This window comes from Methylovorus menthalis (assembly GCF_020523625.1).
Classification (GTDB): domain Bacteria; phylum Pseudomonadota; class Gammaproteobacteria; order Burkholderiales; family Methylophilaceae; genus Methylovorus; species Methylovorus menthalis.
In genome coordinates, this window is sequence record NZ_JAJAQH010000006.1 from 1 (window position 1) to 112,713 (window position 112,713).

Sequence of the window (112,713 nt, forward strand, 5' to 3'; positions counted from 1 at the left end):
CGGACACAATACAACCAAGACACGCTTTTTTTGTCATACGAAGGTCATGGACACATTGCAAAAAAAGAGTAGGATCAAATGTAAATTGTTTGACCTGAGCTTGATATCAGGCCAGACTCGACAACATAACTATAAGTATTCATAAGAGTCGTTAGCAGACGGACAGGTAGTATGAATACAAATGATGATCAGAAGGAAAGCTTTGCTACACACCCGGGATGGCGTTGGAATTTCGCTGTAATTGCACTATTTTTCCTTGCCCTGGCTTTCTTGGGGTTGGCATTAGTTCTAGTCATTGATTCTAACTGGGCATATCAGGTGCTAGCGCCTCAAAAGTAAAAAGCCCCGAATTAATTGATATTTACTAATGTGATGACTAGATACAATGCCATGAGTGAAAATCCTGTGAGAAAGGGTGATCCTAACAATAAGCTAGGATGGAGGTGGCATATCATTGTTGTAGGAAGTTTCTTTTTTTCAATACTGGCGTTTGTTGGTGCGTTATTCTTTTTAATCGATCCGGAATGGGCATATGAATTAATGCATATCTCACCTGTAGGTTCTGGAAAAGAGCTTGGTAAGTGAATTGACCTAATAACCTGACGGTATCTCTGTCGGTATCGCAAAATTTCAAATCGTAATATCCCGCAGCAGCATTGGTTTTCCTCCAGTTGTTTAGTAGCTATCTCCGCACCATTTATCCTCAATCCACACAGTATCCCAGTGCACTAAGTTAACGCCTTGTTAGTCTATGGGTATCACCCCGAATCGAATGCCCGAGTCGCAGTCTCAAAACTGTAGCTGGACGTTATGGGGGAAGTTACGCACCCAAGTGAATAAAAAAAGCGCCCATCAGGCGCTTGGTGCTGGGAGTGCAGCCCGAATTCATATTGGGGACACCATACAATCTGATAAGCAGATTTTCGAATTGAGATAGTACGTATGGACTAAATACATCTTTGATTTTTCAGCTTATTCTGAAAGTGCAATGTTTATAAAACCAGGGAGAAAATAATGAATAAAGTCGTAGCTTTACTATTATGTTTTTCTTTACTTCAGCTGAGTGCTTGTGCAACCACCAAGCGATCATCCGTTGCATTTAATCAAGATTCAGGTGGTGGATTATCTGTGTGGAATCCAGATATGTCGGCGGCTGTAGCATATAGTAGCGGTCAAATTTGTATGCAGAGAGCATTAGCAATAAAGGCTGTTGATAGTAGTACTAGCGTTAAGTTATCTGATGCAATTCTTAAATTATCAATCGCGGCTGAGAAATCAGCGAACCCTCAAGAATTACTCAGTCTTTCAAATACCATAAAGCAAACTGTCAGTTTATTGACGACTACGACTGAGCGTACGGCATTTTTGGATATGGGAATGTTTTACCTTTGTCAGATATCCGCTAACGGTGGATTGACCGATACGCAGGTTGCAGAGCTACTTAAGATACTTGCGATTACAGGTTCTGCAATGTCAACAAACGCGATAGGGGAAGCTGTTGCAGAAGCCGGCAAAGTGGACATTACCAAAGGCGATAACTTGAACTATCCGATTTCGGACAGTTTGAAGCAACAACTACTATCTCGAAAAAAAACTAAGCCATGACCTGATCAATAGGCCTTGATCATATCCACGGTTAAGGCTTATTGATTTACTACAAATGTAACAATTATTTTTGATCCATTAACTAGCACCAATTTTCCTGCTTCAGCCTGTCCAAATGCTCTCTCACATGGGCCTGCCAGCGTACGTCCTGTATGGTCGTATTATGTGCTTTCACCTTAGCGATGGATGAGGCAGTCATGGCTTCTAGCGATCGCGCTTTTCATGATCAAAAATTATAAGTCAGCGTTGCCCTCGCAGTCCTTGGCTCCACCGGGTGAAAGTGCACATCATCCACTCCTGCCAGCGCATTGCCTTGCAGTCGGGATGCGTAGTAATAGTCGATGTCACTGTTTTTGCGGTTGAAGAGATTGAACATCTACAGGGCCAGCCGGGTTTTTTCATCCATTTTGTAACCTAGTTGCAGATAGATAATGGAGTTGAGGGCGGAGTGTACGTTGTTGTGTTCGATCAAGGGCCTGAGTACCAAAGTAGCATACCTGATGGATGGTGCCGGGGATGTAGTCGCCTGCCGCACCATTTACCATTTCTCTATGTTCATCCAACGCTATGCAATGAGGTTGAGCGATGTTTATAAGCTCATCAATACATTCATAGCAAAACTCGACAAAGCCAGGAAACGCTTCGCGAATAAAAAAGCAGGGCCGTAGCCCTGTTTTTTTCTATCTCGAATTACTCCCCGGCGTTGGGAGCAGGGGCAGTCTCAGGAGTCGGAGGAAGCTCTGCCGCAGGGGCCGCGTCCGGCGCTGGAGAAACGTCGGAAGATGGGGGGGTTTCTGTAGCCGGTGGAGTTTCAGCAGCCGGAGCAGTTTCGGAAATCGGCGCAGCGTCTGGAGGGAGGGGGGCGTCAGCAAAAGCCTCAGGTATGGAAATAGCAAAGAGTGCAGCTATCACAGCTATTGATCTTTTCATTATGGTTACCTTTCGCGAATTTATATGTCAGACAAGATGAATGTTCTGGGTGGTTTCCCCTGAGAACGCCGCAACGTTACGATTCAATTCTTACTCGATACTTACTAAGATATCTTTGGAAATCGAAATCGTGAATTACCTGAAAACCATGTGATTTACGACACTCGGAATGGAGTGCTGAGGTCGCTCGGGGAAACTTTGGCCATACTTGACCGACGATAGGCCATTGATGAAATTATCACTGAATACCGCTCTTCCCCGACGGTATCTCTGTCGGTGCTGCTTAGTTCTAGATCGTCCTCAACGGCATGAATATTGGTTAGGGCCAATTTGTTTCATAGCTAACTCCGCACCATTTTCAGTGAATATCCCCAACGTATATTGCCTTCGCGGTTACTAAGTTGCAGTAGCCGTGAGTTGCTGAAAAGGTCAGGAATCATAGTGCCGCCGAAATTTATATAAGCACACAATATAACTAAGGCACTATTTTTATTGGAAAATGATGGTGCAAGGGCTAGACTTCATCCCACTACACTCGGAATGAAAGATCACGATGTTTCTAATGTTTAAGTATTTGGTGACGGCTTTAATTGTGATCGTGGTTTCGGAGTTTGCTAAGCGTAATGATCAGCTTGGGGCGCTGATGGCGGCTGTCCCTTTGGTCACGGTATTTACGCTTGTATGGCTGCACATAGAGGGGCAGTCACCAGAAAAGATCGTTAACCACTCTTACTATACCTTCTGGTATGTGCTGCCCACGTTACCCATGTTTCTGGTGTTTCCATATCTGTATTCAAAATTGAGTTTCTGGCCCGCGCTGATTTTCTCTTGCTTGCTAACCATCCTGCTGTTTGGCTTGTTATCCTTGTTTATGAAGAGATTTTCAATTTCCTTAATGGGTTAATCATTCTTTCAATATGGATGGTATTTACGGCGGTATTTTGGTTTTTTGTATTTACGTTTGCCGCATGTTGCTTGGCTTGTAGTTAGTTGTTGAAAGATACTCTTCTCACTCCACTCTTTAAGGTCATCCATATCAACTAAGTTGCGCGTGCAAGTAATCGACTCAAGCTGCAGTCAAAATGAGCCTCAACCTGACGTGGGAAATTGAGAGCGTCATGAGCGCGAAGCCTTATGCCTGTATGTCGCCCCGACATATAGCCGCAGCATCCAGCTCCCACTAGTACCAAAGTACTATTATGTAATAAACCCCAAGCTCTACAATGGCGCCAGCATCAAGCAATATCTACAAAAACAGATTAGCCAACTATGGGGAACGCCAAATGTTTAACAATTTTTTCAAGGGTCTGATTACCAGCCTTGCCTTGCTGGCAAGTGTGGCCGCCAACGCTGCAACTGACACTTACGGTAATTTGCTGGCGGGTTCTTTCACACCTTCCAGTTCCTTCGCAACGCTGACTTACAGCAATGTCGGTAACGTTTACACCTTCACATTGACTGCCAATGACCTGAACAGCCTGTTCACTACCGATGCATTTATCGGTGCCATCGCTGTGGATTCATCTGTAACCCCAACCGTTTCGAATGTCACAGGCGACTCGCCAGTGAGTGTCGCTTCCGGTAAGGGCCCTGGTGGTGGTTTTGATTTCCGCTTTGATCTGACTGGCCCCAAGAATGCCCGCCTGACCTCAGGCGAAAGCGTTACCTGGACTGCAACGTTTGCTAGTGCTAGCTCAGTTGAACTGAGCGCATCCTCGTTTGCGCTGCATGTGCAAGGCCTGACCAAGGCGCAGGGTGATAGCGCCTGGTACACCGCTGGCACGCCAGGCGTATCCGCCGTGCCTGAAGCTGACACCTACGCCATGATGGCACTGGGTCTGGGCCTGATGGGCTTTGTTGCTCGTCGCCGTCGCGCCTGAACTCTGCGTGTGATATGAAAAAGCCCCGCTTGCGGGGCTTTTTTTATGGGGCTGAGCCTTGAGAAGCTGGTCAGGGCGCCACCCTGATCTGGTTCTTGCCACTGCGTTTGGCCTCGTACATGGCATTGTCGGCATCTTTCAGCAGGGCTTCTGGCAGTACATTGCTGGAGGGGGCGTAGTAAGCCAGCCCCAGGCTACAGCTGATGTGGCGTAGCAGGCCTCCCAGATTGATGGGGTCGCGCAGCAGGTGCAGGATTTTTTCGGCCACCAGTTGGGCGTGGGCTTGCGCTGGCATGTTTTCCAGCAGCACGACAAATTCATCGCCAGCAAAGCGGGCGACGGTGTCGGTTTGCCGTGTGGCGCTGCTCAATCGATTAGCAATTTCGCGCAGCAGCATGTCGCCAGCATCGTGGCCCAGCTCGTCGTTAATCTGCTTGAAGCCATCCAGATCAATAAACATCAGGGCCATCCACTGCTGGGTGCGGTCAGCGCGGGCCAGCGCCAGCGGCAATGCCTGGGTAAAAGCACGGCGGTTGGGCAGGCCGGTCAGTACATCATGCTTGGCTTCATTTTCCAGCAATTTTTGCAGGTGCTTGCGCTCGCTGATGTCAGTGAGAAAGGCGCTGAAGATATGCTTGCCATGCACCTCTATCTTGCTGATGCGTACTTCAATCGGGATGGTGCGGCCGTCCTTGCGTATGGCCTCCAGCTCCAGCCGTTTGCCGAGCACGGCGGCTTCGCCGGTATCCATGTGGTGCTGCATGCCATTGAGATGGGCCTGCCGCAGATGGGGCGGAATGATGACCTGGTCCAGGCGCTGGCCGATGGCTTCGCGTGCGGTCCAGCCAAAGGTGATTTCGGCCTGGCGGTTCCAGGCGGTGATAACGCCGGCTTGATTGATGCTGATGTAAGCATCGTTGGCATTTTCGATCACCATGCTGATCTCAAGCTCGCGCTCTTTCAGTTCCTGCGCGGCGAGCGTTTGCTTGGCCATGGCGAATGACAGCATCTCATTGCTCTTGTTGAGCTCAAAGGTGCGCTGGGCAACGCGGTTTTCCAGCTCGTGCTGCAATTCGTGCAATGCCTGCTCGGCGACTTTAGTGGCATGAATGTCTTTGACGATGGAGACGAAGTACTCCAGTTCACCGCGCGGATTGAGCTGCTTGGTCACGCTCAGGCTCGCCCAGCGTAGCTCACCGTCCTTGCGTATGTAGCGCTTCTCGATCTGGTAGCGGTCAATTTTGTTTTCGACCAGCTGTTGAAGCAGATCAAGGTCAGCCTGCAAATCATCAGGGCAGGTAATGTCCTTGAAACTGAGCAAATAAAGCTCATCGGCACGGTAGCCCAAAAAGCGGCACAGCTCTTCATTCACGCTCAGCCAGCCGCCATCGGGTGCCACCAGTGCTATACCAATGGCAGCCTTTTCAAAGATGGTGCGAAAGCGCGCCTCACTGGCATGCAGCACGGCTTGCGAGAGTTTGAGGTGCGATTCGGTCAGCGCTAGTGTTTCGCGCATGCGGATTTCCTTGCTGACGAGATCAGCCAGACAGATCAATATTTCCAGCTCGTGTTTGCTTAATTCGCGAGGATGCTCGTCGATAGCGCACAGGGTACCCAATGCGTAACCGCCCATGGTGCGGATGGGGATGCCTGCATAGAAGCGAATATGCGGGGATTGCTGCACCATGGGGTTGTCGGCAAAGCGTTCGTCCAATAACGCATCTTCGACAACCAGGGGCGTTGTTTGTGTGATGGCATGGGCGCAAAAGGCAATGTCGCGTGGCGTTTCCTGTGCAGTCACGCCCACGCGTGACTTGAACCATTGCCGGTCACTATCCACGAGCGAAACAAGCGCAACAGGCACATTCAATGTCAGCGCAACGAGTTGCGTGATTCTGTCGAAGATGGGTTCTGGCTCAGAGTCCAGTAGCCCGAGGGCATGCAGCATGGTGATGCGTTCCGCTTCGTCCGGCGGCAAGGTGGCTGATTTCATATGGCTCTCTTACACATCAATGGCCCAGCATAGGGGTATTGAAAATTGCATTCAACCCTTATCTGGGGAGGGTTGCTGCTGTGGAGGAAACGTGGTGGTGTATTCCAGCAAGGCAATGCAAAAAGTAAGCCAGAGCAGGCCGGACATCAGGCCAGCCAGCACATCGCTGGCATAGTGGTAATGTAAAAACACCCGGCTGCTGGCAATGGTGAATGCCAGAGAGCTGCCCAGCAGCAGGGCTGGCAGATGGTAACGTGAAGGCAGCAGGCGCATGACAAGGTAGGCCAGCAGGCCATACGTCACCAGCGAGCCGGAGCTGTGGCCACTTGGGAAGCTCCAGCTGTCTACCGGGGCACCATACGGGTTAATCGGGCGCAGGCGTTCAAATATATCTTTCAGGCTGACATTGATCAGGCCATTGCCACCAATGGCCAGCAGGCTGCCCACGGCCAATTTGAACTGTCGCAGCCAAAGCATCAGCAATACTACCAGCACGCATATCACGGTGAGCGTCGAGGTATTGCCTAGATTCGTCACCAGGCGAAAGTACTGCATGGCGACGGGGCTGGCGTGTTTCCGCACGGTTTCGCTGAATTCGGCATCCGGCTGTATCAGGCTGCCGGTTTCCAGCAGATAGGCAATGCCGCAAAACACACCACCGGCCATGCTCATCAATAGCAGGCTGGTGATGAGCCAGCGTTTTTCAGAATCCGCACGCGAAAAGTGCGCCCGGTAAGCCAACGGCACAATCAGCCAAAGCGCCACCAGTCCCACCACATAATACTCAGCTGCGTATGTGGCAATGTGCATCCACCAGGTATTCATGACGATGTGCCTTCCAGATTCAGCGCTTCAGCAGATACCTGCACAAACTGCTGCTGGGCTTCCGCATAATCCCAGCGCTCGACCATGCAGGGAACATGCCGCTCCTGGTAGCGAATCAGGTTGATGGAGTTGCCGGCATTGCGCCGGATGCGGGTAGATACTGCCGTGCCTGCCTGCACCGCCCATATGCGGCGGCGAATGTCGGGCCGTTTGTCATGCAGGGCAATCACGAACGGCAGGTGAATATGCCCGCCCAGTATCATGTCGGCCCCGGCCTCAGCCCACGCATTGACCGCGGCCTGATAGCCGTGCAGCAAATTGCCCTCATCGCGCTGTTCGGTCACATAAACCGGCTGGTGGGTGATGACCAGCCGCAGTTGCTGCGGTCTCGCTTGTTGCAAGTGCTCGCATACCCGCTTGATCTGCGCGGGGGAGACTTCGCCGTCTTCATGCCGATAGGCCCGGGTGGTGTTTACGGTGATGGCGAGCAATTGGTCGTCGCGATACATGGGTTCAAGGTCCTGGCCAAAGGCATGGCGATGACGGCGATAGGGTGCCAGCACCCGCGCCGCCAGGTTGAAAAGTGGTATGTCGTGGTTGCCGGGAATCACCAATCTGTGCGGAATATTCAGGCTATCAACAAACGCGCGGGCATGCCGGAACTGGCTGCGCCGTGCCCGCTGCGTGATGTCTCCTGAAAGGATCAGCAGATGCGGCGCCTGCTGCCATAGCAAGGCTTGCAGTGCCTGCATCACGGGCAACTGTTCGGTGCCAAAGTGCGGGTCGGAAAGATGGGCGATCAGAGCCATGGCGCCTAAGCCTTACACGGGCTCGTCGAGTTTGATCAATTGCAGCGGACGCGGCGCCACCTGAAACTGCAAGGGCGATTTGAGCCGCACAATTTCTCCATCGGTGGCGACCTTGATGCGGCGGCGCGGAAACGAAAACTGGCGTATGCCCATGCTGGAAAAACTGAAGCTGACGATATTTTCGGCTTCGCCCAGGCGCCCCAATGCGCCTTTCAGCATCAGCCCCAGCATCGCCAGTTTGCTGGTCGGCTTCAGCATGATGGCTGCCAGCTCGCCTGACGCCAGCGCATCGGTTAATGGAATCCCAATTTGCTCAAGTTGTAGCTGATTGTTGCCGACAAAGAGAGTAGGCGTACGCAATTTGCGCGAAACGCCTTTGGTGTTCATCTCGATCTTGAGTACGCGGTGCTGGCGCAGCAAGGTGAAAAAGCCCGCAATCAGGGCCACCACGCGGCTACGACCATATTGGCGCTTGAATTGTTCGCGTGCTTGCAACAGCTGGGGATACAGCCCCACGCTGGCATTCACCAGAAATACCTTGTCATTCACCAAACCGATCTGCACTGGCTGCAGGCGCCCCGTTAGCAGCACATGGGTAGCTTCTGCGGTGTCTTCGGGGATGTGGTGAGTGCGGCCAAAATAATTGAAAGTGCCTTGCGGCAGGATGCCCATGGGGCAATCGCGTTGCCAGGCCTCCTGCACAATGGCGTTGATGGCGCCATCGCCCCCGGCGGCCACGACAATGCCGCCGTGCTGCATGGCAGTAGAGACGGTTTCGCGGGCAATACGGCTCAGGTGCTGCGGCTCGGCCACTTCGATGATGCTGCACTGGCGGCCTGCTTCATCCATGATGCCCTGGATGGTTTGCCGTACATCGTCGGTGTCGTGGCGGCCAGAGCCCGCATTGAGAATCACATAAAACGGCGCTTGGTTAGCTGTGGTAGTTGGCATGGTATCCAGTAGATGATTGTTCTAGTTAAAGACTGGCGTACGTGTTGTTTAGCAATTACATTTTATGTGATATGAAAGCTTGCCCATAGTTCCTGATGTTAAACGCATCAGCCTCGCGTGCATTAAAAAAACGTGTATAACCCTTATACGGCATAGTTGAAAACCGGGAGTCAGGATGGAAGTCATTACCAGTTTTTTCAGTACAGATGGGTTTATGCCACATGGGCATTGTTACCTGTGGCAACCCCCCTTGCTCTGGACTTACATCATCTCCGATCTCATGATCGCCGTCGCCTATTATTCGATTCCCATGGCGCTGGTGTATTTCGTGCGCAAACGTTCCGATCTCCAGTTCGACTGGATCTTCGTGATGTTCTCCATCTTTATTTTTGCCTGCGGCACTACCCATTTGTTGGGCTTGTGGACGATCTGGAACCCCGACTACTGGGCGGATGCCACGATGAAAGCCATCACGGGGGTGGCCTCGCTGGTGACCGCCGTCATGCTGTGGCGTTTGATGCCGCAAGCCTTGCGCCTGCCCAGCACACGTCAACTGGAAGAAACCGTGGAGCGGCTGGAACACGAGGTGGAAGAGCGCGAGCTGGCCGAACGCTCGCTGGCTGCTTTTAATGACACGCTGGAAAACCAGGTGCTGCAGCGCACATCCGAGCTGGAAGAAATCAACCGCCTGCTGAAGCTGGAAATTGAATTGCGGCGCGAAGCCGAGCAAACCCTTTATGCCGAGAAGCAGCGGGCAGTCGTGACCCTGCAATCCATCGGGGATGGGGTGATCACCACCGACAAGCAGTCGCGGGTGAATTACCTTAACCCGGTGGCTGAACGCATGACCGGCTGGAGCAATGCCGAAGCGCAGGGCAAGCCCCTGCTGGAAGTCTTCCGCATCGTCAATGAAAGTACGCGCAAGCTGGTCCCCAACCCGGTGGATGTGGTGCTGCAGCATGGCGAAATCTACGGGCTCGCCAACCACACGGCCCTGATCGGCCGCCATGGCAATGAGTACGCCATTGAAGATTCTGCGGCGCCCATTCGCGATCAGGATGGCAATGTCCTCGGTGTGGTGCTGGTGTTTCATGATGTGAGCGAAGCCCGCAACATGGCCAACAAGATGACCTATCTGGCCGAGCATGATTACCTTACCGGCCTGCCCAATCGCTTACTACTGAATGACCGCCTGAATCAGGCGCTGACCATCGCCCGGCGTGACCAGGAGTTCATCGCCCTGATGTTCCTGGATCTTGATCACTTCAAGAATGTCAACGACAGCCTGGGCCATGAGGTGGGGGACCAACTGCTGAAAATGGTGGCGCGTCGTCTGGAAAGCTGCCTGCGCGCCAGCGATACCATCAGCCGCCAGGGCGGAGATGAATTCATGATTCTGCTGCCCGAGCTGACCAATTACTTTTCACCCGCCGAGGTCGCCGAAAAACTGCTGGCCGCGGCCACCGTGCCTTATGAGGTAGGGACCCACGAAATCACCGTCTCCGTCAGTATCGGCATCGCGGTGTTCCCCGATGATGGGGAAAACGCTGAGCTGCTGACCAAAAATGCCGATGCCGCCATGTACCATGCCAAATCACTGGGGCGCAATAATTACCAGTTCTTCACCCGCGCCATGAACGAGCGTGTGATGGAGATTGCCGAGCTGGAGAGCAAGCTGCGTCGCGCCGTGGAGCGTAACGAGTTTGTGCTGTATTACCAGCCCAAGATTGATATACGCACCGGCCAGGTGGTTGGCGCTGAAGCCCTGATCCGCTGGCAACATCCCAACTGGGGGCTGGTGGCACCTGATCGCTTTATCCCGATTGCCGAAGATAGCGGCCTGATCCGTCCGATAGGCTTATGGGTCATGCGCGAAGCCTGCCGCCAGAATCAGGCATGGCAAGCGGCTGGTCTCGCTCGCATTCCAGTGGCGGTGAATCTTTCCACCGTGCAGCTGCGCCAGCATAACTTCCTGCAAGAGGTCAGCGAGATCCTGCTCATGAGTGGTCTGGAGCCGGACTATCTGGAGCTGGAAGTCACCGAAAGTGTGGCGATCCATGCCGAAACCGAGGTGATCAACTGGCTGCACAAATTAAGAAGCATGGGCGTGAAACTGGCACTGGATGATTTTGGTACCGGCTACTCCAGTCTTTCTTACCTCAAGCGCCTGCCGATCAATAACGTCAAGATCGACAAGAGCTTCATCCGCGATATCGAGAGCGATCCCGACGATGCCACCATCATTACCGCCATCATCCGCATGTCACACGGCCTGCGCCTGAATGTGATCGCCGAAGGCGTGGAGAATGTCAACCAGCTCGAATTCCTCAAGAAAGAAGGCTGCGACCAGATGCAAGGCTTCATCGCCAGCCGCCCGGTGCCCGCTGAAGAGTTTGCCTTGCTGTTACAAAACTGGCCAACGGGTTCGTGAGCAGATTAGCCTTTTGCCAGCGCGTTGCTGGTGAGCGTTTCACTTGCTGGCATTTAAGGTTGGCAGGCAGTGCTGGCCTGACTCTCTGCCCAGGTTAACAGCTCGCCCAGTACTTGGTCGCTGGCTTTGCTCAGGGCGGCAACCCCGCCAGCGGCGTCGGCCGTGGGAGCGGGGCTGCTGGCTTGAAATGCGCGGCTCGCCACGATCTGGCGTGATTTCTTTTGCTGCAGGCTGGCGTTGATCTGCACCAGGCCATGGCTCGCGGTTGGGCTGTCAAATACCTGATCAAAACTATCCAGTGAGAGTGCGAGCAGACAACCGTTGCTTGCACCTGCAGGTGCTTGTCGGTTACGCAGTGTTTGCGTCAGCAGGTCTGCGGGCGGTGCGGTCCAGCGGCTGTCGGCATAGTAGGCAACCTGCTGGGCATTCTGGTAGGCCAGCCGGTAGCGTATGCGCTTGTTGTTGAGGGCATCGCCGCTGTGCACGTTTTCAATGCTGGTTTGGGTGGCGATGCGTTCGCCTGGCTCGCTCAGGCCAAAGTCAAAGGTTTGCGGGCCGCTTTGTGGCTTGTTGCCATTGAGGCTGAGGCAGGCGCTGAGGCTGCCTGCCAATACCAGTAATGTGATCCATCGTTGCATGTCCATTCCTCACTTGTCCTTATTGGGGTTAAGGCTTGAAGCCTGCTTCGCCGGGGCCGGGCTGGGCTTTGGGTTTGCCCAGCAGCAGGCTTTGCGGGTGGTCTTCCAGCATTTCCATCAATTGCTCAAACTGCTGGGAGTCACGCTGCAGGCTGTCGGTCAGCGCATTCAGCCGGGGCAGGGTGTCTTGCTGCAGACTGTTGCTCAGTTGCTGGCTGCTCTGCGTGAGCGTGCCGGTCATGCTGCTGAAGTCACGCGCACTTTGGCCCAGGGTATCCATCAGCGGGCGCACGGCGTCCGAGGTTTGTTGCAGGCTTTGCAGGGTGGTTTCCAGTTGCTGGCGATTGCGCTCGGAAGCAAAGCTGCCGAGCCGGTTCATGGTGGCGGTGCTGGTGCGGAGCAGGGGCTCCAGCTGCGCCGAGGCTTTTTCCAGATTGGCAATGGTGCGGTTGAGTTGGGCAGTGTCTATCTTCTGCACCATCTCATGTGCCGTGGCGGCTAGCTGGCTGCTGCTTTTCACCAGGGTTTCCACCTGCTCGATGATTTCCGGCGCATGCTGGGTAATGCGGTCCACAAACGAGGGGCGTAGCGGAATGGTGTCATCCGGCCCCAGTCGCTGCTGGCTGCTGCCATCATCGTTGAGGTCGATATAGGCAAGACCGGTCACGCCTTGCAGGCGCAGCTCGGCGTAGGCGGCCTTGCTCAGTTGCAGCGTCTTGGTGACTTCGATGTCGACATGGATGTCGTTTTGCGTGTTGTCATCCAGCGAAATGTGCAACACCTTGCCGACTTCCACGCCGCGAAACTTGACCGAGGCTTCGGGGTTGAGGCCGCTGACCGGCCGGTTGGAGTTGATGGTGTAATGGGTCTTTTCTTCACGTGACCCCGAAAGCCACCAGAAGGCGAAGATGGCCGCGAGCCCCAGAATCAGGGTGAACAGGCCGACAGCAATGGCGTGCGAGCGATTTTCCATGGTTGATTAAGACCTTTCCATGCGGGCATGTATGCCCTGAAAGAAGTTGGTAACGAACGGGTGATCGACCTCGCCTAGCGCTTGCAGCGAGCAGGCGGTGATGATGTGCTTGTCCGCCAGCACCGCCACGCGGTCACTCATGGCGATCAGGGTGTCGATATCGTGGGTGACGAAGAGCACGGTGAGCCCCAGCGTTTGCTTGATCTGCTTGATCAGGCCCACGAACTTGCTGCTGCGGTCCGGGTCCAGCCCGGCGGTGGGTTCATCCAGCACCAGTAGCTCAGGCTCCAGCGCCAGGGCACGGGCCAGGCCCACGCGCTTGATCATGCCGCCGGAAAGCTGGGCGGGCAGCAGGCTGGCGTGCTGCGGCTCCAGCTCCACCAGGGTCAGCTTGTGCATGACCAGGGTGTGGATGGTGTCCTCGTCAAACTGCTTCAGCTCGCGCAGGGGGAAGGCGATATTGTCGAATACCGACAGCGCCGAAAACAGCGCGCCTTGCTGAAACAGCATGCCCAGCCGCGTCATCAGCCGCTGCCTGCGTTCGCGCTCCAGCGCGTGCAGGTTTTCGCCAAATAACAAAATATCGCCGCGTGAAGGTTCGGTCAGCCCAACAATATGCCGCAGCAAAGTGGTCTTGCCACTGCCGGAGCCGCCGACCAGCGCCATGATCTCGCCGCGCTCCATCACCAGGTTAAGATCGCGATGGATGACCACATCGCCAAATTCGGTCCAGACATGGCGTGCCTCGCATACGGGCGCTGGTGGCGTGCTGGGTTTGTTATTCGCGGTGTCGCTCATACGCCAATCCCACGGGTCAAGATGGCAAATGCCGCATCCAGCAGGATCACGGACGTAATGGCGGTGACCACCGAGCTGGTAGTGCTGGCGCTGAGGCTTTCGGTATTGGGCATGATGCGCAGGCCAAAATGGCAGGCCACCAGGGTCACCACAAAGCCAAACAGCACGCCCTTGAACAGGCTCAGAGTCAGGTTGACCGGCTCTACTACCATGGGCAGATAGTCAAAAAAGAAGCGAAAGCTCAGGCCCAGCTCGGTATTGGCTGACAGGGCGCCCCCCGCCAGCCCCCAGAAGGAAGTCCATAACACCAGAAAAGGTGCGACAAAGGTCAGGCCGAGCACCTTGGGCAATACGATGCGCAATATGCGCGAGACGCCCATGGTGGTCAGCGCGTCGATTTCCTCCGTCACCCGCATCACGCCTATCTGTGCCGTCATGGCGGAACCTGATCGGCCTGCCACCAGGATCGCCATCAGGATGGGCCCCAGCTCGCGGATCATGCTCAGGCCCAGAATATTGACGATGAAAATGTCAGCGCCAAACGTGCGCAGCTGCGATGACATCAGGTAGCTCATGGCAATGCCGATCATGAATCCCAGCAGGCCAGTGACTGGCAATGCAGTGACGCCACTTTTGTAGATATTGGCCATGAATTCACGCCAGGGGAATGCCGATGGGCGGCGCAACAGATAGAGCATCTCCAGCAGCAGCAAGCCGATCAGCTGCACGAAGTCAGTCAAATGCTGGGCAAATTTCAGTACCAGCTCACCCGTCGCTACCAGTGGCAGCGCCCAGTCGATGCGGGAGCCCGTGCGTTGCGGCGCGCGCAATCCCTGCAATGTGGTGAAAAGTGCGCGCTGCTCGTCCGTCACCTGCATGCGGGCATCCAGCTTGCCCTCCCAGCCATTCAGCAGGACGGTCGCGCCCGCCGTGTCCAGTTGTTCGGTGGCTAGCAGATCCCATTGCGTGAAGGGATCGGAGAAGAAAGGCTGCAAGGCCTGTTTGAGTTCGGCAAAGTCGTTGTCCAGCGCTCGCAAGGACCATTGGCCCAGCAGGCGCACGCGACGGCGGCCTTTTGTATCCTGATCAATTTCGAAACTGGCAGCTGCCATGTTTACCCCTTGCGAACGCCCCCACAGTGGGGTGCCGCATTGCAAAACGCGTCAAGGCTGGTGTGTGTCTTTTTGTTGTCAGGCATCCGGCGGCTTGTGAGTGTTCATCCTTTTTAAGGACAGGCCGAAGCTGATCTTGGTTCAACAGTCACGCTGGTTCAACATTAGTGACTCAACAATGCACGACTTGGCAGAGCGCGACAAGTCGGGATTGTCCTACAGGTAGGGGGAGGGCAGAGGCAGGCCTATAAAAACATGCGGCGCGCCTGCAGCTGGGTGGGTTGCCAGCCAAGATGCTGGTAATAGCCGACGGCGGGCGTGTTTTCAGTATCGACCAGGATTTGCGCACGGGTGACGCCCTGATCCTTGCACCATTGCAATACGGCATCAATCAGGGTGCGGCCGATACCGGCATGGCGATAGTCCTTGTCTACGATCATGTCTTCCAGCCAGGCGGCGGGCGTGCCCTGGGCGGTGGAGATGATGAGCTGCGCGCTGACCATGCCGATCACCTTGCCTTCGGCCGTGCGTGCCACTTTGATCATGCCGCGATCCGGCGCTGCAATCAGCATGGCGAGTCCGCGCCGCTGGGCTTCGGTATCCGCTTCAAAATCAGCTTCTATGCCAAACAGGTCTTCCAGCAGCAGGCAAAGGGTGGGGATGTCGGCGGCGACGGCGTTATCAATGGTGATGCTGGTTTCTTGAAGCTGCATGCCTATTCCTCCGGCGTGTCAGGGAAATCGTGATGGATGATGGAAAGAAACTTCACTGGCGCGCTCACCAGCCGCTCGGGCCGGTGTGGCTGCTCACCGCGAAACGTCAGCGAGTCGCCGGGCTGCAGCAGAAAGGTCTCATTGCCCACTTTATATTCCACTTCGCCTTCCAGCATGTGAATGAACTCGGTGCCGCTGTGCTCGAAGGGCGGAAATTCCTCGCCCGGATCTTCCAGGGTAATCAGGAAGGGCTCGAAGGTTTTTTTCGGGCCCTGATCATAGGCCAGCAGGTGGTAGGTGTGCCCACGTTTGGTGCCACGGCGCACCACTTCCATGCCCTGGCCGTGTTTCACCAGCTGGGCGCTGCTGGTCTGTACGTTGTAGTCGCGAAACAGCCTTGAGAGGGTCACGCCCAGCGCATTGGCAATCTGTTCCAGTGTTTCCAGGCTGGTGGACACCAGACCATTTTCTATCTTGCTCAACATGCCGCGGCTGATGCTGGCGCGCTCGGAAATATCCGCAATGGTCAGGCCATGTTGCAGGCGAATCTGCCGTATGACGTTGCCCAGATGGCGACCCAGCGACCTGGCGTCGCTGTCGCTCATCACCGGCGCAATGTCGGCGGAAGCAGTGTTGGATGGGGTTGCCATGGGCTCTCCGGGGTTGCAAATCAGGCTTCAGTGTACAAGAAAAAGAAGGGGCTAGCCACGATAAGTTTCCTGTGAAGAAAAAAAGTTGCAAAAAACTGTTGACGGCGAAATTCAGGGAATGCTTAAATAGCAACAAATGTTTCACCACAGTAAACAAAGTTATTAAACAGGAATATTTATTGCTTATGTACAGCATAAGCAATGGAGACAATCGATGCCCTTAAGACTGCTGAAATACGCCCTGAGCCGAAAGCACCCGGCCCCCCGCTTTTTCCGGGACTGTACCGAACCCAAGAAAAGCTATGACGCCGTGATTATTGGTGGTGGTGGCCACGGCCTGGCAGCGGCCTATTACCTGGCCAAGGACCATGGCATTACCAATGTGGCGGTGCTGGAAAAAGGCTATATCGGCGGCGGCAATACCGGCCGCAATACCACCATCGTGCGTTCCAATTACCTGACCCCTGAAGGCGTCAATTTTTACGACGCCAGCGTCAAGATATATGAAGGCTTGTCCGAAGAGCTGGACATCAACCTGTTCTATTCCACCCGCGGCCACTTCACCCTGGCGCATACCGAATCTGCCTTGCGCACCATGCGCTGGCGTGCCGAGGTGAACAAGCATGTCGGCGTGGATAGTTATGTCGTCGGGCCGGACGAGATTTCCAAAGCCTGTCCACAGCTGGATATCAGCTGCAGCGGCAAGGCGCCGATTGTCGGGGCGCTGTACCACGGGCCAGGCTCGATTGCCCGTCACGATGCGGTAGCCTGGGGCTATGCCCGCGGTGCAGACAGCATGGGCGTAGAAATTTTCCAGAATACTGAAGTCACCGGCCTCGACATCCAGTCCGGCAAGATCAAGGGCGTGCACACCAGCCGCGGCTATATCGCTACCAACAAGGTGCTGTCAGCTGTGGCCGGGTTTACCCCCCGCATCACCAATATGGCCGGGGTTGATACCCCCATCGTCATTCATCCGCTGCAGGCATGTGTCAGCGAGCCGATGAAACCCTGGCTGGACACGATTCTTGTCTCTGGCAGTCTGCATGTGTATGTCAGCCAGTCCTCGCGCGGCGAGCTGGTCATGGGTTCTTCGCTCGATCCTTACGAAGTGCATTCCACGCGCTCTTCGCTGGATTTCGTCGAGGGCCTCACTTCGCACATGCTCGATATGTTCCCTTTCCTTTCCAACGTGAAGATCGTGCGCCAGTGGGCAGGCATGGCGGATATGACGCCTGACTTCTCACCCATCATGGGCACGACGCCGGTAGAGGGCTTTTACCTGGATGCTGGCTGGGGTACCTGGGGCTTCAAGGCCACGCCGATCAGCGGCAAGACCATGGCTGCCACCATGGCCAATGACCAGGCTCCCGAACTGATCAAGCCCTTCCGCTTGAGCCGGTTTGAAGATTACGACCTGACAGGCGAAAAGGGCGCTGCTTCCGTCGGTCACTAGGCACGGACGCAGATTGTTTGGCGAATTGTTAAGTTAAGGATGCTGTTTTGAAATTACTGACTTGTCCCGTGAATGGAACCCGTCCCCTGAGTGAGTTTGTCTTCGGTGGCGAGATGCGCAACATGCCTGACCCCGCGCAGGCGAGCGATAGCGCCTGGGCCGCCTATGTGTACAACCGCACTGGTGCCCCCGGCCTGAAAAAGGAATGGTGGTTTCACAGCCCAAGCGGTACCTGGTTTGTGGCCGAGCGCAATACGCTGACCGATCAGGTGGCGCGTACCTATCTCTACGGCCAGGAGGACAAGGCATGAGCAAGCGTTTACCTCAGCGTGCCAGTGAATGGCTGAAGCGCGACAAGCCCATCAGCTTTTATTTCGAAGGCCAGAAATACCAGGCCTATGAAGGCGACACCATCAGCAGTGCCCTGTGGGCCGCCGGTGAAACCGTGCTGGGTCGCAGTTTCAAATATCACCGTCCTCGCGGCGTGTTGAGCCTGGCCAATCATGACGTCAATGTCATGCTGGCCGATGGCACCGATACCAATATGCGCGGCGATGTATTGCCGGTGCAGGATGGCATGCAGCTGACCGTGGTGAATACCGATGGCGGTGTGAAGAACGACAAGAAGCGCTTTATTGATGCGATTTCATCGATATTGCCAGTGGGCTTTTATTACAAGGCTTTCCATACGCCACGCAGTCTGTTCCCTTTCTGGGAAAACATCATCCGCAAGTCGGCAGGCCTGGGCGTAGTCAATTTTAACTACCCACGTGATCTCAAGCGCAAGCTGCATACGCATTGCGATCTCTTGATCATCGGCGCTGGCCCTACAGGGCTCACCGCTGCGCTGATGGCGGCTCCGCACGGCCTCAATATCATCGTGGTGGATGAAAATGCACAAGCGGGTGGTAGCCTGAGCTATGACATGGGCGGCTCCGACGAGTCGGCCAAGCGTCTCGCCGAGCTGCTGGCCGAGCTGGCCAAATATCCTAATGTCACGCTGCGCACGGGTGGCTATGCCGCCGGGTATTACACCGATCATCTGATTCCAATTGTGGAAACCACCGGCATTACCAAGGTGCGCGCCAAAGCCGTGATCGTGGCCAGTGGTGCCTTTGAGCAGCCTCCCGTATTCCGCAATAACGATTTGCCCGGCGTGATGCTGGCGACTGCCGCACAACGCCTGCTGGCCCGCTACGCCACCAAGCCATGCGAAAGCGCCGTCGTATTTGCCGCCAACAAGCAAGGCTACCGTGCCGCCATGGATTTGCTGGATGCCGGTGTGACCGTCAAGGCGATTGTCGACCTGCGTGCTGAGGGTGAACCTTGCAGCCTGGTGGATGCAATCAAGAGCCGTGGCGTAGCCATCTACAACGGTGCCTGTGTGTATGAAGTGCTGCCTGCGGCCAACAAGTTTGGCGTCAAGGGTGCGGTGATCTGCAGTTATGACGAAGCCAGCGCCAAGCCGCTGCTGCATGACCGCTTCACCATCGCTTGCGATGGCATCATCATGAGTGCAGGCTGGGCACCGGCCGCCGCCTTGCTATACCAGGCTGGCACCGCCATGCGCTATGAAAAGTCTGCCGAGCAGTTTGTACCTGCCAAGCTGCCTGCCGGCATGTTTGCCGCGGGCAAGGTGAATGGCATTTTTGATCTGGCGCAACGTTTGCAGGACGGCGCCCGCGCTGCTTCCGAAGCGCTGGCCTACCTGGGTAAGCAAGTGCCCACCGTCACCGTGGACCGCGACTACATCGCCAGCCCCAGCCATCCTTACCCCATGGTGGAGCATCCCAAAGGCAAGAATTTTGTCGACTTTGACGAAGACATCAGCATCAAGGATTTTGTGCATGCCGCGCAGGAAGGCTTTGACAATATCGAGCTGATGAAGCGTTTTACCACCGTCGGCATGGGCCCCAGCCAGGGCAAACATTCCAATATGAATGCCATCCGTATCCTGGCGCGCATTCGCCAATTGCCGGTGGAGCGCATTGGCACCACGACCGCGCGTCCGTTCTTCCACCCAACGCCGATTGGGCACCTGGCCGGCCGTGGTTTGCATCCGCATCGCCTGACCACGCTGCATGGCTGGCACGAAGCGCATGGCGCCGAGTTTACCGATGTGGGCGTTTGGCAGCGTCCGGCCTGGTATCGCCGCGCCGGTCTGGAAAAACAACAGGCCATTTACGAAGAAGCGCTGGCCGTGCGCAAGGCCGCCGGCATGATTGATGTGGGCACGCTGGGCAAGCTGGAAGTGCGCGGCCCCGATGCGGCGGAATTCCTGGAGCGCTTTTACACCGGGTCTTTCAAGACGCAGAAGATTGGCCGCACTCGTTATGCCCTGTTGCTGGACGAAGCCGGTGTGATGGTAGACGACGGCATTGCCTGTCGCATTGCCGAGGATTATTTCTACATCACCGCCAGCACCACTAACGCGGCTGCCGTCTACCGTGAAATGCAGCGCTGGCTGCAGATCTGGCAACTGGATGTCGGTCTGGTGAATGTCACCGGTGCTTATGGTGGCATCAACCTGGCAGGCCCGGCTGCGCGCGGCATTCTGTCCAAACTCACCTTGCGTCCGCTGGACGATGCCAGCCTGCCATTTGGCGCGGTATGCGATACCGAGATTGCCGGGGTTCCGGCCCGCCTCATCCGCGTGGGCTTTGTGTCTGACCTCGCATTTGAAATGCATGTGCCTGCCGGCAGCACCCAGCATGTGTGGAATGCCCTGCTGGAAAACGGCGTGGCTGAGGGCTTGCGTCCTTTTGGTACCGATACCCAGCGGCTGTTGCGTCTGGAGATGGGCAATCACCTGATCGGTCAGGACACCGATGGCCTGACCCAGCCGTTTGAAGCAGGCAGCGATGGTGCGATCCAGTTTGCCAAGCCCTTCTTCATCGGTCAGCGCAGCTTGCAGATCATCGCCCGCAAGCCGCTCAACAAGCGTCTGGTGCCATTCACTTTATCCGAAGGCTATCAGGGCGAGACCATCAACGAATGCAATCTGGTGATAGGCACTGACGGCAATATCAAGGGCCGCGTCACCAGCATCGCCTTCAGCCCCACGGTCGGCCGCTTTATCGGCTTTGCCTATGTAGACCCGGCCAATGTCGCCGAGGGCGCTGCCTTCAATATCCGCACAGATAGCGGCAGTCTGGTCATGGCCCGTGTTGCGGCCACGCCATTCGTTCAACTGCAATCGGAAGCCTGATCATGACTTTTATCCAGACCTCTCCTGTCAGCCACGCCCAGCACCATGCACATCCGGTCATGGGCAGCCTGCATGGCATGGAAATCGCCCTTGAATTTGGTACTCCAGCCAGCCAGCAAGCCCAGGCAGCAGTGGCCGGTGTGGCTGAGTTCAGCGCCTTCACACGCTTCGCCGTCAAGGGGGCAGGCGCTGCCGAATGGCTGGGCGCGCAGGGCATGGAACTGCCCGCCGCAGCCAACAGCTGGCTCATGCAGGATTCCACGCTGGTGCTGCGTCTTGGCAATAGCGAGTACTTGCTGGAGGACCAATTTGTGGCGGGTCACGCCAGCAGGCTGGCGCAAGGCTCAGCCCCGGTGGGCGCCAAGCTTTATCCGGTGGCGCGTAGCGATGCAGCCCTGGTGCTGAGCGGTCAGCATGCGCTGTCGATACTGGCAGAAATCTGCGCGCTGGATGTGGCCGCCGAGCTGGCAAATAACCAGCGCCTGCTGATGACGCAAGTTGCCAATATTTCGGTCACGCTGCTCAGCCAGACATTGAATGGCAAAACGCTTTACCGCCTGTGGTGCGATGGCACCTATGGCCCCTATCTGTGGCATGAACTGACCGCCATGGCCCAAGAGTTCGGAGGCGGTCCGGTGGGCCTCTCCTTTTATTTCAAGTAAGCATATTCAAGTTACCAAACATTGCAGCATCTACAAGGGGATCACACGATGAAGTCACTGGAAGAAGCACAGAAGTTTCTGGAAGACCACCACGTCAAATACGTGCTGGCGCAGTTTGTCGATATACATGGCGTGGCCAAGGTAAAGTCTGTGCCTGCCTCGCACCTGAACGATATCCTGACCACGGGCGCCGGCTTTGCCGGTGGCGCCATCTGGGGTACAGGCATTGCGCCTAACGGCCCTGACTACATGGCGATTGGTGAGTTGAGCACCTTGAGCCTGATCCCCTGGCAGCCGGGTTATGCGCGCCTGGTATGCGATGGCCATGTGAATGGCAAGCCTTACGAATTTGATACCCGCGTCGTCCTGAAACAACAGATTGCCCGCCTGGCCGAAAAAGGCTGGACGCTCTACACCGGCCTGGAGCCTGAATTCTCCCTGCTGAAAAAAGACGAGCATGGTGCGGTGCATCCGTTTGATGACAGCGACACGCTGCAAAAGCCCTGTTATGACTACAAAGGCATTACTCGCCACTCGCCCTTTCTGGAAAAGCTGACCGAATCGCTGGTGGAAGTGGGCCTGGATATTTACCAGATCGACCACGAAGATGCCAACGGCCAGTTTGAAATCAACTATACCTATGCCGACTGCCTGAAGAGCGCCGACGACTACATCATGTTCAAGATGGCGGCGAGCGAGATTGCCAACGAACTGGGCATCATCTGCTCTTTCATGCCCAAGCCCTTCAGCAATCGTCCCGGCAATGGCATGCACATGCACATGTCGATCGGCGATGGCAAGAAGAGCCTGTTCCAGGATGACAGTGACCCCAGCGGCCTGGGTCTTTCCAAACTGGCCTATCACTTCCTCGGCGGCATTCTGGCCCACGCCCCGGCGCTGGCGGCGGTGTGCGCACCTACCGTCAACTCTTACAAGCGCCTGGTGGTCGGCCGCTCGCTGTCTGGCGCCACCTGGGCACCGGCTTACATCGCCTATGGCAACAACAACCGCTCAACGCTGGTGCGTATTCCCTACGGCCGCCTGGAACTGCGCCTGCCCGATGGCAGCTGCAACCCTTACCTGGCTACCGCAGCCGTGATCGCCGCTGGCCTCGATGGCGTGGCACGCGAGCTTGACCCCGGCACCGGTCGTGATGACAACCTCTACGACTACAGCCTGGAACAGCTGGCCGAATTCGGCATTAACATCCTGCCGCAAAACCTGGGCGAGGCGCTGGATGCGCTGGAAGCTGACCAGGTGATCATGGATGCCATGGGCCCTGGCCTCAGCAAGGAATTCGTCGAGCTGAAGCGCATGGAGTGGGTGGATTACATGCGCCATGTGTCGGATTGGGAAATCAATCGCTACGTACAGTTTTACTAGTTTGGACTTTGAGCGCGCTGCCCGGCAGCGCATGGCGGAGGCCCTCTCCGCCACCTGATGAATGAATTTGAAAGGAGCAACATCATGTGTGGAATTGTAGGTTTGCTGGTTAAAAACCCCAGCATGCGCGCCAACATTGGCGAGCTGATGATGCCGATGCTGATCGGCATGACAGAACGTGGCCCTGACTCTGCCGGTATGGCGGTGTTTACGGCGCCGGTGGCAGGCAACGAGCTGAAGTACAGCCTGTATGCCCCGACCATGGATTTCAACTGGCAAGGCCTGGCGCATGACTTTGATGCGCACCTGGGCAGCAAGGTCAGCCTCAGCACCAAGGGCAACCACGCCATCCTGATCTCGCATCTGGAAACCCCGACCATCAAGACCTGGATCAAGGAACACTATCCACAGGTTCACATGCTGTCCGTCGGCCAGTCGATTGATGTGTACAAGGATACCGGCCTGCCAGCTGATGTCGCTGCACGGTACGACCTGCCGCAACTAAGCGGTACCCATCTGGTGGGCCATACCCGCATGGCAACCGAGTCTGCCATTACTCCGGCCCACGCCCACCCATTCACGGCTGGCCGTGACTGGTGCCTGGTGCACAACGGTTCACTGTCCAACGCCAACAGCCTGCGCCGCAAGCTGCAGCACGAAGGCATCGACTTTGAAACCGATAACGATACCGAAGCTGCCTGCCGTTTCCTGGAATGGCGCATGCGTGAAGGCGACGATCTCAAGACCGCGCTGGAACATGGTTTTGACGAGCTGGATGGTTTCTACACCCTGTTGATGGGCACCAAGGACCAGCTGGCCCTGATCCGCGATCCGTTTGCCTGCAAACCAGCCGTGGTGGCCGAGCATGATGATTACGTGGCGATTGCCTCCGAGTTCCGCTCGCTGGCCCACTTGCCCGATGTGAAGAATGCGCACGTGTTTGAACCTTCGCCCAAGGAGATGTATGTATGGAAAGTCTAAAATTTGATCTGGCGGCAACGCCTTTGCGCGAGGTTAACCAGTACCTGCACAGCCCGGCTTCCGAGTTGAATGGCAAGCATGTAGTGATTCATAACCCGAACGGCGCACACAATATCGCCGTCGGCCTCAAGTCGGATGTGCAGGTGACGATTGATGGTCACGCTGGCTATTACGCCGCAGGCATGAACCAGCTGGCCAACGTCGTGGTAACCGGCAGCGCCGGTACCGGTGTGGCCGAGAACATGATGTCTGGCGTGGTGCACGTCAAAGGCTTTGCCTCCAATGCGGCCGGTGCCACGGCACAAGGTGGTTTGCTGATTATTGATGGCGATGCTGGCCTGCGTTGCGGTATCTCGCTCAAGGGCGCGGATATCGTGGTCGGCGGTTCGGTCGGCAGCTTCTCCGCCTTTATGGCACAAGCCGGTAATCTGGTGGTGCTGGGCGATGCTGGCGAAGCGCTGGGCGACTCCCTGTACGAAGCCCGCCTGTTTGTGCGCGGCGAGGTCAAGAGCCTAGGTGCCGATTGCGAAGAAAAGCCGATGGATGACGAAGCCCGCCAGATTCTGGTGGACCTGCTCGCCAAGTCCGGCCATGCCGATGTCAGCCCCGACAGCTTCAAGCTCTTCGGTTCTGCCCGCACCCTGTATAACTTCCATGTCGATAACGCAGGAGCTTACTAATATGAGCGATACCCCAAAAACCCCTCAGACGCAGCCACGGTTCTCCGCGACTTTCGACCCTTACACCCTGTCTGAAATCCGCCGCGCAGCTGCGACCGGTATTTACGACATTCGCGGTGCCGGTGCCAAGCGCAAGCTGCCGCATTTTGACGATCTCCTGTTCCTGGGCGCATCGGTCAGCCGTTACCCGCTGGAAGGCTATCGTGAAAAATGCGGTACCGATGTTGTGCTCGGCACCCGTTTCGCCAAGAAGCCAATACACCTGAAAACCCCGGTGACGATTGCGGGCATGAGCTTCGGTGCCTTGTCCGGTCCGGCCAAAGAGGCACTGGGTCGCGGCGCCAGCGCCGTTGGCACCAGCACCACCACCGGTGACGGTGGCATGACGCCGGAAGAGCGTGGTCAGTCTTCCATTCTGGTGTATCAATACCTGCCATCGCGCTACGGCATGAACCCGGACGACCTGCGCAAGGCCGATGCGATTGAAGTCGTGATCGGGCAGGGCGCCAAGCCGGGCGGCGGCGGCATGCTGCTGGGCCAGAAGATCAGTGACCGTGTTGCCAAGATGCGCTGCCTGCCCAAGGGCGTGGACCAGCGTTCTGCCTGCCGTCACCCTGACTGGACCGGCCCGGACGATCTGGAAATCAAGATCGCCGAGCTGCGTGAAATTACTGATTGGGAAAAACCCATCTATGTCAAAGTCGGCGCAACTCGCCCTTACTTTGACGTGACCCTGGCCGTGAAAGCCGGTGCCGATGTCGTGGTGCTGGATGGCATGCAAGGCGGTACTGCCGCCACGCAGGAAGTGTTCATTGAACACGTCGGCATTCCTACACTCGCCGCCATTCGTCCCGCCGTGCAAGCCCTGCAGGACATGGGTATGCACCGCAAGGTACAGCTGATTGTGTCCGGTGGTATCCGTAATGGTGCCGACGTGGCCAAGGCGCTGGCCCTGGGGGCTGATGCCGTAGCAATTGGTACCGCCGCGCTGGTGGCTTTGGGTGACAACGACCCACGCCTCGAAAGCGAATACCAGGCTCTGGGCACCACTGCTGGCGCCTACGACGACTGGCACGAAGGCAAGGATCCTGCAGGCATCACCACGCAAGATCCTGAGCTGATGAAGCGTCTCGACCCGGTAAAAGCAGGTCGCCGCCTCGCCAACTACCTGGCCGTGATGACCATGGAAGCCCAGGTGATCGCCCGTGCCTGCGGTAAATCGCATCTGCACAATCTGGAACCGGAAGATCTGGTCGCATTGACGGTGGAATCCGCCGCCATGGCCAAGGTACCGCTCGCCGGCACCAGCTGGATTCCAGGTCAGGTGCAGTACTAGTTCATCTTATCCAAGCAGCTACCGCTTGCTGTCTGGGTGGCGTGAAATCAAAAGCCCGCATTTGCGGGCTTTTGGTTTTGGCGCGTGGCATGGCCGAGGGGGATAAGTTAGTCGCATGGCTTAATGCGATGCCTCAGCTGTTTTTTTGTGAACCCTCTCGCCATTCGAGTCTCTAAACAGGTGCAGTTTTGTTTGTCTTGAATACTCAAGGAGAGGTGAACATGAAAATCGATATCTATCAGAGCGCCAGCAGCAGCCAGAAATATCTTTCCGTCTTGTCGGGCGCAGATGTATCAAAAATTGCCGTGGATGACCCGGATTACGCCAAGTTGATCCGGCAAAAAACCGGTGTGGAAATTGGTGAGGATTCCCTGGCTGCCGATGCCATCAAGGATATAGACCAGCAGGGTTACCATTTGCATAAAGTGCGGTTCGCCATTAACTAGGCAGGCGATAAAAAATGCACCCTTCCCGGTGCATTTTTTATCGGGGAGCATACTGAAGTCATCTGCTAAAAGCCCCGTGCGGCACGATTCGTGCATGCTTTGGGTGTATCATTCACATATTGTTTTTTAATCGAATTCGTCATGAAGCCCGTTGCCGTTGTCCAGTTTACCGCCAATGATACGCCCGCCTTTTTTGCGCATTACCTGAATCGTATGGGAGTCCCCTGGCGCCGCATTTCCGTGCATGCAGGCGATGCCTTGCCCCAGCCTATCACTGAATACAGTGGGCTGGTGATGATGGGCGGCCCCATGAGCGTGAATGATCCCTTGCCTTGGATACCGACTTTGCTGGAGATTATTCAGGATGCCGTGGCGCAGGATATCCCTGTGCTGGGGCATTGCCTTGGCGGTCAGTTGCTGTCGCGCGCCATGGGGGGGCAGATTACCGATAACCACTGCGCCGAAATCGGCTGGCATACGGTGCAGGCGGCAGATCCGCAGCTGGCAGAGGAATGGCTGGGCGGCATCAGGGAGTTCACGACGTTTGAGTGGCATTACCAGACCTTCAGCATGCCGCCGCAAGCCAAGCCATTGCTGGGCAATGCGCAATGCTGCAATCAGGCATTTGTCATGGGCAAACACATTGGCTTTCAATGCCACATTGAAATGACGGTGGACCTGGTCAACACCTGGTGCACCACCAGCGCGCACGAGATCGAAGCCGCCTTGCATCAGCCTAGCGTGCAACCGCCGCAGGCGATTATGGAGGCTGCACCCGATCAGGTGGCAGCGCTCAATCAGGTGGCCAGTGCCGTTTACACTCGCTGGATCACCGGACTCAAGCACTAACTCGCGCAATAGCGCTGCAACTTCGCGTCGCACCCAGCGTCGTATCCGACATCATGCGTCATTTGTTGTCGGGCCTGCTTAAAGGCGGGCCCGCTTTCTTTTTTTAATCCATCACAAGGAGCAGGATATGAGTGATCCGATTGTTATGCGGGTAGGTGAAGCGTTGGTGGCAGGGGGCCCTCCAGGCACGGCAGCCGAGCCGGAAGTTGCCATTGGCGAAATGAGCGGTCCCATGGGCGTGGCGTTTGCCAATCTGCTGGGAGACCAGGTCAAGGGGCATACCCGGGTGCTGGCGATTCTGAATACTGATGTTATGGTGCGCCCGGCGACACTGATGGTGAGCAAGGTGACGGTGGATAATTCGCGCTATACCAATATCCTGATGGGAACCGTGCAGGCGGCGATTGCCAATGGCGTGCTGGATGCCGTGCGCAATGGTGATATCCCCAAGGATAAGGTGAATGACATTGGCATTATTGTTTCGGTATGGCTGCACCCCAGCGTGGCGGACAAGGATGACCTTGATCACAAGGTGCTGTTTGAACTGCACCGCAAGGCGACAGCGCAGGCCATCCATAAAGCCATGAGCAACGAACCCAGCATCGACTGGCTGCTGGAAAACCAGGAAAAGATCGTGCACAAGTACTACCAGATGGGCCTGGACGGCAAAATCTAGCATTCATTTTTTCGTCATTTGACACATGCAGGAGGCCGCGCTGGCCTCTTGTGCGTGTTTACTCGCCAGAAGCGCTGGCTATAATGCAGCTTGAATAATCCTCCATTGCAGAAAGGCGCTTCCATGAAAAGCTACCGCAAAGAACTCTGGTTCAATCCTCCCACCCGCGTTGCCTTTATCAACATTACCCCGCAAATCCGCGAGTGCCTGCACGAAAGCGGCGTGCGCGAAGGCTTTGCCCTGGTGAATGCCATGCATATCACCGCCAGTGTGTTTATCAATGACGATGAATCCGGCCTGCACCACGACTACAAAGAGTGGCTGGAGCGTCTGGCACCGCACGAACCTATCCGCAATTACCGCCATAACGATACCGGCGAAGACAATGCCGATGCCCACATGAAGCGTCAGGTGATGGGCCGCGAAGTGGTGGTGGCGATTACCGAAGGTCAGCTGGATTTTGGCCCGTGGGAACAGATTTTCTACGGCGAGTTTGATGGGCGCCGCAAAAAACGCGTGCTGGTCAAGATCATCGGCGAGTAAGGGATATGTTTCGTATCCTCTGCCTGCTGCTCATTGCGCTACTGGCTGGCTGTACCGGACGCCAGCTCTACGATAGCGCGCAAGCCACCCGCCAGGCAGAGTGCCGCCTGTTCACCGATCCCATTCAATGGCAGAACTGCATGGATGCGGCGAACCGCAGCTATGACAGCTATCGCATGGAAATGCCCAAGAAGGAAGCTCCTTGATGGCGCAACGTGTCCTGATCCTGTTTTCGCACCCTTATGCTGAAGCCTCGCGGGTGAACCGCGCCCTGGTGAGTGCTGTGGTGGACATGCCGGATGTCACGGTGCATGACCTCTATGAGCACTACCCCGAGCAGATGATCGATGTGGCGCATGAGCAGGCGCTGGTGGCCGAGCATGATGTATTGGTTTTTCAGCATCCGCTGTTCTGGTACTCATGCCCCTCGCTGATGAAAAACTGGCTGGATACCGTGCTGACCTTCGGCTGGGCGTATGGCGATGATGGCGATGCCCTGCGCGGCAAGCCATGGATACATGCCATTACCAGTGGCGGTGCCGCCAATGTGTATCAGCGCATGGCCTACAACCAGTTTTCCATCGCTGAGCTGCTGCGCCCATTTGAGCAGACCGCCACGCTGTGCGGCATGCCATATTTGCAGCCATTTTTGACCCAGGATGTAAACCAGCTGGATGAAATTGCCCTGCAAAAACGGGCGGCGCAATATGCGCAATGGATACAGGGCTTGGTAGATGGTGATTTGCCGCCCGTGGTACACACGGCGCATGCGCCGCAAGTTGATTTTCTGGCAGGAGCATAAGCATGGCTGAAGCGCATACCCCTGCCTTGCTCATTCAGGGCGCTGTTTATCTGGGCGCTGCCGTACTGGCAGTGCCCTTGTCCAAACGCCTGGGGCTGGGCTCAGTGCTGGGCTATCTTATCGCCGGTATTCTTATCGGCCCGTGGGGGTTGGGGCTGATAGCCGAGACCGAGACCGTGCTGCACTTCTCCGAATTCGGAGTGGTGATGATGCTGTTCCTCATCGGGCTGGAAATCGAGCTGGATAAGCTGCTGGAATTGCGCACGCCGATTTTTGGGATGGGCGGATTGCAGGTGGTGCTGACCATAGGCCTTGTGGTGGCGCTTGGGCTATTTCTGCATCTGGATTGGCGCTTGGCGCTGGTGGCGGGCATGGGGGTGGCGATGTCATCCACTGCGATTGCCATGCAGGTACTGGCGGAGCAGGGCGTGCTGGCACAGCCGTCGGGTCGGTCGGCATTTGCTGTCTTGCTGTTCCAGGATCTGGCGGTGATTCCGCTGATGATTCTGCTGCTGGTGATTGCGCCCGGCACCGAAACCGCTACCGGCTTTCATATGGATTGGCTCGCCATTACCAAGGCGATTGCGCTGGTGGTGGTGCTGATCGTTGGCGGCAAATACCTGCTGCGGCCTATTCTGCGCTATATCGCCAACACCGGCTTGCGCGAGATTTTCATTGCTTTTGCCCTGTTCCTGATCATCGGCGTCTCCATCCTCATGACCTCGGTGGGTCTCTCCATGGGCTTGGGCGCATTTATCGCCGGGGTGCTGCTGGCAGATTCCGAATACAGGCAGGAGCTTGAGCTGGATATCGAGCCATTCAAAGGCTTGCTGCTGGGGCTGTTTTTTATCGCGGTCGGCATGTCGGTCAACTTGCCCTTGATCATGCAGCAACCCTGGCTGGTGCTCGGCCTGGGCCTGGGATTTGTGATGCTCAAGTTGGTGTTGCTGTTTGGTCTGGCACGCGCATTTGGCCACAAGTCGCAAGATGCGCTGCTGTTTGCGCTGACATTGTCGCAGGTGGGCGAGTTTGCCTTTGTGATTTTCAATGCCGCTGCCGATGCCCGGATTTTTACGGACAATACGGCCAGCCTGCTGAATTCCGTGGTGGCGATTTCCATGCTGACCACGCCGCTATTCATGCTGGCGCATGGCATTTACCTGCGCAAGCGGCTTAACCGAAAATCCTCCAGCCACGATGCATTTGAAGAGCAACGCGCAGTTATCGTGGCCGGCTTCGGACGCGTGGGGCAGGTGATTACGCGTTTGCTGAGCAGCGTGGGCCAGCCGCCCACTGTGATTGACTTTGACCCGAACCAGATAGACCTGATGCGGCAGTTTGGACACAAGGCGTATTACGGCGACATTACCCGGCCCGATGTCTTGCGGGCGGCGGGCATTGCCAAGGCCAAGCTGCTGATACTGGCGATTGATAATGCGGAAGATGCGCTGGAGACGGCGCGCTATGTGCGCAAACACTATCCGCAAGTGACGATACTGGCGCGTGCCCGCAACCGCAGCTATGCGTTTGAGTATATGGATCTTGAGGTGGATTTTGTGCGGGAGACGTTTGCTGGAGCCCTGCAGCTAGGCGAAAAGGTACTGACCGAGCTAGGCTACAGCCGTTTTCATGCCTACCGCACAGCCTGGCGTTTCCGTCAGCACGATGAAAAGCTGATGTGGGCCAGCCACCCGATCCGCAATGACATGCAGCAAGTGGTGGTCAACAGCCTGCGCATGCGTAACGACCTAACCCGTATCCTCACCGAGGAGCAGGGAGATGACTTGCGTGAGCGCATCAACCAGGGCTGGGAGCAGGTGGGACGGACCGAGGCAGACCGCAGCTGAGCTTCAGCCCGCGGCTGCGCGATGGATGGCTCTGCCTGGGTGAGGCTTCAGCTCTGGATATAGCTCTCCAGTTGCTGAATCAGGAACTGCTGATACTCGATGGTCGCCTTGACCAGATCGCCAATCGACAACACGCCGACTACCTGACTGTGCTCGATCACCGGCAGGTGGCGTATGCGTTTGCCTGACATCAGGTTCATGCATTCGTCCACGGTCTGGTCAGGCGATACCGTGATCACCTGGTGCGACATGATGTCAGAGACCGGCGTGGTTTTAGATGTCTTGCCCTTGAGTACCACTTCCCGCGCATAATCCCGCTCGGAAAAAATACCTACCAGGGCCTGTCCACGCATCACGAGCAGAGCGCCTACGCGATACTCGGCCATGATCTTGAGGGCGTCGTAAACCAGGCTATCGGGGCCGACGGATAAGATGGTATTACCTTTTTCTTCCAGCAATTGCCGTACTGTTTTCATACATCCTCCTCGAACGTTTTTAAGGCTTGTTATGGCTGCCTGTTCTTTTTTACGGCCCGCGCTGAATCACGCAAGGGCTTGTTTCGAAATTTAAATATACACCTATCGGCTAGTTAGTAGAACCTTAAATCCCGTCATGGGCTTGACATGGTTAGCCAGCTAACTATAATGACCCTAATCATGTTGCAACTGCGCGATCTCCCTACCCCTGAAGTGCTGGATAAATTTGCCCAGCGCTACCCCGAGGCTGATGTCTCGGCGATTTCGTCTTTCCTGCATTTGTTGCGGGTCGCTACGGACCTGTCCATTGCCCTCGATACCTGCCTCAGTCGGCATGGCTTGCTGCAAGGGCGCTGGTGGGTACTGATCCTGCTGATGCGCGAAGAAACCCTGACATCAACGCCTTCTGCGCTGGCGCAAAAAGCGGGCGTTTCACGCGCCACCATGACGGGCCTGATTGATGGTCTGGAGCGCGATGGTCTGGTTGAGCGCATTTACGCAGGCGAAGATCGCCGCAATATCAGCGTGCGCCTCACCCCGGCCGGGCAGGCCAAGCTGGATGAGGTAATGCCGGACTACTACAGCCGCCTCAAGCAATGCATGGCCGGTCTGGATGAGGCCGGGCGCAAGCACCTGCACGAGATGCTGCACCTAATCGTGGCGGGCGTTCCCGCCATGGTCCAGGCCTGACATTTCACGCTTTACTGAATTCGTTACTAACCCCAAGGAGTAATTACCATGCAAACCAATGACGCATTAAAGGCGCAATTCACCACATCTAACCAGGCGTGGGATTCGGCTTTCAACACCCAGCAGCCTGCTCTGGTGGCTTCTTTTTACGATGATGAAGCCAGTCTTTTGCCATCAGGCGCTGCCCAGGTGACGGGCGGCAAGGCGATTCTGGATTTCTGGCGCGACCTGATCGGCCAAGGCGTGGTTGACCACAAGCTGGAGCTGCTGGAAGTGGGCGCGGATGAAACACTGGCTTTTCAACGTGGTCGCTGGAGCGCTGCTGCAGTGAATGCCGCCGGTGAGCGTCAGGAATTCAGTGGTAATGTGCATCTGCTGTATCGCCGTCAGGCCGATGGTAGCTGGAAGCTGTATACCCATACCTGGAATTGATTTTGCAGAGATGAATACCTCCGCCAGCGCCACGGTGCGCGCCTTTCTGGCTCTGCTTCTGCTCGCTGTGCTGTGGGGCTATAACTGGGTGGTGATGAAGCATGCGCTGCGTTATGCGGGTGCCTTTCAGTTTGGTGCCTTGCGTACCTTCCTGGGGGCGCTGTGCCTGCTGGTTCTATTGCCGATCTTGCGGCGGCCGATCCGGCCACGGCAGATTCCCACCTTGCTGTTACTGGGTGTGCTGCAAACCTGCGGATTTACCGGCCTCATTATCTGGGCGCTGGTAGAAGGGGGTGCGGGCAAGACGGCTGTACTGACTTACACCATGCCATTCTGGGTGATGATCCTGGCCTGGCCCTTGCTCGGCGAAAAAATCCGTGGCACGCAATGGCTGGCGGTGGCCTGCTCCATCATGGGCCTGCTTTTCATTCTGGACCCGTTGCATCTCGGCGCTGACCTTTTCAGTATGGCGCTGGCGGTGCTCGGTGGTGTGTTCTGGGCCTTGTCGGTGATTGTTGCCAAGAAGCTGCATCAGCGCTCACCAGAGCTCGATTTGCTCTCGCTCACTGCCTGGCAGATGTTTTTTGGCTCGCTGCCATTGGTGGCAGTGGCGTTGATCGTTCCCGCGGGGCCAATTCAATGGACGCCCCAGTTCATTGGTGCAGTCGCCTTCAATGCCATCCTGTGTAACGCGCTGGCCTGGATGCTGTGGCTTTACGCCTTGCAGCGGCTGCCTGCCGGTATTGCCAGCATGACTTCCATGCTGGCGCCGGTGATCGGTGTACTGGCCGCCTGGTGGCAATTGGGCGAGCGCCCCACGCCAGGCGAGTCGATCGGCATGCTGCTCATCGGTGCTGCCCTCGTCATTATTTCACTGCGCAGCATGCGCAGTCGCGAAGCCATAGACCCCGCCATGGGGCAGGATTAGTCTCGCCTTTCTTCCCTGTTTATCGAGTATTGCTTGTTTTAGCGACTGCCAGCAGCAGGCCTGGCTATGGTAAAATCCGGCGAATTTAAAGGGTTAGAGGATTTAGTCATGGCAGGTCATTCCAAATGGGCCAATATTCAGCATCGCAAGGGCCGTCAGGATGCCAAGCGCGGCAAGATTTTTACCAAGCTGATCAAGGAAATTACCGTGTCGGCCCGTCTGGGCGGCGGTGATATCAACTTCAACCCGCGCCTGCGTGCCGCGGTGGCGGAAGCCAAAGAAGAAAACATGCCGGCAGAAAACATCACCCGCGCCATCAAGCGTGGTACAGGTGAGCTGGAAGGCGTGAATTACGAAGAAATTCGCTATGAAGGCTATGGCATTGGCGGCGCCGCCATCATCATCGACTGCATGACGGATAACAAGCAGCGTGCGGTGGCCGATGTGCGCCATGCCCTGTCCAAAAATGGTGGCAACCTGGGCACCGATGGCTGTGTGGCCTTCATGTTCAAGCATTGCGGCACCCTGGTATTTGAACCAGGCACCAGTGAAGAGCAGGTAATGGAAGCGGCGCTGGAAGCCGGTGCGGAAGATGTGATTACCGATGAAGACGGCAGTATTGAGGTGATTACGCCGCCTGCAGATTTCACCGCCGTGAAGGAAGCCCTCGAAGCAGCGGGCCTCAAGGCTGTGCTGGCTGAGGTGACCATGAAGCCGCTCAATGAAACCGCGTTTACCGGCGACGATGCCGCCAAAATGCAAAAACTGCTGGATGCGCTGGAAGACCTGGATGATGTGCAGGACGTGTACACCACAGCGGTGATCGAAGAGTGATGCCCTTGCTGGCGACAGGTCGCAGCTGATGCGCATCCTTGGTATTGATCCAGGGTTGCGCCTGACCGGTTTTGGCGTCATCGAAAAAACCGGTGAAAAACTGAGTTACATCGCCAGCGGCACCATCAAGACCACCCAGGGCAAGGGCGCCGAGATTGAAGACCTGCCCTCGCGGCTGAAAATCATACTCGATGGCCTGGCCGAAGTGATCGCCACCTATGCCCCGGAGCAGGTGGCGATTGAAAAAGTATTTGTAAACGTGAATCCGCAATCGACCCTGTTACTCGGGCAAGCCCGTGGCGCGGCGATTTGTGCGGCTGTGATCCAGAATCTGCCGGTGGCGGAATATACAGCGCTGCAGGTCAAGCAGTCGGTGGTGGGCAATGGTCATGCCGCCAAGGAACAGGTGCAGGAAATGGTAAAGCGTCTGCTGAAGCTGCCTGGCGTGCCCAAGCCGGATTCGGCCGATGCCCTGGCATGTGCCATTTGCCATGCGCACGGCGGCCAAGGCCTGGGCAGGCTGGCAACGGCCGGGTTTCGCGTACGGGGCGGGCGGCTGGTGTGATTGCGCATTTCCCCCTGGCAACGTTTATATACATCTCAATTAATTAACCCTGCCGCATAGGCGGCATCTGTGGGAGCGTGTTCATGATTAGCCGAATCAGCGGAGTCCTGATTGAAAAGGCACCGCCGCAAGTGGTGATTGATTGCCATGGCGTCGGCTATGAATGCGAGGTGCCCATGAGCACCTTCTATAACCTGCCAGCCCTGGGTGAAAAAGTGGTGCTGCTGACGCAGTTTATCGTGCGCGAAGATGCGCAGCTGCTATATGGTTTTGGCACCGACCGCGAGCGCCAGACCTTTCGCCAGCTGCTGAAGGTGAATGGCATAGGTGCCAAGTCGGCGTTGTCGATATTGAGCGGCTTGTCGGTCGATGATCTGGCGCAAGCAGTGGCCTTGCAGGAAACCGCGCTGCTGACCCGCGTGCCGGGCATAGGCAAGAAAACGGCCGAGCGCCTGTTGCTGGAGCTGAAAGACAAGTTCAGCGTGGATGGTCTCACCACGCCCGCTGGTCAGCCGAAATCCGCCAGTGGCGATGTGCTCAACGCGCTGCTCGCCTTGGGGTACAATGAGCGGGAAGCCATGGCAGCCGTCAAGCAATTGCCTGCCGATGTTGTAGTGGCCGACGGTATCCGTCTGGCACTCAAATCCCTTTCCAAATCCTGATTAAAGACCGCCTGACAGGCCCATGATAGAAACCGACAGACTGATCGCCGCCGAGCCGCTGGGCCGGGAGGAAGAAGCGCTGGAGCGTGCCCTGCGCCCCAAGGTGCTGGACGAGTATGTCGGTCAGGAAAAGGCCCGCGGTCAGCTCGAAATCTTCATCAATGCTGCGCGTGGCCGCAGCGAAGCTCTGGATCATGTCTTGCTGTTTGGCCCGCCTGGCCTTGGCAAGACAACACTGGCGCACATCATTGCGCGCGAAATGGGCGTGAACATGCGCCAGACATCTGGCCCGGTGCTGGAACGCGCAGGCGATCTGGCGGCATTGCTGACTAATCTTGAGCCCAATGATGTGCTATTCATCGATGAAATCCATCGACTATCCCCCGTGGTGGAGGAAATTCTTTACCCTGCCATGGAAGACTATCGCCTGGACATCATGATAGGCGAAGGCCCTGCTGCGCGTTCGGTGCGGCTTGATTTGCCCCCTTTTACGCTGGTGGGTGCCACTACGCGTGCCGGCATGCTGACCAATCCGCTGCGCGATCGCTTCGGGATTGTGTCGCGGCTGGAGTTTTATACGGCCGATGAATTGGCGCGTATCGTGCATCGCTCGGCTGGTCTGCTCGATGTCAGCATGCAGGAGGCGGGTGCGCTGGAGATTGCCAAGCGTTCCCGCGGCACGCCACGTATTGCCAACCGCTTGCTGCGCCGCGTGCGCGACTATGCGCAGGTCAAGGCGGATGGCATCGTCACCTCGGCGATTGCCGATGCGGCATTGCAAATGCTGGATGTCGACAAGCTGGGCTTTGATGTCATGGATCGCAAGCTGTTGCTCGCCGTGCTGGAGAAGTTCGGTGGCGGCCCGGTGGGCCTGGATAATCTGGCCGCGGCCATTGGCGAGGAGCGCGACACGATTGAAGATGTGCTTGAGCCTTATCTGATTCAGCAGGGTTACCTGATGCGCACGCCGCGTGGCCGTGTGGCTACCCAGCAGTCATACCAGCATTTTGGGTTGCCAACCCCGGCCAGCATGCAAAATGGAAGCTTATGGCAGGAGTGAGCGATACCGTGCATGCGGATCAGTTTGCATGGCCGATCCGGGTTTACTACGAAGATAGTGATGCTGGCGGCATCGTCTATCACAGCCAGTATCTCAACTTTATGGAGCGTGCCCGCACCGAGTGGTTGCGCAGCCTGGGATTCGAACACACGGAACTTACCGCGCAGTTTGGCATCATCTTTGTTGTGCGTAATATCGAAATCAAATTTAAAAAGCCCGCCCGTTTCAATGACGCCATTGAGGTACATAGCGAGCTTGCCAGCATGGGCCGCAGCCGCATGGTGTTTGAACAAAAGATTTTCCGGGACGGGCAGATCCTTACCGAAGCCAGCGTGGAAGTTGTCTGCATTGATGCGGTCAACTACACGCCAGTAACGATTCCCGCCCCTATCCAACAGTCAATGAAAAAAATGGAGCAGTAATGAACCTCAGCGAGGATATGTCCCTATATACCCTGTTGTCCGGCGCCAGTGTGCCGGTGCAGATTGTCATGGCCATCTTGCTTCTCACCTCTCTGGTGTCATGGTGGTACATCTTCATCAAGGTGTTCAGCATTCGCAGTGCAGAGCGCGATGCGCTGGCATTTGAAGAGGAATTCTGGCGTGGTGGTGATCTCAACAAGCTCTACGACAGTGTGAATGCTGGCCGTCGGCGCGCACAAGGCATGGCCAGTATTTTTGAGGCCGGGTTCAAGGAATACGCCAAGCTGAAACGCCAGGGCGGCCTGGAAATCAGTGACGTGACCCAAAGCGCACAGCGTGCCATGCGCGCCGCCTACAACCGCGAAATGGATGATCTCGATTCGCATCTGCCATTTCTGGCATCCGTCGGCTCTGTCAGTCCTTATATCGGTCTGTTCGGTACGGTTTGGGGCATCATGAATGCGTTTCGTGGTCTGGCCAATATGGCGCAGGCGACCTTGTCTCATGTGGCGCCAGGCATTGCCGAAGCGCTGGTGGCAACCGCCATTGGCCTGTTTGCCGCCATTCCCGCGGTCATCGCCTACAACCGGTTTGCTTCTGCGGTTGACCGGCTGGCCGTGCGCTATGAAAGCTTCATGGAAGAATTCACCAACATCCTGCAGCGCAACAAGTAAGGGGGCATCATGGCGAGAACCCGTAAACGGCGGATGATGAACCAGATCAACGTCGTGCCTTACATTGACGTGACGCTGGTGCTGCTCGTGATCTTTATGGTCACGGCGCCCATGACCAATCCTGGGGTGGTGGAACTGCCGCAGGTAGGTCAGACGCTGAAACAAGCCGCGGCGCCACTGGTGATTACCGTCAAGGCCAATGATCAGGTCGAAATTGAAGGCAAGGCGCTGGAGCGCGATCAGCTGCTGTTTGAAGTGCGCACCATGCTGGAAAAAACGCCAGACCGCGCTATTGTCATTGCTGCCGATAAAAACGTGAAGTATGACCAAGTGGTCAGCCTGATGGATGGCCTTAAGCAATACAAGGTTGGGCTGTTGCTCAAGCCTGCAAAATAGGTTGGCATGATACGCGAGCGTGAAAATACATTTGCCATTCGTGCTGGCGCCCTGTCGGTGCTGGTGCATGGTGTTCTGTTGATGTTGCTGCTGTTTTCCTTTCATTGGAAAACCGTGCAGCCCATGAGCGTGGCTCAGGTGGAACTGTGGGAAGCGATTCCCGCTGAAAAGGCGGTGCAGCCGCCCAAGCCTGAACCAATGCCTGAGCCGGTAAAACCAGAACCAAAACCGGAGCCCAAGCCCGAGCCTAAACCTGATCCGGCTCCCGAGCCTCAGCCCAAAGCTGAGATTCAGGTGAAAAAGGAACCGGTTAAACCCAAGGAAGAAAAGCCGGTAAAACCGAAAGAAGAGCCCAAGCCTGAGCCAAAAAAGAAAGACGAAAAGCCTAAAGAGGACATGCTGAAAAAACTGCAGCAAGCCATGCTGGAGGAAGACGCAAAGGCGACGCATGCAGCTGCGCCCCAAACCGGCCCGGCAGCGTCAGCATCGCCCAAGGTGGATCCCAGCGAAGTCGCGAAATATATCGGCCTGATCACGAACAAGATCCGGCGCAATGTGAATTCGCAATTGTGTGGCAGCGGCAAACCCGAGCTAACCTTTAACCTTAATCTGATGCCGACGGGGGAGCTGATTGGCTCGCCACGGCTGGTTAAAGGCAGCGGTATTACTGCCTGTGACGACGCTGTGGAGCGGGCTATTCTGCAGTCTCAGCCCTTGCCATTGCCTACGCAGCCAGACCTGCTTGCACAGTTTCGTAACCTGGAACTCAAGTTCAGGCCGAATGAGTAGCATAAGTTTGCTAGAATGGCTGGACTTTGCACAAGGGAACTTTGCAAAACATATTTACCCTAATTACCCATGAACAAACTACGTCTACTACTTAGCTTTTTCCTCTTGGCCTTGCCGCTTGCCGGTAATGCTGCATTGACAATCGAAATCGTTGGCGGCGCTGCACAGCAAATCCCGATTGCTGTCGTGCCTTTCGCCAAAACGCCTGGTGCACAGGATGATATTGCCACGGTCGTGGGGGCTGACCTGCGGCGCAGTGGCTTATTCCGTGTGCTGGAAACGCGTGGTGTGGTGAATCAGCCGCACGATCTGCCCGAGGTGAAATATCCCGAGTGGGCTGCCATTCAAGCCCAGGCGCTCACGATAGGCTCAGTGGAAACGTTGCCTGGCGGCCGCCTCAAGGTGTCTTTCCGCTTGCTGGATGTGCTAAAGCAAAACCAGCTTGCAGGACTTGAATTCAATATCTCGGCATCGCAGCAACGTGCGACAGCGCACAAAATTGCCGACATCATTTATGAGAAACTGACTGGCGAGCCTGGTGTGTTCTCCACACGCATTGCCTACATCACCAAGACCGCTGGCCGCTATGCATTGCAAGTGGCCGATGCCGATGGGTACAACCCGCAGACTGTGATGTCTTCCAATGAGCCAGTAATATCCCCACGCTGGTCTCCGGATGGCACGAAACTGGCTTATGTTTCCTACGAGAAAAAGAAGCCGATTGTATTTGTGCAGTCGCTGGTGACGGGGCAGCGTAATGTGGTTGCAAACTTCAAGGGTAACAATAGCGCCCCTGCATGGTCTCCTGATGGTAGCCGACTGGCGATTGTATTGACGCACAGCGCCAACTCACAGGTGTATGTGATCAATGCCGATGGTACCGGATTGAAGCAGCTGACCTACACGACGTCTATTGATACAGAACCATTTTTCAGCCCGGATGGCTCGGTGATCTACTTCACATCCAACCGGGGTGGCGGGCCGCAGATATATCGCATGGCCAGCACGGGCGGTGATGCCAAGCGGATGACGTTTGACGGTAATTACAACGTCAGCCCGCGCATCTCGCCGGACGGCAAGACCTTGGCCTATATCAAGCAGGATAGTGGCAAGTTCCGCGTGGCCGTGCAGGATATAGCCAGCGGTCAGGTGCAGATTCTGAGTGATACCGCACAGGATGAGTCTCCCAGCTTTGCTCCGAATGGCCGCATGATTCTTTACGCGACCAGCATTAGCGGGCGTGGTGCCTTGGCTGCCGTCTCTGCAGATGGTCGCGTCAAGCAGCGTCTAAGTGAAACTGGCGGGGATGTGCGTGAGCCCGCGTGGGGACCCGCAGCGAATTAGCCGTTTTGTGATGGAACAGATTTTTTAGTAGTGAATTTTGGTTGTATTTTATTGATTTTAAAGGAGAGAAAAACATGAATAAAAGTTTAGTAACAAGCGTACTGCTGGCGATGATGCTGGCTGCTTGCTCAAGCAAGCCTGTGAAGAATGCCCCTGTTGTTGAAGACAAGAGCCCAGCGCAAACTACCACCAGCCAAAGCTCTGACTCTGCTTCTACCAGCGGTGTACAGAACAGCAGCATGTCGGTTAACCCTTTGACCGATCCTAACAACATCCTGTCCAAGCGCAGCGTTTACTTCGATTTTGACAAGGATGAAGTCAAGCCTGAATACCGTGATCTGGTTAATGCCCATGCCAAGTACCTGGTTGAGCATCCAGATGCCAAGGTGATTCTGCAAGGTAACACTGACGAACGTGGCACCCGCGAGTACAACCTGGCGCTGGGTCAACGTCGTGCTGTTGCTGTCAAGCAAGTGCTGAACCTGCAAGGTGTTTCTGACAAGCAAATCGAAACAATCAGCTACGGCGAAGAAAAGCCACAAGCTGCTGGTTCCGACGAAGCTGCTTACAGCAAGAACCGTCGTGCTGACATCGTTTACCAAGGCGAGTAATTGATAATGCGTGGTTTGATAGTAGGTTTGGGGCTGTTGATGGGTGTTTCTCAAGTGGCGCATGCTGCGCTGTTTGGGGATGATGAGGCACGCAGGAAAATTGCTGACCTTCAGCAACAGGTGCAAACCCAGAATCAGGCCACGCAAGCTGCGATAGATGAGTTGAAGAAAAATCAGCAGGCTCTGGAGCAACGTTACACCCAGAGCCTGACTGACATGCTGGGCAAGATTGATGCCCTCAATCAGCAGATCAGTCGTCTGCAAGGCCAATTGGAAGTGGCCAACCATAACGTTGACATGACGCAACAGCGTCAAAAAGATTTATACGCAGATACGGATAGCCGTCTGCGCAAACTGGAGAGTGGGGCGCCAGCCGCCGCTACCGATGCGGCACAGTCCACATCAGGTGCTGTCGCAGAGGCGCCAGCCAGTTCGTCGGAAAACAAAGACTTTGAGGCTGCTAATGGCTTGCTGCAGGTCAGCAAGTTCAAAGAGTCATTTGATGCCTATCAGAAGTTTCTGCAGACATACCCCGCCAGTACTCACGCAGCCGATGCGATGTATGGCTTGGGCTTCTCGCAGTTCTCACTCAAAAATTACAAGGCAGCGATTGCTACCCAGCAAAAGCTGCTGAAGCAATATCCTGATAGCGCCAAAGCGCCGGAAGCCAGTTTTAATATTGCCAACAGCCAGATACAGCTGGCCGATGTGGATGGCGCCAAAAAGACCCTGCGCGACCTGATCAGTCAGTATCCTAAGAGTGATGTGATTCCGCGCGCGCAAAGCCGTCTCAAAGTTCTGGAATCGATAAAGCGCTAAGCGTTCAGGCAATTCGCCAGAACTGCCCCAACTTCAAGTAAAATAACGTTTATTGATGGCCGACAGCAGATTGTTGTCGGCTATTTTCCATTTATCCGGTCATGAAACTTAGAATCCACGAAATCTTCCATTCGCTGCAAGGCGAGTCATCGCGCGTTGGCCTGCCCACGGTGTTCGTGCGGCTGACGGGCTGCCCCATGCGCTGCGTTTATTGCGATACTGCCTATGCCTTTCATGGGGGCGGTAGCATGGAGATTGACGACATCATGCAGAAGGTGGCCGAGTATGGGGCGCATTATGTGACGGTGACGGGCGGCGAACCCCTGGCGCAACGCGATTGCCATGTGCTGCTGACACGGCTGTGCGATGCGGGGTATAGCGTGTCGCTTGAGACCGGCGGTGCGATGGATATCGCCAGGGTCGATCCACGCGTATCCGTCATTCTGGATATCAAAACCCCCGGATCTGGCGAGCTGGAAAAGAATATGTGGGGCAATCTTGAGCATCTCAAGGCGCAGGACGAGGTGAAGTTTGTATTATGTGATCATGCTGATTATGTCTGGGCCAAAGAGCTGCTTGCCGAGCAGCCATTGCATCGCACATGCAGTGTGCTGTTCTCCCCGGTATATAGCCAGGTGAATCCGACAGAGCTGGCTGAGTGGATATTGGCGGACAAGTTGCCTGTGCGCATGCAGGTGCAGTTGCACAAGATATTGTGGGGCGAAAGGCCCGGAGTTTGAGATGAGCAAAAAAGCGGTTGTGCTGTTATCCGGTGGGCTTGATTCCGCCACTGTGCTGGCCATTGCGCGTAGCCAGGGCTATGAGTGCTATTGTCTGAGTCTGGATTATCACCAGCGCCACTCTGCCGAGCTGCTGGCGGCACAGCGTGTCGCCGAATGTCTGGGGGCGGCGGAGCACAAGACCGTGCAACTGGATCTCTCCCTGTTTGGTGGGTCCGCCCTCACAGATAACCGCATCGATGTCCCACAGTCCCCTACGGAAGGCATTCCGGTGACGTATGTGCCAGCCCGTAATACCATCATGTTGTCATTGGCACTTGCCTGGGCCGAAGTGCTGAAATCGAGCGATATTTTTATTGGCGTCAACGCGCTGGATTACTCGGGCTATCCAGATTGCCGTGGCGAATATGTGCGGGCTTTTCAAGCTATGGCCAATCTTGCCACCAAGGCCGCTGTCGAAGGTGACACCATTACCGTGCATGCTCCGCTGATTGATTTATCCAAGGCTGACATAGTGAAGCGCGGCAGCGCGCTGGGCTTTGATTATGGAATGACAGTTTCCTGTTATCAGGCGGATGAGCAAGGCCGGGCTTGTGGCAAGTGTGATTCATGCCGCTTCCGTCGCGATGGTTTTCTGGCGGCGGGCATGGCAGACCCTACGCGCTACCAGCCTGCATAGTAGAGGGTGATCGGGCAAGAATGCAGATAATCTGATATTCCCCTTGCCAAGCCCCTCATAAATAACGTAAAATCCGCGCCTTTCTGTGTCAATTAAAAGAGAACAACTATTATGGTGATCATTCGTCTCGCACGCGGTGGCGCGAAGAAATCCCCCTTTTACAGCGTAGTGGTAGCTGACTCGCGCAATCGTCGCGATGGTCGCTTCATTGAGCGTGTAGGTTTTTACAATCCTTTGGCTAAAGAAGGCCAAGAAGGCCTGCGCCTGAACGGTGAGCGTATTGCTCACTGGCAAAGCAACGGCGCACAGCTGTCTGATTGCGTTGCACGTCTGGTCAAGCAATCTGCCAAAGCAGCTGCCTAAGCGGGGTATTGCCTTTTAACAGGCGATAACAACTGTGAAGGATATGGTCGTCATGGGGCGCGTTGTCGCCCCTTATGGCATTTATGGCTGGCTGAAAATTCAGCCGGATACCGAGACCATAGATAGCCTGTTCGATTACGATAACTGGTGGCTGGGGCGTGACTCCAAGTGGCAGGAATACGTAGTCGAAGCAGCGAAAGTGCATGGCAAGACCTTGCTGGTCAAGCTGGTGGGGATTGACGATCGTGATGCTGCATTTGCTGCCCGAGGCAAGCAGGTGTCCGTGCCGCGCGAGCAGTTGCCCGAAGCTGAAGAGGGCGAGTATTACTGGTCCGATCTGATTGGTTTGCGCGTCAGCAATTTGCAGCAGGTAGATTTTGGCACTGTGGTGGATGTATTCGAAACTGGTGCCAATGATGTGGTGGTGGTGAAAGATAATGCCGGGCGTGAGCGTCTGGTGCCGTTTACCGCAGAAGCCGTGCCTGAGGTGAATATTGAAGCAGGAACCATGCTGGTAGACTGGGATCCGGAGTTTTAATGTCGCTGGCGCCTGAAGCCACCAAGTCTGTCACCAGACAGTTTGATGTGGTGAGTCTGTTTCCGCAGATGTTTGAAGCCGTCAGCCGGTTTGGCATTACGGCGAGGGCGCTGGAAAAAGCCATTTATGCCCTGCATGTGTGGAATCCACGCGATTTCACCAGCGACAATTACCGTACAGTGGATGACCGGCCATACGGTGGCGGTCCTGGCATGGTGATGCTGGCCGAGCCGCTGGAAAAAGCGATTGGTGCTGCCAAAGCAAGGCAAGTGGAAGCCGGAGTTGCTGTGCCCAAGGTGATACACATGTCACCGCAAGGCAAGCCTCTTACCCATGCCGCGGTGATGCAGTTGGCGCAAGAGCCTGGCTTGATATTGCTGGCCAGCCGCTATGAAGGTGTAGACCAGCGCTTGCTAGACCGTGTGGTTGATGAAGAGTATTCGATAGGCGATTATGTGCTATCGGGTGGTGAGTTACCCGCCATGGTGTTGATAGATGCGATTGTGCGTCAATTGCCCGGCAGTCTGGGCGATATGGATTCCGCACTCGAGGATTCATTTGTGGATGGCTTGCTGGATTGCCCCCACTATACCCGCCCGGAAGTATATGAAGGCGTGGCGGTGCCCGAGATTCTGATGTCCGGGCATCATGTAAAGATCAAGCGTTGGCGACTCAAGCAGTCGCTGGCGCAAACAAGGGCTAAACGCCCGGATTTACTGGCCGAAAGGTCGTTGACGAAAGAGGAATCTCGGCTGCTGGCGGAGCTTGATGTTGAGCAAACGTTGAAGCAGGAACAAGAATCCTCATAATTAAAAGGAACTGAAAAATGGCAGACATTATCAAGATGTTGGAAGAGGAAGAAATTGCCCGTCTCGGCAAGAATGTTCCTGAATTTGCACCTGGTGACACCGTTATCGTTGGTGTGAACGTGGTTGAAGGTACTCGTAAGCGTGTACAGGCTTATGAAGGCGTTGTGATTGCCAAGCGCAATCGTGGCCTGAACTCTTCTTTCATCGTTCGCAAGATTTCTTCCGGTGAAGGCGTTGAGCGTACATTCCAGACTTACTCCCCACTGATCGCTTCTATTGAAGTGAAGCGCCGTGGTGATGTACGTCGCAGTAAGCTGTACTACTTGCGTGAGCGTTCAGGCAAGTCTGCACGTATCAAGGAAAAGCTCAAGCTGCGTGAAAAGCCAGTTAGCGCTGAATAAATTTCAGCCCAGCTGTCCACAAAAAGCCCCGCAAGGGGCTTTTTGCTTTTGTAGCTTGGGAGTTGACTGGATACGCCACGAAAGATTGCGTTACCATAGTCCGATGAATGCTGGAAACACACCGCACGATTATGATGCCATCATCACTGCGCCATTTGGAGCAATAGGCCTGCGCGTTCAGGATGACTTCGTGGTCGGCATTGAACTGTTGGCCGAGACCTTAGAGCCTCATGCGGCTCCGCTTCCATTTGTGCAGCACGCCGTGCATGAACTGCAGCAGTATTTGCTGGATCCCGCGCGCCTGATAGACCTTCCATATCTTACTGGCGGCACCTTGTTTCAGCAGCGTGTCTGGAAGGCCATTGCCGATATCCCGTCTGGAGAAGCCTTGAGCTATAGCCAGCTGGCCCAATGTGTCCATTCCGGCCCCAGGGCGGTTGCCAACGTGTGCGGCGCGAACAGGGTACCCTTGCTGGTTCCCTGTCATCGCGTCGTTGCCAAAAGCGGCCTGGGGGGCTTCATGCAGGGTAATCCACGTGGTCTTGCCATCAAGCAGTGGTTGCTGGCACATGAGGGTTTTGCATGAGCGCGGCGAATACGGCGCTGCTGGACAGCTTTGTGGATCACCTGTGGCTGGAGGATGGTCTGGCGCGTAATACGCTGGAAAGTTACCGGCGCGATCTCGCGCTGTTTGCTGGCTGGCTGTGGTCGGAAAATGCCAGGTTGCTCAATCAGGCTGATCAGGGAGATATTCAAGAGTATCTCGCGTTCCGGTTTCCGACCAGCAAGCCGCGTAGTGTCAGCCGTTTGATTGCGAGCTTGAGGCGGTTTTATCGCCATGGCTTGCGCGAGGGACACATTAGCGTTGATCCCACGATACTGATTGATACGCCCAAGCTGCCACGCTCATTGCCAAAGAGCCTGAATGAAGACGAGGTGGTCGCCTTGTTGAGCGCACCGGATATTTCCCAAGTCATTGGCCTGCGCGACCGGGCCATGCTTGAGACCCTTTATGCCTGTGGCCTGCGCGTCTCCGAGTTGGTGGGTTTGCGCTATACCGAAGTCAGCCTCAATGAAGGGGTAGTGCGCGTGACGGGTAAAGGCAGCAAGACTCGCCTGGTCCCGTTGGGGGAAGAGTCGGTGGATTGGTTGTTGCGTTATGTACGCGAAGGACGGCCGCAGATGCTGCAGCAGCGCGTTTCTGATAGTTTGTTTGTGACGCAGCGCGGCGAGGCCATGACGCGCCAGGCATTCTGGTATCTGATCAAGCGCTACGCTTTGCAGGCAGGCATACACAAACCTTTATCGCCCCATGTGCTGCGCCACGCTTTTGCCACCCATTTATTGAATCACGGGGCAGATTTGCGGGTGGTGCAGATGCTGTTGGGGCACTCGGATATTTCAACCACGCAAATTTACACGCATGTGGCGCGTGAGCGCCTGAAGCAATTGCATGCCAAGCACCATCCGCGCGGCTAGGGTGTGCCCCAGACTTTACTCGCCGCTTGCATCCAGATAGTACCAATCGCCATTCAGTTTGATAAACCGGCTGATTTCATACAGTTTTTCCGCTTTGCCGTTGATCTTGTAGCGCGCTTCGAACTCTACGATCGCGCTATCGCCTTGCACTTCATCACGCAAAATGCGCAGGCCTATCCATTTGGTGGGCGCATCTTCGGTTAAGCCAAGTCGCGCCGGGCGGGTGTCAGGATGCCAGGTAGCCAGCAGATAATCTTCAAGCTGGAGCGCGTAAGCCGCATAACGGGAGCGCATCAGCTGGACAGGGGGTGGTTGCTCACGGCTGCCAGTATGCCAGCGCTGGCAGCAAGTGGAGTAGTTCGTGCCACTGTGGCAAGGGCATGGCGTTGGCTTCATGGGCTCGGTGCGCCCTGTGTTCTGGCATATGGAGTAGCCAGAGGCTCCCCGATGAAAAGCCCTTGCGCTGGCCATGCCACGCTTTTCCAGTAGCTTTCAATCAGGGTTTCGCCCTCAAGATAATGTTTCATGACGATGCTAGGTGCCGGGAATTTTTGCCAGTAATTGCAAGGCTCTGAAACCGTGCCATAGCTGCCCGTGGCACCTGCATCCAGCCAGCGCAGGCTGGACATCTGGGATTTGCCTAAAAGGTCGCCGCCACTGGATGTCAGATGATCGGCAATGGCGCCCGGCCTGAATGTCAGCGTATCCAGATGCGGCACGGAAATTTTGCCCGTAAAGTAAAACATCACATCCTTGCGATCCTGAATGCTGTCCGCCTCTATGCGTTGAATGGTGAGCTGGCTGGCGGCAATCTGCATGGGTTTCGGAAACATGGGCACGCGCGCATTGCGTGCCTGGTCCGATGTCGTCAAGAGATAAGCACTGCTGGGAAGCAATCGGAAGCTGCTGAATACGCCACGGTCTATCAGCGCTTTTGCCTGCTCCACTGACTCGACTGGCAGCAGTATGGTGGGGCGTATGCCGAGGGTAGTATAAGGTTGGCTGACAGAGCTGTTGAAATAGGGGCTGGGCTTGCCGGGATCGCAGGTTTTTTTACACTGCTGGGCGTCATAGCCTAGGGTCATGGCGGAAGTGATGCTGTTGCACTCCACCGCATAAGGGGTGGTCCAGATCAGCACGATGGCCTGGATCTCAGGGCCCAGGCGCGGAAGTATATTGCTGCGTAAACCGGCAAATTCCCAGGCGCTTAATTTGACTTTGCCCGCAGGCAGTTTCACCTTGATCAGGTTTGTCGAGGGAATCTGGCGTGCTTGCAAATAATATTCCCCCACTTCCATGCTGTTGGGGTCCGCTTCGTTCACGATAACGGCGAGGTTATTGGGTCCTATTCGTTCCGAGGCTGCCGATGCCTGGGTGGAAAACAGGCAGCAGGTAAGCACTAGGATAAATGCGCGGATTAGGTAGGGCTTCATGGGATGAGAACGCGAATGTTGAGCTTAAGTGGATGGAGTGAGCTAAGGCTTGTTTCGTTCAATAACAACACCCAGTGCTTTTAGCCCCGGCAGAATGCCTGGTTTGGCGACCTTGATTTTGACCCACGGTGCGCCGAATTCATTAAGCACGATCTGACACAGATGCTCAGCCAAAGCCTCTACCAGCCTGAACGACTTCTCGCTGAGCGTTTCGCGTATGCGTGCCACCACCATGCCATAGTCTATGGTGTCGTCGATTTCATCGGTCTGGCAGGAACGACTGTGCGGCATGGCAATTTCCAGATCAAGGATAATGGTCTGTGGCACCATGCGCTCCCACTCCGGCACGCCAAGTCGGGTTTGCACTTTGACTTCGCTCAAGAAAATCATGTCCATGCTGGGTGTCCTTAAGTTGATTCATGCCTGATGATGGCGAGTCAGGCGTCGGTTTAGCGCTGTTGCACAGAGGTTTGCGTTCACGGCGGTGCGGGAATCCAGTATATTCCTGCTTTTGTGCGTGGTTCATGCGCACTGGCACCGTAAAAATTTCAGGAATTTTAAAGTATTTATGATGATTGATAGCGCTTTTATTCTGGCAGCGTATTTGCTGGGTTCAATTTCATTTGGCATTGTCATTAGCAAGCTGTTTGGTTTGCCTGATCCGCGCACCGTTGGCTCCGGTAATCCAGGGGCGACCAATGTATTGCGCAGTGGCAAGAAGCTGGCAGCCCTGCTTACCCTGCTGGGCGATGCTGCCAAGGGCTGGCTTGCCGTGTTCATCGCGCAGCAATGGGGATTCGATGCCGATATGGTATGCCTGGTTGCCCTGGCGGTGTTCATCGGCCATCTTTACCCCGTGTATTACGGCTTCAAGGGCGGCAAAGGTGTGGCAACAGCGCTTGGTGTGCTGCTGGCATTTTCGGGCTGGTTGGGCTTGGCGGTGCTGCTGACTTGGGCGCTGGTGTTTGCCATCTGGCGTTACTCTTCCCTGGCGGCCTTGGTGGCAGCGTCCATGGCGCCGCTGTATGCGTGGTATCTATTGCCCAGCGAGAGTTATGTGTGGACAGCGCTAGTACTCGCGCTGCTGTTGATCTGGCGCCATCGTAGCAATATCAGCAAGTTGCTGGCGGGAACCGAAGCAGGCTTCGGCAAAAAATAAGCCCTTAAACTCAGGCTGGGTGCTGCAGGCTGGCAAGGTCCCAGCGTGGGCGTACGCTGAAGCCATGGTCGCCCTCGGTCTCATGCTGCATGCGCATGGCGCCGGCAAAGGCAATCATGGCGCCGTTGTCGGTGCAAAATTCCAGGCGCGGATAGTGCACATGGCATAAACGTCGCTTGGTGGCGCGGTTGAGTTTTTCACGCAGTTGCCTGTTGGCGCCTACACCACCAGAAACCACCAGCTGATCCAAGCCGGTATCCCGCAGGGCCGCCATGCATTTCGCCGTCAACACTTCCGTGACGGCTTCCTGAAATTCCAGTGCAATATCTGCCTTGGTCTGCTCATCCAAGATGCCGTCGGCATCACTGTGATCATTTACCAGCGTCAATACGGCGGTTTTAAGTCCGCTGAAACTGAAATTCAGGTCGCCACTGTTCAGCATCGGGCGCGGCAGTTTGAAGCGTCCGGGTGTGCCACTGTCCGCCAGGCGAGATACTGCCGGGCCACCGGGGTAATTCAAGCCCAGCAGTTTGGCGGTTTTGTCGAAAGCCTCGCCTGCGGCATCATCCAGCGTATCGCCCAGCAATATGTAATCGCCTATGCCTCCCACGCGCATCAATTGGGTGTGGCCGCCAGAAACCAGCAAGGCCACAAACGGAAATGCCGGTGGATTGGCTTCCAGCAATGGAGCCAGCAAATGCCCCTCAAGGTGATGCACGCCCACGGTGGGCAAATTCAGGGTAAACGCCAGTGATTCGGCAATGCTGGTGCCGACCAAAAGGGCACCAGCCAGGCCTGGGCCTTGCGTGTAAGCAATGCCACCAATATCGGCAAGCGTCAATTTGGCTTCATCCAGCACGCGTTGTATGAGTGGCAATGTGCGGCGCACATGGTCGCGCGATGCCAGCTCTGGCACTACGCCACCGTACTCGGCATGCATATCTATCTGCGAGTGAAGCGCATGGGCCAACAGGCCATGCCCCTGGTCGTACAGGGCAATGCCGGTTTCGTCGCAGGAGGATTCAATGCCGAGAATAATCATAGTGGGTTGGGCTTGCAGTACGCAGGGATAAGGGGCTGAGTGAGGCAAAAGTACAATATAACGATTGATAAAACCGTAATGTGGCGCTAGAATAGCAGACTTTTTCGCCCTTTCTCAAGGAAAGTGATCTAATGTCCAGCGTACGTGTTAAAGAAAACGAGCCGTTTGACGTGGCTCTCCGCCGCTTCAAGCGCATGATTGAAAAAACTGGTCTGTTGACCGACTTGCGTGCTCGCGAGTTCTACGAGAAGCCTACCTGGGAGCGCAAGCGTAAGGCTGCTGCTGCTGTTAAGCGTCACTATCGTCGTATTCGCAACCAGACTCTGGCACCTAAGCTCTACTAAGCTTCTTTGGCCGTATATTCGGCTGTGAGTTTTGTGGTGAGATGTGTAGCGTTGGTTGTACTGGTTGATAGGGAGTGCCTGTTGTGTCGTTGAAGGTTCGCATTAGCGAGGATATGAAGTCGGCTATGCGTGCCAAAGACAGCGCGCGACTGGGTGCCATTCGTCTGTTGCTGGCTGCTATCAAGCAGCGCGAAGTGGATGAGCGCATCGAGCTTGATGACATGCAAGTCATCGAGGCGATTGAAAAGATGCTGAAGCAGCGTCGCGACTCCATTTCCCAGTACGAGGCAGCCAATCGGCATGACCTGGCAGATGTTGAGAAGTTTGAAGTAAGCGTGTTGCAAGAGTATCTGCCACAAGCGCTGACCGAAGACGAGATCAAGGCGATACTTGAGCAGGTGGTGACGGAGACATCCGCATCTGGCATCAAGGATATGGGCAAAGTCATGGCCGCGGTTAAGCCGCTGGTTGTAGGCCGCGCCGACATGGGCAAGATATCCGGGTTGATCAAATCCAGATTAAGCGCCTGACCCTGACAGCTTGGTAATTTAAAAAAGGAGCTTTGGCTCCTTTTTTGCTTTTAATGGAATGGGTTTAGGCTATGATTTCTGCATTACGGTTTTTGGGTGCTGATTGTCTTTAAATGATTCCTGAGTCGTTTATCCAAGAGTTGCTCAATCGCGTTGATATCGTCGATGTAATCGACCGTAGTGTCCCGCTGAAAAAAGCGGGGGCCAACTATTCTGCCTGCTGCCCCTTTCATAACGAAAAATCACCCTCATTTACGGTAAGTCCCACCAAGCAGTTTTATCACTGCTTTGGCTGTGGGGCCCACGGTTCTGCCATTGGCTTTGTGATGGAATATCAAGGCCTCAGCTTTGTGGAAGCCATCAATGAGCTGGCCAAGCAAGTGGGGATGATGGTGCCGCAGGAGACGCGCGAGCGCGATGCGGATGTCCCACAGAAAAAAGCCGTACCCGGCATGGTGGAAGCCATGCAGCAAGCTGTGTTGTATTACCGTGGCGAGCTCAAGAAATCCCAGCGCGCCATTGAGTATTTGAAAGGGCGCGGGTTGAGCGGCCAGATTGCCGCCCGCTTTCAGATGGGGTATGCCCCATCCGGCTGGCAAAATCTGCAGGAGGTATTCAGTGATTATCAGGACGATGTGCTGAAGTCGATCGGTCTGGTCATTGAAAACGAACAGGGGCGGCGCTATGACCGCTTTCGGGATCGCGTCATGTTCCCCATACATGATCAAAAAGGCCAGGTGATTGGCTTTGGCGGCCGGGTGCTGGGTACCGAGGGGGAAGACGATGGCCCCAAATACCTGAATTCTCCCGAAACTCCTTTGTTTCAGAAGGGTCAGGAGTTATATGGCCTTTTTCTGGCCCGCCGTGCGATTCGCGATGCTGGTCGTGTGCTGGTGGTGGAAGGCTATATGGACGTGGTCGCGCTGGCCCAATACGGCATTGAGTATGCCGTCGCCGCCTTGGGCACCGCCACTACGCCGGTGCACATCACCAAGCTCATGCGGCAGACAGATGAAATCGTGTTTTGTTTTGATGGGGATGCCGCCGGCCGCAAAGCTGCCTGGCGCGCTGCCATGAATGCCTTGCCAGCGTTGACGGATGGCTTGCGATTAAGCTTTCTGTTTTTGCCAGCCGAGCATGATCCGGATAGCTATGTGCGTGAATACGGCAAGGAAGCGTTTGAGGCGGCCATGCAGAGCGCATTGCCCTTGTCGCAATATCTCATACAGCACTTGAGCGAAGATAACGGCCTGCAATCGCAGGAAGACAAGGTGCGCTTTTTGAATGAGGCAGAACCCATTCTAGCGCAGATACAGGCGCCACGGCTTGCACTGTTATTGCGCAAACGCGTGGCCGAGTTGGCCGGCCTTTCGGATGAAGAAATGCGCAGCATGATCCGTCTGCCCGAGGTGCAGCGCCCGCGCCGAAGCCAGCCGCGGCAGACGCGCAGCACGCTCTCATTGCAGCGCCGCTTTGTTCTGATGGTGCTGATGCAACCCGCGTTGGTGAGCCCCGATGACTTGGCATGGGTTCTGCATGAGAGTGAAGAAGATGCTTTGGTGAAACAGACGCTGGAAGCCGCGATCGCCTACCCGAATGCAAAGCCTGCAGGTTTGTTGCTGCAGTTGCAAAATCGGGTGGATGCCCGGTTGATGCGCGAGCTGGAGCGCGAGATTCATTTGCTGGATGAGCAAGTCGATTACTCTCTTGAATTTGAGGGGGCTCGCAAGCAATTAAAGGATATGTACGCCGAGCGGCAAGGAAAAAGTTTACTGGCGCGCATGCAGGAAAAGAAAATCAGCGATATGACCGAGCAGGAAAAGGCATTGCTGAAAGCGATGGTAGGCGCGACTAAAAATAGGTCGTGATTTAAGGTATAATGCCGGGTTTTTCCGTAACCGCATTTAACAGGTTTAATGGATTTGAGGTCAAGCATGGCTAATGAGCAAAACGATAAGGTCAACGATAAAGTAGAAACGCAGATCAGCGATGCTGATATACGTCGTACACGGCTTAAGTCGCTGATCGTTCTGGGTAAAGAACGCGGCTACCTGACTTACGCTGAAATCAATGACCACTTGCCGGACGACGTTCAGGATTCTGAACAGATCGACGGCATTATCGGCATGATTAACGATATGGGTATTCAGGTGTACGAAGAGACACCTGATGCCGAAGCATTGCTGATGTCGGATGCTCCACCGCCAGTTGCGGATGAAGATGCCGTGGAAGAAGCCGAACAGGCCCTTTCTACTGTGGATTCCGAGTTTGGCCGCACCACCGACCCTGTGCGTATGTACATGCGTGAAATGGGTACCGTAGACCTGCTCACGCGCGAAGGCGAAATCGAGATCGCCAAACGCATTGAAGACGGCCTCAAGCACATGGTGCAGGCGATTGCTGCCTGTCCTACCACCATTGCCGAATTGCTGGCCATGGTGGAAAAAGTTGAAAAAGACGAACTCAGCGTTGATGACCTGGTAGACGGCCTCATCGATTCCGACGTTGGCATTACCGAAGACATTCCGGTAGAAGCCGCTGAAACCGAAGAGGAAGAGGCTGAAGAAGATGAGGAAGACGACGGCGACGAAGACGGCGCCAAAGCAGCTGCCATCTCCGCTGAAGCGCTGGCCAAGCTGAAGGAAGAAGTGCTCACGCGCTTCGCCGTTATCCGTCAGTCACACCAGAAAATGACCGTCATCTTGCAAGAGCGCGGCTCTCAGGATAAAGAATATCAAGCCCTGCAAAACGCCATTCTGGAAGAGCTGACAGCGTTCCGCTTCTCTGCCAAGCAGGTTGAAGCCCTGTGTGATCAGGTACGTACCATTGTGGAAGACATCCGCGGCCACGAACGCAAGATCATGGAATTCTGCGTGGACAAGTCTGGCATGCCACGTGCGCACTTCATCAAGGTATTTCCTGGCAATGAAGGCAATCTGGACTGGCTCGCGGGCGAGCTGACCGTTAACAAGCCATACGTTGAGCGTCTGGAGCGCTTCAAGCACTCCATCGTGGATCAGCAGCAACGCCTGCTGGACCTGCAAGACCGCGTGGGTATCCCTATCAAGGAACTCAAGGAAATCAACAAGCAGATGTCCACCGGCGAAGCCCGTGCACGTCGTGCCAAGCGCGAGATGATCGAGGCCAACCTGCGTCTCGTGATCTCCATCGCCAAGAAATACACCAACCGTGGTTTGCAATTCCTGGATCTGATTCAGGAAGGCAACATTGGCCTGATGAAGGCCGTGGACAAATTTGAATATCGCCGTGGTTACAAGTTCTCTACGTACGCCACCTGGTGGATTCGTCAGGCCATTACGCGCTCCATCGCGGACCAGGCACGCACCATCCGTATTCCGGTGCACATGATCGAAACCATCAACAAGATGAACCGCATCAGCCGTCAGATTCTGCAGGAAACCGGTCTGGAACCAGACCCCGCAACCCTCGCAGAAAAGATGGAAATGCCGGAAGACAAGATTCGCAAGATCCTCAAGATTTCCAAGGAGCCTATCTCCATGGAAACCCCGATCGGCGACGACGACGACTCCCATCTTGGCGACTTTATCGAAGACATGACTACGCTCGCCCCGGTAGACGCCGCCGTGTACGCCAGCCTGCGTGAAGCCACCAAGGAAGTGCTGGAATCCCTCACCGCGAGAGAAGCCAAGGTACTGCGCATGCGCTTTGGTATTGAAATGAACACCGATCACACGCTGGAAGAAGTCGGCAAGCAGTTCGACGTCACCCGCGAGCGTATCCGTCAGATCGAAGCCAAAGCCCTGCGCAAACTGCGTCACCCAACGCGCTCCGAGCGCCTGCGCAGCTTCCTCGAAACCGGCAACGACTAAACGCCTAAGTTACAGGGCCTCTAGCTCATGCCTGGTTAGAGCAGCGGACTCATAATCCGTTGGTGCTCGGTTCGACTCCGAGGAGGCCCACCAATCAGATCAACGGCTTAGGTGAATAACCTAGGCCGTTTTTCTTTCGATGTGGGGTAAATGTAGGAACGACACCACATTATCCTCTCTGGATTCGATCCGGGCGGCAGCTATCGCCAGATTATCCGTTGCAAATTTCGCGTAGCGATCTACCATCACACGCGATTTCCAACCACCGAGGTCTTTCAGCTCGTCGCAGCTTGTGCCAGCCTGCCGATGCCAAGAAGCCCAGGTATGCCGTAAATCATGAAACCGAAAATCCTGAATGTCAGCCTTGGATAGCGCGGTATGCCAAGCGTCATTCGTTAATTCCCAGCCAATGGGCTTCCCTCGATAAGTGAAGCAATAACGAGAGTGCATTCCTTGCTGTTCCTGTAAAACAGTAACCGCATCACGATTTAGCGGTACACCCCGCGGTGTGCCATTCTTGGTGTGGTTTAACCAAGCAGTCTTGCGAAGCAAGTCCACGCGGTTCCACTCCAGGTTTTTAATCTCGCTGGCTCGGCAGCCAGTCGCAAGCGCGAATCGAATTAAAGCTGCGAGGTGTGGAGCAGAAACTGAAATCAATCGATCTGCCTCAACCTTTGTCAGCCAGCGATCACGCTCCACTTCGCCACCGAGCAGACGAATTTTTGGGAATGTGTCTATCCATTGCCACTCATCCCGCGCCATGCGAAGCAGAGCGCGAATAGTTGCCAGATAGCGATTCACCGTCGCGGGCATATTTCCCTTCTTGAGTTCACCTTGCACAACAGACCAGATTACGTCTCCATTAATCTGATTTAGCATGAGTGGCCCCAGATAAGGGTCAAGTTTGCGCAAGATACGCTGCACATCCTTAAAGCTTCGCAAATTCGCCTTAACTGCAAGATACCTTACAACAGCTTCTTGCCAACTCCGCTTTGGCTTGATGCCAAGGAATGTTTCCTGAAAAGCCTCATGCCTCAGTTTAGCTAAATACGCTTCGGCTTCCTGACGGTCTTCAGTCCGAGAGCTGCCGCGTAGGCGTTTGCCGTTGGGTAGAATAGTGTCGATCCACCAGAAGCGTGAGTTCGGCCTCCGGTAGAGTCCAGTTTCACGGGCCATAATGTCTCCTTTCCGGCCCGCCCTCGCTGCTTATATTCATCCAACCAGACATCCAGGTCAACTTTGTCATATACCAGACGCCTACCAAACTTCACTGCAGGAATTTGGAGTTCGGCTAAGAGCGTCAATCCAATCCCTAGATACCGTGCGGCTTCTTCTTTGGATAAACAACGGACTTGCGGCAAGGGCAGGTCTGAATTGTCCTTAATCTCCATCCGAAGCTTTCCGATAAGCACGCGCAGCACCTGTTATGCCGTCATCCTCATCTACGGTGTTATCTACTGTATTGAACTGGCGGGCTTTGAGGGACACTTTCTCATTGATGAGTTCTTCAAAACTCATCCCGGCATCCATTGCACGGTTGTTCATGTAATGAAATAGAGCTTTTTGGAAAGGCTCTTTAGCTTCGTCGTAGTCCCGGAAACCATGTGCCGCCATCCAGGTTGTAAAGGCACTGAAAGCGCGGCCTAGTGAGATTCGATCTTCTGGAGTGCGCTGATTGGAAAAACGGTTGGAAAGAGGGCCGCCGTTGGTTTCCCAATCAAGACCCGATAAGGACGTCCAAAGTGGATGTATAGGCCAACGGGAGCGCGTCTTGTCATCTGGATTAGGAATAGTCAGCTTGCACCATTCGGTGCTGGCATAACTCCACAAGCCATTAAGATGCGCTAACACGTCCCCGATAGTGATTAAGCCTTTCTGGGTTAATACATCTCGCTTGAACTGAAATTCCAGTCGCCAAACTTGTTCCCCTGCTTCCCAGCCTGCTTGTTGCCATAAGGGAATCAGATAACCTTTGTTGCTTTTGAAAATCTCTAACAGTTTGTTATAGAGTCGTGCTGCCATCGTTCCACCTAATCCAATAGCCCATCCGGTAAAGACGTTATCTACGGCGTAAGCATTGACCGCAGAGGCATGCGTGACCCATGCATCTCTTTTCCAGCCTTCCATGTCCTGATTAGTTATGAAGTCGACAAATAGATCAATGCGGCTGACATGAGCCTGACCTTCCAATTCGCCTAGCTGGACCAAGACTGAGCGAATGGCTTTTTCTGCCTCGGTCGGGGGCATGTAGGTAAGGAACTCGCTGGAAATTTTGGCATAGGCCATTGGTATTTTCTTCCCCGGGCGAGACAAGGAAATACGGAAAGCGTTGTCCTCCATGACGTAATTGAAGAAAGATGAGCCTTTGTCTTTCACCTCAAAAATATGGTCATCGAGAACATATTGCGCCTTAGCCCGTTCGTCTCGATGTTCAGATTGGGCGGTCTGCTTTAGGCCTTTGAGCTTTATATCGATATCGGGATAGAGATTGCCGTGATAAGAGAGATACAGGCTATCTACGCCAAAGCGTAGAAACTTAACCTTACACTCCTCTTGATTGCTGTTATTGGTAGCTGTGTTACTAGGCACTGCTACCGCTTCGCGGACCCCATTCGCCTGGCTGACGCCAGTGCGGGCGGGGTCCTGCTCATCCGACAATGTCTTATGGTCGACATGTTTCGGAGAATTCCCAAGCACATTCTTTGAAGTATTCATATCCACTTTTCCTTTCGAGTCTTGCCAGCATTCCGAAGTGGTTGCTGGAGTGGATACAAAATTTATACATGCTCATCTGGAATGGCGACTACCTAAAAATAAAATTTCAAGTGGTTGAGAATTTACGGGCAGTGTGGATGTGCTTGCGAAGATTTTTAGCAGCGTTATAGCTTTTAGGATAAAGGCCATTCCCCACAAACAATCCAATTAGCTCATCATCCGTAAATTTATTGAAGCCCATGTCTCTCAAAAGAACAATTGCATAACGCAAATCCCCGATAGCCTCCATATTTTTTTTAGAAGGGCCTTTGAGAGCTTTTCTGAGATGTAAGAAAAAAGTTTTATCGTTTGTTAGTTCGGCGTAAGAAAGCCGATCGGAGAAAGTTGGACATAGAAGTATTGTTCGATCAATGCTGACTGCTTTAAAAAAAGCATCGTCACTTCCAGTTCTAACTTCGTGAACTAGGGCGCCTAGCGAGCGATGAAAAAGCATGATGCTTAAAATGTTTCTTTGCATAACGAAAGATAACCAAATTAAATGCTTCTTCTCTATTTTCTCTTCATTAGCTTCATACCAGCGATCTAATACTCCGCCATCGGCAGCAAGATCAATGGTTGCTTGAGTTATATCCTTTGCTTTGGATGCCTCCACCAGTGATTCTTGGAATCCAAGTAATACCGACAAATATGCCAATTGCTCCACGAACGGGAGCTCATAGATAAAAGCCCAGGAATAATATTCACCAAGAATTTCTTTTACTTTCTCTGGCTTCGATAGCATTACTTCGCCTAATTTCTTCATTTGAGAACGAATCTCAGGTAGCGTCTTAACAACAGAAGAGAACTGATGAGGAGAAAGGTTCATTTGCTGGCCGAGGAGTGAGGGTGTAGATGGAACTCAATATTCTTAATCGTAAGTTAAACGAGGTGAAAAATAAATAAACAGGTGGTTTGAAAAGAAGTCTTATATGTTGATTAATATATGAACATATATTATATTTATATAACCTATTGAAATTTATATAAAAGATATTTTAAATCCACAGCCTCATCCACAACATGTATTTTTTCTCACTTTTACAAACTCGTTTGTATTTTTTCTGCTTGCATTGTTCCTGTTGGTGCGGTAGGATTTTTCATACAGGAAGGGCTTATGAGTGATTATTTAAATAAATTGAAGTCTTTGGTTAAGCGACTCCAGCCATACGTGGAGATTGACGGCGAAGCTCTAGTGTTCGAAGAAGACTTGATTCTTATCCAGCGCGCGTTAAGTGCAGCGGAAGAAAGCCATTTGGACAGCTCAGAAGATCAAGCGGAAATTGCTAAAAAATTACCTGAGGGCTTTTTTGACAATCCTTTGGTAATAACTGGTAAGGATGTGGTCGGGTTGCCACAAGAGGTGCTAGACGAGCTCAACGATCTGGATAGTCTAGAAACCGAAATCCTTGAAATTTTTGAATTGGCAAAAGGGCCTGTAATTATTGACAAGATAATTGCAGGGCTTTATCACTTAACAGGAGTGAAGCATACGCGGTCCGGGATAACTGCAAAGTTATATCGCATGGCTAAAAAGAAGCTGATCTATAGTGTGCCACGTAAAAAAGGCGTTTACTCGTTGGAGGATACTAATGATGAATTGTAAAGAGGAGGAATGAAAAGGCCTAAGCTACATTACAGATAGCTTAGGCCCGGTGTTAATGAGAGGTGGAGCTCGTCATTAACATGCTGGTTTATGGACTGCCAGCACAGTCTACGTCTCCCGACGTTCGGCCATATTAATCAATATATGGTTGCGTGACAAGCCGATCAGGTCCTTCAAGCAAGAAGGAGATTATTATGCTTAATCGCAAAATAATTCCAGTGCGTCAGTATGTTAGAACTCGCTACGGAAAGTTAGAACATGTCTGCAAGCATTGGCGTTCCCCTCCTAGAGGGTAACGGAAACAGAGTAGGCTTCGGCCTGCTCTATCCTTCCAATCTTTGTGTCTCATTTATATGGTTCGCAAAACTGACGGCGAACCACCTCAACGGCTTAGTCAGGCTTAACCTATATAAGGATGTATTATCATGGCAGGACATAAACCAGGTAGTAACTCAGGTAATAATGGCGGCATATATCAAGAACAAGGGCCTCGAGGTGGATTAAGGCCAAATTACAGTACAGTTCCTGATCATAAACCGTTTCCTCCTACGAGTAGTCCAGGCAGCACATGGCAGCCGGTCAAGGTGACGCCAGACAGTAAAAGGTAAATTAAGAGGGGGCTATGCCCCCTTTTTCGCGTAAATTTGTTTCAAGAAACTAACTATTCTATTTCTTTTTGGTTTGTCATCTCCAAGCTTCTCGAATACATCGAAATCGAAAGGCGTGGCTGATACGATTTTTTCCTGTTTAAGTACTAGCAAAAAATCTTGGCTGATTTTTGAATATTCTGTAATGAGAGTAACTGTCAAATCGTCCTTGTTTCGATACCCGCTACTGATGGGCATGAATGCGATTTCTTGATCTGCGCCCTCGTTCTCATTTGGTTCCCCCATGCTGATTACCCTACCGATATAAACCTTTCGGTCTTCCATAGTCAGCATTAAGCTCTGTTCTTGATTTCTCATGGAGTCGAAAAGAAGCTTATCCAAAGGGCTATCTTTAAATAACTCGGCCATAATGAAGAGCCGTATTTGATTCGAATCTGTAAAACCATGCTTTTTTCTGAGTATGAATTCGTAGAGCCATGAATATATATATGGGATAACTAAAATCATCGTCGCTGATAGCACTATAAGCCATGCCGCCTGATAAGCGGTCTGATCATTTAGTATCTGGTGGCTGCTATCTAAGCTCGCCAGTAAGCCTGCTATCCATGAGATGTAATCAAACGATGGAATGAAACTGCAAGTGCTTGATAGTTTTCTTAATGCTGCTTGAAGAGCCCAGTGTAGACCCAGTGCTGCGATGAGGCTATCAATGCCTAGTTTTGCAGCTTGTAGATATAGATACTGCCCCTCATAACGATGGAGCTTTAAGTAATAATAAGGATGTGAATGGCAAAAAATGAAGCCACTTACCAATATCGGTAAGATTAACAGCACCCCCATTATTTATTGATGAGCTTTCTAATTTTTAGCAGGTCATTCTGAAAACTCGTAGAGCGCAAAACCTCTTGAGGGTCAATAGTTACAGTGCCTCTGCCCACAACTCTTGCGGACGGGAAGTTGGTCGTCATGCTCTTTATTAAGCGAGCGCTTCTTTCCTCATCGCTTGTAGGCTTTGTAAATAAGCTATATATAGATCTCATGTTGATCACCTCTGCCCCTAATATATAGGTACTTGACACGTAAATCAATATTATGGTGCGCGATGAACTGTAGAGCAAGTCCAAATGTGGGGTCTTTAGCAAAGAGAAGCGTGTCTTAGCGAGTGAGGGCGGGTCTAAGTGTAATTGAAACAAGTGGTTATAAAAACTCATAATCCGTTGGTGCTCGGTTCGACTCCGAGGAGGCCCACCAAAGTTAAAAGGGTTAGCATTTTTTGCTAACCCTTTTTTATTGTTAAGCTTCAAATGTCTACTATGATTAATGGTTTTGGGCAGCTTTAATAATGTTCGCAGACCCGGCTGGATTATCCAGAAACGAAAAATGCCCGGTTTTTTGCAGAGATGTGAATTTGACATGATTGGGTAATCGGCGCTTATTCTGTTCCAACGCATAGTTCGGAGACCAGTCCCTGTCACCATAAACGACCTGAGTAATGACAGAATTAGGAATTTTGGGATATTCTTTATCCGCTATTTGCGACCAGGACGGTGCTTCTTTCATCATGGATTTCATGACCAGAGGGAATCTATGGTCTTGACTTGGTACGCTGATCAACTTGCCGACAAATTCATCGGATAAATTCTTTTTATTGGCGAATCCCGCTTGGAATATGTATTTAAACAATGGCGGAATATCGCGTTTAAAAGGTTCTTCAGTGAACTTTCCAATATAAGAAACCACCTTGCCTATCGGCCCGCCGATCAGGGAGCCCATGGTGTCATGGGGGTTGAATGCATATACATGGGAAATGCGATTAGGCATCTGTGCTGCCAGGCACAAGGCAATGGTTCCACCGATGGACTCCCCGACAACAGTGATGTCATTCAAATTAAGTTTCTTGATCAGAGCGCTTACCGTATCAATAAATAATGTCGCATTGTAGGGTTTATTCAATTCCTTTGAGGAGCGACCAAAACCAGGTAAATCAGGAATGATGATTCTGTAATTGTCTGCTAACAGCGGCACAATCCGTTCAGCGTATTCGATTTGGGTACGCAGGGTGTGCAGCAGTAACATGGTTTTCTCACCGCGTCCGGTTTCCCAATAAGAAATGTTGCGGTCATTTACCCGGGTTTGCATATATGTGTTCATTTTTGATCTTCCTTTTTAATTCCTGAAGAATTTATCCTGAGAGCATACTCATGCTCGTTTCTCGAAGCATGAGTAGCCCAGATATGATTTAGGATTTTGAATCGCGATATGGATTTTGAAGTTTTCTAACGAACGTTTCTGCTGCAGAGTTCGACGTCGTTTCTGTTACTGCTGGGGTTACACGTGGTGTCTTACCGAGGACCGTGTTTGCAAACAGGTCGAGGGATTTGCTCACGTCAGGTTTTTCATTTGATACTGAAGTCTCCGCGGGTTTCCAGTTTCCTTGGAGAGTTCTTTCGATAAAAACATTGGCAGACTCAATGTTTCCATCAGCAAATGTCATGGAACTGGTCGCTGCAAGTGAGACAAACAGAGTGCCTATAAGGGTCGGTTTGATATTCATGATGTGCATCCTCATTAAGTTAAAAGAAATGTTTCATGATTCTTGAGTAGGGCGGGTAGCTTTCGCCAAGCAATTATGTAACATGGATTACATTATTTGATTGCGGGTTGCTTTTGTCAACATATTTATGTAATCTGAGTTATATTATTTTTAAAAGGGTTACCCATGCCTCCAGCAGGTCGTCCGCGAACATTTAATCGCGAGGAAGCGCTTCAAAGAGCCATGCTGCTTTTTTGGAAAAATGGTTATGAAGGCACAACGATGGCTGACTTGGTCGCGGCGATCGGGATGAAAGCGCCGAGCGTATATGCCGCTTTTGGCAACAAGGATGCTTTGTTCAAAGAGGCGGTGGAGTTATATACAAGCAGGGTCGAGCAGGGGCCATTAAATGCTTTGGAACAATCGGATTCTATTGGGCAGGCGCTCGAAAACTCCTTTGCCAATAGCGTGAACATGATGTCGAGCCCAGAAATATCTAGCTGTCTTATTATGGCTGGGGCGATCAATTGTGCACCTGAACACCAGGAGCATGTTCAACATTTAAGGAGTCTGCGAGTTGTTTACAAAGAGACCTTGCGTAATAGGTTTCTGCGGGCAAAAAATGATGGTGAGCTGATCGAAGATGCTGATCCAGAGGCGTTGGCAGAGTTCTATTTCAGTTTCATTCATGGTCTGGCATTACGTGCAAAAGACGGATCTACGAAAGCGGAATTAGAATCTTCATGTAAATTTGCTTTACAAGCGTTGGCCCTGGTTTTAAGGCAGTCCCAACCAAGGTGATAAGTAATGACGACTGCCCTGTTTGAATTCAATTGACGACATCGGCAGAGCAATCCTCTTGCTATATGCGATTACTGGGCATTCATGGAAAGTAAATTGGGTGAGCCAGGTGAAGCTTTGCTGGGCTCCCAGCCGCCTCCCAAGGCCTTAAAAGCCGCGATAGCCGAGCGGGCGGCCTCAGTTTGAGCTTGTGCTTTTGCGTCGGACGTTCTAAGCAGATTTTCATCGGCGTATAGCACTTCAATCATGCTGACCGCGCCTTTTTGATACGCGACAAACGCGGAATTCCGTGCTTGTGAAAGCGAGGTCTCGCTTTGTAACAAAAGCGCTGTTTGTTGCTCGCGCTTGATTAAAGAGGAGAGGGCGTTCTCAACATCCTCTGTGGCGCGAAGTGCAGCTTGACGGTACGCCGCCATGGCCTCCGCTTCCTGACCTTTTGCCATTTCTATCTGCGCATTGATGCGCCCAAAGTCAAACAAACGCCAGCGCAGGCCAAGCACGCCTGTGGCTTGATTGGCGCCGCTACTAAACATATTCCCAGTCGAAATTGCAGTCGCCGTACCAAGTAGAGCGGTGATGGAAAACTTGGGGTAATACTCCGCTGTTGCAGCGCCGATTCTGGCATTGCTGGCTGCCAGGCGACGCTCTGCCATGATCAGGTCGGGGCGACGTCTAAGTAGGTCGGATGGGGTGCCCATGGCGGTGATTTGAGGGGAAGATGGAATATTCTGGACGGTAGCAAGTTCATTCCTGTAAGTCCCTGGAGGAACGCCAAGCATGACATCGAGAGCATTCATTGCCTCTTCAAGATTTGCCTCAAGGGCTGGGATCGTGGATTCGGTCTGAGCGCGCGTACCCTTCGCTTGATCGAGGTCTCTGGTGGGGGCGAGTCCTCTGCTATGAAGCAGCTCTACCAGAGTGACCAGCTTCTGTTGGGTCTCAAGCTGATGCTGTGCAATCGCAATACGATTTTGCAAACCACGGATCAGGATATACAAGTCGGCCGTTTTCGCAGCAACGACTAGGCGCGTGGCATTTTTACCCGCTTCAGAAGCTTGGTATTCGGCCATGGCGGCCTCCTGGTCACGGCGTAGCCCGCCGAATAAATCCATCTCCCAAGAGGCGCTCATATTGGCTTCGTATTGCCGGCCATTTCTGTCATAGCCTGGGGTCGCATTCAGGAGTTGTCCCAATGGCGTTTCAAGCGATTGATGGTTTCTGGCTGCAGATGCACTTAGATCGCCAGATGGTAATAAGGCAACATTTGCCATGCTTAAGCCTGACCGTGCTTGAGTGATACGCGCGGATGCCTGCGCTAGATCAAGGTTCTGATTAAAGGCAATGGAAACGAAACGCGTGAGTAAAGGGTCATTGAATCCTTCCCACCACATATCAAGATATGCATCATTTATGGCGGTTCTTTGTCCAACTTGAGAAGAAGCAAGATAATGATCGGTTAAAGATACTTCCGGTTTTTTATAATCAGGGCCTACCGCGCAACCAGCCAGTGCGACGGTAAATGTAAAAAGAACCAGAGGTTGACGAAGCACCATAATATTCTCACTCATCCATAGTTGTGACCATATTACCATTCGGTCACTTATTGTCAAATTTTATAAATATAGGTACCGTGTTCGGTATGAATAAATCTACTTCTCCAATTACTCCCCCAAGAGGGCCGGTTGACCATAATGTACGTACGCAAATTATCGAAGCCGCAGATCAGCACTTCAGTCATTATGGATACGAGAAAACAACCGTTTCTGATCTGGCAAAATCTATCGGTTTTTCCAAGGCCTACATCTACAAATTTTTTGACTCGAAACAAGCCATAGGTGAGGTGATCTGCGCCAATTGCCTAGAGACCATCATTGCCAATGTGAAAGAGGAGGTTGCCAAGGCGCCAACGCCTTCTTCTAAATTACGCAATATTTTCAGTGGTTTGGTGAAGAATAGCATTGAGCTTTTTTTCCAGGACCGCAAACTGTATGAGATCGCCGCCTTTGCTGCGGGTGAACGATGGCCTCCCACGCTCGTTTATGAAGCCGAGATAAAGAACATGCTTTTAAATATTATTCGGGAAGGCCGGGAGGCCGGGGAGTTTGAACGCAAGACGCCGATTGATGAGACGGTAAATGCGATACACCTCGTAATGCGACCATTAATAAATCCCTTGCTCCTGCAGCACAACCTACACTTGGTTGAAGAAGCACCTTCCTTAGTGTCAGCCTTGGTGCTCAGAAGCTTATCGCCATAAAATTACCATGTGACTATTGACTAAATTGGTCACATAACCAACAATGAGTCCCCATCACTATATGAAGGGGATACTCATGCGACGTCCACAGCTTGCCTCACTCGCTTTTTTTGGTTTTCTGATACTGGTATTGGCAGGGTGCACCGAGAAGTCCAGTCCTGATCCACGTACGCAAATCGCCCTTGTCAGAGTTGGAACGGTTGAGGCGGCTTCTTCATCTTCTCGTGCCTTCACAGGAACAGTGGCGGCACGCGTGCAAAGCGATCTCGGTTTTCGTGTCTCCGGAAAAGTCCTGGAACGCTTGGTGGACACAGGTCAGTTCGTCAAGGTTGGCCAAACGCTTATGCGTATAGACCCTAAAGATTTTCAGTTGGAAACGCGTGCGCGCATGGAAGCGGTTGCCGCCGCCAGAGCGCTGGCCGATCAGACAGCTGAAGATGAGCTTAGAAATCGCGACTTGGTAGCTGCAGGCGCTGTTTCTGCGTCAGCCTACGATAAAATTAAGGCTGCGGCGGATTCTGCCAAAGCGCAACTTAATGCGGCAGAAGCGCAAGCGGGCGTCGCCAGCAATGCATCCAGCTATGCCGTGCTGCTCGCAGATGCGGATGGGGTGGTTGTGGAAACATTGGCAGAACCTGGTCAGGTCGTCGACGCTGGTCAGCCTGTCATCAGAATCGCGCGGGCCGGGCAACGTGAGGCCATCATTCATCTGCCTGAAACGCTGCGTCCTGGACTGGGGTCTATCGCCCAGGCCAGTCTTTATGGCAGGGATGTTGCTGTGTCCGCCAAACTGCGCCAGTTGTCAGGCGTGGCGGATGCCATTTCCCGCACATTTGAAGCCAGATATGTGTTGGAAGGTGATTTGGCCGATGCACCGCTTGGCGCGACCGTCACCATTCGTATTCCCGAAAATGGCGTGGCACTTCAGAACAGTCTCCAAGTACCTGTCGGGGCAATTTTTGATGCAGGCAAAGGCGCCGGCGTCTGGGTGGTAGAAGGATCACCTACCCATGTTTCCTGGCGAGCCGTCACCATTCAAGGCTTGGATAATAGCTTTGCACGAATCAATAGCGGACTCAAGACCGGTGAGCAGATTGTCACTCTGGGCGCTCATCTGTTGAGAGAGGGGGAGCAGGTTCGTGTGGCAAGTAACGAAGGTGCATCCACCGGTGCTGGAGAAACACGATGAGCACCTTTAACTTATCCGCGCTCGCCGTCAGAGAGCGCTCCGTTACGTTGTTCCTGATCATTCTTATTTCGCTGGCCGGGGCGATTGCATTCTTCAAACTGGGGCGCGCTGAAGATCCCCCCTTCACAGTCAAAACGATGACAGTCATCACCGCTTGGCCGGGTGCTACTGCGCAGGAAATGCAAGACCAAGTAGCAGAAAGAATCGAAAAGCGCATGCAGGAGTTACGCTTTTATGACCGGACGGAAACCTATACCAGGCCCGGTTTGGCGTTCACCACGGTGACCTTGCTGGACAGTACGCCGCCGTCCAAAGTGCAGGAAGAGTTCTACCAGGCGCGGAAAAAAATCGGAGATGAAACACATAATCTCCCGGCGGGTGTCATTGGGCCATTAGTTAATGACGAGTATGCCGATGTGACATTTGCCCTGTTTGCATTATCTGCCCCGGATGAGCCGCATCGTTTGCTGGTACGTGATGCCGAAAGCCTGCGTCAGCGTCTGCTACATGTGGAGGGCGTGAAGAAAGTCAACATCATAGGCGAACAATCCGAGCGCATTTTCATTGCCTTTTCACATGACCGTCTCGCCACATTGGGCATTTCACCTCAGGAAATTTTTGCGGCGCTGAATAATCAGAATGCATTGACGCCGGCAGGATCGATCGACATCAAAGGTCCTCAGGTAGTCATTCGAATTGATGGGGCCTTCGATCAACTGCAGAAAATCCGTGATACCCCCATCCAGGCGAAAGGACGTACCTTAAAACTTTCGGATGTGGCGACGGTTGAACGTGGCTACGAAGACCCCGCCACCTTTATGGTACGCAACAATGGTAAGCCTGCCATTCTGTTAGGCGTTGTGATGCGCGACGGCTGGAATGGCCTTGATCTCGGTAAGTCACTGGATAGTGAGGTCTCTGCTATCAATGCTGAACTTCCACAAGGAATGGGGTTGGCCAAGGTGACCGATCAAGCCGTCAATATTTCTTCGTCGGTCGATGAGTTTATGGTCAAGTTTTTCGTAGCGCTCCTGGTGGTCATGGTCGTGTGCTTCCTCAGCATGGGGTGGCGTGTAGGGATTGTGGTAGCTGCCGCTGTGCCGTTGACCTTGGCTGCTGTGTTCGTGGTCATGGCTGCCACAGGCAAGAATTTTGACCGCATTACATTGGGTTCGCTGATCCTTGCACTAGGTTTGCTCGTCGATGATGCCATCATCGCTATCGAAATGATGGTAGTAAAAATGGAGGAGGGGTATAGCCGCATTGCTGCTTCCTCTTATGCATGGAGCCATACCGCTGCACCCATGTTGTCTGGCACATTAGTCACAGCTATTGGTTTCATGCCGAATGGTTTTGCACTCTCCACGGCCGGTGAATACACCAGCAACATGTTCTGGATTGTAGGTACCGCTCTTATTGCATCCTGGGTCGTGGCCGTGGTATTCACGCCTTACCTTGGGGTAAAGCTGCTCCCGGATATCAAGAAGATAGAAGGCGGGCATGGCGCTATTTACAACACCCCCAATTACAATCGTTTTCGCCGAACGCTCGGCTTCGTGATTCGCCGCAAATGGCTGGTGGCTGCTGTGGTTATAGTCACGTTCATCGTGGCAATTCTAGGCATGGGAGTGGTGAAAAAGCAGTTTTTCCCGACATCCGACCGGCCGGAAGTGTTGATTGAGGTCCAGATGCCATATGGAACCTCTATTGAGCAGACCAGTGCCGCCACGGCCAAGGTAGAAGCATGGCTTGCCAAACAAAAAGAGGCCAAGATCATTACCTCCTACATTGGTCAGGGAGCGCCGCGCTTTTATCTGGCCATGTCGCCTGAGTTGCCGGACCCATCGTTTACCAAGATTGTCGTCAAGACAGAGAGTCAAGATCAGCGCGAAGCACTGAAAATCAAGCTGCGCCAAGCGATTGCCGATGGCCTCGCGTCGGAGGCGCGCGTTCGTGTCACGCAACTTGTGTTCGGTCCGTATTCCCCTTTCCCGGTCGCTTTCCGTGTGTCAGGGCCTGATCCGGAAAAAATTCGTGAAATTGCATATGAGGTAAAGCAGGTCATGGATGCCAGTCCTATGATGCGCACGGTGAATACGGATTGGGGCGCCAAGGTTCCCACGCTGCACTTTACCCTTGATCAGGACCGAATACAGGCGGTGGGCTTGACGTCTAATGGTGTTGCGCAGCAACTTCAGTTTCTTCTAAGTGGATTGCCAGTCACCTACGTACGTGAAGATATACGCACGGTTCAGGTGATTGCCCGTGCAGCCGGGAATGTGCGTCTTGATCCAGGCGCAATCGGCGGCTTTACCCTGGTAGGCTCGGCTGGCCAAAGGATTCCATTGTCACAGATGGGAACAGTCGATGTGCGAATGGAAGACGCCACCTTACGTCGACGTGACCGCATGCCGACCATTACTGTGCGTGGCGATATCGCTCAGGAACTGCAACCACCAGATGTATCTGCTGCGATCAAGGCGCAACTGCAGCCCGTCATCGCCAAATTGCCAACAGGCTATCGTGTTGAAGAAGCTGGCGCCACGGAAGAATCAGGCAAGGCGACCAAGGCATTGCTGCCTTTGTTCCCCATCATGATTGCGATGACGCTGGTTGTCATCATTCTGCAGGTACGTTCGATCTCGGCCATGATGATGGTATTTGCGACGAGCCCATTGGGTCTGATTGGGGTGGTTCCCACATTGCTTCTTTTTCAACAACCTTTTGGGATAAATGCGTTGGTGGGGCTGATTGCGTTGTCTGGGATTTTGATGCGCAATACGCTGATTCTAATCGGACAGATTGAACATAACCTGAAAGAAGGCATGAGCCGTTTTGATGCTGTGGTCGAGGCGACCGTCCAGCGCGCACGTCCAGTCATTTTGACGGCGTTGGCGGCTATTCTGGCATTTATTCCACTCACACATTCCGTGTTCTGGGGAACCTTAGCTTATACCCTCATTGGCGGCACTTTTGCTGGCACAATCCTGACGCTCGTGTTTTTGCCAGCTATGTATGCTATTTGGTTCAAAATAAAATACTCAACGTCGGATGCAAGATAGGCCTTTGCTGGAGAATCCAAATAGGCAGCCACTGGCCATGGCCTGAATACAGTTTTGATTCAACGAAGGTTCAACCATACTGATATCTAACAAAGGCTCATTGTTAGGTTATGAGTGCTAACTATTTGTAAAGTTGGATATTGTTTCTCACAGTTGTGTATTCGTAAGGACTCATAATCCGTTGATGCTCGGTTCGACTCCGATGAGGCCCACCAAAATAAAAAAGGGGTTACGTTAATTCGTAACCCCTTTTTTTATTAAAGGTTCAACAATGGCCTGTCGCCAGTAGATTATGAAAAGCGTTATTTAGAGAGGCTTTCAACTGTCTAAGATAGCCGGGGCGATTCATCTTTCCCAGTTCTATTATCCATAGTTAAGAGTGATTATCTTCTGTAGAACATCGCATCATGCCCAAGGTCGGATATTCTCAGATTTAAGCGCTTGCAAAAAATGGGTCTGCACATTGCACTACGAATCTCCCATATATTCAAGGATGAAGGGGTCTTTGCTGTCTTGTCATAAGCCACGGCCTCATCGACTATCATCTGGATAGAAGGATTATGTATGCATCGGGCTTAGGCCAGCATTTGTCAATTAATCGAAGTACTGACAGCCCAGTACACACAAGCTTTCAGCAACTGATGGTGGGGCGGATCTTTTGGGCGACTCCTAGCCTGGTTCCTGAGCGCTTTTTTTGTTGCATAACTTTTTTATTATTCAAGATGTGCCCTACCTGACCCATATCCCATAAAGGGGCGCGCAATCGATATCGATTCCTTGAGTGGCCTTGATTCAACAATACATAGATTTAAATCTACGCATTGAATTAATGGGGGGCATTAATGACAAATTCCAATCGTGATTTTTTGCAATGCTCACGTGTTTTAAATTATTCCAATGACGCTGTGACATCATTGTGTGCCGCAGAGAGAAAAAGTTGCCGAACCAAGCATGACAACACGCCCCTCCTTCATCGCCGCCCCCTGATCCTGTCAACCGCGTTCGCTGCATTGGTATATGCAGGCGATGGCATGCAACAGGTGCGCGCAGAATCCGTAAGCGCCACTGGTGACTTGAATTCTCTGCCCCCTGGGGGAGCGCAGCATTGGAACGTTGGTGGTGATCTTGTCGTTGGCGATACGAACGTCGGGACCTTGCTGATCGATGCCGGCGGCACAGTAAGCAACGACTGGGGCTACGTCGGTAATACCGGAACTGGTAACGGAACCATTACTGTCCAGGGTACAGACGGCAGCGGAAATGCCTCGACCTGGACTAGTTCCGGTCAGATTTATATAGGTGTTGAAGCTGGCAGTAACGGCGCACTCAACATCCTTAATGGTGGTGTCGTAACGAACAGCGGGGCCGCTACTATCGGCAACGATAGCGGCAGTACGGGTATTGTGATTGTCTCAGGTGCAGGATCGACTTGGGGAAATCCGTTCACGCAATCCTTTCAAATTGGCGCTGGCGGCAGCGGCACGCTTCAGATCAACAATGGCGGTACGGTACACAGCGGTCAGGGAGTTATCGGCTACGCTGGAGGTAGCGACGGGCACGTTACCGTTACAGGTCTTGGTTCGCTCTGGGATCCCGTTGACAACATCTATGTGGGTTTCGGAGGTGTTGGCGATTTGAGTGTACTGGAGGGGGCAACGGTAAGCACGGTGCAAAATGGCGGCGGCGCCGCAACGATCTATGTCGGCTTCGACAACGGAGGACAGGGGACGGTGACCGTATCAAGTAGTACCGGCAATACCTCGACCTTAAGCTCTAGTGATGATCTGATCGTCGGGGTAAGTGGCTCCGGCACAGTGAACATCGAAAAGGGCGGCTTGGTGAGCATTCGTGACAATGTCTATATCGCAAGGAATGCTACGAGTAGCGGTACATTGCATCTCAACGGTGATGCTACCGGGCGCGGCATTCTCGAAACCGGCTCAGTTATCGCAGGGGCTGGCACTGTCAATCTGGACCTCAATGGCGGTATCCTGCGTGCCAACCGTAATGAAGCCAATTTCCTGAGCGGATTCGCGGGACTGGCTGTCGGAGCCGAAGGAGCATGGTTCGATACCAATGGGCACACCATAGGTGTTAGTACGGCTTTCACCGGCACCTCCATCTTTAACAAACTGGGCGCAGGCACGCTGATATTAACCGGCGATAGTTCGAATTTTACCGGCAACGCAGTAGTAAGCGCGGGAACGCTGCAGATGGACGGCATCCTCGGCGGTACTATCGATGTGGAATCTGGCGCACGCCTGACCGGTATCGGCCAGGTCGGAGTCACCACTAACCTTGGCGTCATCGCTCCCGGCCACGCTAATAGCCTAGGCACACTCACCATCGCAGGTAACTACACCCCAGCGGGCGGCAGTATCGAAATCAGGACTCAACTGGGAGACGACAGCTCGGCAACAGACCGCTTGGTCATCACCGGCAGTACTTCAGGTACCACGCCGGTCAAAGTAACGAACTTCGGCGGAGCCGGTGCACAGACGACTGAAGGCATCAGGATCATTGAGGTGATGGGCGCCTCCAACGGTACATTCTCACTGGTAGGCAATACCACTTATGAAGGCCAACAAGCTGTCGTGGCTGGTGCGTATGCATACCGCCTTTATGCAGGAGGTGCATCCACACCTGCAGATGGCGATTGGTACCTGCGCTCGGTTTTACAAAGCACATCTGCCCCACCGAGCACACCACTATATCAACCAGGCGTGCCAAGCTACGAAGCCTATCCGCAAATCCTGTTAGGGCTGAATGGATTGCCGACACTGCAGCAACGGGTGGGCAATCGCTTTTGGAGTGATGGCAGCAGCTCGTCTTTCAAAGACAATGGGCGCGGCGTAATGGGTACGTTTACCGAAACGAATGGTATGTGGGTGCGGGTAGAAGGTGGCTATAACCGGATGACGCCGAAAGAGTCGACTTCCGGCAGTGACTATCAGTACGACACATACAGAATGCAGGGCGGCATCGATGCCATGCTCATGGAAAACAGCAACGGCAAACTCGTTGGCAGCGCCCTCGTCCACTATGTGCATGGCAGCGCCAAAACGTCGTGGCGTTATGGTGCCAACAACTATGGCTCCGGTGATATTTCCACCAATGGCTACGGTGTTGGCGGTGCGCTGACCTGGTATGGAGAAAGCGGATTTTATGTAGATGGTGCAGCACAACTGACCTGGTACAGCAGCAACCTGTCTGCCAATTCAGTTCATAGTCTTCAAAGTGGCAACCATGCCTTCGGTCAGGCCTGGTCGGTCGAAAGCGGCAAACGCGTCAAGATGAATGGCAACTGGTCCGTGACACCGCAAGCTCAAATGATCTATTCCAAGGCAAGCTTCAATGGCTTCACTGACGTCTTTGGTGCATCGGTCAGACCAGGGCGTGACGACAGCTTGCAAGGCCGCTTCGGCATCAGTCTCGATTATCAGGAAAACCGCACCCGTTTCTATGGCATCGCCAATTTATACAACGAGTTCTTTAACGGCACTTCAGTCACGGTTGCCGATAAGACCTTCGCCAGTCGCAACGACCGACTGTGGGCCGGACTCAGCTTTGGTGGCTCGTACAACTGGAACAATGACAAGTATTCGGTCTACGGAGAAGCCGGCTACAACTCCGGCTTGGCCAGTGGTGATTCGCATGGATATGGAGGAACGATAGGCCTTCGATTCAAATGGTGAAAGGGGGCTGATTGTTCGGCTACATGACAAACAAAAACAATATGGATACAACCCATGGATCCGCGTACTAGCATTTTGATCGGCAGTATCACCTGTGCTCTGATGGCAATTGTAGTGACATCTTTAGCCAGAGCAACACCGCTTCCCGTGCCGGGCTTTAAAGCCTGGGTGGTGGGAGCATGGATGATTTTCGGTGCATTACTCATGCTCGGATTGCGAGACTGGGTGCCGCAGCTGGCATCCGTGACATTGGGAAACTGTTTGCTGATGCTGGCTTATGTGGTTTGGCTTTCTGGAACGCTGGAGTATTTCGGCAAACAGCTCAAATGGGTTCCTTGGCTCGTGTTTGTGGCCGTGGCAACCATCGCTGTATCCTGGTTTGTCTATTCTGAGGCCAGTTTCCGTGCTCGTGTGGTCATCGTCGCCGGTGTTTGTGCCGTCATCAATGCATACCATGCGAGTATCGTGTGGCATTCTGCGCGAAAGAGAGACGACGCCAGAGCGACTGGCATCACTGCGACGCTTGTTTGGCTAACTGCATTGGTGCTCATATATGGCATACGCAGCGTTCATGCATTGGTATTTCCGCAAGGCGACAGTGGCTTGCTTACCCAAAATCTCACCCAAATCATTTATACGGGTAGCTTCACCGTCTGCAATATGATGCTTGTGATCAGCTTCGCGACGATGGCATCTGACTTTGTGCGTGCGTTCATTGAGGTGCTGGCGACTCGAGATCCGCTGACCGGCGTCCTGAATCGGCGTGCGCTTATCAATGCAATAGAACTTGAGTTCTCGCACAGTCAGCGCCATGGCCACTCATTCTGTATCGCAATGCTCGACATTGATCACTTCAAGAGCATTAATGACCGGTTCGGGCATCTCGTGGGCGACCAAATTCTCACCACCATGTGCAAAAAGGTGGGCAACTTACTGCGTCCGCATGATGTGTTCGCACGCTATGGCGGCGAGGAATTTCTGATTCTGATGCCTGAAACTGGTTTATCTAACGCGATGCAGGCTGCCCAACGGTTGCTAGGTGCAGTTGCAATTTCTGAAGACGATGCCTTGCCTGCGATTACCGTCAGCATTGGCTTGGCGGAATGGTCAACGGATGATGATTCGATTGAGTCCTTGATCGCGCGCGCTGACGGCGCATTGTACGTAGCCAAGACAAACGGCCGTAATTGTATTGAGATTGCGCCTGCGCTCAGTATGGCATAACGAAGGTGTGCAATATGCGCAATGAGTATGAAAGCCACAAGTGTTGGTTGCAGCTTGATAGGACTTTGATCGGGGTATCAAGCTAGCATTGTTGTGTATACAACCAACTTACAATTTTCAACATCTTGGGGGGCGCTGGACTGATCCAAGCGATTTTTGATAGCGGGCATCACGAGAAAAGATAGCCATGCGAGCTTTATCGGGACAAGGCTTGCTGGGGAGTGTTTATAGTGCAGTGAACATACCCCGTATGTTTTTATGGCGCCGGGAGCACTCCATTATTGTTGAAATATTTTAAGGCTCTTGTGCGCGATGTGATGCATAGATAAAGACTCATGATCCCTTGGTGATCGGTTCGACTCCCAGGAGGCCCACCAAATAAAAAGGGTTAGCATTTTTTGCTAACCCTTTTTATTTGGAAAAAACTAAAGAGTCCTAATCCAAGTCGAGCTTAGTAATCCCATGCAAATAGCGATGAGCATAAGTAGATGTGAGAAATCATTTCTGCCGTGCTAATACATTCTGACAACAACTTCAGCGAACAGCTTATAGCTGCAAGATATATTAAGGACTAGTTTTTACGAAACGAAACCTTAAGGGGCTAGCTATGAAGTTAATTCGAAAGTGGTCTATTGCACTGATGTTGATATGGGGCGCTAACCTGCAGGCGGGTGGCGTGGCGGCGGGCGGTGGTGCTGCAGGCGCGCCAGCCGGAGGAAGTGGGGCTGGCACAGGGGCGACTACTGCTCCGTCACCAACTACATCTCCTTCATCGCCTAATACTGTTGACCCCGCGGGGGCTGGCACGCGGCAGGGCACGGAGCCTTCTTCGCCCGATACCTTTGCGCCTGCGGGCTCGCAGCGCTCGCCGGGGACGGACTCTACCTCGCCGGATACTTTCGCGCCTGCGAATCCAACGTCCACCCCTTCCAATCAAACTGCACCGAGCGCGCCGCCCGTCTCTGGGACTAGCGCGCCGCCGGTGTCGGGTAAAACGGCGCCCGCGACATCTACTATCAGGAGTGCTCCGCCGGTAACTTCGCCGGATGGTAGTGCGCCACCTGTGACGAGCGATCCGAGTGCGCCTCCAGTCACAACGCCTTAGATCAATTTTCTAAAGAGACATACATCCCATAAAAAAGCGCTGACAATGCAGCGCTTTTTTTATGGGGGGAGCTTGTCAGGCTACTCTTCGTGATGCTTGGTCGCCTTGATTTGCTCCAGCTTGGTTTTGGCCGCGTCGCCGATATGGGCTTCGCCGCGTTTTTTGGCAAGTTCTATCTGCTTTTGCCGTTCCAGAATGCGGGATTTTTTCTCGTCTGAGATTTTGTCGTAGCAGTGCGGGCAAGATACGCCTGCCATGTAGTGCGGGGATGCTTTTTCTTCGGGTGAGATGGGGTGGCGGCAGGCGTAGCACTGGTCGTACTCGCTCAGTGCCAGGCCATGGCCGACGGCTACGCGCTGATCAAACACAAAGCATTCGCCTTCCCACAGGCTTTCTTCTTTGGGCACGTTTTCCAGGTATTTGAGGATGCCGCCCTGCAGGTGGTAGACGTTCTCAAAGCCTTGTTCCAGCATGAAGGCGCTGGCTTTTTCACAGCGTATGCCGCCGGTGCAGAACATGGCGACCTTTTTGTGTTTGCTGGGGTCGAGGTTCTGGCTGACATACTCGGGAAACTGGCGGAAAGTGGTAGTGTGCGGATCAAGCGCGTTTTTAAAGGTGCCGATGTCGTATTCGTAATCGTTGCGGGTGTCGATGACGATGACATCCGGGTCGCTAATCAGCGCGTTCCAGTCTTCGGGCTTTACATAGGTGCCGACTTTTTTATTGGGGTCTATGCCGGGCACGCCGAGGGTGACGATCTCTTTTTTCAGGCGCACTTTCATCCGGTAAAAGGGCATTTCTTCGGCGAAGGATTCTTTATGCTCCAAGTCGGCCAGGCGCTGGTCTGATTTCAGGTAGGCGAGCATGGCATCTATGCCTTCGCGGCTCCCGGCAACAGTGCCGTTAATGCCTTCAGCGGCCAGCAGCAAGGTGCCTTTCAGGCCTTGGGCGTTACATAGATCGAGCAAGCCGGGCTGCATGGTTTCGTAGTCATCCAGCGGGGCAAATTTATATAGGGCGGCAACAATAATATCGGGCACTGCAAAGGTCTCCTGCGTAATCCCGCTATGATAATCCATGTTTGAAACAAGGTTAAATGGTTTGGCGGGTTAAGGTCGGCATTTTACCGGAATTTCTATTGAAAAATCGCAGGCTTACAGCGTGTGGTTGCTGTGTTGCAGACGGCGCGCCATGTGCTTGAGAAAGCGCATGGCGACCTTGGGCTCACCCATAAGCAGGGTTTCGATGTTGTCGGCGCTGATAATCACGATGTCGGCATGGTCGGTTATCACCTTGGCATCGGCCACGCGCGGGCTATCGGTAAGCAGGGCCATTTCTCCAAAATAATCACCGGGGCCGATTTCACGAATAGTGCCGCCGGGGAAGATCAGCTGCACTTTGCCCATGACGATGTAATAAAGGTCCAACCCATGCTCGCCCTGGCGGAAGACATATTCATCGCGCTGGTAGATTTTGCCGTAGCGATTCATCAGCTCCTGCAGGTAGTGTTCTTTATCCTTGGGCAATTCGCCGAATAAACCACGCAGCAATAAAACGTCTTTTTTATGCAGGGTAGAGATCAGCTCGGTGCCGAGCAGGAACACGGCAAAGGTGTAATACAGCCAGCCGATGGAGATAAACATGTTTTTCATGCCGCCAAACACGGTGTCGTAAGACTGGTTCAGCGAAAGAAAAAGCCCGAAGGCGGGGCGCATGGCGATCCACATGATGCCGGTAATGGCCGAGCCGATGAGGATGTTTTTCAGTGAAATGCGCGCCGGGAAAAAGATGCGGTAAAAAATGGCGATCAGCACGGTGCAGATGGCTATGGAGCTGAGGGTATCTATTAGCTTGGTGTGCGTGGCAGATGGATTGAAAAAATCAATCACCTTTTCCAGTCCCAAGCCCATGAGGGTAAATATAAAGAACAGCAGCAGGATGCCAAGAACGCCAATCACATCCTTGAACTTGCGTTTGATGAACGAGGGTTCTTCCACCATGGAGGCGATGGTGTGAAAGGCTGAGCGCAATGCCCCGGCCAGTGGCGTCACAATCCAGAACAACGCGAACATGCCAAACGCCCCCCACACCGCCTGGTGCTTGGAGACGTTATAGACCTCGATCATGATGCGGTGGCTGAACTTGGGTACCAGGTTGCTGGTGAGGATGGCCAGCTTGACGATGGCGTAGTTGGATGACACCACCAGATGGCTCAGCATGAAAAAAATCAGCAGCGCCATGGGGATTAGCGCAAACATGGCATAAAAGGATAACGATGCCGAAATGCTGAAGCCGTTATGCAGCTGAAAGGCGCTTAGGGTCTCGCGAAAGATGAAGAAAGGCGTGCGATAACGCCGCCTGGCGTAGGCGTTGAGCGGCATGGCAAGTGCCGGGTGATTGCCTATGTCTTTAACTTGATTGAGCTTGATCGCCAAAGTGACATTACGCCAGTTGAGTGGATAGGATGCTGGCTGCATTAAACCTTAGATAGCGAGCCAGCCGCAAGTGTATAAGCTGGCTCGTCATGCTTACAGCTTTTTGAACTCTTCGGTGGCGGCCACCAGTGCAGAAAGCGTACCTGTTTCCATGCCAGAGTGCCCGGCATCCGGCACCATGTGCAGCGATGCATGAGGCATGGCGGAGTGCAGTTCGTAGGCGCTGATCGGTGGGCAGACCATGTCATAGCGTCCTTGCACGATCACGGTGGGGATGTGCACCAGGGTTTTGGCTTCTTGCAGCAAGTTACGCTGGCCGACAAAGCACATATTCCTTATATAGTGAATCTGCACCCGGGCGCGCGCAATTTGTACCTCATTGCTGGCGGAGCCATCGTTCTTGCCAGGCAGCAGCGTCATGATGCTGCCTTCAAACGCGTTCCAGCGCGTGGCGGCTGGGGCGCTGATTGCGGGGTCATCATTAAACACAAGTTTGCCGTAAGCCTGCAGCACATCGCTACGGTCCTCCTCTGGCAGATATGCCAGCAGCTTTTGCCATGCTTCGGGGTAAAAGTGTTTCACATCGCCCAAAAACCAGTCGAGCTCTGATGGTCGGCTGAGGAAGATGCCGCGCAATATCAGGCCGCGTACCTTGTCGGGATGTGCAATGGCATAGCACAGTGCCAGCGTGCTGCCCCAAGAGCCACCAAACACGAGCCAGCGATCAATGCTCAAGTGCTCGCGCAGCTGCTCTATATCGCTGACAAGCAGCTCCGTCGTGTTCTCTTCCGTGCAGCCGTGAGGAAGGCTGCGGCCGCAGCCCCGCTGGTCCAGCAGAATAATCCGGTAATAGGCGGGGTCGAAGTAGCGGCGCTGGGCCGGGTTGCAGCCGCTGCCTGGTCCGCCATGCAGAAAGACCACTGCCGGCCCGGCTGGATTGCCACATTCCTCAAAGTAGATCTGGTGCTTGGCAGATACATTTAGCCATTCACTGCGGTATGGGAGAATTTCTGGAAACAAATTGTAAGTCTGCGAATTATTCATGTGATATAGGGTAACTCTTTGTTTTATTTGGTGATGATTATTTTGAAATTTAGGGAAAAACTCATTCTGCACAAGGGAAAAACTTAATTGTAAATAAAATGTAAATAGAGTATTGCAAAACATTTTGGAGTGATCTAATATTCGGATCAACTCACTTATAAGGTGAGTGAGAGCAACAACTAAATATGCCGTAAAAACCTATAACAATAAATAGGGGGCAGTTATCTAGTTAGCGCTTTGATTAAACCCTTAGTAGTAACAACTATGGAGATTTAAAATGGAGATGAGCAAGATTAAATTGGCTCTGGGCGTGGCAATCGGTATGAGCATGGCTCTTCCTATGGTTGCTTCTGCTGCTGCAGACCAAGAGGCTGCGATGGCCAACCCAAACAACTGGGCACACCCACGCGGTCAGCACAATAACCAAGCCTACAGTACCCTGAATCAAATCAACAAGGGTAACGTTAAGAACCTGAAGGCTGCCTGGACATTCGCTACCGGTGTTAACCGTGGTCACGAAGGCTCACCAGTCGTTGTTAACGGTGTTATGTATGTTCACACTGCATTCCCAAACAACGTTTACGCTCTGGACCTGAACGACAACCAAAAGATCATCTGGTCGTACTTCCCTAAGCAAGACCCATCCGTACAAGCTGTTCTGTGCTGCGATAACGTAAGCCGCGGTCTGGGCTTCGGCGACGGCAAGATCTTCTTGCAACAAAATGACGGCATGCTGGTTGCTCTTGACGCTAAGACTGGCGCCAAGGTTTGGGATGTTAAGAACACTGATCCTAAGGTCGGTGCTACTAACACCAACGCTCCTCATGTTATCAAGGACAAGGTTCTGACCGGTTGCTCCGGTGCTGAATTCGGTGTTCGCTGCTTTATCGCTGCTTACAACCTGAAAGACGGCTCCCTGGCATGGAAGGCATACTCCACAGGTCCTGACAGCGAAGTGCTGATTGGTGCTGATTTCAACAGCGCTAACCCACACTACAGCGCTCTGTCTGTATACCAAGACGTAAACGGTGGTAACAAAGAAGGCGGTTCTTTCAAGGCTCTGTCCAAAGACCAACTGAAGTTCCCTGAAAAAGACCTGGGCGTTAAGACCTGGTTGAAGCCACAAGCTGTTAAAAACGGCTGGGAACACGGCGGCGGTTCCGTATGGGGCTGGTGGCCATATGATCCTAAGTTGAACCTGGTGTACTACGGTACTGGTAACCCATCTGTTTGGAATCCAGACGTACGTCCTGGTGACAACAAGTGGTCCATGACTATTTTCGCTCGCGATCTGGACACCGGTATCGCTAAGTGGGGTTATCAAATGACTCCTCACGATGAGTGGGATTATGACGGCATCAACGAAGTTGTTCTGTTCGAAAAGGGTGGCAAGAAGTACGCATTCCACACTGACCGTAACGGTTTCAACTACACATTTGACGCTGTTGACGGCACCCTGCTGGTTGCTGAAAAAGCTCACCCCTTCATCAACTGGGCTACCCACGTTGACTTGAAGTCCGGCGTTCCTCATAAGGATGCTAAGGCTTCTACTCACCAAGACTACAATGCCAAGGGCATCTGCCCAGCAGCTCTGGGTGTTAAGGACCAACAGCCAATGGCTTACTCGCCACGCACTGGTCTGATGTACATCCCATTGAACCACGTATGTATGACTTACGAGCCAGTTGAGTCCAAGTACGTTGCTGGTCAACCATGGGTTGGCGCTACTCTGACCATGTTTGCTGGTCCAGATGGCGTAATGGGCGGTTTCGAAGCCTGGGATCCATTGAAGGGTAAAGCAGTTTGGTACAACAAAGAGAAGTTCTCGTCATGGGGCGGTGTTCTGACTACTGCTTCTGATCTGGTGTTCTACGGTACACTGGAACGTGACTTCAAGGCAGTTGATGCACAAACTGGTAAACTGTTGTGGAAGTTCCAAGTTGGTTCTGGTGTGATTGGCAATGCCTTCACATACAGCCACAAGGGTAAGCAATACGTTGGCGTACTGTCCGGTATCGGCGGTTGGGCTGGCGTAGCGATGAACCTTGGTATGACCAATGACACCGATGCACTGGGTGCAGCTGGTGGCTACAAGGAACTGACCAAGTACAACGCTGCTCCTGGCGGCGGTGCACTGAACGTGTTCAGCCTGTAATAGTTGAAGAAATTCAAATATTTACAGAACTAACCGTTAGTTAGTGTGTCACATAAGCACCCCGCTTCGGCGGGGTGCTTTTTATTATTATAAGAAGATAAAATAGGCCGCTAACAGACACGAGGACAAAGGTAATGCTGATTAATTTGAAAAAAGTATCGCTGGTTTTACTCTTCACTGCCCTGGCAAATGGAGCATTTGCTGCAGATGATAATACTCTGGAGGTGGATCCGAACGTTGGCCGTGGTGGCGAACCTTCCCGGATTGATGATCCAACTGAATTCAAGGTCTGTGCAGACCAGGATAATTTGCCTTATTCAAACTCAAGACAAGAGGGGTTTGAGAACAAGATTGCTCAGCTGATCGCTCAGGATCTTGGCAAGAAACTATCGTATCAATTCTGGTATGACCGTATGGGTTATATCAGAAATACTCTGAATGCTCGTCGATGTGATGTGATTATGGGAACCGTGGCTGGCAACGATATGGTGCTGACTTCGAAGCCTTATTATCGCTCTGGCTATGTCTTTGTTACCCGTAAGGAAAGTAACCTCAACATCACCGATTGGGACTCCCCGGATTTGCGTAAAGGTATTATCGGTGTTGTGGGTCAAACCCCTCCATCGCGTCCAATTTATGATAAAGGCCTGATGGAAAATGCCCGTCCTTATCGTATTCAGCGTGACTTGAATCTCCCACCTAGTTTCATGATTGACGATCTGGTCAAAGGTGATATTGATATCGCCATTGTCTGGGGGCCAATTGGTGGGTATTATGCCAAACAGTCCAAAGTTCCATTGGTCGTTGTGCCAGTACCTGAGTATGAAGATACGAATGTGCATGGCAAGGAGTACTGGAATATTTCAGTGGCTGTGCGCAAAAAAGACAAGGAACGTCTGGCCATGATTCAAGAAGTGCTGGATCGTCGGCATGCGGACATCATGAAGATTCTGGATGATTTTGGTATTCCACATCTGGATGTCGTCCCCGGTGATAGCGTTGAAAAGAAACGCGAAACGCGCGGTGATGTAATTCCGAAATTCGAATAATGAATTGGCGTTATCAGGTTGCTTGGGTCAACCGTACATAACGCCTGTTCGTTATACGTATTACATGTTGGTCATGGTTTGGCATGATCAAACTGTAGCTCTATTTTCAAACGAGGAGATGACATGTTAGGCAATAAGGCAGTTAAGGCGACGTTATTTGTTTCTATGCTTGCTCTGGTTGGATTGACTCTTCCACTGCAAGCTAGCGCCGAATGTAAGTTAACCGCAACTCAGGATGGCTCACCACTGGATATCAAGGCTGAGGCTTTTGATACACCAGAAGCAAAGCAATTCCTGGATACCTGTAAGAACCCCTACATTGGCAACGAAGCTGCAACAAAGCGCGGTCAAAAGTTGTTCCAATTGTATTCATGCACTGCATGTCACGGCGGTCAGGCTGAAGGCGCTGTAGGCCCAAGCTTGCATGGTCCTAACTTCAAATATGCCAAGAACGCGACTAACAAGGGTATGTTTGAAACGATCTGGCACGGTACTAACGGTGGTATGGGTGCCAAGGGTAAAGGCTTGATGGATCCTACCGATCCAGAAAACGGCCTGACACCAGATGAAGTGTTGAAGATTGTTGCTTGGGTGAGAACTCACAGCAAGACATTCACTGGTAACGAATAAGCGCTTATCGCTAAAATTCGGCACTAATTAAAATAAAAGCGGTCATTGTTAAAAGCGGTGACCGCTTTTTTTATGTGTAGCAATATCTGTTGGAGTAAAATCAATAACGTTAGAGGAGAGTATCAATGCGAAAAATTACACTAAGCACTCTGAGCATTATCTTGCTGGCAAGTTTGGCTGGCTGTGGTAAATCAGGCGATAGCGCAAGCGGTGGCGACAAGGCAGCCGCAGCCTCATCTGGTGAAATGATCAAGTTTGTTACTACCCAGGATGGTTCCCCCCTCACGATTAAAGCCGAGTTTTTCGATACGCCTGAAGCCAAGGAGTTTATGACAACAGGCAAAAATCCATACGTGGGCAATCAAGATGCGATTGCCAAGGGTAAAAAACTCTTCCAACTGTATTCATGCACACAATGTCACGGCGCTGACGCGCAAGGTCAGGTTGGCCCCAATCTGACGGGTCCCAACTATAATTATGCAAAGGATGCCACGAACAAGGGCATGTTTGAAACCGTCTGGCACGGCACCAACGGTGGTATGGGAGCAAAGGGTAAAGGCTTGATGGATCCAACCGATCCATCGAATGGTTTGTCTCCGGATGAACTGCTAAAAATAATAGCCTGGATACGTAGCCACGGCACGGCGACAGGTAACGAGTCATAGCAAATAAGAAAGGCATCATTTATGCAATCGCAAGTAGAGTCAGGTTCGGGTTTGCACCACGTAGTTATTGTGGGAGGTGGTGCAGGAGGGTTGGAGCTTGCTACTCGTCTGGGAGATAAGCTAGGGCGTAACGGTAAGGCGGAAATCACCCTGATTGACCGCACCAGAACGCATGTCTGGAAACCTCTGCTGCATGAGATCGCAGCGGGCAGCATGAATCCAGACAAGCATGAGTTGGAGTACCTGGCTCAGGCGCATTGGCATCATTTCCGTTTTCGTCTTGGGAGCATGGACGGGTTGGATCGTGCTAAAAAGGAAGTCTACATTGCGCCTTTTTACGACGAAGATGGCGTGGAAATCATCCCGCGCCGCACCTTCAAGTACGATACCCTGATCATTGCCATCGGCAGTACCACGAATGACTTTGGTATTGCGGGTGCCCGCGAGTATTCTATCGCGCTGGATACTCAGGATCAGGCCGAACGATTCCACCGGCGATTGCATAATGCATTGGTACGTGCGCATACGCAAAACGTGCCTCTGCAGGCCGGACAACTTGAGGTGGCGATCGTGGGCGCTGGTGCTACCGGCGTCGAACTTGCTGCTGAGTTGCATAACACCACGCGTGAACTGGCCGCATATGGCCTGGACAAAATCAATGCAGACCGCGATGTCAAAATCTCGCTGATTGAAGCCAGTGATCGTGTATTGCCAGCCTTGCCGCCTCGACTCTCGCAGTCTGTAGAGCTCGAGCTGCGCAAACTGCGAGTGCATGTGTACACTGGCGAGCGCGTGACCGAAGTGACCGACAAAGGCATCTATACCCACAGTGGGCGCTTTATCCCTTCCTCTCTGGTGGTGTGGGCTGCGGGTATCAAAGCCCCGGATTTCCTGAGTCAGCTGGATGGCCTGGAGGCCAACCGTATCAATCAGCTGGTGGTCCGTCGCACCTTGCAAACCACGCTGGATGATGATGTGTTTGCCTTTGGTGATTGCGCAGCCTGTCCATGGCCAGGTCATGATGAGAACGTACCACCACGCGCACAGTCTGCTCACCAGCAGGCTTCCATGCTGGTCAAGACGGTCAAGAAGCGTGTGGCTGGCAAGACAACTGGTCTGCCAGAGTATACCTACCGTGACTACGGCTCATTGGTCAATCTGGGCAAATACACCACAGTGGGTAACCTCATGGGCTCTGTTGGTGGTTCAAGCCTGTTTATTGAGGGGATGTTTGCTCGCTTCATGTACCAGTCGCTCTACAAGATGCATTTGATGGCATTGCACGGGTTTTTCACCGTTTTCTTGCAGACCTTGGCCCGCATGATTACCCGCCGCACTGAGCCACACGTCAAGCTGCATTGATGTCTGGTGATTAGTAATAAAAAAGCCTCAGGAAACTGAGGCTTTTTTATTGGGCGTCGGGTTTGGACTCTCGCGGGTTTAAGCCGTTAACACCTAAATTCTTAAAACGTTTTCTGCTTGTAAAGCCGGTAAATGCCGCTCATGCTGAGGCTCACAAACAAGCCGAATGCAATCACCGTCAGATGGATAGGCAGCTCGGCTTTGACCATCAAAGCGTAGACGCCTATGAGTACCAGAATGCCAAGATTCTCATTGAAGTTTTGCACGGCAATGGAGTGGCCGGCACCAATAAGTATGTGGCCGCGGTGCTGTAGCAGTGCATTGAGCGGCACCACAAAAAAGCCACTTAATGCGCCAATCAAGAACAGTAGGGCGCTGGCGATACGCCAGTCGGTGATCAATACCATTGCCATCACGAGAAGCCCCATCAGAATGCCCGCTGGCAGGACTTTAATCGAGTCTTCCAGCTTGATGTATTTGGCCGCGAATACCGAGCCTACGGCAATCCCTACCGCTACCATGGCGGTCAGCTGTGTGGCGTGCTCCAGACCGAAATCCAGCGCAACCGCAGCCCATGCCAGCACAACCAGCCGCAAGGTGGCGCCCGCACCCCAGAACAGCGTAGTGACGGCCAGTGAAACCTGACCCATGGGGTCTTTCCACAACACTTTGAAGGAATGCCAGAAGTCTTTGAAGATATAAAGCGGGTTGCGTTTGGGTAGCTTGTGATCAATGGGCAGCTTGGGGATGTACATATTGAATGTAGCAGCGGAGAGATAGAGGCCGGTAATGATCCACATCGTCATTTGCACGTCGATACTGGCCAGCTTGCCGCCGATGATGGCGCCCAGAATGATGGCTAGCACGGTAGAGCCTTCCATCCAGCCATTTGCTTTGACTAGCATATGCGGGGGGAGATATTCGGTGAGAATGCCGTATTTGGCAGGGGAGTAAGCGGCTGCGCCTATGCCGACGATGCCATACGCATAAAGCGGCGGCAGGCCAAAAATCATGGCAATCGTACCAATGAACTTGATCCCATTCGAAATGAACATGACCCGCCCTTTGGGAAAGGCATCGGCAATAGAGCCGACAAAGGGGGCGAGCACAATGTAGGAGATCACAAAGAACTCTTGCAACAGTGGCGTATGCCACTCGGGCGACTGCATTTGCTGCAACAGGGCAATAGCGGCAAACAACAATGCATTGTCTGCCAATGCAGATAAGAACTGCGCCAGCAGTATGATGTAAAAACCTAGATTCATCGCAGGGTGTCGCCCGGCCGAGGCGCGGGCGATTCTAATTCCATTTCAGCTTAGAGCTGGCTAAAGAGCCTCGGCAGCAAAATCTGCCAAGCGTGAACGTTCACCGCGTACCAGCGTAACGTGGCCATTATGCTGCCAACCCTTGAAGCGGTCGACAACATATGTCAGGCCTGAGCTGCCCTCAGTCAGGTAAGGCGTATCAATCTGGGCAATATTGCCCAGACAAACGACCTTGGTGCCGGGGCCTGCGCGGGTAATCAGCGTTTTCATTTGTTTCGGGGTGAGATTTTGTGCCTCGTCAATAATCAGGAATTTGTGGAGAAACGTGCGTCCACGCATAAAGTTGAGTGACTTGATCTTGATGCGGGTACGTATCAGATCCTGTGTCGCAGCACGGCCCCATTCCCCAGCATCTTCGTCGGATTTATTGAGCACATCAAGATTATCCTCAAGCGCCCCCATCCATGGCGCCATCTTTTCCTCTTCCGTCCCCGGCAGGAAGCCAATATCTTCACCTACGGGAACTGTCACGCGGGTCATGATGATTTCACTGTAGATTTTCTTGTCCAGTGTTTGCGTTAACGCAGAAGCCAGGGTGAGCAGTGTTTTGCCGGTACCCGCCTGCCCAAGCAGCGTGATGAAATCCACATCCGGATCCATCAGCAGGTTAAGGGCAAAATTCTGTTCGCGGTTGCGGGCGGTAATGCCCCAGATGCTGTTTTTGTGCTGGGTGTAATCCTTGACTACTTCCAGCACAGCGGTATTGCCTTGCTGGCTACGGACGATGGCGTGGAAAGGTTTTTCGTATTCGTAATAGACAAACTCATTCACCAGCAGGCTTTTGCAGATGGGGCCGGTGATGCGATAAAACATGCGTCCGGCATCCTGCCACGATTCCATTTCCTTGCTGTGCTTTTCCCAGAAGTTGGCGGGCAATTCGCGCATGCCGGTGTAAAGCAGGTCGGTATCTTCAAGTACTTTGTCGTTGAAGTAATCTTCAGCGGCTACGCCGATGGCGCGGGCCTTGATACGGATGTTGATGTCTTTGCTGACTAGGATGACCTGGCGTTCAGGCTGGTGCTTTTGCAGGTCAAGCGCGACGCTCAGGATCTGGTTGTCGGCTTTGCCGCCGGCCAGCATGGGCAAGTCGAGGCTCACTGCCGAAGTTTGCATGAACAGGCGACCGCTCAGATGCTTGTTACCGTTAATAGCCAGTGGGCAACCATCGTCCAGGTGATTGAGACTGGTGCCTACAATTTCTTCCAGGTTACGACTCGCCTGACGGGCATTGCGTGCGACTTCGGTCATGCCCTTTTTGTTGTTGTCCAACTCTTCCAGCGTGACCATGGGCAGGTAAATGTCATGCTCTTCAAAGCGAAACAGGCTGGAAGGGTCATGCATCAGTACGTTCGTATCGAGAACAAACAGTTTGGTACTTGTGACACTTTTTTTAGCCATGAGCTTATATTCCCCAGGTTGAGATTGAGTGTGCGTTAAAGCGATTTAATGAAATCAAGTACTTCAGCCGCATGGCCTTCCACTTTGACGCCGCGCCACTCGTGCACCAGCTTGCCCGAGCTGTCGATGACAAAGGTACTGCGCTCAATGCCGCGTACTTCCTTGCCGTACATCTTTTTCATCTTGATGACATTGAAAAGAGAACACGCCAATTCATCCGTATCAGCCAGAAGATCGAAGGGGAACTCGAACTTGGCTTTGAATTTTTCGTGGGATTTAAGGCTATCGCGCGAGATGCCCACAATCACTGCATTCAGAGTCTGAAACTCCGGGTAGTGATCGCGGAATTGCATACCTTGCGTGGTACAGCCTGGCGTTGCATCCTTGGGGTAAAAATAAACAATGAGGGTTTTGCCGAGGAACTCAGAAAGCTTGAATTGCCCACTGGTCGAAGGTAATTCAAAATCAGGAACGGGTTGGTTCAACATAAGTATGGGGTGGCATATACACGTCTCCATTGTTGTTAAAAACGCGCTATAAGGCAAGCCCGATATGGGTGAATCGAAAAGATTTTTTACAGGCGTTAAGAAACAGCAGGTTGGTGGAAGCGGGGCAACTCGATCTCGATTAAGGTGCCTCCTCCCTTGCGCGGGCTGAAGGTGATGCGCCCCAGCAAGGAGTCACATACCTTGAAAGCGAAGGGAATGCCCAGTCCGGTCCCAAAGCGTTTGGTGGATGGGCCAGGGCTGATGGCATGTGGGTCCGGGGTGAAAGGCATGCCCGGGCCACGATCGGCGATCATCAGGCGTACGGTTTCGCGGCTGAGGTCGGCATGTATTTCCAGCTTGGAGTTGTTGGGGACCGCTTCGATAGCATTCAGTAACAAGTTGTATAGCGCCTGTTCCAGCAAGTGCTCATCCGTATAGATGCTGTCGTCCTGTTTTTCCCAAGCAGGCAATTCGAGCTCAATGGATTTTTCTGCAATTTTTTGCTGCAAGGGAGACAGGGAGCCATGGATGATCTGGCTCAGCTTGCTTAGCGTGGGCTGCGGTTGCATGGGGTGCAGGTAGGAGAGCAGTGAGCCAGTCCAGCGCTCAAGACGGTCTACAGTGCTGATGATGTCGCGCAGCGATTCGCGGGTATCCTGATCCAGCTCAGCGCTATCTGCTACCTGCGCAGAGGCGCGAATGCTGGCCAACGGGTTGCGAATATTGTGCGCTAGCATAGGTACTAGCAAACCTAGCGTTGCCTGTTTTTCCGTGCGGATAAGGGCGTCCTGACTTTGTGTCAGCTTGTCGGCCATGTCGTTGATCGCGCCTGATAAGGTGGCCAGTTCTTCAGCGCCTTTTCGGGGGGCTTTATGCTCAAGTCTACCTGCACTGATTTCCGTGGTCGCATGCAGCAGTGCATTGATCGGCAGGACAATCGCACGCTTCAAAAATACCCGTGAAAACAGGAGCAGCAATGTTGCCAGCAGGATGGGAATGGTCAGCAGGGTAAGGGATGTTCGCTTGGATTCATCCAGCCTTTGCTGCAATTCTTTTTGCTTTAACGAGAGCAGGCGTTCGGCGCGCGCCGACACAATTTCGTACCGCTGGAAAATGCCGGATTCAAGATTGGAATTGAGCGTTTTTTCAATCAGCTCATCCGAGACTTCATTCTGATGATTGAAAATAGTGCTGGTTTCCGTGATAAACGTCGCATAGCTTTTCCTCAATTCATCGATGGCGGCACGTTCCTCGTCGCCAACGGCCAGTCGGTTCAGCTTCACGAAGTGCGCTCCTACCGATACGGTATATGCATCATATTCATCCTTGGCTTGCGGGTCTTTCAGGAAGTAGGCGTCGAACAGCTCTTTCATCTGGCGGTAAAGGTCACCCCGCGTTTGCTGGATTTCCTGAATAAGCAGATTGATACGTTGTGACTCATGGGAGGATTTATCCCACAAGTGTATGCCCACTCCACCGGCAGCCCCGGCCAGGCAAACCAGCATAATGAAGGCCAGTTCGTGGATGAGCAGCAGGTCTTTTAACGACTTTGGCTTGGACATGGCGATGGTTATTCCATGCGAAATGAGATGGGAATGCTGATCTTGCTGATTTTACCCTGCAACGATGCGGGTGCCGTGGGGAGTGAACCCAGCGCCTGCTGGTACATCTCCAGCACCTGCTTGTCTAATATCTCATAGCCAGCCGACTGCTTGATACGACCATTGATGATATGCCCCTGCGCATCCAGTTCGAGCTCCAGCACGGGCGTGCCCTGCATGTTGTTCCTGCGCGCCATATTTGGGTATTTCTTGTATTTGTTCAGCACATTGAAAACACTGTTTCCGAACTCGTTTTTCGCCGCATCCATATCCTGCTGACTGATCGCAGCTGCTTTAGGTGGCTCAGCCGCGGCGGCAGGGGCGGGCGCGGGCGCAGCGGGGGGCGGCGCCGGCACTGTTTCTGCTTTCGGGGCGTCAGGCTGCGGGCTCGTGGTCATCACCGGTGGACTGGGGTCGGCCTTGCGCTCTGCAGGTGGCGGTGCGACTTCGGGCGACGGGGTGATTACTGGCCGTGGTTTGGGTTGCGGTTTTACTTCAGGTTTGACTACAGGCTCTGGCTTCGGAGGCTCCGGCGCAGGAGCCGGTGCGGCCACTGGGGTTTCCTGCTGTTTTTTGACGGGAGGGGCGAGTTCAATCTGCAACACCTGGGGTTCCGGCGGGCTGTCAAATTTGAGATTGGGCAACAGCCAGATCAGGATGGCATGAACGGCAATGGAAATAATCAGCGCCCACTGAAGCCGGAAAGAAGGGGCTGAGATGCTGGGTGAGTAAGTTGCCAAGTTCACACGCTCAAAAATAGTCAGATAGGGGCCGGGAGGCCATCGTTATTATGATTTTTTGTTATGGTTTGCCAGGGGCAAGGCCTTGATTCTGCCATAGAAACCGGAACACTGCAGCTGGCTTGCGGATGCTGCTGACAGCTCTTTAAATCGCGCCTCCCAATAAACTCTCATTCCCACTCCAATGCCGGGTAAAGAATATTCACATTACGTCGGTTGACGATATCAAATAGTGCCCATTTGCCTTTTTCACTGCTGGCAGCGGTATCCATGGCTTTTTCCATTACTTCACCCTTTTTGATACTGGCGCGTACATCGTCCAGCAGTGTTTGCAGATAGCGCTGTTCATCGTTTAGCGCACTTTTCCAGTTACTGCTTACTGGACCATGGCCCGGTATCGCGCGTGCGGCCGGAACTTGTTTGAGTTGGGTGATGGCATTGAGCCAGCCTTTGATGTCGCCATCGAGAGATGGCGTGCGTTCAATGAACAGCAAATCACCAGTCCACAGGGTTTGGCTGAGCGTGTCGTAGACAGTGAGATCAGTGCTGGTGTGGGCGGGAGGATAGGCCTTCAGTGCCAGCTGGCGGCCACCCAGATCGATCTCAAGCGCGTCACTGACGGGCAATGTCGGCTTGACGATTTCGCTTCCGGCAAAATCCTGTCCTTGCCATTGCTCGTTACTGCGGATATAGGCGTCGCGGCGGCGTTCCAGCGCATCTGCCAGTTTGGCATGGCCAATGAATTGCGGGTGATCCGCGATAAATGCGGCATTGCCGAATACATGATCAGGATGCACATGGGTGTTGATGACATATAGAATCGGTAGCGTTGTCAGCTGGCGTATGGCGTCATGCAGGGCTTGCCCCACCTTGAGATTGCCGCCAGTATCAATGACCGCCACGCCATTCTTGCCTATCACGACGCTGATATTGCAGATATCGCCGTGATAGCCTTCTGATAAATCCTCATGCACACCCTGGTGCACATAAACGCCCGGACTGACTTCCGTCAATGTCAGCGCGCTTGCCTGTGCATAAGGCACTAGCGCGAGTAAAATCAACCCCTGAAGAAATCGCCACATCCTGAAAGTCTCCTCGTCATGATTACGGGTGTCGTGTGGCGGCATATGATGCAGCCAAGGCATGGCAGGCAGGCATCTTGGCATTAAGCCTGCCTGCGGTCAATTGGCGCCGGGAACTTAGGGAACTTTTCCCGATAATCCCGGGTTTAACACATAATGACAGCTCGGCTGTTATGCTTCTGCAGTATCCGCGCAATACATAATTACAAGGTCAGGTTGCAGTGATTTTCTGCGCGTAAACCCCAACCTAAAAAAGAAAGAATGGAAATGAGTGCTGCCCGCTATACCACCACCGCAAAGATTCTCCACTGGCTGATTGCACTGAGTATTTTTGGCATGTTTGCCCTTGGCTGGTTCATGACCGATCTGCCGCGAGAAACCCCAGACCGCGCCTTCTACTTCAACCTGCATAAATCAATCGGCATTACGCTGTTTGCCTTGGTGCTGTTCCGCCTGTTCTGGCGTATCGGTCACAAGCCGCCTGCCCTTGTCAGCACACTCAAGGTCTGGGAGCGGAAGCTGGCACAAGCCGGCCATCATTCCCTCTACCTGCTCATGGTGCTGGTGCCTGTGAGTGGCCTGGTCATGAGCGCATTCAGCAAATATGGCGTCAAATGGTTCGGGCTGCCGCTGATCCCTGGTCTCGACGATAAAGCGCTACGTGATGTGTTTACCGAAGTGCATGAAGTGATTGGTCTCATCTTGCTGGCGGTCATCATCGTGCATGTGGCGGGGGCGCTCAAACACCACTTCCTGGATAAGGATGAAACCCTTAAGCGCATGCTGTAAACGAAATGGCTATCGCTGAGTAAAAAAGGCGTCTTGATGACGCCTTTTTTATTTGCTTGATGCCATTGCCTGACCGTTATGCCGCAATGATCAGGATGCGTTCTTCACATCGAGTTGCTGCGAGAATTTGGCACCTTCATTATCCTCGGCATGCACTTCGAGCGTGCCAGGCGCGGCAGGGGTGAAATCAAATCGCAGATAAGGATCTTCGCTGGTGCCCACGCCAAAATCCACACTCATCACAGGCTGGTTGTTATACGTGAATGCCGCTTTCTGAATATAAAACGCGGGGCGGAAGCCTTGCGAAACTAGGTCGCGTTGCAAGCCTGTGTACATGGGATGCTTGATGATAAAGGTGGCAGGCGTTGCCTGGCCAAACTTCACCGGGTTCTCCACATTCAGCTTGATCTTGCCGGAAGCCGCACGTATAGCCGCTTCATCGCCATCTACCGAGCCACCACAGCCACCCGCCGCACGAATCTGGATAGTCGACATATACAGTTTGCCGTCCGCTGTTTCGCCGATTGCTCGCACGAACGAGTCGGTTTCCATGCGGATGCGGGTGGAGAGTTGCAGGTTGCCAAGCAACTCCGTCAGGTGATACGTCGCCGCCAGCTGAATAGGATTGGCGTCAACGATGATGTAAACATTCTTGATGGCAGCCGGGCTTTGTGACTGGTTCACCGTCAGGGTGACGGGTACTTGCGCGCCGCTTTCTGCACGACGAGGGCCGGCGAGTTGTATAAAAGGCACTTCTTCTATGGTGCGGTTGGCAAAAAAGGCTTCCTTGACCACAGGCCAAAGCTTGTCCGAGGCCTCGGCCCAAGCCCCAGTGCTACATGCCAGCAGCATGCCTGCGATTATCCACTTGCCCAACATCATGCTGGGGGTACCTACACTATGCTTGACCACGGCCTTTTCTCCTTAGAACATTGTTTTTATAATAGATAGCGGTTGGACATAGGAATGGCAATGACATTCGGCAGTCGCGCTTGCATCGTTTTTACGTGTAGCAGCTTTTAAAAAAACTCAAGGCATCACTATACGATGATAGAGATGCCTTGAAGCTTAGCCGACTTTACTGGATGGCGTCTGTGACTGAAGTTACTTAAGCTTGCTCAGTCGTTTTACCGTCATTTAAAAACGGTAATTGGCGTTCAACCCCACGAGCCAGTTACGACCCGCCGCTGGTTCAAAGAAGCGGCTATTGCCATCATTCACCCGTACCGAACCAATATAGTCTTTGTCGAAAATGTTTTCAACGCGCACAAACTCGCTGAAGCGCCAGCTCTTGAGCTGCTGCTCAAAGCCTGCGCGGACATTGAAGATGGTGTACGAAGGCGCGCTATCGGTATTGGTATCGTTTACGTAAGCCTTGCTGTTATGACGTGCTTCAAATGCGGTGCGGAAACCAGACTCTACATGCTTCCAGGCTGCTTCGGCGTATATCTGCGTGTGGTAAGTGCCAGGAATGGTATTGCCTGCATTGACCAGCCCAAGATTGCCGACATAGTCGGAATCAAACTTGGCATTTAGCAAGGTGTAAGCGCCGTACAAGGAAATATTGTGTGCTAACTTGGACTCAATAGAAACTTCTGCGCCATTGCGTTTCGTTTTTGCCGCATTGGTGTAAGTTGCAAATGTGCCCGTCGTCAGCGCAATGATTTCGTCATCAGTCAATGTCTTGAAGATGGTGGCATTCAGTAGCGTATTGTCTGACAGGAAGGCTTTAGTCCCAATTTCGAAATTCTTACTGGTGCTAGGTTTGAGGCCGAAGTTGGGGGTGCTGTTAATGTTGCTGTTCAGGTATGCCACTTCAATAAAGGTAGGTGTTTCAAAGCCTTTGCCATAATTGGCGTAGAAATTGAGCAGTGGGTTTACTTTCCAAACAGCACCAATCACTGGGGTGGTTTTTTCATAGGTCAGGCTACCACTGTTGTCTGGATTGGTATTGGTGATGAATTTGTCATCAATTTCCAATGACACTTTTGTTCTGCGCAGGCCAGCATGCAGATCAATGTTGTCGAGCACAGACCATTTACCTTGCAGGTATTGGTCGGAATTGGAGGCGATGTTTTTTTCATTACGCGTGGCTGATGCACTTTTTTCACCATTGGTCGTGGGCGTGTCCAGGCGATCATCATTCATTTTGCCGTATACCAGGCCTGCGCTCAGTGTGTAAGGTTTGCTGAGCAACAGCCCCTGATTATTCCAGCGCAACTCGGTACCCCAGAACTCTCTGGAGATAGCACTGGCTCGACCGCCCCCGGTACTGTTGAGGGATAGGTACTGCAGATTTTCGCGTGTACCAACATAATTGATAAAGTTAATCGAGTTGCTCTCATTGATCGTATGCTCAAGGTTAAAGCCGACCTGAGTGTTGCTGCGAGAGACGCGCGTGTCAGAACGCAGCGTTGCCCTGCTCACACTCTTGGGGTCGTTAAATGCCGAGGGCTCGGTGGCCGAGGCATTGCGCGTCAAGCCACCTGGATCCTGTGCATCCTGATCAAACCAGTTAACCAGCGTAGTCAGCTTGGTGTCTTCATTCAGGTTGATTTTGAATTTGGCGGTGCCTTGTTTTTTGCTGCTGGCGCTGTGGTCGCGATAGCCATCAGACTCATAATTGGAATAATTAATCAGATACTCAATGCCTTCGGATGTGCCGGATGCCCGCACGCTCTCCTTGCTGGTGCCATAACTGCCAAACACCACACCTGCAGAAACTTCAGGTGTTTTGGCCGCGTCTTCTGTCAGCATCTGAATAACGCCCCCAGAGGAGTTGCCATAAAGGGCAGAGAATGGGCCGCGCAAAACTTCCACCCCTTGCACAATATCAAGATCCACATTGCCTGGCTGACCTTGGCCATCCGGCATGGTCAGCGGAATGCCATCGACATAAACACGCACGCCACGGACACCAAACGATGAGCGAGCACCAAAGCCACGAGTGGAAATTTGCGGGTCTTGCGCCATTTGCGTGCGGTTTTGCGCGGTAATGCCGGGGACGCGGATCAGGCTTTCTGACAGTGTCATGCGGGCTTGGCCGTCCTGGATGTTTTCTTTTTCCACGACATCAATCGCTACCGGCAGATCGAAACTATCCTGCGCTTGACGCGTGGCGGTGACCACGATGGGGGCCAGGATGGAAATGCGCTCCTCGTGACCAGTATCGGTGGTTTCGGCGGCCATGCCGGGCTGGGCAAAGGCGCATGCGCTCAAGACGGCGTATGGCAGGGTTTTTCTGATGAACATGATGCTCCCTTGATAAGTTAATTTTTGTAATGGCCGGAGCATAGTACATTCGGGGTCTTGGGCGCATCAGGATAATCATGAATCTTCATTATGATTCATGGCTGCAGTGCCCGATGTACGGGCTAAGCAAGCGGTCACACGTGGAGGTGTAGAATATTCAGCCTGACCTACAAAAAAGGACATCTTGTGGCCGTTACCGGATTTAATCATTACAACTTGCGGGCGACGCGCGAGCAAATGGCGATATTGCTCGATTTTTATACGACAGTGGTGGGCTTGACGCTCGGTGAGCGCCGGGGGCTCAGCAGTTTTGGCTACTGGCTATATGCCGGTGCCAAAGATGTGCTGCATTTGTCGGAAGTGAAGGAGGGCGTGGAGCCCGCGCTGAACGTGCAAACCACGTTTGATCATGTGGCATTCACCTGCACGGATTACGCTGCCATGGAGCAACACTTGCAGGCCCATGGCGTTCAGTTTGGCAGCCGCGTCGTCAAGGCGATCAATGTCAGGCAGATATTTTTCAAGGATCCGTTTGGTAATGGCGTGGAGTTTAACTTCGACGAGCGTTGATGCGGGATGGCCTGTTAGTCAGCTCACTCCCGGTGTTCCACTTTTTAAATAATGCCTTCCAGCAATTGCACCCTGACCAGCTGATTCGCTGGCAGGCTGCCCGTATCTTCATCCAGCACGATAAAGCAATTGGCACGCGACATGGAGCTCAGCATGCCTGAGCCTTGCGCGCCTGTTGTTTTGACTTTCCACGTACCGTCTTTATCTGCAAATAAAATACCGCGCTGGAACTCGGTGCGGCCTTTGGCTTTGCGTATTTCTTCCACGCAGATGGCTTGCAACATGGGCAATGGCGGCGGCGAGGCTTGCCCCATCAGCACCAGCATGGCTTCGCGCACAAACTGGTAAAACGTGACCATGACGGCGACCGGATTGCCGGGCAACCCGAAGTAATGCGCATTGCCGATTTTGCCGTAGGCGAGCGGGCGACCGGGTTTCATGGCGATTTTCCAGAACAGCACGGAGCCCAGCTTTTGCAGCAATTGTTTCATGTAGTCGGCTTCGCCCACGGAGACGCCGCCACTGGTAATGACCACATCTGCCTCAGCCGCGGCTTTGGTAAGCACTTGCTCCAGCACTTGCGGGTCATCCTTGATGGCGCCCAAGTCCATAATCTCGACGCCCATGCGCGTTAGCATGCCGTGCAGGGTATAGCGATTGCTGTCGTAGATCTGTCCTGCCTGCAAGGCTTGTCCGACACTGGCCAGCTCATCGCCGGTGGAGAAGAAGGCGACTTTGAGTTGACGATAGACGCTTACCTCGCCAATTCCTAGCGAGGCCACCAGGCCCAAGTCTGCACTATGCATGAGATGCCCCTGCGCTAGCACGACTTCGCCTTCGCCCAGATCTTCGCCAGCGCGGCGGATATTGCTGCCGGGCTTTGGCTGCTCAGCGTGTCGCATGGTGTCAGCGTCCTGCTCAACGCGTTCTTGCATGATTACGGCGTCAGCCCCGGCCGGGATTACGGCACCCGTCATGATGCGGACGCATTCCCCCGCTTGCAGAGTGCCTGCCCAAGGCTGGCCGGCATAGGCGGTTCCAACAATCTTGAGGCTGGTTTCGCCATTTGCCTGGCTATCGGCCGTGCGCACGGCATACCCATCCATGGCCGAATTGTCATGATTGGGGACATTCACGGGTGAGGTGATGCTGCTTGCCAGAATGCGGCCCAGGCTTTCCCGTACTGGCAGAGTTTCTGTTTCACTTACCGGGCTGAGGTAGCGCTTGATATAGTCGCGTGCTCTTTCAACGGACATGGAGTTGGGGTCGTAGTCGTCGGCACAGCTGGGGCTACGTGCAAGGTCTGCGAGTAGTTTTTCGGACATCGTGGATGGGCGCTAACGTGAGGTTAATGAGGGGTGGTCGATAACCACAGGCGGATGTAATCGGCAATATCACTTGGCTGGTTGAGGTCAAGCACGCGCAATGGATGTTCGAAAGGCACATCGCTGGCAATGGCAATAATGCTGTGATCCTGATCTGCAAGCAGCGGGTGGCCGAGGGATGGGCGATGAATTTCGATCTTGGGGATATTCGCCAGCTTGAAGCCTTCCACCAGGACCAGGTCGCACATGGTGGGGTCGATATGATCGACCAGCTCAAAGAGCTCGGGCTCAGGCTTGCCGCCTCGCTCCAGCTCGGTGATCAGCGCCCAGCGGCGGCTCGAGCCGACCAGTGTTTGTACGGCACCAGCTTCGCGCAAGCGATAGCTATCTTTGCCGGGGTGATCAATATCAAACTGATGATGCGCATGCTTGATGACGGAAATACGCAAACCGCGTGCGATCAATACTGGAATCAGGGCGGTGAGCAGCGTGGTTTTGCCGCTGCCGCTCGCCTGTGCGCAAAAGCCCAGGAGTATGGGGCGCTGGTGATGGGCGGCGACATTCGGCATGGTTCAGGCAGCCTGTTCGAGGGAAGTTAGCTCGTCGCTGGTATTGATGTTGCTGAAGGCCAGAGGGTGCTGGCTGAACTGCACTTCCACGACTTCATGCTGTTGTTGCCAGGTATCCACCTTGCGGCCGCCATCTTGCAGATATTGCGTGAGGCTGGGCAGCAAGGCGCGGCGACAGAGACTGATAACGGGGTGAGCCTGCATGCCGGTTTTGGCGATGGCAATATCGGCATCATGCGCCATCAGGCTATCCATCAGCTTGGCCAGCAGATTGCGCGGAAGTAGCGGTGCATCGCAAGGCACAGTGAGAATGTAGGCTGATTCGGTGCTTGTCATGGCTTTGTGCAAGCCTGCCAAGGGGCCCGCATAGTCTGGAATATCATCCTGAATCACAGGAAACCCGAACGCAGCATAGCGTTCAATTTCGCGGTTAGCATTGATCAGAATCTCAGGCGTTTGCGAACGCAGACGCTCGATGACGTGCGCCACCATAGGCTTGCCGAGAAATTCGACCATGCCTTTGTCAACACCGCCCATGCGACGGCCTTTGCCCCCGGCCAGTACAACTGCGCTAATGGACATAATTAAGTTTCCCTGTTTAGTTGATCGTCAGATAAAAGCCGGTTGGCAGCTTAGCCGCCGGTGACCGACATGAAACGCACAACGGCGGGCTGTGCGCGTGCCAGATCAAAGTCATGGCCCTTGGGTTTGATTTGCATGCTATTCACAATCGCATCCACCAACGGCTGGTCATCATAAGGATGGTTGCGCAGCAGGGGCATCAACTCGACCATGTGGTCTTGCCCCAGACAGAGGTAAAGCTCGCCCTTGCAGGTAATGCGTACCCGGTTGCAGGACTCGCAGAAGTTGTGGCTATGAGGCGAAATAAATCCAACGCGAGTGGCGGTGCCCGGTATGCGCCAGTAGCGCGCCGGGCCACCGGAGTTTTCGGTACTGCTTACCAGGGGGTAATGCTGTTGCAGCAATTTCAGTGTGGCGGCATTGCTTACATAGGTATCGCTGCGCTGGTGATCCACCGCACCCAGTGGCATCTCTTCGATGTAGGAAATATCAATATGCTGATCAATGGCAAACCGCAGCAGATCCAGCGCTTCGTCATCATTAATGCCGCGCATCATGACGCTGTTGAGTTTGATATTGTCGAACCCGGCTTCCTTCGCTGCCTGAATGCCACGCAACACTTTGTTCAGGTCGCCGACACGGGTGATCTTGCGAAAACGATCGGCGTTCAAGCTGTCCACACTGATGTTGATGCGTTTGACACCTGCCTGGCGCAATGCGGCAGCTTGTTGTTCCAGTTGTGAGCCATTGGTCGTCACGACCAGCTCTTTCAAGCCTGGCAGATGGCCGATTTCTTCAAACAGCCATTGCGCGTTTTTTCGCACCAGTGGTTCGCCACCGGTAATACGCACCTTGCTGACGCCCATTTGCACAAACACCTTTACCAGGCGAGCACATTCTTCCAGGCTCAAGACTTCGTCTCTGGGCAGGAATGTCATGTCTTCTGCCATGCAATAGACGCAGCGGAAATCACAGCGATCCGTGATCGACAGGCGTATGTAGTCCACCTTGCGACCAAACTGATCTATCAATGCGTCCGGAATTTGCAGCTGTTTACCCATTAAAATGCCCAGTACCTTGCAGCGAGACCTTGAATTTTAAGACTTTACCCCCCGCGGCACAATGCCAAACGACGCAATGCGACAGTGGGAGTTATGATGTTGGACCACGAAATTGGCATTATGCTCATAATGACTAAACGCAAAAAATGGAGATCACGCCTATGCCCACATTAAAAATCCGGATTTCCCACGGCAAAGTCACCGCCATGGGCCCAGGCAAGGCGGATTTACTACGCGCTATTGAAGCCACCGGATCCATCTCTGGCGCGGCCAAGGCGATGAAAATGTCGTATCGGCGTGCCTGGCAGTTAGTGGATGCGATGAATGCTTGTTATCGATTGTCGCTGGTGGAAACCGCCATGGGAGGAACGAATGGCGGCGGGGCCAAAGTGACGGAGTTCGGCTTTCATATTCTCCGATGCTATGAAGAGCTGGTGCGCAAAAGCGAGCTGGCGGCGGCAGCCGAATTAAAGCAACTCATGGATTTTGCCGTTTAAGTAACAACGTCTAACGAATAACATAATGAAAAGAAGTGCTGTTCGAATACATATCGCTATTCCCGTTTGGAAATAGCGAGGGTATGATGCTGTAAAAATTTTCTTATAACTACATTCAGGGAGAGTCAACATGCAAACGTACAAACGACGCACGATTTCTTTAATGGTGGCAGGTCTATTCTCTACCCTTGCTCCCAACCTCATGGCAGCAGAGCAGGACCCGGAAACCCGTATCCGTCAGCTCGAGCAAATGATGCAGCAGATGCAGCAGCAACGAGCAGAGCAGGATAAGCAAATAGAGCTGCTGACCAAAGAGCTGGTCGGCATTGAAAATCAGATCAGCCAATCCAAAATCGCCAAAACCGAAGAAAAAGGCAAGAGCGAGGGTAGCCCTGTGTATGCCGCCTTCAAGGATGGCTTGGTGTTTGATGATGGCAGTGGCAACTGGAAGTTGCAGATCAATGGGCGGGTTCAGGCAGATTACCGGGATTATGCCGACAGTGACTGGCGGACGGATACGTTCAATATACGCCGCGCGCGGTTTGGCGGTACGTTTACCTTTTTGAAGGATTATGCGGTTCGTATCGAGGGGGAATATGCCAATGCGACCGATGGCTCACGGGGTACCACAGCGCTTACCTATGGATATCTGGACATTAATTGGTGGAAGCAGGCCAGAATTCGTATTGGGCAGTTCAAACCATTCTTTGGGCTCGAGCGTGCCTATGGCACCAACTTTACCGATTTCACCGAGCTTTCACTAGCGACTAACAATGGGGCATCGTTCAATTCCACGTATGACCGTGGCGTGATGGTGTTTGGCGACCCACTGCCATGGCTTAACTACAACGCCTATGTGATTAACGGCAGCGGCCAGAATAACGATGAACTTAATAATTCCGCCACAATTACAGGCGGTATTGCTGTCATTACGAAGGTGGACAATACCAAAGATATCGGCTTCCGCGTGAATGCCAATCTGGCAAAACTCATGAATATTGAAAATGCCGTTATTCATGTTGGTGGTTCCTACAGTGACGGCAGTGTCGCCTACTCATCTGCAAGTGCTACCGGTATATCGCAAGCGACAGAAGCGAATGGGGTATCTTTCTTTAATGTGGCTGGACTGCAAAATGCGGATGCTGACCGTCGGCGTCAGGGTTTTGAAACCGCTCTTGCCTATGGTCCTGTAAAGATTCAGTCCGAATATATTTCCACCAACTACAGGGGGGATCGCTCTGGTCAGCGCTATGACAATGACATTAACGCCTGGTATGTGAATGTTAACTGGATGCTGACGGGGGAGGCATATGCGGATAGTTATAAAAGTGGGGTGTTTGGACGCATAAAACCCAAGAACAACATGGCCATGGGTAAAAGTGGCTGGGGTGCCTGGGAGCTAGGTTTGCGGTACAGTAAATTTGATGCTTCCGACTTTGAAAGCATGCTGCCAGCTGCCAATGCGGGAACAGCGTATACCCCAAAGGCGGACGCCTGGACCGCCGGAGTGAAATGGATCATGACACCCAATGCCCGCATCATGCTTAACTACATCCGGACCGATTTCGACACGCCGATTACGGTGGCAGGCAAGACCGATGATCAGGAAAAGGCGCTGATCATGCGTGCCCAATACGATTTCTAATTTCTATCTCAGGAATATCTTATGAACAAGATGGAGTTTGCATGGAGCCTATTAGCCATGCTCATCACCTCCTCGGCATTTGCCGAGGACAAGGTGACGGTATTTGCCGCGGCCAGTCTGACCAATGCCCTGGCGGATATCAGTGCGGCCTATGAAAAGGAGAAGGGGGCCAAAGTGACACAGTCTTATGCGGCCTCCTCCGCCTTGGCCAAGCAGATTGAAAATGGGGCTCCGGCCGATATTTTTATTTCGGCGGATACCAAGTGGATGGATTATCTGCAGGACAAGAAACGCATTGATGTGGCCTCGCGCAGCAATCTGCTCGGCAATAAAGTGGTGTTGATCGCGCCCAAAGGGCGTGGATTCAAGGTTGACTTCAATTCGGGCTTTGACTTTGCCAAGGCGTTTGATGGGCGGCTATGCACCGGTGATGTTGAGGCGGTACCGATTGGCATTTATGCCAAGCAGGCGCTGGGCAACCTTAACTGGTGGAACGGTGTGAAAACCCGGATTGTGGGAGCACAGGATGTGCGCGCGGCGCTGGCCTTTGTGGCACGTGGCGAGTGTGCTGCCGGGATTGTGTATGAGACCGATGCCAAGGTGAGTGACAAGGTCGAGATTGTTGGCGTGTTTCCGCAAGAGACGCATACGCCAGTGGTGTATCCTGTTGCCCGGGTGGCGGGAGCAAAAAATGCAGACACTGCTTTTCTGACGTATCTGAAAAGCGCACAGGCTGCTGATATCTTCCGCAAGTATGGATTTACCCCATTATTTTAGAGGCGAGTTTCGGTGTCGATATTGCAGTTAACTCCTGAGGAAATGGCGGCGTTATGGCTATCTGCCAAAGTCGCCTTTTTTTGTACCCTGCTGATTCTCATCCCCGGCGTATTGCTGGGATGGGTGCTGGCCCGCAAGCGCTTTTTCGGCAAGGCCTTGCTGGATAGTGTGGTGCATTTGCCGCTGGTATTGCCGCCGGTGGTGCCGGGCTTTCTGCTTTTGCTGCTGTTGGGCAATCAGGGATTTTTGGGTAAGTGGCTGCAAGATACATTTGGTATCAGCATCGCCTTTACCTGGATGGGCGCAGTGGTCGCTTCGGCGATTATGGCTTTGCCATTGATGGTACGTTCGGCCCGTTTGGCTGTCAGCCAGGTTGATCGTGGCCTGGAGTTGGCCGCCCAATCTCTGGGGGCGCATCCGCTACGCGTATTTTTCAGTATTACCTTGCCTTTGGCTTTGCCGGGCATTCTGACGGGCATGGTACTGGCGTTCAGCCGCAGCCTGGGGGAGTTTGGCGCCACCATTACCTTTGTTGGCAATATCGAAGGTGAAACACGGACATTGCCGCTGGCGATCTATACCTATACGCAAATACCGGGTGGCGATGTGCCTGCGCTGCGACTCGTCGTGCTGAGTTTGTTATTGGCATTTGCCGCGCTTTACTTCAGCAATATCATGGAGCAGCGGGCCTTGCGCCGTATAGGGAGTGGCGATGATAGAGCTTGATTTTGCGCTACGCCGCGGTGAGTTTGCCACGCGCGTCAACGTGACGCTTGATGATCGTGTCACCGGCGTGTTTGGCCCTTCTGGTGCAGGTAAAACGACCTTGCTGGGGACATTGGCAGGCTTGGTAAAGCCTGATGCCGGACGGTTGGTGGTGGATGGCGAATACCTGCTCGATACCGAACGCGGCATAGACCAGCCCTTGCACAAGCGCAGGATCGGCATGGTGTTTCAGGATAGCCGTCTGTTCCCGCATCTCACTGTCAGCCGCAATCTCGAATATGGTTACCATCGGCTGACACGGGAACAGCGTCGCTTCAGCCTAACACAGATCGTTGAGTTGCTTGAGCTTGGCCCTTTGCTGCGTCAAAAGCCGTATCAGCTTTCAGGTGGTCAGCGGCAGCGGGTGGCACTTGGGCGAGCGTTATTGAGCTCACCGCGCCTCTTGTTACTGGATGAGCCTATGGCCTCACTGGATGTCAGGCTCAAGATGCAGATTTTGCCGTTCATGCAGCGCGTACGGGACGAGATTGATATTCCCATGCTTTATGTCAGCCATGCGATTGATGAGGTTCTGCAGCTCACCTCTCGCATGCTGGTGCTAGAGCATGGTCAAGTGATTGGTTATGGCGATTTTGTGGATGTCATGCGTGATACGCAGGTGCTCGCTCTGGCGCGCTCACTGGGCATGGAAAATGTCCTGCAGGTGGAATTGCTTTCCCATCATCATGCCGAAGGCTACTCGGTCGCCAAGCTCGGCGCACAGTCCCTGTTTATTCCACTTTCGGCGCGTGAGCTGGGCGAGCGCATTACCATTTCCACGGCGGCGTCCAATATCGCGCTGGCGCGCGAGCCAGTCGCTGGCATCAGCATACAGAATCAGCTGCCAGGTACGCTGGGCCAGATGCGGCAGGTGGATCATCGCATGCTGGTCGATGTGGTGCTGGATGCACATACGCTGGTGGCTGAAGTGAGTGAAAAATCCGTTCAGGATCTTGCACTTAGTCCGGGGATGAAGGTGCATGCCCTGATTAAAACGCAGGCTTTGCACCTTTACGGTCAAGCCCTCTGAGGCAGGTTGGGCGGCAGAAGCATCAGGAGCATTAAGCTAGCTGCAAAAGGCGTTGTCTCTTGGGGGCTGGAGGTTTCGGTTCAGCCCTCATGGATGCTAGCTGCGTTGATAAAGCCTGAAGCTTTCGCGGCGGTCTGTCGCACGTTTGCCATGCCAGATCATATTCCACTCCGGGCCAGGCTGGAATTTCGCCTTGCCACGTTCATCCTGAATCAGATACAGATCGCAGCGACGACTGGCGTGCGACTCGGCAGTATGAGGACGAATGCCCAGGTAATAATCCAGTAAGGCATATTGGGAGCTGCCAAGATTCCGCTCCATCATGCAGTGGTAATCACTAGGCAGGGCTTTTTGCATGCTGCTCATCACGGGGCCGTAGCTCTTGGCGGTATCGATCCACGGTAACCACAATGCCATCAGCAGGCTCCAGGCCATGGTGATGCCTACGGCCCAGTCCGTCACCGCAGCGCGTATCGAGCGTTTGGCGTTAATGACAACGGCCAGCCATATCAGCGTGATGAGAAAAGCCGCGACAAATCCAATCCAGTTGAATACCGGATGGTGAATCGAGGAAAGAAACTGCATGCGCTCGGCCAGCTTTTCGGGCCAGCCCGTCATCATGGCAAACCACCCAAGCCAGATCAGGAAGCCGATCATGCCGAACAGAATGAGACCAAACCAGTTCAGTGCGCTTGCTGCACCGCGCTTCAGCGTTTCGACACTGCCACCTGCCAATACCGCTAGTGGCAACAATAAAGGCAGGGCGTAAATCTCGCGCGTATTTGCACCAAAACCAATCACGATCAGGCTGATCACAAAAAACGTTATGAGTAATTGAAAGCGGGGTTTTAACAGCAAGACCGTGCGATAGCGCCATAAGCCCCAGAGCGCGATAGGCAGGGAAGGCCACGAAAACCATGCCAGCGTATTCAGAAAGTACACATGGCTGGATTGTGTGAAGAGCTCGCTGTTTGACTGTTGCCAGGCGGCAAACAGGCTGGGCGAGGTGTGCCAAAGCAGAAGCGGCCATATGGCAAGCCAGGGGGCAGCCACCAGCATCCCTAGTCCCAGCACAACGGCATAGCTTCTGGTGCGCCAAGTGCTAAAGAGAATAGGCAGCAGCAGTGCGGTGAACAGAATGGGTATGGCATAAAGCAAGCCGGTGGTCAGGAAACAAATGCCAATACCGGAACCTAGCAATGCACTTGCGCGATAAGGGCGCCGCTTGGCCAGCGCCAGCGCATACAGACCCATGGCTGAGCCTGTGAGGGCAGCGACCTCTGGCATCAGCAAGTGGGCGGAAACTACCAGGCCCAGAGACCCCAGGAAGATGAACGTGGTTTGTCGCCCGGCACCGCGCCCCCATAGCTCGCGGCCCAGCATACCCACCAGGAGCAGTGTGATCGCCATCCATAAGCCGCTCACCAGACGTGCGCCATCGTGCATCGGTAGCCAGGGTTGCAATCCTTTCGCCATGCCGGCAGCACTGAGGTAATACAGAGGAGGGTTTTCTACAGAGCTTTGGCCTGCGACGACGGGCGCAATGAGTGCATGGCCATGCAGCATGGATTTGACGATGTTGATTGCCTGCGATTCGTCAGGTTTCCATGGAGCGTGGCTGATCAGGCCCAGGCATATCCATACTGCGCACAGCAGGATCAGCAAGCGCGTTTTTGCGCTCTCGCCTATGCGCGCGCGCGGTGTGGCCAGATTGCCTTGCCAGTCATGTTCCAGCTCAAAAGCCATGTGCTATCTCAAGAGGTTACTGCTGCAGTGTATACGATGTCATGCGCCCAGTCTGCCGATAGGCCGGGCTTGGCGCGGCACAAATGAAAAAGGCAGCCCAGGCTGCCTTTTTTGCGTGCGCGTGCACAACAGAAATTACATGCCGTACTTTTGGCGGAATTTCTCAACGCGACCGGCGGTATCCAGAATCTTTTGCTTGCCGGTGTAGAACGGGTGCGATTGCGAAGAAACTTCAATCTTCACCAATGGATATTCTTTACCGTCAGTCCACTTGATGGTTTCACGAGTGGAGATGGTGGAGCGTGTTACAAAGCTAAAATCGGCGCCGATGTCCTGGAAAACAACTTCGCGATATTCAGGATGAATGCCTGATTTCATAATCATTTACCTCAAATTGGCCGGTATGTGCGGCGGGTAGTGGTTCACATGCGACAACTGCGAAAGGTGAGCATTATATTGATTCAATGGTTCTTTTGCAATACTCGCCTGCAAGTTGCCTGTTATGGCTGAAAAAGGGGATTTTCCGCTGATATCAAGCAGAATGCCGCTCTGATTTCTAGCCTCTGCGCATGGAGTCAAAAAAGTCTGCGTTGTTCTTGGTGGCCTTGAGTTTGTCCAGCAAGAACTCCATCGCTTCCAGATCATCCATGGGGTAAAGCAGTTTGCGCAGTACCCAGATTTTTTGCAGGATATCTTTTTCAATCAGTAACTCTTCGCGGCGTGTGCCCGATTTGTTGACGTTGATGGCCGGATACTGGCGCTTTTCTGCCATACGGCGATCCAGGTGGATTTCCATATTGCCAGTGCCCTTGAATTCTTCGTAAATCACATCATCCATACGGGAGCCGGTATCTACCAGCGCGGTGGCAATGATGGTCAGCGAGCCGCCTTCTTCAATATTGCGGGCCGCACCAAAGAAACGCTTGGGGCGTTGCAGTGCATTGGCATCCACGCCACCAGTCAGTACCTTGCCAGAGGCTGGTACTACCGTGTTGTAAGCACGTGCCAGGCGGGTGATGGAGTCCAGCAGGATCACCACATCTTTTTTGTGCTCAACCAGACGCTTGGCTTTTTCCAGCACCATTTCAGCTACCTGGACGTGACGCGTGGCTGGTTCGTCGAAGGTGGAGGCGACGACTTCGCCCTTTACCGAGCGGGTCATTTCTGTCACTTCTTCCGGACGTTCGTCAATCAGCAACACGATGAGGCTGACGTCTGGGTGATTGGCGGTAATGGCATGGGCAATGTGCTGCATCATGACCGTTTTGCCTGATTTTGGCGGCGCAACCAACAGCGCGCGCTGGCCTTTGCCGATAGGCGCAATCATGTCAATGACGCGGCCTGTGACGTTCTCTTCACCGCGAATGTCGCGTTCTAGTATAAGAGGCTTGGTGGGGAAGAGTGGAGTAAGGTTTTCAAACAGGATTTTGTGCTTGGTGTTTTCGGGGGCTTCGCCGTTGACGCTATCGACTTTTACTAGGGCAAAGTAGCGCTCACCATCTTTCGGGGTGCGAATCTCCCCCATGATGGAGTCGCCGGTATGCAGGTTGAAGCGTCGAATTTGCGAAGGGGAAACATAGATGTCGTCCGGACCTGCCAGATAAGAAGTATCGGGCGAGCGCAAGAAACCGAATCCATCCTGCAATACTTCCAGCGTGCCATCCCCAAAAATGCTGTCTCCCTTTTTGGCTTTGTTTTTCAGCAGAGCGAAGATCAGGTCCTGCTTGCGCATGCGGCTCGCGCCTTCAATCTCGTTGGCAATCGCCATTTCGACCAATTCGGTCACGGGAAGATGTTTTAGATCGGATAAATGCATAAGAGGAGGGCTCGCTGAAAATCGAAACTGCAGGGAGTGCAGTGAACTGCTAGGGAATTAGCGCCTGATTTCTAATTGGATGAATGACGCGTGGAGTTAAAAGTCACGGTAACACAAAATCAGGCGCAAGCGTAGCGGTATTAAATATTGCTGTCAATAAAAGCAGTCAGTTGGGATTTGGACAGGGCGCCCACTTTGGTGGCTTCTACATTACCGTTCTTGAACAGCATCAGGGTTGGGATGCCGCGAATGCCATACTTGGGAGGTGTTTGCTGGTTTTCGTCAATATTGAGCTTGGCAACTTTCAGGCGACCTTCGTATTCTTTTGCGACTTCATCCAGGATCGGGGCAATCATCTTGCATGGACCGCACCATTCAGCCCAGTAGTCAACGAGCACAGGTACTTGGGATTGCAGCACTTCCTGCTCGAAAGCGCTGTCGCTAATATGGGTAATATGGTCGCTCATGTGTGAACCTCTATAGAAAATGGGACTTGTAATTAAGATAGTGAAAACGAAGTATTGCGCTATCCTAGCGAAAAAAGACGCGTAAGTGAAGTATTCATGTCGGCATGATAATTGCTGATGATTGCCGGGTTCCAATGAAGGTTCAATACTAAAATCATGTGTTGCCGAAATGAATAGAATTCTCATGGATATTCTCGAACTGATCGAGGATGCCACTATCCCCAACATGGGGCATTCGCAATCGAATTACAAGGGAATGCGCTTAAGTAGTGCATTCCAGCCTATTTTCAGTCTTTCGCATTGCCGGGTGGTGGGGTATGAGGGCCTGATCCGGGCCTTTGATGAGCAAGAGCAGGCGCTGCCTGTGTGGCGGATTTTTGAGCAGGCGAAAACCGAATCCGAGATTGTCGAGCTTGATCGTTTGTCGCGTGCCTTGCATATGCATAACTTCATGCAGCAGGGCCAATCCGCCCAATGGCTGTTCCTTAATATCAATCCTCAAGTGATTGTAAACGGCAAGCACTATGGGCAGTTCTTTCAGGATCTGCTGGAGCATTATGGCGTGCCGCCGTCCATGGTAGTGGTGGAGATTATCGAGGGGGCGATTGAAGACGAGTCGCAACTCTCTGAGTCGGTGCAGTTTTACAAGAATCTCGGTTGTCTGGTGGCCATTGATGATTTCGGTTCCGGTCACTCCAATTTTGAACGGATCTGGCGTCTTTCGCCCGACATCGTCAAGCTGGACCGCTCCATGATTACGCAGGCAGCGACTACTGCCATGGCGCGCCGCGTCTTGCCGGGCGTGGTTTCCCTGATACATGAAGCGGGTAGCCTGGTGTTGATCGAAGGTGTGGAAACCGAGCAGGAAGCCATTATCGCCATGGATACCGATGTTGACCTCGTGCAGGGCTATTATTTTGGTCGGCCAGCCCCGTATCTGTTGCAGGAAACGCGTTCCGAATCCATTGCCAAGTTAATCCAAGGCTATCGGCAATCGACAGTGCCCGAGATTCGCCATCAGAAAATGCAGGATGCGGTGGCCGCTTTTCTCCTGGCTTCCGAGCAGTTGCAGGCAGGCATGCCATTATCTAGTGCGGTGCAGGCCTTGCTGGCGATTTCCGGCGTTGATCGCTGCTATTTGCTTAATCAGCAGGGTGTACAGATAGGCACCAGCCAAGTGGCGCCAAGTCGCAGCTCAATGATGAGTGTGCGCTACCAGCCGCTGGCGGATGGCTCCGGTGCCAACTGGATACGGCGCCCCTATTTGCGTCGCGCCTTGGGCAATCCAGGTGAAGTGCAGATGACGCGTCCCTATTTATCAATTGCGACGGGCGAGCTATGCCTGACGATTTCCATTGCTATCAAGCCAATGGGCGTGGTGCAGGTGCTTTGCTGTGACCTAGATTGGGATGTGAGCGCTTAATCCAGCGCGGTGAACTGGAAGCGCTCGAAACCATGCGTGCGCTCCACCAGTTTTGTGAGGACGATGCGTCGGGTACGACCATCATGATTCAACTCCATGATACGGTCAGGTAAGTAGCTCCCCACAGCGCCCACGATGCTGGCCTCCTGTTTCAAGGCGTGGATGGCGGGCAATAACAGTGCAAGCTCGAAAGAGGGCTGCGACGGGCGACGCAATCCGATGGCCCTGGCGGTGGGAGCAATGAGCTGGATGCCGATATCCAGGTTGTCTTGTTCATCATGCATGGCCCAGCGGATGACGCCTGTCGCCCAACCCTGCATATGGTCTTCTTTTACCGCAATCACTTCTCCTACATGTAACTGGCTGGTGAGCTTGGCCGGTTTGCGCAAGGCCATGCCTGCCGCGCTGACGTTAAGCACCGCCCAGCGGGCCGCTTGAAGTTGCTCTGGTAACAGACCGGTACGGCCGACACTGGCTGGTTTGCTGCCCTGCCTCTCATGATTCGCCAGCGCATGCGCGCCAGGCATGCCGATTACCATGGACACACTGTTGCTCTTGCGCGAGCGCTTGAATACGCGCTTGGGCACTTTGCCCCAATGCTGCAGCAAGTAGCGCAAGAGGTCGATATAGCGTCCATCGGTGGCATCATCCGGCAACTCATGGGTGCTGATGATGGCGTTTTTCTTCTGTAATAGCTGGATATGCTGATGCACCATGCGCGCCAAGCTGATGGTTAGCAACAGAAGGTCGCTGCCGGTAGGCGGCAGGCTTTCATGCTTGCTGTAGGCGATGGGCGGCATATCGGTGTTGAGCTTGACCAGAAAGATGGCGGCTGGGTTTTCAATGCGGCCAGTGGCATGCAACTCTGCCAGGGCGGCATGGCGTTCGATGTAGTCAGCCACGCGCCGAATTTCAGAAGGGGTCAGGTTTTGCGGTTCAGCCAGTGCCATCAGCAGTATCTGCTTGAACTGTGTGCTGATGCTGGTGGTTTTGCGTTCACCATGCTCAATCGGCAGGTCTTGCACTTCGGCCTGGATGGCATAGCGATACAGCTGATGAATATCGCTCCACACACTGCCCGGCGCTGGAAAATACGTCTGAAAATAAATGTGGATCAGGCCATTGAGCGCTTCAAAGGCGCGCAACAACAGCAATGCCATATGCTTGGGGTTGCTGTTGATCTTGAACAGTTTTTGCTGTTCGTCGATGAGCGCAATTTTGTAGCCATACGCCATTTCCAGCCACAGGGACTCTGCAACTTTTACATAAGCCCGCGCCTCGCTGGGCAAAGGCAGGCTGGCTTTGCCATAAATGGCAGCCAGGCGGCGACTCATGCTGATGACTAATGAGCGATAAGTTTCCAGCGCCCGAAAGCGGGCATCCGAAGGCACGACCTGGCGATTGAGGTTTTCCAGTTCGTCGGCCATGGCAGTGGCAGCTTCCAGCATAGGCAGCTTCAGCCACTGGCCCATCAGTCCTTGCAGTTTTTGCGGTTGCGTCTCGGCGGGGATCAGTGGTTTATCAGTGAGTGCTGGAATAGTGAGTGTTAATGCCATATTGCCTTCCTGAGTACGTGAACCAATGGTAAGACCTACGCAGTCTTTTGTCACGGTGAACCCGGCAAGGTCTGTCAGTGATGGAGTAAAATGCCGGATCATGAGCGACAACAAAGGAATAGCGGCAATGAAATGGTTGGAACAGGTGTTTGAGGGCGCATTATGGAAGAGTCGGTTTGTCGTCATGCTGGCCGTGGTCGCCAGTTTGCTCGCTGGCTTTGCCATTTTCTATATCGCCACGGTCGATGTGTTTTTCCTGCTCAAGCATGTGGCACATTACGCGGACCCCGATCTGACCAATGAAATGCGCAAGACCTTGCATGACGATACGGTATCGCATGTGGTGGAAGTGGTGGATGGCTACCTGCTCGCGACTATCATGCTGATTTTTTCGCTCGGTCTTTATGAGCTGTTTATCAGTGATATTGATGCAGCCCAGGGCAGCAAGGCATCGAGTCGCGTGCTGGTGATACACGATCTGGACGATCTCAAGAATCGCTTGGCCAAGGTGATTGTCATGATCATGATTGTTTCGCTGTTTGAACATGCGCTCAAGATGAAAATGACAGGCCCGCAGGATCTGCTTACCTTCGGCGGCAGCATTGCCCTGATCGGGCTGGCCTTGTTCCTGATGCACCGCGGCGAGCATCATCCCGCAGACAAGCATTAGCCATGGTAAAGCGCCTCTTTCTGCTATGCATGCTGCTGATGTGCGCCACCTGTGTGGCCGATGAGGGCTTTGTCTTGCGCGATACGGCGGGCAAGCTACATCGCTTGGCGGACTACAAAGG

At 53.4% G+C, this 112,713-nt stretch carries 113 protein-coding genes and 2 tRNA genes (1 of these 115 only partly in view); 73 read left to right on the top strand and 42 right to left on the bottom strand.

All coding sequences use genetic code 11. The features are described 5' to 3' along the window. The first annotated feature begins 390 nt into the window (after positions 1-390). From LG204_RS05755 to LG204_RS05770, 4 genes are all read left to right on the top strand, one after another. A complete protein-coding gene (locus LG204_RS05755) occupies positions 391-585 on the top strand; it encodes a hypothetical protein (RefSeq protein WP_230336373.1) in 195 nt (64 codons plus the stop codon). A gap of 429 nt (positions 586-1,014) precedes the next feature. Continuing rightward, entirely contained in the window at positions 1,015-1,605 is a 591-nt protein-coding gene (locus tag LG204_RS05760) for a hypothetical protein (protein ID WP_230336374.1), read from the top strand. Positions 1,606-3,097: 1,492 nt separating this feature from the next. Next, entirely contained in the window at positions 3,098-3,439 is a 342-nt protein-coding gene (locus LG204_RS05765; protein ID WP_328441241.1) for a DUF3147 family protein, read from the top strand. Between the two features lie 379 nt (positions 3,440-3,818). Next, complete coding sequence (locus LG204_RS05770; protein WP_230336376.1) at positions 3,819-4,415, top strand: FxDxF family PEP-CTERM protein; 597 nt, start codon at positions 3,819-3,821, stop codon at positions 4,413-4,415. 70 nt (positions 4,416-4,485) lie between these two features. On the opposite strand, the gene LG204_RS05775 is transcribed toward LG204_RS05770, so the two are convergent. The 4 genes from LG204_RS05775 to LG204_RS05790 are packed head-to-tail and all read right to left on the bottom strand — an operon-like array spanning position 4,486 to position 8,993. Continuing rightward, complete coding sequence (locus LG204_RS05775) at positions 4,486-6,408, bottom strand: sensor domain-containing diguanylate cyclase (RefSeq protein ID WP_230336377.1); 1,923 nt, start codon at positions 6,406-6,408, stop codon at positions 4,486-4,488. A gap of 51 nt (positions 6,409-6,459) precedes the next feature. Beyond that, complete coding sequence (locus LG204_RS05780) at positions 6,460-7,233, bottom strand: phosphatase PAP2 family protein (protein WP_230336378.1); 774 nt, start codon at positions 7,231-7,233, stop codon at positions 6,460-6,462. After that, positions 7,230-8,042: a metallophosphoesterase family protein gene (locus tag LG204_RS05785; protein ID WP_230336379.1), complete on the bottom strand. Its 813-nt coding sequence runs from the start codon at positions 8,040-8,042 to the stop codon at positions 7,230-7,232. The genes LG204_RS05780 and LG204_RS05785 overlap by 4 nt, the downstream gene beginning before the upstream one ends. A gap of 12 nt (positions 8,043-8,054) precedes the next feature. Then, positions 8,055-8,993, bottom strand: coding sequence for a diacylglycerol/lipid kinase family protein (locus LG204_RS05790; RefSeq protein WP_230336380.1), 939 nt, complete (start codon positions 8,991-8,993; stop codon positions 8,055-8,057). A gap of 175 nt (positions 8,994-9,168) precedes the next feature. Between LG204_RS05790 and LG204_RS05795 the strand changes: the two genes are divergently transcribed. Continuing rightward, positions 9,169-11,424, top strand: coding sequence for a putative bifunctional diguanylate cyclase/phosphodiesterase (locus LG204_RS05795; RefSeq protein ID WP_230336381.1), 2,256 nt, complete (start codon positions 9,169-9,171; stop codon positions 11,422-11,424). 53 nt (positions 11,425-11,477) lie between these two features. Here LG204_RS05795 and LG204_RS05800 read toward each other — a convergent pair whose 3' ends face one another. The 6 genes from LG204_RS05800 to LG204_RS05825 all read right to left on the bottom strand — a co-directional run bounded on the left by LG204_RS05800 (position 11,478) and on the right by LG204_RS05825 (position 16,308). Beyond that, positions 11,478-12,062, bottom strand: coding sequence for an ABC-type transport auxiliary lipoprotein family protein (locus tag LG204_RS05800; RefSeq protein ID WP_230336382.1), 585 nt, complete (start codon positions 12,060-12,062; stop codon positions 11,478-11,480). Between the two features lie 28 nt (positions 12,063-12,090). After that, complete coding sequence (locus LG204_RS05805) at positions 12,091-13,035, bottom strand: MlaD family protein (RefSeq protein WP_230336383.1); 945 nt, start codon at positions 13,033-13,035, stop codon at positions 12,091-12,093. Between the two features lie 6 nt (positions 13,036-13,041). Beyond that, the gene (locus LG204_RS05810) at positions 13,042-13,833 is read right to left on the bottom strand and encodes an ABC transporter ATP-binding protein (protein WP_230336384.1); all 792 of its coding nucleotides are present in this window, start codon (positions 13,831-13,833) and stop codon (positions 13,042-13,044) included. Beyond that, positions 13,830-14,945, bottom strand: a complete 1,116-nt coding sequence (locus LG204_RS05815; protein ID WP_230336385.1) for an MlaE family ABC transporter permease — start codon at positions 14,943-14,945, stop codon at positions 13,830-13,832. The genes LG204_RS05810 and LG204_RS05815 overlap by 4 nt, the downstream gene beginning before the upstream one ends. 245 nt (positions 14,946-15,190) lie before the next feature. Further along, positions 15,191-15,658 carry a GNAT family N-acetyltransferase gene (locus tag LG204_RS05820; protein ID WP_230336386.1) on the bottom strand — a complete coding sequence of 156 codons (468 nt, stop codon included), beginning with the start codon at positions 15,656-15,658 and terminating at the stop codon, positions 15,191-15,193. 2 nt (positions 15,659-15,660) lie between these two features. Beyond that, positions 15,661-16,308, bottom strand: a complete 648-nt coding sequence (locus LG204_RS05825; RefSeq protein WP_230336387.1) for a helix-turn-helix domain-containing protein — start codon at positions 16,306-16,308, stop codon at positions 15,661-15,663. A 214-nt stretch (positions 16,309-16,522) separates the two neighbouring features. On the opposite strand from LG204_RS05825, the gene LG204_RS05830 reads away from it, so the two are divergent. The 15 genes from LG204_RS05830 (at position 16,523) to LG204_RS05900 (ending at position 31,177) form a co-directional block, all read left to right on the top strand. Beyond that, positions 16,523-17,764 (top strand): FAD-dependent oxidoreductase, encoded by a 1,242-nt coding sequence (locus tag LG204_RS05830; protein ID WP_230336388.1) that lies wholly within the window; start codon positions 16,523-16,525, stop codon positions 17,762-17,764. A 47-nt stretch (positions 17,765-17,811) separates the two neighbouring features. Beyond that, positions 17,812-18,075, top strand: a complete 264-nt coding sequence (locus tag LG204_RS05835; RefSeq protein ID WP_230336389.1) for a sarcosine oxidase subunit delta — start codon at positions 17,812-17,814, stop codon at positions 18,073-18,075. Beyond that, positions 18,072-20,972, top strand: coding sequence for a 2Fe-2S iron-sulfur cluster-binding protein (locus LG204_RS05840; protein WP_230336390.1), 2,901 nt, complete (start codon positions 18,072-18,074; stop codon positions 20,970-20,972). Before LG204_RS05835 ends, LG204_RS05840 begins: the two co-directional genes overlap by 4 nt. 2 nt (positions 20,973-20,974) lie before the next feature. Continuing rightward, positions 20,975-21,634 (top strand): aminomethyltransferase family protein, encoded by a 660-nt coding sequence (locus tag LG204_RS05845; protein WP_230336391.1) that lies wholly within the window; start codon positions 20,975-20,977, stop codon positions 21,632-21,634. Between the two features lie 48 nt (positions 21,635-21,682). After that, on the top strand, positions 21,683-23,017 hold the full coding sequence (gene glnT, locus LG204_RS05850) for a type III glutamate--ammonia ligase (protein WP_013443132.1): 1,335 nt from the start codon (positions 21,683-21,685) through the stop codon (positions 23,015-23,017). 84 nt (positions 23,018-23,101) lie between these two features. Further along, entirely contained in the window at positions 23,102-23,998 is an 897-nt protein-coding gene (locus LG204_RS05855; protein ID WP_230336392.1) for a class II glutamine amidotransferase, read from the top strand. After that, positions 23,986-24,678, top strand: coding sequence for a GltB/FmdC/FwdC-like GXGXG domain-containing protein (locus LG204_RS05860; RefSeq protein ID WP_230336393.1), 693 nt, complete (start codon positions 23,986-23,988; stop codon positions 24,676-24,678). The genes LG204_RS05855 and LG204_RS05860 overlap by 13 nt, the downstream gene beginning before the upstream one ends. A gap of 1 nt (position 24,679) precedes the next feature. After that, a complete protein-coding gene (locus LG204_RS05865; RefSeq protein WP_013443129.1) occupies positions 24,680-26,014 on the top strand; it encodes an FMN-binding glutamate synthase family protein in 1,335 nt (444 codons plus the stop codon). 221 nt (positions 26,015-26,235) lie between these two features. Beyond that, positions 26,236-26,460: a hypothetical protein gene (locus tag LG204_RS05870; RefSeq protein ID WP_230336394.1), complete on the top strand. Its 225-nt coding sequence runs from the start codon at positions 26,236-26,238 to the stop codon at positions 26,458-26,460. 141 nt (positions 26,461-26,601) lie between these two features. After that, positions 26,602-27,309 carry a type 1 glutamine amidotransferase gene (locus tag LG204_RS05875; protein WP_230336395.1) on the top strand — a complete coding sequence of 236 codons (708 nt, stop codon included), beginning with the start codon at positions 26,602-26,604 and terminating at the stop codon, positions 27,307-27,309. A 127-nt stretch (positions 27,310-27,436) separates the two neighbouring features. Further along, positions 27,437-27,985 carry a formaldehyde-activating enzyme gene (fae, locus tag LG204_RS05880; protein ID WP_013443121.1) on the top strand — a complete coding sequence of 183 codons (549 nt, stop codon included), beginning with the start codon at positions 27,437-27,439 and terminating at the stop codon, positions 27,983-27,985. Positions 27,986-28,108: 123 nt separating this feature from the next. Next, positions 28,109-28,528, top strand: coding sequence for a secondary thiamine-phosphate synthase enzyme YjbQ (locus tag LG204_RS05885; RefSeq protein WP_230336396.1), 420 nt, complete (start codon positions 28,109-28,111; stop codon positions 28,526-28,528). A 5-nt stretch (positions 28,529-28,533) separates the two neighbouring features. Beyond that, complete coding sequence (locus LG204_RS05890) at positions 28,534-28,734, top strand: hypothetical protein (RefSeq protein WP_230336397.1); 201 nt, start codon at positions 28,534-28,536, stop codon at positions 28,732-28,734. Continuing rightward, positions 28,734-29,330 carry an NAD(P)H-dependent oxidoreductase gene (locus LG204_RS05895; protein WP_230336398.1) on the top strand — a complete coding sequence of 199 codons (597 nt, stop codon included), beginning with the start codon at positions 28,734-28,736 and terminating at the stop codon, positions 29,328-29,330. Before LG204_RS05890 ends, LG204_RS05895 begins: the two co-directional genes overlap by 1 nt. A gap of 2 nt (positions 29,331-29,332) precedes the next feature. After that, positions 29,333-31,177, top strand: coding sequence for a monovalent cation:proton antiporter-2 (CPA2) family protein (locus LG204_RS05900; protein ID WP_230336399.1), 1,845 nt, complete (start codon positions 29,333-29,335; stop codon positions 31,175-31,177). 47 nt (positions 31,178-31,224) lie between these two features. Here LG204_RS05900 and LG204_RS05905 read toward each other — a convergent pair whose 3' ends face one another. After that, positions 31,225-31,653 carry a CBS domain-containing protein gene (locus LG204_RS05905; RefSeq protein ID WP_230336400.1) on the bottom strand — a complete coding sequence of 143 codons (429 nt, stop codon included), beginning with the start codon at positions 31,651-31,653 and terminating at the stop codon, positions 31,225-31,227. 180 nt (positions 31,654-31,833) lie between these two features. On the opposite strand from LG204_RS05905, the gene LG204_RS05910 reads away from it, so the two are divergent. From LG204_RS05910 to xerD, 22 genes are all read left to right on the top strand, one after another. Then, on the top strand, positions 31,834-32,343 hold the full coding sequence (locus LG204_RS05910; protein WP_230336401.1) for a MarR family winged helix-turn-helix transcriptional regulator: 510 nt from the start codon (positions 31,834-31,836) through the stop codon (positions 32,341-32,343). A gap of 48 nt (positions 32,344-32,391) precedes the next feature. After that, positions 32,392-32,775 (top strand): YybH family protein, encoded by a 384-nt coding sequence (locus tag LG204_RS05915; protein ID WP_230336402.1) that lies wholly within the window; start codon positions 32,392-32,394, stop codon positions 32,773-32,775. Positions 32,776-32,785: 10 nt separating this feature from the next. After that, the gene (locus LG204_RS05920; RefSeq protein ID WP_230336403.1) at positions 32,786-33,703 is read left to right on the top strand and encodes a DMT family transporter; all 918 of its coding nucleotides are present in this window, start codon (positions 32,786-32,788) and stop codon (positions 33,701-33,703) included. A 108-nt stretch (positions 33,704-33,811) separates the two neighbouring features. Next, positions 33,812-34,537 carry a YebC/PmpR family DNA-binding transcriptional regulator gene (locus LG204_RS05925; protein WP_230336404.1) on the top strand — a complete coding sequence of 242 codons (726 nt, stop codon included), beginning with the start codon at positions 33,812-33,814 and terminating at the stop codon, positions 34,535-34,537. Between the two features lie 28 nt (positions 34,538-34,565). Continuing rightward, positions 34,566-35,102, top strand: a complete 537-nt coding sequence (gene ruvC, locus LG204_RS05930; RefSeq protein WP_230336405.1) for a crossover junction endodeoxyribonuclease RuvC — start codon at positions 34,566-34,568, stop codon at positions 35,100-35,102. 83 nt (positions 35,103-35,185) lie between these two features. Beyond that, on the top strand, positions 35,186-35,764 hold the full coding sequence (gene ruvA / locus LG204_RS05935; RefSeq protein WP_230336406.1) for a Holliday junction branch migration protein RuvA: 579 nt from the start codon (positions 35,186-35,188) through the stop codon (positions 35,762-35,764). 22 nt (positions 35,765-35,786) lie between these two features. Continuing rightward, on the top strand, positions 35,787-36,824 hold the full coding sequence (gene ruvB, locus LG204_RS05940; protein ID WP_230336407.1) for a Holliday junction branch migration DNA helicase RuvB: 1,038 nt from the start codon (positions 35,787-35,789) through the stop codon (positions 36,822-36,824). Continuing rightward, positions 36,812-37,246 (top strand): tol-pal system-associated acyl-CoA thioesterase, encoded by a 435-nt coding sequence (gene ybgC / locus LG204_RS05945; RefSeq protein ID WP_230336408.1) that lies wholly within the window; start codon positions 36,812-36,814, stop codon positions 37,244-37,246. Before ruvB ends, ybgC begins: the two co-directional genes overlap by 13 nt. Then, positions 37,246-37,920 carry a protein TolQ gene (tolQ, locus tag LG204_RS05950; RefSeq protein ID WP_230336409.1) on the top strand — a complete coding sequence of 225 codons (675 nt, stop codon included), beginning with the start codon at positions 37,246-37,248 and terminating at the stop codon, positions 37,918-37,920. Before ybgC ends, tolQ begins: the two co-directional genes overlap by 1 nt. Positions 37,921-37,929: 9 nt before the next feature. Further along, positions 37,930-38,316, top strand: coding sequence for a biopolymer transporter ExbD (locus tag LG204_RS05955; RefSeq protein WP_230336410.1), 387 nt, complete (start codon positions 37,930-37,932; stop codon positions 38,314-38,316). Positions 38,317-38,322: 6 nt separating this feature from the next. Further along, a complete protein-coding gene (locus tag LG204_RS05960; protein ID WP_230336411.1) occupies positions 38,323-39,105 on the top strand; it encodes an energy transducer TonB in 783 nt (260 codons plus the stop codon). Positions 39,106-39,174: 69 nt separating this feature from the next. Next, entirely contained in the window at positions 39,175-40,449 is a 1,275-nt protein-coding gene (tolB, locus tag LG204_RS05965; protein WP_230336412.1) for a Tol-Pal system beta propeller repeat protein TolB, read from the top strand. A 74-nt stretch (positions 40,450-40,523) separates the two neighbouring features. Continuing rightward, the gene (gene pal, locus LG204_RS05970) at positions 40,524-41,060 is read left to right on the top strand and encodes a peptidoglycan-associated lipoprotein Pal (protein WP_013443102.1); all 537 of its coding nucleotides are present in this window, start codon (positions 40,524-40,526) and stop codon (positions 41,058-41,060) included. Between the two features lie 6 nt (positions 41,061-41,066). Continuing rightward, positions 41,067-41,879, top strand: a complete 813-nt coding sequence (gene ybgF, locus LG204_RS05975; protein WP_230336413.1) for a tol-pal system protein YbgF — start codon at positions 41,067-41,069, stop codon at positions 41,877-41,879. 101 nt (positions 41,880-41,980) lie between these two features. Then, a complete protein-coding gene (gene queE / locus LG204_RS05980) occupies positions 41,981-42,619 on the top strand; it encodes a 7-carboxy-7-deazaguanine synthase QueE (protein ID WP_230336414.1) in 639 nt (212 codons plus the stop codon). Position 42,620: 1 nt separating this feature from the next. Continuing rightward, positions 42,621-43,298, top strand: a complete 678-nt coding sequence (gene queC / locus LG204_RS05985) for a 7-cyano-7-deazaguanine synthase QueC (RefSeq protein ID WP_230336415.1) — start codon at positions 42,621-42,623, stop codon at positions 43,296-43,298. Positions 43,299-43,409: 111 nt separating this feature from the next. Next, on the top strand, positions 43,410-43,661 hold the full coding sequence (gene rpsP / locus LG204_RS05990) for a 30S ribosomal protein S16 (protein WP_013443098.1): 252 nt from the start codon (positions 43,410-43,412) through the stop codon (positions 43,659-43,661). Positions 43,662-43,704: 43 nt separating this feature from the next. Further along, positions 43,705-44,199: a ribosome maturation factor RimM gene (gene rimM, locus LG204_RS05995; RefSeq protein ID WP_230337850.1), complete on the top strand. Its 495-nt coding sequence runs from the start codon at positions 43,705-43,707 to the stop codon at positions 44,197-44,199. Beyond that, positions 44,199-45,008 carry a tRNA (guanosine(37)-N1)-methyltransferase TrmD gene (gene trmD, locus LG204_RS06000; protein WP_230336416.1) on the top strand — a complete coding sequence of 270 codons (810 nt, stop codon included), beginning with the start codon at positions 44,199-44,201 and terminating at the stop codon, positions 45,006-45,008. The genes rimM and trmD overlap by 1 nt, the downstream gene beginning before the upstream one ends. A gap of 17 nt (positions 45,009-45,025) precedes the next feature. Next, complete coding sequence (gene rplS / locus LG204_RS06005) at positions 45,026-45,409, top strand: 50S ribosomal protein L19 (protein WP_230336417.1); 384 nt, start codon at positions 45,026-45,028, stop codon at positions 45,407-45,409. Between the two features lie 103 nt (positions 45,410-45,512). Next, a complete protein-coding gene (locus tag LG204_RS06010; RefSeq protein WP_230336418.1) occupies positions 45,513-45,995 on the top strand; it encodes a methylated-DNA--[protein]-cysteine S-methyltransferase in 483 nt (160 codons plus the stop codon). Next, the gene (xerD, locus tag LG204_RS06015) at positions 45,992-46,888 is read left to right on the top strand and encodes a site-specific tyrosine recombinase XerD (RefSeq protein WP_230336419.1); all 897 of its coding nucleotides are present in this window, start codon (positions 45,992-45,994) and stop codon (positions 46,886-46,888) included. The genes LG204_RS06010 and xerD overlap by 4 nt, the downstream gene beginning before the upstream one ends. Positions 46,889-46,903: 15 nt before the next feature. Here the strand turns inward: xerD and LG204_RS06020 are convergent, their stop codons facing one another. Genes LG204_RS06020 through folB form a run of 3 tightly spaced genes read right to left on the bottom strand, consistent with a single transcriptional unit; the run spans position 46,904 to position 48,717 of the window. Next, positions 46,904-47,284, bottom strand: a complete 381-nt coding sequence (locus tag LG204_RS06020) for a YchJ family protein (protein ID WP_230336420.1) — start codon at positions 47,282-47,284, stop codon at positions 46,904-46,906. Beyond that, a complete protein-coding gene (locus LG204_RS06025) occupies positions 47,281-48,321 on the bottom strand; it encodes a TIGR03790 family protein (protein ID WP_230336421.1) in 1,041 nt (346 codons plus the stop codon). Before LG204_RS06025 ends, LG204_RS06020 begins: the two co-directional genes overlap by 4 nt. Positions 48,322-48,363: 42 nt before the next feature. Further along, complete coding sequence (gene folB, locus LG204_RS06030) at positions 48,364-48,717, bottom strand: dihydroneopterin aldolase (RefSeq protein WP_230336422.1); 354 nt, start codon at positions 48,715-48,717, stop codon at positions 48,364-48,366. 172 nt (positions 48,718-48,889) lie between these two features. On the opposite strand from folB, the gene plsY reads away from it, so the two are divergent. Further along, positions 48,890-49,480: a glycerol-3-phosphate 1-O-acyltransferase PlsY gene (gene plsY, locus LG204_RS06035; RefSeq protein WP_230336423.1), complete on the top strand. Its 591-nt coding sequence runs from the start codon at positions 48,890-48,892 to the stop codon at positions 49,478-49,480. A gap of 10 nt (positions 49,481-49,490) precedes the next feature. Here plsY and tsaD read toward each other — a convergent pair whose 3' ends face one another. After that, the gene (tsaD, locus tag LG204_RS06040) at positions 49,491-50,522 is read right to left on the bottom strand and encodes a tRNA (adenosine(37)-N6)-threonylcarbamoyltransferase complex transferase subunit TsaD (RefSeq protein WP_230336424.1); all 1,032 of its coding nucleotides are present in this window, start codon (positions 50,520-50,522) and stop codon (positions 49,491-49,493) included. Between the two features lie 131 nt (positions 50,523-50,653). Here tsaD and rpsU point away from each other — a divergent pair, with 131 nt between their 5' ends. The 5 genes from rpsU to LG204_RS06065 all read left to right on the top strand — a co-directional run bounded on the left by rpsU (position 50,654) and on the right by LG204_RS06065 (position 55,340). After that, complete coding sequence (gene rpsU, locus LG204_RS06045; protein WP_013443087.1) at positions 50,654-50,866, top strand: 30S ribosomal protein S21; 213 nt, start codon at positions 50,654-50,656, stop codon at positions 50,864-50,866. An 83-nt stretch (positions 50,867-50,949) separates the two neighbouring features. Beyond that, positions 50,950-51,396: a GatB/YqeY domain-containing protein gene (locus LG204_RS06050; RefSeq protein ID WP_328441278.1), complete on the top strand. Its 447-nt coding sequence runs from the start codon at positions 50,950-50,952 to the stop codon at positions 51,394-51,396. A 113-nt stretch (positions 51,397-51,509) separates the two neighbouring features. Further along, entirely contained in the window at positions 51,510-53,264 is a 1,755-nt protein-coding gene (gene dnaG, locus LG204_RS06055) for a DNA primase (RefSeq protein WP_230336425.1), read from the top strand. Between the two features lie 66 nt (positions 53,265-53,330). Continuing rightward, complete coding sequence (rpoD, locus tag LG204_RS06060; protein ID WP_230336426.1) at positions 53,331-55,247, top strand: RNA polymerase sigma factor RpoD; 1,917 nt, start codon at positions 53,331-53,333, stop codon at positions 55,245-55,247. Between the two features lie 14 nt (positions 55,248-55,261). Next, positions 55,262-55,340: transfer RNA gene (locus tag LG204_RS06065), tRNA-Ile, on the top strand. Positions 55,341-55,367: 27 nt separating this feature from the next. Here the strand turns inward: LG204_RS06065 and LG204_RS06070 are convergent. The 3 genes from LG204_RS06070 to LG204_RS06080 form a co-directional block, all read right to left on the bottom strand. Then, complete coding sequence (locus LG204_RS06070) at positions 55,368-56,423, bottom strand: integrase (protein ID WP_230336427.1); 1,056 nt, start codon at positions 56,421-56,423, stop codon at positions 55,368-55,370. A gap of 204 nt (positions 56,424-56,627) precedes the next feature. Further along, positions 56,628-57,962 (bottom strand): replication initiation factor, encoded by a 1,335-nt coding sequence (locus LG204_RS06075; protein ID WP_230336428.1) that lies wholly within the window; start codon positions 57,960-57,962, stop codon positions 56,628-56,630. A 106-nt stretch (positions 57,963-58,068) separates the two neighbouring features. Then, entirely contained in the window at positions 58,069-58,827 is a 759-nt protein-coding gene (locus LG204_RS06080; RefSeq protein WP_230336429.1) for a hypothetical protein, read from the bottom strand. 288 nt (positions 58,828-59,115) lie between these two features. Here LG204_RS06080 and LG204_RS06085 point away from each other — a divergent pair, with 288 nt between their 5' ends. Together LG204_RS06085 and LG204_RS06090 are read left to right on the top strand one after the other, a co-directional pair. Next, positions 59,116-59,604 carry a hypothetical protein gene (locus LG204_RS06085; protein WP_230336430.1) on the top strand — a complete coding sequence of 163 codons (489 nt, stop codon included), beginning with the start codon at positions 59,116-59,118 and terminating at the stop codon, positions 59,602-59,604. Between the two features lie 258 nt (positions 59,605-59,862). Continuing rightward, complete coding sequence (locus tag LG204_RS06090; RefSeq protein ID WP_230336431.1) at positions 59,863-60,108, top strand: hypothetical protein; 246 nt, start codon at positions 59,863-59,865, stop codon at positions 60,106-60,108. Positions 60,109-60,224: 116 nt separating this feature from the next. Here LG204_RS06090 and LG204_RS06095 read toward each other — a convergent pair whose 3' ends face one another. Further along, positions 60,225-61,052 carry a hypothetical protein gene (locus LG204_RS06095; RefSeq protein ID WP_230336432.1) on the bottom strand — a complete coding sequence of 276 codons (828 nt, stop codon included), beginning with the start codon at positions 61,050-61,052 and terminating at the stop codon, positions 60,225-60,227. A gap of 330 nt (positions 61,053-61,382) precedes the next feature. Here LG204_RS06095 and LG204_RS06100 point away from each other — a divergent pair. Then, positions 61,383-61,463, top strand: a tRNA-Ser gene (locus tag LG204_RS06100). A 66-nt stretch (positions 61,464-61,529) separates the two neighbouring features. Here LG204_RS06100 and LG204_RS06105 read toward each other — a convergent pair. Together LG204_RS06105 and LG204_RS06110 are read right to left on the bottom strand one after the other, a co-directional pair. Further along, positions 61,530-62,363: an alpha/beta fold hydrolase gene (locus LG204_RS06105; RefSeq protein ID WP_230336433.1), complete on the bottom strand. Its 834-nt coding sequence runs from the start codon at positions 62,361-62,363 to the stop codon at positions 61,530-61,532. Positions 62,364-62,451: 88 nt separating this feature from the next. Further along, a complete protein-coding gene (locus LG204_RS06110; RefSeq protein ID WP_230336434.1) occupies positions 62,452-62,766 on the bottom strand; it encodes a hypothetical protein in 315 nt (104 codons plus the stop codon). Between the two features lie 165 nt (positions 62,767-62,931). On the opposite strand from LG204_RS06110, the gene LG204_RS06115 reads away from it, so the two are divergent. After that, positions 62,932-63,546: a TetR/AcrR family transcriptional regulator gene (locus tag LG204_RS06115; RefSeq protein ID WP_230336435.1), complete on the top strand. Its 615-nt coding sequence runs from the start codon at positions 62,932-62,934 to the stop codon at positions 63,544-63,546. 71 nt (positions 63,547-63,617) lie between these two features. Here the strand turns inward: LG204_RS06115 and LG204_RS06120 are convergent, their stop codons facing one another. Beyond that, positions 63,618-65,114, bottom strand: a complete 1,497-nt coding sequence (locus tag LG204_RS06120; RefSeq protein WP_230336436.1) for an efflux transporter outer membrane subunit — start codon at positions 65,112-65,114, stop codon at positions 63,618-63,620. 71 nt (positions 65,115-65,185) lie between these two features. Here LG204_RS06120 and LG204_RS06125 point away from each other — a divergent pair, with 71 nt between their 5' ends. From LG204_RS06125 to LG204_RS06150, 6 genes are all read left to right on the top strand, one after another. Then, positions 65,186-65,803, top strand: coding sequence for a TetR/AcrR family transcriptional regulator (locus LG204_RS06125; RefSeq protein ID WP_230336437.1), 618 nt, complete (start codon positions 65,186-65,188; stop codon positions 65,801-65,803). A gap of 76 nt (positions 65,804-65,879) precedes the next feature. After that, positions 65,880-66,992 carry an efflux RND transporter periplasmic adaptor subunit gene (locus LG204_RS06130; protein ID WP_230336438.1) on the top strand — a complete coding sequence of 371 codons (1,113 nt, stop codon included), beginning with the start codon at positions 65,880-65,882 and terminating at the stop codon, positions 66,990-66,992. Next, a complete protein-coding gene (locus tag LG204_RS06135) occupies positions 66,989-70,054 on the top strand; it encodes an efflux RND transporter permease subunit (RefSeq protein WP_230336439.1) in 3,066 nt (1,021 codons plus the stop codon). The genes LG204_RS06130 and LG204_RS06135 overlap by 4 nt, the downstream gene beginning before the upstream one ends. Before the next feature lie 842 nt (positions 70,055-70,896). Further along, positions 70,897-73,749 carry an autotransporter family protein gene (locus LG204_RS06140; RefSeq protein WP_230336440.1) on the top strand — a complete coding sequence of 951 codons (2,853 nt, stop codon included), beginning with the start codon at positions 70,897-70,899 and terminating at the stop codon, positions 73,747-73,749. A 54-nt stretch (positions 73,750-73,803) separates the two neighbouring features. Then, positions 73,804-74,973 carry a GGDEF domain-containing protein gene (locus LG204_RS06145; RefSeq protein WP_230336441.1) on the top strand — a complete coding sequence of 390 codons (1,170 nt, stop codon included), beginning with the start codon at positions 73,804-73,806 and terminating at the stop codon, positions 74,971-74,973. A gap of 607 nt (positions 74,974-75,580) precedes the next feature. Further along, the gene (locus LG204_RS06150; protein WP_230336442.1) at positions 75,581-76,078 is read left to right on the top strand and encodes a hypothetical protein; all 498 of its coding nucleotides are present in this window, start codon (positions 75,581-75,583) and stop codon (positions 76,076-76,078) included. Between the two features lie 80 nt (positions 76,079-76,158). Here the strand turns inward: LG204_RS06150 and trhO are convergent, their stop codons facing one another. From trhO to pip, 3 genes are all read right to left on the bottom strand, one after another. Next, positions 76,159-77,118, bottom strand: a complete 960-nt coding sequence (trhO, locus tag LG204_RS06155) for an oxygen-dependent tRNA uridine(34) hydroxylase TrhO (RefSeq protein WP_230336443.1) — start codon at positions 77,116-77,118, stop codon at positions 76,159-76,161. Between the two features lie 114 nt (positions 77,119-77,232). Then, a complete protein-coding gene (locus LG204_RS06160; protein ID WP_407664210.1) occupies positions 77,233-78,513 on the bottom strand; it encodes a YhjD/YihY/BrkB family envelope integrity protein in 1,281 nt (426 codons plus the stop codon). A gap of 93 nt (positions 78,514-78,606) precedes the next feature. Continuing rightward, on the bottom strand, positions 78,607-79,557 hold the full coding sequence (pip, locus tag LG204_RS06165) for a prolyl aminopeptidase (protein ID WP_230336445.1): 951 nt from the start codon (positions 79,555-79,557) through the stop codon (positions 78,607-78,609). Positions 79,558-79,834: 277 nt separating this feature from the next. Here pip and LG204_RS06170 point away from each other — a divergent pair, with 277 nt between their 5' ends. The 5 genes from LG204_RS06170 (at position 79,835) to LG204_RS06190 (ending at position 85,418) form a co-directional block, all read left to right on the top strand. Further along, positions 79,835-81,712 (top strand): methanol/ethanol family PQQ-dependent dehydrogenase, encoded by a 1,878-nt coding sequence (locus LG204_RS06170; RefSeq protein WP_328441288.1) that lies wholly within the window; start codon positions 79,835-79,837, stop codon positions 81,710-81,712. Between the two features lie 134 nt (positions 81,713-81,846). Beyond that, positions 81,847-82,761 carry a substrate-binding domain-containing protein gene (locus LG204_RS06175; RefSeq protein WP_230336446.1) on the top strand — a complete coding sequence of 305 codons (915 nt, stop codon included), beginning with the start codon at positions 81,847-81,849 and terminating at the stop codon, positions 82,759-82,761. Between the two features lie 123 nt (positions 82,762-82,884). Continuing rightward, positions 82,885-83,391 carry a c-type cytochrome gene (locus tag LG204_RS06180; protein WP_230336447.1) on the top strand — a complete coding sequence of 169 codons (507 nt, stop codon included), beginning with the start codon at positions 82,885-82,887 and terminating at the stop codon, positions 83,389-83,391. A 125-nt stretch (positions 83,392-83,516) separates the two neighbouring features. Further along, complete coding sequence (locus LG204_RS06185) at positions 83,517-84,056, top strand: c-type cytochrome (protein ID WP_230336448.1); 540 nt, start codon at positions 83,517-83,519, stop codon at positions 84,054-84,056. Positions 84,057-84,077: 21 nt separating this feature from the next. After that, a complete protein-coding gene (locus tag LG204_RS06190) occupies positions 84,078-85,418 on the top strand; it encodes an NAD(P)/FAD-dependent oxidoreductase (RefSeq protein WP_230336449.1) in 1,341 nt (446 codons plus the stop codon). A 101-nt stretch (positions 85,419-85,519) separates the two neighbouring features. On the opposite strand, the gene lplT is transcribed toward LG204_RS06190, so the two are convergent. The 6 genes from lplT to LG204_RS06220 all read right to left on the bottom strand — a co-directional run bounded on the left by lplT (position 85,520) and on the right by LG204_RS06220 (position 92,052). Further along, complete coding sequence (gene lplT, locus LG204_RS06195) at positions 85,520-86,683, bottom strand: lysophospholipid transporter LplT (RefSeq protein ID WP_230336450.1); 1,164 nt, start codon at positions 86,681-86,683, stop codon at positions 85,520-85,522. A 60-nt stretch (positions 86,684-86,743) separates the two neighbouring features. Next, positions 86,744-88,141, bottom strand: coding sequence for a PhoH family protein (locus LG204_RS06200; RefSeq protein WP_230336451.1), 1,398 nt, complete (start codon positions 88,139-88,141; stop codon positions 86,744-86,746). Positions 88,142-88,176: 35 nt separating this feature from the next. Then, a complete protein-coding gene (locus LG204_RS06205; protein WP_230336452.1) occupies positions 88,177-88,629 on the bottom strand; it encodes a peroxiredoxin in 453 nt (150 codons plus the stop codon). Positions 88,630-88,724: 95 nt separating this feature from the next. After that, complete coding sequence (locus LG204_RS06210) at positions 88,725-90,191, bottom strand: sensor histidine kinase (RefSeq protein WP_230336453.1); 1,467 nt, start codon at positions 90,189-90,191, stop codon at positions 88,725-88,727. 8 nt (positions 90,192-90,199) lie between these two features. Continuing rightward, entirely contained in the window at positions 90,200-90,976 is a 777-nt protein-coding gene (locus LG204_RS06215) for an energy transducer TonB (protein WP_230336454.1), read from the bottom strand. Positions 90,977-91,140: 164 nt separating this feature from the next. After that, entirely contained in the window at positions 91,141-92,052 is a 912-nt protein-coding gene (locus LG204_RS06220; protein WP_230336455.1) for a quinoprotein relay system zinc metallohydrolase 2, read from the bottom strand. A gap of 261 nt (positions 92,053-92,313) precedes the next feature. Between LG204_RS06220 and LG204_RS06225 the strand changes: the two genes are divergently transcribed. Next, positions 92,314-92,841: a cytochrome b gene (locus tag LG204_RS06225; protein ID WP_230336456.1), complete on the top strand. Its 528-nt coding sequence runs from the start codon at positions 92,314-92,316 to the stop codon at positions 92,839-92,841. 90 nt (positions 92,842-92,931) lie between these two features. Here the strand turns inward: LG204_RS06225 and LG204_RS06230 are convergent, their stop codons facing one another. Beyond that, positions 92,932-93,753, bottom strand: a complete 822-nt coding sequence (locus LG204_RS06230; RefSeq protein ID WP_230336457.1) for a quinoprotein dehydrogenase-associated SoxYZ-like carrier — start codon at positions 93,751-93,753, stop codon at positions 92,932-92,934. 225 nt (positions 93,754-93,978) lie between these two features. Further along, a complete protein-coding gene (locus tag LG204_RS06235; RefSeq protein WP_230336458.1) occupies positions 93,979-96,093 on the bottom strand; it encodes a TonB-dependent receptor family protein in 2,115 nt (704 codons plus the stop codon). 186 nt (positions 96,094-96,279) lie between these two features. On the opposite strand from LG204_RS06235, the gene LG204_RS06240 reads away from it, so the two are divergent. Then, positions 96,280-96,663, top strand: coding sequence for a VOC family protein (locus LG204_RS06240; protein WP_230336459.1), 384 nt, complete (start codon positions 96,280-96,282; stop codon positions 96,661-96,663). Between the two features lie 44 nt (positions 96,664-96,707). On the opposite strand, the gene moeA is transcribed toward LG204_RS06240, so the two are convergent. The 4 genes from moeA to moaA are packed head-to-tail and all read right to left on the bottom strand — an operon-like array spanning position 96,708 to position 100,200. Then, positions 96,708-97,988 (bottom strand): molybdopterin molybdotransferase MoeA, encoded by a 1,281-nt coding sequence (gene moeA, locus LG204_RS06245; protein ID WP_230336460.1) that lies wholly within the window; start codon positions 97,986-97,988, stop codon positions 96,708-96,710. Positions 97,989-98,011: 23 nt separating this feature from the next. Beyond that, complete coding sequence (gene mobB / locus LG204_RS06250; RefSeq protein WP_230336461.1) at positions 98,012-98,557, bottom strand: molybdopterin-guanine dinucleotide biosynthesis protein B; 546 nt, start codon at positions 98,555-98,557, stop codon at positions 98,012-98,014. Positions 98,558-98,560: 3 nt separating this feature from the next. Further along, positions 98,561-99,139, bottom strand: a complete 579-nt coding sequence (gene mobA, locus LG204_RS06255; protein WP_230336462.1) for a molybdenum cofactor guanylyltransferase MobA — start codon at positions 99,137-99,139, stop codon at positions 98,561-98,563. Positions 99,140-99,189: 50 nt separating this feature from the next. Next, positions 99,190-100,200 carry a GTP 3',8-cyclase MoaA gene (moaA, locus tag LG204_RS06260; RefSeq protein WP_230336463.1) on the bottom strand — a complete coding sequence of 337 codons (1,011 nt, stop codon included), beginning with the start codon at positions 100,198-100,200 and terminating at the stop codon, positions 99,190-99,192. Positions 100,201-100,361: 161 nt separating this feature from the next. Here moaA and LG204_RS06265 point away from each other — a divergent pair, with 161 nt between their 5' ends. The 5 genes from LG204_RS06265 to modC all read left to right on the top strand — a co-directional run bounded on the left by LG204_RS06265 (position 100,362) and on the right by modC (position 104,914). Next, the gene (locus LG204_RS06265) at positions 100,362-100,697 is read left to right on the top strand and encodes a winged helix-turn-helix domain-containing protein (RefSeq protein ID WP_230336464.1); all 336 of its coding nucleotides are present in this window, start codon (positions 100,362-100,364) and stop codon (positions 100,695-100,697) included. A gap of 130 nt (positions 100,698-100,827) precedes the next feature. Continuing rightward, positions 100,828-102,342, top strand: a complete 1,515-nt coding sequence (locus LG204_RS06270; RefSeq protein WP_230336465.1) for an OprO/OprP family phosphate-selective porin — start codon at positions 100,828-100,830, stop codon at positions 102,340-102,342. A 57-nt stretch (positions 102,343-102,399) separates the two neighbouring features. Continuing rightward, positions 102,400-103,119 carry a molybdate ABC transporter substrate-binding protein gene (modA, locus tag LG204_RS06275; protein ID WP_328441299.1) on the top strand — a complete coding sequence of 240 codons (720 nt, stop codon included), beginning with the start codon at positions 102,400-102,402 and terminating at the stop codon, positions 103,117-103,119. Between the two features lie 12 nt (positions 103,120-103,131). Beyond that, complete coding sequence (gene modB, locus LG204_RS06280) at positions 103,132-103,845, top strand: molybdate ABC transporter permease subunit (RefSeq protein WP_230336467.1); 714 nt, start codon at positions 103,132-103,134, stop codon at positions 103,843-103,845. Continuing rightward, a complete protein-coding gene (gene modC / locus LG204_RS06285) occupies positions 103,832-104,914 on the top strand; it encodes a molybdenum ABC transporter ATP-binding protein (protein WP_230336468.1) in 1,083 nt (360 codons plus the stop codon). Before modB ends, modC begins: the two co-directional genes overlap by 14 nt. Before the next feature lie 96 nt (positions 104,915-105,010). Here modC and LG204_RS06290 read toward each other — a convergent pair whose 3' ends face one another. From LG204_RS06290 to trxA, 4 genes are all read right to left on the bottom strand, one after another. Then, positions 105,011-106,660: an ArnT family glycosyltransferase gene (locus tag LG204_RS06290; protein WP_230336469.1), complete on the bottom strand. Its 1,650-nt coding sequence runs from the start codon at positions 106,658-106,660 to the stop codon at positions 105,011-105,013. 135 nt (positions 106,661-106,795) lie between these two features. Beyond that, the gene (locus LG204_RS06295; protein WP_230336470.1) at positions 106,796-107,038 is read right to left on the bottom strand and encodes a type B 50S ribosomal protein L31; all 243 of its coding nucleotides are present in this window, start codon (positions 107,036-107,038) and stop codon (positions 106,796-106,798) included. Positions 107,039-107,216: 178 nt separating this feature from the next. Continuing rightward, positions 107,217-108,476, bottom strand: a complete 1,260-nt coding sequence (gene rho, locus LG204_RS06300) for a transcription termination factor Rho (protein ID WP_230336471.1) — start codon at positions 108,474-108,476, stop codon at positions 107,217-107,219. Positions 108,477-108,616: 140 nt separating this feature from the next. After that, positions 108,617-108,943, bottom strand: a complete 327-nt coding sequence (gene trxA / locus LG204_RS06305; RefSeq protein WP_013443046.1) for a thioredoxin TrxA — start codon at positions 108,941-108,943, stop codon at positions 108,617-108,619. A gap of 169 nt (positions 108,944-109,112) precedes the next feature. On the opposite strand from trxA, the gene LG204_RS06310 reads away from it, so the two are divergent. Next, on the top strand, positions 109,113-110,366 hold the full coding sequence (locus tag LG204_RS06310) for a sensor domain-containing phosphodiesterase (RefSeq protein WP_230336472.1): 1,254 nt from the start codon (positions 109,113-109,115) through the stop codon (positions 110,364-110,366). Here LG204_RS06310 and LG204_RS06315 read toward each other — a convergent pair. Continuing rightward, positions 110,363-111,922, bottom strand: a complete 1,560-nt coding sequence (locus LG204_RS06315; RefSeq protein ID WP_230336473.1) for a hypothetical protein — start codon at positions 111,920-111,922, stop codon at positions 110,363-110,365. The genes LG204_RS06310 and LG204_RS06315 overlap by 4 nt on opposite strands. A gap of 127 nt (positions 111,923-112,049) precedes the next feature. On the opposite strand from LG204_RS06315, the gene LG204_RS06320 reads away from it, so the two are divergent. Then, positions 112,050-112,592, top strand: a complete 543-nt coding sequence (locus tag LG204_RS06320) for a YqhA family protein (RefSeq protein ID WP_230336474.1) — start codon at positions 112,050-112,052, stop codon at positions 112,590-112,592. 2 nt (positions 112,593-112,594) lie between these two features. Beyond that, a protein-coding gene (locus LG204_RS06325) for a TlpA disulfide reductase family protein (protein ID WP_230336475.1) crosses the window boundary here: on the top strand, positions 112,595-112,713 show its beginning. 337 nt of this gene lie beyond the right edge of the window; only the first 119 of its 456 coding nucleotides appear in the window; it begins with the start codon at positions 112,595-112,597; its stop codon lies beyond the right edge, outside the window.

Excerpts from the sequence above, each read along its gene's own strand:
- LG204_RS05755 (WP_230336373.1), top strand. The coding sequence starts at position 391 with ATGAGTGAAAATCCTGTGAGAAAGGGTGATCCTAACAATAAGCTAGGA.
- LG204_RS05760 (WP_230336374.1), top strand. The coding sequence starts at position 1,015 with ATGAATAAAGTCGTAGCTTTACTATTATGTTTTTCTTTACTTCAGCTG.
- LG204_RS05765 (WP_328441241.1), top strand. The coding sequence starts at position 3,098 with ATGTTTAAGTATTTGGTGACGGCTTTAATTGTGATCGTGGTTTCGGAG.
- LG204_RS05770 (WP_230336376.1), top strand. The coding sequence starts at position 3,819 with ATGTTTAACAATTTTTTCAAGGGTCTGATTACCAGCCTTGCCTTGCTG.
- LG204_RS05775 (WP_230336377.1), bottom strand. The coding sequence starts at position 6,408 with ATGAAATCAGCCACCTTGCCGCCGGACGAAGCGGAACGCATCACCATG.
- LG204_RS05780 (WP_230336378.1), bottom strand. The coding sequence starts at position 7,233 with ATGAATACCTGGTGGATGCACATTGCCACATACGCAGCTGAGTATTAT.
- LG204_RS05785 (WP_230336379.1), bottom strand. The coding sequence starts at position 8,042 with ATGGCTCTGATCGCCCATCTTTCCGACCCGCACTTTGGCACCGAACAG.
- LG204_RS05790 (WP_230336380.1), bottom strand. The coding sequence starts at position 8,993 with ATGCCAACTACCACAGCTAACCAAGCGCCGTTTTATGTGATTCTCAAT.
- LG204_RS05795 (WP_230336381.1), top strand. The coding sequence starts at position 9,169 with ATGGAAGTCATTACCAGTTTTTTCAGTACAGATGGGTTTATGCCACAT.
- LG204_RS05800 (WP_230336382.1), bottom strand. The coding sequence starts at position 12,062 with ATGCAACGATGGATCACATTACTGGTATTGGCAGGCAGCCTCAGCGCC.
- LG204_RS05805 (WP_230336383.1), bottom strand. The coding sequence starts at position 13,035 with ATGGAAAATCGCTCGCACGCCATTGCTGTCGGCCTGTTCACCCTGATT.
- LG204_RS05810 (WP_230336384.1), bottom strand. The coding sequence starts at position 13,833 with ATGAGCGACACCGCGAATAACAAACCCAGCACGCCACCAGCGCCCGTA.
- LG204_RS05815 (WP_230336385.1), bottom strand. The coding sequence starts at position 14,945 with ATGGCAGCTGCCAGTTTCGAAATTGATCAGGATACAAAAGGCCGCCGT.
- LG204_RS05820 (WP_230336386.1), bottom strand. The coding sequence starts at position 15,658 with ATGCAGCTTCAAGAAACCAGCATCACCATTGATAACGCCGTCGCCGCC.
- LG204_RS05825 (WP_230336387.1), bottom strand. The coding sequence starts at position 16,308 with ATGGCAACCCCATCCAACACTGCTTCCGCCGACATTGCGCCGGTGATG.
- LG204_RS05830 (WP_230336388.1), top strand. The coding sequence starts at position 16,523 with ATGCCCTTAAGACTGCTGAAATACGCCCTGAGCCGAAAGCACCCGGCC.
- LG204_RS05840 (WP_230336390.1), top strand. The coding sequence starts at position 18,072 with ATGAGCAAGCGTTTACCTCAGCGTGCCAGTGAATGGCTGAAGCGCGAC.
- LG204_RS05845 (WP_230336391.1), top strand. The coding sequence starts at position 20,975 with ATGACTTTTATCCAGACCTCTCCTGTCAGCCACGCCCAGCACCATGCA.
- glnT (WP_013443132.1), top strand. The coding sequence starts at position 21,683 with ATGAAGTCACTGGAAGAAGCACAGAAGTTTCTGGAAGACCACCACGTC.
- LG204_RS05855 (WP_230336392.1), top strand. The coding sequence starts at position 23,102 with ATGTGTGGAATTGTAGGTTTGCTGGTTAAAAACCCCAGCATGCGCGCC.
- LG204_RS05860 (WP_230336393.1), top strand. The coding sequence starts at position 23,986 with ATGGAAAGTCTAAAATTTGATCTGGCGGCAACGCCTTTGCGCGAGGTT.
- LG204_RS05865 (WP_013443129.1), top strand. The coding sequence starts at position 24,680 with ATGAGCGATACCCCAAAAACCCCTCAGACGCAGCCACGGTTCTCCGCG.
- LG204_RS05870 (WP_230336394.1), top strand. The coding sequence starts at position 26,236 with ATGAAAATCGATATCTATCAGAGCGCCAGCAGCAGCCAGAAATATCTT.
- LG204_RS05875 (WP_230336395.1), top strand. The coding sequence starts at position 26,602 with ATGAAGCCCGTTGCCGTTGTCCAGTTTACCGCCAATGATACGCCCGCC.
- fae (WP_013443121.1), top strand. The coding sequence starts at position 27,437 with ATGAGTGATCCGATTGTTATGCGGGTAGGTGAAGCGTTGGTGGCAGGG.
- LG204_RS05885 (WP_230336396.1), top strand. The coding sequence starts at position 28,109 with ATGAAAAGCTACCGCAAAGAACTCTGGTTCAATCCTCCCACCCGCGTT.
- LG204_RS05890 (WP_230336397.1), top strand. The coding sequence starts at position 28,534 with ATGTTTCGTATCCTCTGCCTGCTGCTCATTGCGCTACTGGCTGGCTGT.
- LG204_RS05895 (WP_230336398.1), top strand. The coding sequence starts at position 28,734 with ATGGCGCAACGTGTCCTGATCCTGTTTTCGCACCCTTATGCTGAAGCC.
- LG204_RS05900 (WP_230336399.1), top strand. The coding sequence starts at position 29,333 with ATGGCTGAAGCGCATACCCCTGCCTTGCTCATTCAGGGCGCTGTTTAT.
- LG204_RS05905 (WP_230336400.1), bottom strand. The coding sequence starts at position 31,653 with ATGAAAACAGTACGGCAATTGCTGGAAGAAAAAGGTAATACCATCTTA.
- LG204_RS05910 (WP_230336401.1), top strand. The coding sequence starts at position 31,834 with ATGTTGCAACTGCGCGATCTCCCTACCCCTGAAGTGCTGGATAAATTT.
- LG204_RS05915 (WP_230336402.1), top strand. The coding sequence starts at position 32,392 with ATGCAAACCAATGACGCATTAAAGGCGCAATTCACCACATCTAACCAG.
- LG204_RS05920 (WP_230336403.1), top strand. The coding sequence starts at position 32,786 with ATGAATACCTCCGCCAGCGCCACGGTGCGCGCCTTTCTGGCTCTGCTT.
- LG204_RS05925 (WP_230336404.1), top strand. The coding sequence starts at position 33,812 with ATGGCAGGTCATTCCAAATGGGCCAATATTCAGCATCGCAAGGGCCGT.
- ruvC (WP_230336405.1), top strand. The coding sequence starts at position 34,566 with ATGCGCATCCTTGGTATTGATCCAGGGTTGCGCCTGACCGGTTTTGGC.
- ruvA (WP_230336406.1), top strand. The coding sequence starts at position 35,186 with ATGATTAGCCGAATCAGCGGAGTCCTGATTGAAAAGGCACCGCCGCAA.
- ruvB (WP_230336407.1), top strand. The coding sequence starts at position 35,787 with ATGATAGAAACCGACAGACTGATCGCCGCCGAGCCGCTGGGCCGGGAG.
- ybgC (WP_230336408.1), top strand. The coding sequence starts at position 36,812 with ATGGCAGGAGTGAGCGATACCGTGCATGCGGATCAGTTTGCATGGCCG.
- tolQ (WP_230336409.1), top strand. The coding sequence starts at position 37,246 with ATGAACCTCAGCGAGGATATGTCCCTATATACCCTGTTGTCCGGCGCC.
- LG204_RS05955 (WP_230336410.1), top strand. The coding sequence starts at position 37,930 with ATGGCGAGAACCCGTAAACGGCGGATGATGAACCAGATCAACGTCGTG.
- LG204_RS05960 (WP_230336411.1), top strand. The coding sequence starts at position 38,323 with ATGATACGCGAGCGTGAAAATACATTTGCCATTCGTGCTGGCGCCCTG.
- tolB (WP_230336412.1), top strand. The coding sequence starts at position 39,175 with ATGAACAAACTACGTCTACTACTTAGCTTTTTCCTCTTGGCCTTGCCG.
- pal (WP_013443102.1), top strand. The coding sequence starts at position 40,524 with ATGAATAAAAGTTTAGTAACAAGCGTACTGCTGGCGATGATGCTGGCT.
- ybgF (WP_230336413.1), top strand. The coding sequence starts at position 41,067 with ATGCGTGGTTTGATAGTAGGTTTGGGGCTGTTGATGGGTGTTTCTCAA.
- queE (WP_230336414.1), top strand. The coding sequence starts at position 41,981 with ATGAAACTTAGAATCCACGAAATCTTCCATTCGCTGCAAGGCGAGTCA.
- queC (WP_230336415.1), top strand. The coding sequence starts at position 42,621 with ATGAGCAAAAAAGCGGTTGTGCTGTTATCCGGTGGGCTTGATTCCGCC.
- rpsP (WP_013443098.1), top strand. The coding sequence starts at position 43,410 with ATGGTGATCATTCGTCTCGCACGCGGTGGCGCGAAGAAATCCCCCTTT.
- rimM (WP_230337850.1), top strand. The coding sequence starts at position 43,705 with ATGGTCGTCATGGGGCGCGTTGTCGCCCCTTATGGCATTTATGGCTGG.
- trmD (WP_230336416.1), top strand. The coding sequence starts at position 44,199 with ATGTCGCTGGCGCCTGAAGCCACCAAGTCTGTCACCAGACAGTTTGAT.
- rplS (WP_230336417.1), top strand. The coding sequence starts at position 45,026 with ATGGCAGACATTATCAAGATGTTGGAAGAGGAAGAAATTGCCCGTCTC.
- LG204_RS06010 (WP_230336418.1), top strand. The coding sequence starts at position 45,513 with ATGAATGCTGGAAACACACCGCACGATTATGATGCCATCATCACTGCG.
- xerD (WP_230336419.1), top strand. The coding sequence starts at position 45,992 with ATGAGCGCGGCGAATACGGCGCTGCTGGACAGCTTTGTGGATCACCTG.
- LG204_RS06020 (WP_230336420.1), bottom strand. The coding sequence starts at position 47,284 with ATGAAGCCAACGCCATGCCCTTGCCACAGTGGCACGAACTACTCCACT.
- LG204_RS06025 (WP_230336421.1), bottom strand. The coding sequence starts at position 48,321 with ATGAAGCCCTACCTAATCCGCGCATTTATCCTAGTGCTTACCTGCTGC.
- folB (WP_230336422.1), bottom strand. The coding sequence starts at position 48,717 with ATGGACATGATTTTCTTGAGCGAAGTCAAAGTGCAAACCCGACTTGGC.
- plsY (WP_230336423.1), top strand. The coding sequence starts at position 48,890 with ATGATGATTGATAGCGCTTTTATTCTGGCAGCGTATTTGCTGGGTTCA.
- tsaD (WP_230336424.1), bottom strand. The coding sequence starts at position 50,522 with ATGATTATTCTCGGCATTGAATCCTCCTGCGACGAAACCGGCATTGCC.
- rpsU (WP_013443087.1), top strand. The coding sequence starts at position 50,654 with ATGTCCAGCGTACGTGTTAAAGAAAACGAGCCGTTTGACGTGGCTCTC.
- dnaG (WP_230336425.1), top strand. The coding sequence starts at position 51,510 with ATGATTCCTGAGTCGTTTATCCAAGAGTTGCTCAATCGCGTTGATATC.
- rpoD (WP_230336426.1), top strand. The coding sequence starts at position 53,331 with ATGGCTAATGAGCAAAACGATAAGGTCAACGATAAAGTAGAAACGCAG.
- LG204_RS06070 (WP_230336427.1), bottom strand. The coding sequence starts at position 56,423 with ATGGCCCGTGAAACTGGACTCTACCGGAGGCCGAACTCACGCTTCTGG.
- LG204_RS06075 (WP_230336428.1), bottom strand. The coding sequence starts at position 57,962 with ATGAATACTTCAAAGAATGTGCTTGGGAATTCTCCGAAACATGTCGAC.
- LG204_RS06080 (WP_230336429.1), bottom strand. The coding sequence starts at position 58,827 with ATGAACCTTTCTCCTCATCAGTTCTCTTCTGTTGTTAAGACGCTACCT.
- LG204_RS06085 (WP_230336430.1), top strand. The coding sequence starts at position 59,116 with ATGAGTGATTATTTAAATAAATTGAAGTCTTTGGTTAAGCGACTCCAG.
- LG204_RS06090 (WP_230336431.1), top strand. The coding sequence starts at position 59,863 with ATGTCTGCAAGCATTGGCGTTCCCCTCCTAGAGGGTAACGGAAACAGA.
- LG204_RS06095 (WP_230336432.1), bottom strand. The coding sequence starts at position 61,052 with ATGGGGGTGCTGTTAATCTTACCGATATTGGTAAGTGGCTTCATTTTT.
- LG204_RS06105 (WP_230336433.1), bottom strand. The coding sequence starts at position 62,363 with ATGAACACATATATGCAAACCCGGGTAAATGACCGCAACATTTCTTAT.
- LG204_RS06110 (WP_230336434.1), bottom strand. The coding sequence starts at position 62,766 with ATGAATATCAAACCGACCCTTATAGGCACTCTGTTTGTCTCACTTGCA.
- LG204_RS06115 (WP_230336435.1), top strand. The coding sequence starts at position 62,932 with ATGCCTCCAGCAGGTCGTCCGCGAACATTTAATCGCGAGGAAGCGCTT.
- LG204_RS06120 (WP_230336436.1), bottom strand. The coding sequence starts at position 65,114 with ATGAGTGAGAATATTATGGTGCTTCGTCAACCTCTGGTTCTTTTTACA.
- LG204_RS06125 (WP_230336437.1), top strand. The coding sequence starts at position 65,186 with ATGAATAAATCTACTTCTCCAATTACTCCCCCAAGAGGGCCGGTTGAC.
- LG204_RS06130 (WP_230336438.1), top strand. The coding sequence starts at position 65,880 with ATGCGACGTCCACAGCTTGCCTCACTCGCTTTTTTTGGTTTTCTGATA.
- LG204_RS06135 (WP_230336439.1), top strand. The coding sequence starts at position 66,989 with ATGAGCACCTTTAACTTATCCGCGCTCGCCGTCAGAGAGCGCTCCGTT.
- LG204_RS06140 (WP_230336440.1), top strand. The coding sequence starts at position 70,897 with ATGACAAATTCCAATCGTGATTTTTTGCAATGCTCACGTGTTTTAAAT.
- LG204_RS06145 (WP_230336441.1), top strand. The coding sequence starts at position 73,804 with ATGGATCCGCGTACTAGCATTTTGATCGGCAGTATCACCTGTGCTCTG.
- LG204_RS06150 (WP_230336442.1), top strand. The coding sequence starts at position 75,581 with ATGAAGTTAATTCGAAAGTGGTCTATTGCACTGATGTTGATATGGGGC.
- pip (WP_230336445.1), bottom strand. The coding sequence starts at position 79,557 with ATGAATAATTCGCAGACTTACAATTTGTTTCCAGAAATTCTCCCATAC.
- LG204_RS06170 (WP_328441288.1), top strand. The coding sequence starts at position 79,835 with ATGGAGATGAGCAAGATTAAATTGGCTCTGGGCGTGGCAATCGGTATG.
- LG204_RS06175 (WP_230336446.1), top strand. The coding sequence starts at position 81,847 with ATGCTGATTAATTTGAAAAAAGTATCGCTGGTTTTACTCTTCACTGCC.
- LG204_RS06180 (WP_230336447.1), top strand. The coding sequence starts at position 82,885 with ATGTTAGGCAATAAGGCAGTTAAGGCGACGTTATTTGTTTCTATGCTT.
- LG204_RS06185 (WP_230336448.1), top strand. The coding sequence starts at position 83,517 with ATGCGAAAAATTACACTAAGCACTCTGAGCATTATCTTGCTGGCAAGT.
- LG204_RS06190 (WP_230336449.1), top strand. The coding sequence starts at position 84,078 with ATGCAATCGCAAGTAGAGTCAGGTTCGGGTTTGCACCACGTAGTTATT.
- lplT (WP_230336450.1), bottom strand. The coding sequence starts at position 86,683 with ATGAATCTAGGTTTTTACATCATACTGCTGGCGCAGTTCTTATCTGCA.
- LG204_RS06200 (WP_230336451.1), bottom strand. The coding sequence starts at position 88,141 with ATGGCTAAAAAAAGTGTCACAAGTACCAAACTGTTTGTTCTCGATACG.
- LG204_RS06205 (WP_230336452.1), bottom strand. The coding sequence starts at position 88,629 with ATGTTGAACCAACCCGTTCCTGATTTTGAATTACCTTCGACCAGTGGG.
- LG204_RS06210 (WP_230336453.1), bottom strand. The coding sequence starts at position 90,191 with ATGTCCAAGCCAAAGTCGTTAAAAGACCTGCTGCTCATCCACGAACTG.
- LG204_RS06220 (WP_230336455.1), bottom strand. The coding sequence starts at position 92,052 with ATGTGGCGATTTCTTCAGGGGTTGATTTTACTCGCGCTAGTGCCTTAT.
- LG204_RS06225 (WP_230336456.1), top strand. The coding sequence starts at position 92,314 with ATGGAAATGAGTGCTGCCCGCTATACCACCACCGCAAAGATTCTCCAC.
- LG204_RS06235 (WP_230336458.1), bottom strand. The coding sequence starts at position 96,093 with ATGTTCATCAGAAAAACCCTGCCATACGCCGTCTTGAGCGCATGCGCC.
- moeA (WP_230336460.1), bottom strand. The coding sequence starts at position 97,988 with ATGTCCGAAAAACTACTCGCAGACCTTGCACGTAGCCCCAGCTGTGCC.
- mobB (WP_230336461.1), bottom strand. The coding sequence starts at position 98,557 with ATGCCGAATGTCGCCGCCCATCACCAGCGCCCCATACTCCTGGGCTTT.
- mobA (WP_230336462.1), bottom strand. The coding sequence starts at position 99,139 with ATGTCCATTAGCGCAGTTGTACTGGCCGGGGGCAAAGGCCGTCGCATG.
- moaA (WP_230336463.1), bottom strand. The coding sequence starts at position 100,200 with ATGGGTAAACAGCTGCAAATTCCGGACGCATTGATAGATCAGTTTGGT.
- LG204_RS06265 (WP_230336464.1), top strand. The coding sequence starts at position 100,362 with ATGCCCACATTAAAAATCCGGATTTCCCACGGCAAAGTCACCGCCATG.
- LG204_RS06270 (WP_230336465.1), top strand. The coding sequence starts at position 100,828 with ATGCAAACGTACAAACGACGCACGATTTCTTTAATGGTGGCAGGTCTA.
- modA (WP_328441299.1), top strand. The coding sequence starts at position 102,400 with ATGCTCATCACCTCCTCGGCATTTGCCGAGGACAAGGTGACGGTATTT.
- modC (WP_230336468.1), top strand. The coding sequence starts at position 103,832 with ATGATAGAGCTTGATTTTGCGCTACGCCGCGGTGAGTTTGCCACGCGC.
- LG204_RS06290 (WP_230336469.1), bottom strand. The coding sequence starts at position 106,660 with ATGGCTTTTGAGCTGGAACATGACTGGCAAGGCAATCTGGCCACACCG.
- LG204_RS06295 (WP_230336470.1), bottom strand. The coding sequence starts at position 107,038 with ATGAAATCAGGCATTCATCCTGAATATCGCGAAGTTGTTTTCCAGGAC.
- rho (WP_230336471.1), bottom strand. The coding sequence starts at position 108,476 with ATGCATTTATCCGATCTAAAACATCTTCCCGTGACCGAATTGGTCGAA.
- trxA (WP_013443046.1), bottom strand. The coding sequence starts at position 108,943 with ATGAGCGACCATATTACCCATATTAGCGACAGCGCTTTCGAGCAGGAA.
- LG204_RS06310 (WP_230336472.1), top strand. The coding sequence starts at position 109,113 with ATGAATAGAATTCTCATGGATATTCTCGAACTGATCGAGGATGCCACT.
- LG204_RS06315 (WP_230336473.1), bottom strand. The coding sequence starts at position 111,922 with ATGGCATTAACACTCACTATTCCAGCACTCACTGATAAACCACTGATC.
- LG204_RS06320 (WP_230336474.1), top strand. The coding sequence starts at position 112,050 with ATGAAATGGTTGGAACAGGTGTTTGAGGGCGCATTATGGAAGAGTCGG.